The organism is Caulobacter sp. GW821-FHT09H08 (assembly GCF_059415885.1).
The window spans coordinates 165,209-280,551 of the sequence record NZ_JBWKOC010000002.1; the positions used below are offsets into that span (position 1 = coordinate 165,209).

89 protein-coding genes and 2 tRNA genes (2 of these 91 running past the window's edge) are annotated in these 115,343 nt (G+C 67.9%); 62 read left to right on the plus strand and 29 right to left on the minus strand.

The features are described from left to right. Positions 1-1,265: the 5' portion of an aldehyde dehydrogenase family protein gene (locus tag AC07NN_RS06095; RefSeq protein WP_494638535.1), read on the minus strand. The gene continues 235 nt to the left of window position 1, outside the view; the window shows 1,265 of its 1,500 coding nt (coding positions 1-1,265); the start codon lies at positions 1,263-1,265; its stop codon lies beyond the left edge, outside the window. A 176-nt stretch (positions 1,266-1,441) separates the two neighbouring features. On the opposite strand from AC07NN_RS06095, the gene AC07NN_RS06100 reads away from it, so the two are divergent. Genes AC07NN_RS06100 through hpaI form a run of 9 tightly spaced genes read left to right on the plus strand, consistent with a single transcriptional unit; the run spans position 1,442 to position 9,052 of the window. After that, entirely contained in the window at positions 1,442-2,194 is a 753-nt protein-coding gene (locus tag AC07NN_RS06100; RefSeq protein ID WP_494638537.1) for a fumarylacetoacetate hydrolase family protein, read from the plus strand. Beyond that, complete coding sequence (locus tag AC07NN_RS06105; RefSeq protein WP_494638539.1) at positions 2,191-2,961, plus strand: fumarylacetoacetate hydrolase family protein; 771 nt, start codon at positions 2,191-2,193, stop codon at positions 2,959-2,961. The genes AC07NN_RS06100 and AC07NN_RS06105 overlap by 4 nt, the downstream gene beginning before the upstream one ends. After that, entirely contained in the window at positions 2,958-4,421 is a 1,464-nt protein-coding gene (gene hpaE, locus AC07NN_RS06110) for a 5-carboxymethyl-2-hydroxymuconate semialdehyde dehydrogenase (RefSeq protein WP_494638541.1), read from the plus strand. The genes AC07NN_RS06105 and hpaE overlap by 4 nt, the downstream gene beginning before the upstream one ends. A gap of 4 nt (positions 4,422-4,425) precedes the next feature. Further along, positions 4,426-4,752 carry an aromatic ring-opening dioxygenase subunit LigA gene (locus tag AC07NN_RS06115; protein WP_494638543.1) on the plus strand — a complete coding sequence of 109 codons (327 nt, stop codon included), beginning with the start codon at positions 4,426-4,428 and terminating at the stop codon, positions 4,750-4,752. Then, on the plus strand, positions 4,749-5,570 hold the full coding sequence (locus tag AC07NN_RS06120) for a DODA-type extradiol aromatic ring-opening family dioxygenase (protein ID WP_494638545.1): 822 nt from the start codon (positions 4,749-4,751) through the stop codon (positions 5,568-5,570). The genes AC07NN_RS06115 and AC07NN_RS06120 overlap by 4 nt, the downstream gene beginning before the upstream one ends. Next, positions 5,570-5,962, plus strand: coding sequence for a 5-carboxymethyl-2-hydroxymuconate Delta-isomerase (locus AC07NN_RS06125; protein ID WP_494638547.1), 393 nt, complete (start codon positions 5,570-5,572; stop codon positions 5,960-5,962). The genes AC07NN_RS06120 and AC07NN_RS06125 overlap by 1 nt, the downstream gene beginning before the upstream one ends. Continuing rightward, positions 5,959-7,443 (plus strand): NAD-dependent succinate-semialdehyde dehydrogenase, encoded by a 1,485-nt coding sequence (locus tag AC07NN_RS06130; RefSeq protein ID WP_494638549.1) that lies wholly within the window; start codon positions 5,959-5,961, stop codon positions 7,441-7,443. Before AC07NN_RS06125 ends, AC07NN_RS06130 begins: the two co-directional genes overlap by 4 nt. A gap of 2 nt (positions 7,444-7,445) precedes the next feature. Then, positions 7,446-8,249, plus strand: a complete 804-nt coding sequence (gene hpaH / locus AC07NN_RS06135; protein WP_494638551.1) for a 2-oxo-hept-4-ene-1,7-dioate hydratase — start codon at positions 7,446-7,448, stop codon at positions 8,247-8,249. After that, the gene (gene hpaI / locus AC07NN_RS06140; RefSeq protein ID WP_494638554.1) at positions 8,249-9,052 is read left to right on the plus strand and encodes a 4-hydroxy-2-oxoheptanedioate aldolase; all 804 of its coding nucleotides are present in this window, start codon (positions 8,249-8,251) and stop codon (positions 9,050-9,052) included. Before hpaH ends, hpaI begins: the two co-directional genes overlap by 1 nt. Here hpaI and AC07NN_RS06145 read toward each other — a convergent pair. From AC07NN_RS06145 to AC07NN_RS06155, 3 genes are all read right to left on the minus strand, one after another. Next, positions 9,049-9,681 (minus strand): glutathione S-transferase family protein, encoded by a 633-nt coding sequence (locus tag AC07NN_RS06145; RefSeq protein ID WP_494638556.1) that lies wholly within the window; start codon positions 9,679-9,681, stop codon positions 9,049-9,051. The genes hpaI and AC07NN_RS06145 overlap by 4 nt on opposite strands. 65 nt (positions 9,682-9,746) lie before the next feature. Beyond that, a complete protein-coding gene (locus tag AC07NN_RS06150) occupies positions 9,747-10,271 on the minus strand; it encodes a cupin domain-containing protein (RefSeq protein ID WP_494638557.1) in 525 nt (174 codons plus the stop codon). A 74-nt stretch (positions 10,272-10,345) separates the two neighbouring features. Further along, positions 10,346-10,870, minus strand: a complete 525-nt coding sequence (locus AC07NN_RS06155) for a GlcG/HbpS family heme-binding protein (protein ID WP_494638559.1) — start codon at positions 10,868-10,870, stop codon at positions 10,346-10,348. 409 nt (positions 10,871-11,279) lie between these two features. Here AC07NN_RS06155 and AC07NN_RS06160 point away from each other — a divergent pair, with 409 nt between their 5' ends. From AC07NN_RS06160 to AC07NN_RS06205, 10 genes are all read left to right on the plus strand, one after another. Beyond that, complete coding sequence (locus AC07NN_RS06160; protein ID WP_494638560.1) at positions 11,280-13,718, plus strand: TonB-dependent receptor; 2,439 nt, start codon at positions 11,280-11,282, stop codon at positions 13,716-13,718. A 297-nt stretch (positions 13,719-14,015) separates the two neighbouring features. Beyond that, on the plus strand, positions 14,016-15,290 hold the full coding sequence (locus AC07NN_RS06165; protein ID WP_494638563.1) for a Rid family hydrolase: 1,275 nt from the start codon (positions 14,016-14,018) through the stop codon (positions 15,288-15,290). 71 nt (positions 15,291-15,361) lie between these two features. Next, entirely contained in the window at positions 15,362-16,174 is an 813-nt protein-coding gene (locus AC07NN_RS06170) for a nuclear transport factor 2 family protein (RefSeq protein WP_494638566.1), read from the plus strand. Positions 16,175-16,245: 71 nt separating this feature from the next. Next, positions 16,246-17,166, plus strand: a complete 921-nt coding sequence (locus tag AC07NN_RS06175) for a ketopantoate reductase family protein (RefSeq protein ID WP_494638568.1) — start codon at positions 16,246-16,248, stop codon at positions 17,164-17,166. Between the two features lie 85 nt (positions 17,167-17,251). Then, positions 17,252-18,436, plus strand: a complete 1,185-nt coding sequence (locus AC07NN_RS06180; RefSeq protein WP_494638570.1) for an alpha-hydroxy acid oxidase — start codon at positions 17,252-17,254, stop codon at positions 18,434-18,436. Beyond that, complete coding sequence (locus tag AC07NN_RS06185) at positions 18,433-19,878, plus strand: aldehyde dehydrogenase (protein WP_494638572.1); 1,446 nt, start codon at positions 18,433-18,435, stop codon at positions 19,876-19,878. The genes AC07NN_RS06180 and AC07NN_RS06185 overlap by 4 nt, the downstream gene beginning before the upstream one ends. A gap of 59 nt (positions 19,879-19,937) precedes the next feature. After that, positions 19,938-20,441: a MarR family winged helix-turn-helix transcriptional regulator gene (locus tag AC07NN_RS06190; protein ID WP_494638574.1), complete on the plus strand. Its 504-nt coding sequence runs from the start codon at positions 19,938-19,940 to the stop codon at positions 20,439-20,441. Positions 20,442-20,453: 12 nt separating this feature from the next. Next, the gene (locus tag AC07NN_RS06195) at positions 20,454-22,172 is read left to right on the plus strand and encodes a thiamine pyrophosphate-requiring protein (protein ID WP_494638576.1); all 1,719 of its coding nucleotides are present in this window, start codon (positions 20,454-20,456) and stop codon (positions 22,170-22,172) included. Positions 22,173-22,267: 95 nt separating this feature from the next. Beyond that, on the plus strand, positions 22,268-23,107 hold the full coding sequence (locus AC07NN_RS06200; protein ID WP_494638578.1) for a nuclear transport factor 2 family protein: 840 nt from the start codon (positions 22,268-22,270) through the stop codon (positions 23,105-23,107). Between the two features lie 52 nt (positions 23,108-23,159). Beyond that, positions 23,160-25,139, plus strand: coding sequence for a TonB-dependent receptor (locus AC07NN_RS06205; RefSeq protein WP_494638580.1), 1,980 nt, complete (start codon positions 23,160-23,162; stop codon positions 25,137-25,139). Positions 25,140-25,300: 161 nt separating this feature from the next. Here AC07NN_RS06205 and AC07NN_RS06210 read toward each other — a convergent pair whose 3' ends face one another. Then, positions 25,301-28,285: an amidohydrolase family protein gene (locus AC07NN_RS06210; protein WP_494638582.1), complete on the minus strand. Its 2,985-nt coding sequence runs from the start codon at positions 28,283-28,285 to the stop codon at positions 25,301-25,303. Between the two features lie 95 nt (positions 28,286-28,380). Beyond that, the gene (locus AC07NN_RS06215) at positions 28,381-30,765 is read right to left on the minus strand and encodes a TonB-dependent receptor (protein WP_494638584.1); all 2,385 of its coding nucleotides are present in this window, start codon (positions 30,763-30,765) and stop codon (positions 28,381-28,383) included. Positions 30,766-31,135: 370 nt separating this feature from the next. On the opposite strand from AC07NN_RS06215, the gene AC07NN_RS06220 reads away from it, so the two are divergent. The 9 genes from AC07NN_RS06220 to AC07NN_RS06260 all read left to right on the plus strand — a co-directional run bounded on the left by AC07NN_RS06220 (position 31,136) and on the right by AC07NN_RS06260 (position 45,827). Further along, a complete protein-coding gene (locus tag AC07NN_RS06220) occupies positions 31,136-34,174 on the plus strand; it encodes an amidohydrolase family protein (RefSeq protein WP_494638587.1) in 3,039 nt (1,012 codons plus the stop codon). 21 nt (positions 34,175-34,195) lie between these two features. Beyond that, on the plus strand, positions 34,196-37,192 hold the full coding sequence (locus tag AC07NN_RS06225; RefSeq protein WP_494638589.1) for an amidohydrolase family protein: 2,997 nt from the start codon (positions 34,196-34,198) through the stop codon (positions 37,190-37,192). A 14-nt stretch (positions 37,193-37,206) separates the two neighbouring features. Then, the gene (locus AC07NN_RS06230; RefSeq protein ID WP_494638591.1) at positions 37,207-38,847 is read left to right on the plus strand and encodes an MFS transporter; all 1,641 of its coding nucleotides are present in this window, start codon (positions 37,207-37,209) and stop codon (positions 38,845-38,847) included. A gap of 40 nt (positions 38,848-38,887) precedes the next feature. Further along, positions 38,888-40,807 (plus strand): outer membrane protein assembly factor BamB family protein, encoded by a 1,920-nt coding sequence (locus tag AC07NN_RS06235; RefSeq protein ID WP_494638593.1) that lies wholly within the window; start codon positions 38,888-38,890, stop codon positions 40,805-40,807. A gap of 434 nt (positions 40,808-41,241) precedes the next feature. Continuing rightward, the gene (locus tag AC07NN_RS06240; RefSeq protein ID WP_494638595.1) at positions 41,242-42,597 is read left to right on the plus strand and encodes an MFS transporter; all 1,356 of its coding nucleotides are present in this window, start codon (positions 41,242-41,244) and stop codon (positions 42,595-42,597) included. A 74-nt stretch (positions 42,598-42,671) separates the two neighbouring features. After that, positions 42,672-43,640 (plus strand): LysR family transcriptional regulator, encoded by a 969-nt coding sequence (locus AC07NN_RS06245; RefSeq protein WP_494638596.1) that lies wholly within the window; start codon positions 42,672-42,674, stop codon positions 43,638-43,640. Between the two features lie 114 nt (positions 43,641-43,754). Further along, the gene (locus AC07NN_RS06250; RefSeq protein WP_494638598.1) at positions 43,755-44,465 is read left to right on the plus strand and encodes an SDR family NAD(P)-dependent oxidoreductase; all 711 of its coding nucleotides are present in this window, start codon (positions 43,755-43,757) and stop codon (positions 44,463-44,465) included. A 17-nt stretch (positions 44,466-44,482) separates the two neighbouring features. Next, entirely contained in the window at positions 44,483-44,719 is a 237-nt protein-coding gene (locus AC07NN_RS06255; protein ID WP_494638600.1) for a tautomerase family protein, read from the plus strand. A 61-nt stretch (positions 44,720-44,780) separates the two neighbouring features. Next, positions 44,781-45,827, plus strand: a complete 1,047-nt coding sequence (locus AC07NN_RS06260) for an NAD(P)H-dependent flavin oxidoreductase (protein WP_494638602.1) — start codon at positions 44,781-44,783, stop codon at positions 45,825-45,827. Here the strand turns inward: AC07NN_RS06260 and AC07NN_RS06265 are convergent. Both AC07NN_RS06265 and AC07NN_RS06270 read right to left on the minus strand, forming a co-directional pair. Beyond that, positions 45,820-47,832, minus strand: coding sequence for a response regulator (locus AC07NN_RS06265; RefSeq protein ID WP_494638604.1), 2,013 nt, complete (start codon positions 47,830-47,832; stop codon positions 45,820-45,822). The genes AC07NN_RS06260 and AC07NN_RS06265 overlap by 8 nt on opposite strands. Before the next feature lie 5 nt (positions 47,833-47,837). Continuing rightward, positions 47,838-53,672 (minus strand): HAMP domain-containing protein, encoded by a 5,835-nt coding sequence (locus AC07NN_RS06270; RefSeq protein WP_494638605.1) that lies wholly within the window; start codon positions 53,670-53,672, stop codon positions 47,838-47,840. A 208-nt stretch (positions 53,673-53,880) separates the two neighbouring features. Here AC07NN_RS06270 and AC07NN_RS06275 point away from each other — a divergent pair, with 208 nt between their 5' ends. After that, complete coding sequence (locus AC07NN_RS06275; protein WP_494640019.1) at positions 53,881-54,900, plus strand: DNA topoisomerase IB; 1,020 nt, start codon at positions 53,881-53,883, stop codon at positions 54,898-54,900. Between the two features lie 65 nt (positions 54,901-54,965). Beyond that, on the plus strand, positions 54,966-55,823 hold the full coding sequence (ku, locus tag AC07NN_RS06280; RefSeq protein WP_494638606.1) for a non-homologous end joining protein Ku: 858 nt from the start codon (positions 54,966-54,968) through the stop codon (positions 55,821-55,823). Here ku and AC07NN_RS06285 read toward each other — a convergent pair. The 7 genes from AC07NN_RS06285 to AC07NN_RS06315 all read right to left on the minus strand — a co-directional run bounded on the left by AC07NN_RS06285 (position 55,820) and on the right by AC07NN_RS06315 (position 66,896). Continuing rightward, entirely contained in the window at positions 55,820-56,245 is a 426-nt protein-coding gene (locus AC07NN_RS06285) for a nuclear transport factor 2 family protein (RefSeq protein WP_494638607.1), read from the minus strand. The two genes, ku and AC07NN_RS06285, sit on opposite strands and share 4 nt — an antisense overlap. A gap of 103 nt (positions 56,246-56,348) precedes the next feature. Next, a complete protein-coding gene (gene ligD, locus AC07NN_RS06290) occupies positions 56,349-58,988 on the minus strand; it encodes a DNA ligase D (RefSeq protein ID WP_494638609.1) in 2,640 nt (879 codons plus the stop codon). Between the two features lie 6 nt (positions 58,989-58,994). After that, a complete protein-coding gene (locus AC07NN_RS06295) occupies positions 58,995-59,276 on the minus strand; it encodes a hypothetical protein (RefSeq protein ID WP_494638611.1) in 282 nt (93 codons plus the stop codon). A gap of 54 nt (positions 59,277-59,330) precedes the next feature. Then, the gene (locus tag AC07NN_RS06300; protein ID WP_494638613.1) at positions 59,331-60,227 is read right to left on the minus strand and encodes a LysR family transcriptional regulator; all 897 of its coding nucleotides are present in this window, start codon (positions 60,225-60,227) and stop codon (positions 59,331-59,333) included. A 13-nt stretch (positions 60,228-60,240) separates the two neighbouring features. Beyond that, positions 60,241-62,055 (minus strand): CocE/NonD family hydrolase, encoded by a 1,815-nt coding sequence (locus AC07NN_RS06305; RefSeq protein WP_494640022.1) that lies wholly within the window; start codon positions 62,053-62,055, stop codon positions 60,241-60,243. A gap of 137 nt (positions 62,056-62,192) precedes the next feature. Then, a complete protein-coding gene (locus AC07NN_RS06310) occupies positions 62,193-65,099 on the minus strand; it encodes a TonB-dependent receptor (RefSeq protein WP_494638615.1) in 2,907 nt (968 codons plus the stop codon). Positions 65,100-65,303: 204 nt separating this feature from the next. Further along, the gene (locus tag AC07NN_RS06315; protein WP_494638617.1) at positions 65,304-66,896 is read right to left on the minus strand and encodes an AbgT family transporter; all 1,593 of its coding nucleotides are present in this window, start codon (positions 66,894-66,896) and stop codon (positions 65,304-65,306) included. Between the two features lie 140 nt (positions 66,897-67,036). Here AC07NN_RS06315 and AC07NN_RS06320 point away from each other — a divergent pair, with 140 nt between their 5' ends. From AC07NN_RS06320 to dusA, 3 genes are all read left to right on the plus strand, one after another. Then, the gene (locus AC07NN_RS06320) at positions 67,037-68,155 is read left to right on the plus strand and encodes a CapA family protein (protein ID WP_494638620.1); all 1,119 of its coding nucleotides are present in this window, start codon (positions 67,037-67,039) and stop codon (positions 68,153-68,155) included. Beyond that, a complete protein-coding gene (locus AC07NN_RS06325) occupies positions 68,152-68,592 on the plus strand; it encodes a DUF2322 family protein (RefSeq protein ID WP_494638622.1) in 441 nt (146 codons plus the stop codon). The genes AC07NN_RS06320 and AC07NN_RS06325 overlap by 4 nt, the downstream gene beginning before the upstream one ends. A gap of 225 nt (positions 68,593-68,817) precedes the next feature. Then, positions 68,818-69,822, plus strand: coding sequence for a tRNA dihydrouridine(20/20a) synthase DusA (gene dusA / locus AC07NN_RS06330; protein WP_494638624.1), 1,005 nt, complete (start codon positions 68,818-68,820; stop codon positions 69,820-69,822). 3 nt (positions 69,823-69,825) lie between these two features. On the opposite strand, the gene AC07NN_RS06335 is transcribed toward dusA, so the two are convergent. Then, a complete protein-coding gene (locus AC07NN_RS06335; protein WP_494638627.1) occupies positions 69,826-70,332 on the minus strand; it encodes a TIGR02281 family clan AA aspartic protease in 507 nt (168 codons plus the stop codon). A gap of 289 nt (positions 70,333-70,621) precedes the next feature. Between AC07NN_RS06335 and AC07NN_RS06340 the strand changes: the two genes are divergently transcribed. After that, on the plus strand, positions 70,622-70,945 hold the full coding sequence (locus AC07NN_RS06340; RefSeq protein ID WP_494638629.1) for a hypothetical protein: 324 nt from the start codon (positions 70,622-70,624) through the stop codon (positions 70,943-70,945). 3 nt (positions 70,946-70,948) lie between these two features. On the opposite strand, the gene AC07NN_RS06345 is transcribed toward AC07NN_RS06340, so the two are convergent. Beyond that, complete coding sequence (locus tag AC07NN_RS06345; protein ID WP_494638631.1) at positions 70,949-71,170, minus strand: DUF1289 domain-containing protein; 222 nt, start codon at positions 71,168-71,170, stop codon at positions 70,949-70,951. 83 nt (positions 71,171-71,253) lie between these two features. On the opposite strand from AC07NN_RS06345, the gene AC07NN_RS06350 reads away from it, so the two are divergent. The 5 genes from AC07NN_RS06350 (at position 71,254) to AC07NN_RS06370 (ending at position 75,696) form a co-directional block, all read left to right on the plus strand. Beyond that, entirely contained in the window at positions 71,254-71,622 is a 369-nt protein-coding gene (locus tag AC07NN_RS06350; RefSeq protein WP_494638633.1) for a hypothetical protein, read from the plus strand. A gap of 65 nt (positions 71,623-71,687) precedes the next feature. Beyond that, positions 71,688-72,569: a nicotinate-nucleotide--dimethylbenzimidazole phosphoribosyltransferase gene (locus tag AC07NN_RS06355; RefSeq protein WP_494638635.1), complete on the plus strand. Its 882-nt coding sequence runs from the start codon at positions 71,688-71,690 to the stop codon at positions 72,567-72,569. A gap of 163 nt (positions 72,570-72,732) precedes the next feature. Further along, entirely contained in the window at positions 72,733-73,947 is a 1,215-nt protein-coding gene (locus tag AC07NN_RS06360; protein WP_494638637.1) for an acyl-CoA dehydrogenase family protein, read from the plus strand. Between the two features lie 103 nt (positions 73,948-74,050). After that, entirely contained in the window at positions 74,051-75,190 is a 1,140-nt protein-coding gene (locus tag AC07NN_RS06365; protein WP_494638639.1) for an acyl-CoA dehydrogenase family protein, read from the plus strand. A gap of 383 nt (positions 75,191-75,573) precedes the next feature. Continuing rightward, positions 75,574-75,696, plus strand: coding sequence for a hypothetical protein (locus tag AC07NN_RS06370; protein WP_494638641.1), 123 nt, complete (start codon positions 75,574-75,576; stop codon positions 75,694-75,696). Between the two features lie 85 nt (positions 75,697-75,781). Here the strand turns inward: AC07NN_RS06370 and AC07NN_RS06375 are convergent, their stop codons facing one another. Together AC07NN_RS06375 and AC07NN_RS06380 are read right to left on the minus strand one after the other, a co-directional pair. Next, complete coding sequence (locus AC07NN_RS06375; protein ID WP_494638643.1) at positions 75,782-76,108, minus strand: DUF8200 family protein; 327 nt, start codon at positions 76,106-76,108, stop codon at positions 75,782-75,784. A 105-nt stretch (positions 76,109-76,213) separates the two neighbouring features. Further along, positions 76,214-76,822: an LOG family protein gene (locus tag AC07NN_RS06380; RefSeq protein WP_494638645.1), complete on the minus strand. Its 609-nt coding sequence runs from the start codon at positions 76,820-76,822 to the stop codon at positions 76,214-76,216. Positions 76,823-76,893: 71 nt separating this feature from the next. Between AC07NN_RS06380 and AC07NN_RS06385 the strand changes: the two genes are divergently transcribed. The 3 genes from AC07NN_RS06385 to AC07NN_RS06395 all read left to right on the plus strand — a co-directional run bounded on the left by AC07NN_RS06385 (position 76,894) and on the right by AC07NN_RS06395 (position 80,071). Then, entirely contained in the window at positions 76,894-77,700 is an 807-nt protein-coding gene (locus AC07NN_RS06385; RefSeq protein WP_494638647.1) for a hypothetical protein, read from the plus strand. Further along, positions 77,631-79,559, plus strand: coding sequence for an ABCB family ABC transporter ATP-binding protein/permease (locus AC07NN_RS06390; RefSeq protein ID WP_494640025.1), 1,929 nt, complete (start codon positions 77,631-77,633; stop codon positions 79,557-79,559). Before AC07NN_RS06385 ends, AC07NN_RS06390 begins: the two co-directional genes overlap by 70 nt. 74 nt (positions 79,560-79,633) lie before the next feature. Continuing rightward, positions 79,634-80,071 carry a VOC family protein gene (locus AC07NN_RS06395; RefSeq protein ID WP_494638650.1) on the plus strand — a complete coding sequence of 146 codons (438 nt, stop codon included), beginning with the start codon at positions 79,634-79,636 and terminating at the stop codon, positions 80,069-80,071. Positions 80,072-80,078: 7 nt separating this feature from the next. Here the strand turns inward: AC07NN_RS06395 and AC07NN_RS06400 are convergent, their stop codons facing one another. Beyond that, the gene (locus tag AC07NN_RS06400; RefSeq protein ID WP_494638652.1) at positions 80,079-80,480 is read right to left on the minus strand and encodes a hypothetical protein; all 402 of its coding nucleotides are present in this window, start codon (positions 80,478-80,480) and stop codon (positions 80,079-80,081) included. A 175-nt stretch (positions 80,481-80,655) separates the two neighbouring features. Here AC07NN_RS06400 and AC07NN_RS06405 point away from each other — a divergent pair, with 175 nt between their 5' ends. From AC07NN_RS06405 to AC07NN_RS06415, 3 genes are all read left to right on the plus strand, one after another. Continuing rightward, entirely contained in the window at positions 80,656-81,360 is a 705-nt protein-coding gene (locus AC07NN_RS06405; RefSeq protein WP_494638654.1) for a glutathione S-transferase N-terminal domain-containing protein, read from the plus strand. 206 nt (positions 81,361-81,566) lie between these two features. Next, positions 81,567-81,641, plus strand: a tRNA-Asn gene (locus AC07NN_RS06410). Between the two features lie 203 nt (positions 81,642-81,844). Continuing rightward, positions 81,845-81,919, plus strand: a tRNA-Asn gene (locus tag AC07NN_RS06415). A gap of 33 nt (positions 81,920-81,952) precedes the next feature. On the opposite strand, the gene AC07NN_RS06420 is transcribed toward AC07NN_RS06415, so the two are convergent. Then, the gene (locus tag AC07NN_RS06420) at positions 81,953-84,115 is read right to left on the minus strand and encodes an amylo-alpha-1,6-glucosidase (protein WP_494638656.1); all 2,163 of its coding nucleotides are present in this window, start codon (positions 84,113-84,115) and stop codon (positions 81,953-81,955) included. Between the two features lie 17 nt (positions 84,116-84,132). Next, the gene (locus AC07NN_RS06425; protein WP_494638658.1) at positions 84,133-85,206 is read right to left on the minus strand and encodes a glycosyltransferase family 4 protein; all 1,074 of its coding nucleotides are present in this window, start codon (positions 85,204-85,206) and stop codon (positions 84,133-84,135) included. Between the two features lie 252 nt (positions 85,207-85,458). Between AC07NN_RS06425 and AC07NN_RS06430 the strand changes: the two genes are divergently transcribed. From AC07NN_RS06430 to AC07NN_RS06445, 4 genes are all read left to right on the plus strand, one after another. After that, the gene (locus AC07NN_RS06430; RefSeq protein WP_494638660.1) at positions 85,459-86,031 is read left to right on the plus strand and encodes a protein-L-isoaspartate O-methyltransferase family protein; all 573 of its coding nucleotides are present in this window, start codon (positions 85,459-85,461) and stop codon (positions 86,029-86,031) included. A 126-nt stretch (positions 86,032-86,157) separates the two neighbouring features. After that, complete coding sequence (locus AC07NN_RS06435) at positions 86,158-87,609, plus strand: TolC family outer membrane protein (protein ID WP_494640027.1); 1,452 nt, start codon at positions 86,158-86,160, stop codon at positions 87,607-87,609. A 128-nt stretch (positions 87,610-87,737) separates the two neighbouring features. Further along, positions 87,738-88,265 carry a pole-organizing protein PopZ gene (gene popZ, locus AC07NN_RS06440; RefSeq protein ID WP_494638662.1) on the plus strand — a complete coding sequence of 176 codons (528 nt, stop codon included), beginning with the start codon at positions 87,738-87,740 and terminating at the stop codon, positions 88,263-88,265. A 126-nt stretch (positions 88,266-88,391) separates the two neighbouring features. Next, positions 88,392-91,112, plus strand: coding sequence for a valine--tRNA ligase (locus tag AC07NN_RS06445; protein ID WP_494638664.1), 2,721 nt, complete (start codon positions 88,392-88,394; stop codon positions 91,110-91,112). A 151-nt stretch (positions 91,113-91,263) separates the two neighbouring features. On the opposite strand, the gene AC07NN_RS06450 is transcribed toward AC07NN_RS06445, so the two are convergent. Then, positions 91,264-92,499, minus strand: a complete 1,236-nt coding sequence (locus AC07NN_RS06450; protein WP_494638666.1) for a serine hydrolase domain-containing protein — start codon at positions 92,497-92,499, stop codon at positions 91,264-91,266. Between the two features lie 262 nt (positions 92,500-92,761). Here AC07NN_RS06450 and AC07NN_RS06455 point away from each other — a divergent pair, with 262 nt between their 5' ends. After that, entirely contained in the window at positions 92,762-94,528 is a 1,767-nt protein-coding gene (locus AC07NN_RS06455; RefSeq protein ID WP_494638668.1) for a class I adenylate-forming enzyme family protein, read from the plus strand. A 174-nt stretch (positions 94,529-94,702) separates the two neighbouring features. Here the strand turns inward: AC07NN_RS06455 and AC07NN_RS06460 are convergent, their stop codons facing one another. Further along, positions 94,703-96,190, minus strand: coding sequence for an amidase (locus AC07NN_RS06460; RefSeq protein ID WP_494638670.1), 1,488 nt, complete (start codon positions 96,188-96,190; stop codon positions 94,703-94,705). A 120-nt stretch (positions 96,191-96,310) separates the two neighbouring features. On the opposite strand from AC07NN_RS06460, the gene AC07NN_RS06465 reads away from it, so the two are divergent. Continuing rightward, complete coding sequence (locus AC07NN_RS06465; protein WP_494638673.1) at positions 96,311-97,042, plus strand: TlyA family RNA methyltransferase; 732 nt, start codon at positions 96,311-96,313, stop codon at positions 97,040-97,042. Positions 97,043-97,107: 65 nt separating this feature from the next. On the opposite strand, the gene AC07NN_RS06470 is transcribed toward AC07NN_RS06465, so the two are convergent. After that, complete coding sequence (locus AC07NN_RS06470; RefSeq protein ID WP_494638676.1) at positions 97,108-97,752, minus strand: hypothetical protein; 645 nt, start codon at positions 97,750-97,752, stop codon at positions 97,108-97,110. A 186-nt stretch (positions 97,753-97,938) separates the two neighbouring features. On the opposite strand from AC07NN_RS06470, the gene AC07NN_RS06475 reads away from it, so the two are divergent. The 6 genes from AC07NN_RS06475 to AC07NN_RS06500 all read left to right on the plus strand — a co-directional run bounded on the left by AC07NN_RS06475 (position 97,939) and on the right by AC07NN_RS06500 (position 103,610). Next, positions 97,939-99,180, plus strand: coding sequence for a class I SAM-dependent RNA methyltransferase (locus tag AC07NN_RS06475; protein WP_494638680.1), 1,242 nt, complete (start codon positions 97,939-97,941; stop codon positions 99,178-99,180). Between the two features lie 7 nt (positions 99,181-99,187). Continuing rightward, on the plus strand, positions 99,188-100,261 hold the full coding sequence (locus AC07NN_RS06480) for a class I SAM-dependent methyltransferase (RefSeq protein WP_494638684.1): 1,074 nt from the start codon (positions 99,188-99,190) through the stop codon (positions 100,259-100,261). Positions 100,262-100,287: 26 nt separating this feature from the next. Beyond that, entirely contained in the window at positions 100,288-101,295 is a 1,008-nt protein-coding gene (locus tag AC07NN_RS06485) for an acyltransferase family protein (RefSeq protein WP_494638689.1), read from the plus strand. Positions 101,296-101,372: 77 nt separating this feature from the next. Continuing rightward, positions 101,373-101,744, plus strand: a complete 372-nt coding sequence (locus tag AC07NN_RS06490; RefSeq protein WP_494638691.1) for a YciI family protein — start codon at positions 101,373-101,375, stop codon at positions 101,742-101,744. Between the two features lie 50 nt (positions 101,745-101,794). Beyond that, complete coding sequence (locus AC07NN_RS06495) at positions 101,795-103,000, plus strand: RNA polymerase sigma factor (RefSeq protein WP_494640029.1); 1,206 nt, start codon at positions 101,795-101,797, stop codon at positions 102,998-103,000. A gap of 76 nt (positions 103,001-103,076) precedes the next feature. After that, positions 103,077-103,610, plus strand: coding sequence for an SRPBCC family protein (locus tag AC07NN_RS06500; RefSeq protein WP_494638695.1), 534 nt, complete (start codon positions 103,077-103,079; stop codon positions 103,608-103,610). Positions 103,611-103,656: 46 nt separating this feature from the next. Here the strand turns inward: AC07NN_RS06500 and AC07NN_RS06505 are convergent, their stop codons facing one another. Together AC07NN_RS06505 and AC07NN_RS06510 are read right to left on the minus strand one after the other, a co-directional pair. Further along, on the minus strand, positions 103,657-104,070 hold the full coding sequence (locus AC07NN_RS06505; protein WP_494638699.1) for a response regulator: 414 nt from the start codon (positions 104,068-104,070) through the stop codon (positions 103,657-103,659). Further along, positions 104,070-107,264, minus strand: a complete 3,195-nt coding sequence (locus AC07NN_RS06510; RefSeq protein WP_494638703.1) for a PAS domain S-box protein — start codon at positions 107,262-107,264, stop codon at positions 104,070-104,072. The genes AC07NN_RS06505 and AC07NN_RS06510 overlap by 1 nt, the downstream gene beginning before the upstream one ends. A 170-nt stretch (positions 107,265-107,434) precedes the next feature. Here AC07NN_RS06510 and AC07NN_RS06515 point away from each other — a divergent pair, with 170 nt between their 5' ends. After that, entirely contained in the window at positions 107,435-108,517 is a 1,083-nt protein-coding gene (locus tag AC07NN_RS06515; RefSeq protein ID WP_494640032.1) for a PA0069 family radical SAM protein, read from the plus strand. A 51-nt stretch (positions 108,518-108,568) separates the two neighbouring features. Next, a complete protein-coding gene (locus AC07NN_RS06520) occupies positions 108,569-109,033 on the plus strand; it encodes a glycosyltransferase family protein (RefSeq protein ID WP_494638707.1) in 465 nt (154 codons plus the stop codon). 4 nt (positions 109,034-109,037) lie between these two features. On the opposite strand, the gene AC07NN_RS06525 is transcribed toward AC07NN_RS06520, so the two are convergent. Both AC07NN_RS06525 and AC07NN_RS06530 read right to left on the minus strand, forming a co-directional pair. Next, positions 109,038-110,585: a lytic transglycosylase domain-containing protein gene (locus AC07NN_RS06525; protein ID WP_494638711.1), complete on the minus strand. Its 1,548-nt coding sequence runs from the start codon at positions 110,583-110,585 to the stop codon at positions 109,038-109,040. Between the two features lie 119 nt (positions 110,586-110,704). Beyond that, the gene (locus AC07NN_RS06530; protein WP_494638715.1) at positions 110,705-111,526 is read right to left on the minus strand and encodes a uracil-DNA glycosylase; all 822 of its coding nucleotides are present in this window, start codon (positions 111,524-111,526) and stop codon (positions 110,705-110,707) included. Between the two features lie 151 nt (positions 111,527-111,677). Between AC07NN_RS06530 and AC07NN_RS06535 the strand changes: the two genes are divergently transcribed. From AC07NN_RS06535 to AC07NN_RS06545, 3 genes are all read left to right on the plus strand, one after another. Beyond that, the gene (locus AC07NN_RS06535; RefSeq protein ID WP_494638720.1) at positions 111,678-113,351 is read left to right on the plus strand and encodes an electron transfer flavoprotein-ubiquinone oxidoreductase; all 1,674 of its coding nucleotides are present in this window, start codon (positions 111,678-111,680) and stop codon (positions 113,349-113,351) included. Positions 113,352-113,440: 89 nt separating this feature from the next. Then, the gene (locus tag AC07NN_RS06540) at positions 113,441-115,171 is read left to right on the plus strand and encodes a tetratricopeptide repeat protein (RefSeq protein WP_494638725.1); all 1,731 of its coding nucleotides are present in this window, start codon (positions 113,441-113,443) and stop codon (positions 115,169-115,171) included. A 41-nt stretch (positions 115,172-115,212) separates the two neighbouring features. Beyond that, a protein-coding gene (locus AC07NN_RS06545; protein WP_494638729.1) for a 4-(cytidine 5'-diphospho)-2-C-methyl-D-erythritol kinase crosses the window boundary here: on the plus strand, positions 115,213-115,343 show its start. The gene runs 742 nt beyond the window's last position; the window shows 131 of its 873 coding nt (coding positions 1-131); its start codon is at positions 115,213-115,215; the stop codon falls past the right edge of the window.

Sequence of the window (115,343 nt, forward strand, 5' to 3'; positions counted from 1 at the left end):
TTCAGGGCCTCGGCCGCATCCTCGACGGTGACCAGGCTGAGCACCGGGCCGAACACCTCCTGGCGGTTCAGAGGGTGATCGTGGGCCGCGCCCAGGGCCAGGGTCGGGGAGACGTAGTAGCCGGCGTCCGGTGCGCTCGGGCCGCTGACCAGCTCGACGCCGCTGGCGCGCGCGGCCTCGACATGACCCAGCACCTTGGCGCGGTGGGCCGAGGAGACCAGCGGATTGACCTGGGCGGCCGGATCCAGACCCGCGCCCAGGCTCATGCCGCTAACCGCGTCGGCCAGGGCGTCGGCCAGCTTGTCGTGGATCGCGCGCTCGACATAGACGCGCGAGACGGCCGCGCAGACCTGGCCGCCGTTCATGAAGCCGCCGGCCAGCAGGCCCGGCACGACCTTGGCGAGGTCCGCGTCGGCCAGGACGATGGCGGGGTTCTTGCCGCCCAGCTCCAGCGAGACGCGGGCCAGGGTGTCTGCGGCCGTGCGGGCGATGGTCTTGCCGGCCGCGGTCGAGCCCGTGAAGGTGATCTTGCGCACGGCCGGATGGCGGGTCAGCGCCGCGCCGGTGGTCGCGCCTCGGCCGTGGACGACGTTAAACACGCCGGGCGGCACCCCGGCCTCCATGGCCAACTCGGCCAGGCGGAAGGTCGACAGCGGGGTGATCTCGGACGGCTTCAGCACGATCGAGCAGCCGGCGGCCAGGGCCGGGACCACCTTCCACAGGCCGATCATCAGCGGGAAGTTCCAGGGCGCGATGCCGGCGACCACGCCGATCGGTTCACGCCGGGTCTGGGCGGCGTAGCGGGCGCCGGGCGGCACGGCGATCGAGACGTCCATGGTGTGGCCGGTGATCTTGGTCGCCAGGCCCGCGAAGTAGCGCATGAACTCGACCGAGGCCCCGACATCGACGGCGCGGGCCAGGTTGATCGACTTGCCCTGGTTCCAGCTCTCCAGCTGGGCCAGTTCCTCGGCATGGGCTTCGACGACGCTGGCGAAGTTCAGCAGGATCCGCTCGCGGTCGGCTGGGCGCAGGCCCGACCAGCGGCCGTCGGCGAAGGCGCGCTGGGCCGAGCGCACGGCGTGGTCGACCAGGGCGTCGTCGGCTTCCGGGATCGCGACGATCAGCTGTTCGGTGGCCGGATCGCGCGCCTCCAGCGGCTGGCCGTCCTCGCTGTTGAGATAGAGCCCGTCGACGAAGGCGCTGGTCAGGCGGCCGGGCAGGGCGCGGACTTCGGGAAGCAGTTCGACCAGGGAAGTTTGGGACATGAGGACGCTCCGTTTGCGGCCCCATTCCCGTCGATCACGCCCGCCCGGCAAGGCGGGGAATGGCCAGGTGCGGGGACGGACAATCGACCCTTCCGGGACGGACAAAACGCTCGTTTCGAGACGCGCTAAGCACCTCTCCAGGCGCTCCGATCAGACGGGGCGTGAAGGAGTAGCGCGTGCCGCCCGAGGTCTTGGTCCAGGTCCGATCCGCCCCGACGCCCGTCTGGGCCAGTCCCGACGACGCCCGCGCCTGGGCCGAGGCGGGAATGCTGGAAGCGCCGATCGCGGGGACAGTCTACGGCGTCGCCCTGAACAGCCGCGCCGAGCGCGAGAGCCTGGCGCAGGCCTTTGAACAGGCGCCGTACAAGGCGCCGCCGAAAGCGCCGGTGCTGTTCCTCAAGCCGCCGAACTCCTTCGCGCGGCATGGGGCCGAGGTCGTGGTTCCGGAGGGCGTTGAAGCGCTTGAAGCGCGTGCGGCGCTGGCCGTCGTCATCGGCCGTCCCGCCTGCCGTGTCTCGGTCGCCGAGGCGCTGAGCTTCGTCGACGGCTACGCTCTGGCCTTGGATTTTCAGACGCCCGGCGCCGACTACTACCGGCCCGCCGTGCGCCAGTCGTGCCGGGACGGCTTCCTGCCGATCGGCCCGTGGATCACGCCGGCTTTGGCCGTCGATGACCCGAACACCCTGGAGATCGTCGCCGAGGTCGACGGCGTCATGCGCCAGCGCCTGTCGATGAGCGAGCTGCATCGTCCGCTGGCGGACCTGCTGGCCGAGATCACCGATTTCATGACGTTGAACCCCGGTGACGTGCTGCTGGCGGCCCTGACGCCCGCGCCGCTGGTCGCCGCGCCGGGTCGCCGCGTGACCGCTTCGGCCGAGGGGCTGGGGACGCTGTCCTGCCGGATCGTCGCCGAAGGAGCCCAGTCGTGAGGAGCGCCCGGGTCGCCTATGCCGGCGCTGTCCACCAGGCCGTGGTCGCCGCCGATGGCCTCACCCTGACCTTGGCCGATGGTCGCGTCGTGTCCGAGGACGCTGTGGTCTGGCTGCCGCCGGTGACGCCGCGCACCATCGTCGCGTTGGGCCTGAACTACGCCGACCACGCCGCCGAGCTGGCCTTCAAGCCGCCCGAGGAGCCGCTGATCTTCCTGAAGGGCGCGGGCAGCCTGGTCGGGCACAAGGCGCTGACCCGCCGGCCCGCCGACGCGACCCAGATGCACTACGAGTGCGAGCTGGCGGTGGTGATCGGCCGGACGGCGCGCAATGTGCCGTGGGACCGCGCCTATGACGTGGTCGGCGGCTACACGGTCGCCAACGACTACACGATCCGCGACTACCTTGAGAACTACTACCGCCCGAACCTGCGGGTGAAGAACCGCGACGGCGGCACGCCGCTGGGCCCCTGGATCGTCGACCGCGACGACGTTGCCGATCCGATGGATTTGCGCCTGACCACGCGGGTCAACGGCGCGGTCGTCCAGGAGGGGACCACGGCCGACATGGTGTTCGGCATCCCGTACCTGATCGAGCACCTGACCAGCTTCATGATCCTGCTGCCGGGTGACCTGATCCTGACCGGCACCCCGCACGGGGTCGTCTACCTGCAGCCCGGCGACGTGGTCGAAACCGAGGTCGAGGGCGTGGGCGCCCTGACCAACACGGTGGTCGACGACGCGACCTTCTACGGAGCTTCCCGATGATCCTGCAGCACCTGATCAACGGCGCCGCCGTCGACAGCGCCGAGCGCTTCGAGACCGTCAATCCGGCCACCCAGGAGGTGCTGGCCGAGGTCGCCAGCGGCGGCGAGCACGAGATCGCTCTGGCCGTCGAGGCCGCCAAGGAAGCCTTCCCTAAATGGGCCGGCACGCCCGCCAAGCAGCGCGCCAAGATCATGCGCCGGGTGGGCGAGCTGATCGAGAAGGCCGTGCCGGAGCTGGCGGCGCTGGAGACCGCCGACACGGCCCTGCCGATCCACCAGACCAGCCATCAGCTGATCCCGCGCGCGGCCGAGAACTTCTACTTCTTCTCGGAAGTGGCCACGCGGATGGACGGGCGCTGCTACCCGGTCGACGACCAGATGCTGAACTACACGCTGTACCAGCCGGTCGGCGTCTGCGGCCTGGTCTCGCCCTGGAACGTGCCGTTCATGACGGCGACCTGGAAGACCGCCCCGTGCCTGGCCTTGGGCAATACGGCGGTGATGAAGATGAGCGAGCTGTCGCCGCTCACCGCCGACCGCCTGGGCCAGATCCTGCTTGAGGCCGGGGTGCCCAAGGGCGTCTTCAACCTGGTCCACGGCTATGGCCGTACGGCGGGTGAGGCGCTGGTGCGGCACAAGGACGTCCGCACCGTCTCGTTCACCGGCGGCACGGCCACGGGCGAGCGCATCGCCCAGGTGGCCGGCATGAAGAAGCTGTCCCTGGAGTTGGGCGGCAAGTCGCCGGTGGTGATCTTCGAGGACGCCGACCTGGAGCGCGCGCTCGACGCGGCCCTCTTCACGATCTTCTCGCTGAACGGCGAGCGCTGCACGGCCGGGTCGCGGATCTTCATCCAGGAGAGCGTCTACGACGCCTTCGTCGCCGAGTTCGCGGCGCGGGCCGCCCGCATCCGGGTCGGCGATCCATTGGACGACAAGACCCAGGTCGGCGCGATGATCACCCGCCAGCACTGGGAGAAGGTCACTGGCTATATCGAGCTGGCCGAGACGGAAGGCGCCAAGATCGTCGCCGGCGGCCTGGGTCGCCCAGAAGGACTGCCCGAGCGCGTCAAGGCCGGCAACTTCGTCAAGCCGACGGTGTTCGCCAATGTCGACAACCGCATGCGCATTGCCCAGGAGGAGATCTTCGGGCCCGCCGTCTGCCTGATCCCGTTCAAGGACGAGGCCGAGGGTCTGCGCCTGGCCAATGACGTCCGCTACGGTCTGGCCAGCTATGTCTGGACCCAGGACATCGGCAAGGCCCACCGCGTCGCCGCCGGCATCGAGGCGGGCCTCGTCTTCATCAACAGCCAGAACGTCCGCGACCTGCGCCAGCCGTTCGGTGGGGTGAAGGACTCCGGCATCGGCCGCGAGGGGGGCGAGTTCAGCTTCGAGACCTTCTGCGAGGTCAAGAACGTCTGCGTCTCGATGGGCTCGCACCCGATCCCCAAGTGGGGCGTGTGACAGCATGAGCCTCTACTACGTCCAGAAGGTGCTCTACGCCCTGAACCGCGATCCGGTGGTCCAGCAGCGGTTCCGCGACGAGCGCGAGGCGCTGCTGGCCGAATACGACCTGGCGTCCGAAGAGCGCGTGGCGCTCAGCGACGGCGATATCGGCCTGCTGTTCGTGATGGGCGTGAACGGCCAGCTGCTGATGCACTTGGCCGCCTACCTGCAGATGCCCTGGGCCGACTACCTGGAAGCCATGCGCGAGGGCGTTCGCCGCCATGGCCCCGTGCGAGCCGGCGTCTACGCCATGACCCTGTCCGCGGAAGAGAAGGTGGCCGGACTATGAGCCTGGTCTTTGCTGGAATCTGCAGCCACGCCCCCGGGATCACAGGCCGCGCCGGCTTGGCCGACGCCGCCAAGCGCGACCGGTTCTATGCCGGCTTCGCCCGCCTGCGCGAGGCGCTGGAAGCGTCGGGCGCGGAGGTGCTGGTCATCGTCGCGGCCGAGCACTTCGCCAACTTCTTCATGAACAACATGCCCGCCTTCGCCGTGGGCATGGCCGACTACTACGAGGGGCCGATCGAGGACGAGGCCTGGCTGGCCATCCAGAAGTTCCGCCAGCCCGGCGACGCCGAGCTCTCCAAGCGGATCATCGAGGAGATGATGGCCACGGTGGACGTGGCCTTCGCCGAGGAGTGGAAATTCGACCACGGTGTGGCGGTGCCGCTCAGCTTCCTCGATCCGCGTCACCAGCTGCGGGTGATCCCGGTCAATATCAACTGCCAGGGGCCACCGCTGACGCCGCTGCACCGCGCCTGGGCGTTCGGCGAGGCGCTGCGGCGGGCTTGCGACGCGGTTCCCGAGAAGATCGCCGTGATCGGCACCGGCGGCCTCTCGCACTGGCCGTGTACGCCGGATAGCGGCCGCATCAACGAGGCCTGGGACGCCGAGTTCCTGGATCGCTGGGCGCGCAACGACAAGGCGGCGCTGCTGTCGTACTCCGACGCGGGCACCTATGCCGTGGCGGGGCAGGGCGGGTTCGAGATCCGCACCCTGATCAGCGTCGCCGCCGCCGCGCGCGGGCAGGGCGAGATCCTCTGCTACGAGCCGATCCCGATCTTCGCGGTCGGCTGCACGGCCGGCGTGATGACGGTGGCTGGCTGATGCCCAATGTCGTCGTCGAATACACCGACAACCTGGCCGCCGAGGGGCGCATCCCGACCCTGCTGCGGATTATCGCCACGCGGCTGGCCGATAGCGGCGGGGTCTTTCCGATCGGCGGCATCCGGGTGCGCGGCCATCGCCTGACCGAGTATGTGGTGGCCGACGGGGCGGACGATTACGCCTTCGTGGTGGTGACGGCCAAGATCGGTCCGGGGCGTTCAGCCGAGTTCAAGCGCGAGTTCTTCGGCGGTCTGTTCGAGGCGATCCAGGCCCACTTCAACGGGGCCTTCAAGCGCCGCTACCTGTCGCTGGCCCTCTATGTCGAGGAGGCCGACGAGGCCGGCTCGTTCAAGGCCAACAACATCCACGACAAGTTCCGGAGCGTCTTGTGAGGGGCGACGGCGGCGGTGATGCGCTGGCCCTGGCGCGACCCGACCTGCTGCGCGATGGGGCGTTCGTCTATGGCCTGTGGGTCGAGCCGCGCGAGGACGTTTTCGAGGTTCTGGACCCGGCCGATGGCCGCCTGATCGCGCGCGTGGTCGATGGCGACGCCGATCTCGCCTCGGCCGCCGCCGACGCCGCCTGCCGGGCGTTCGAGGCCTGGCGCGAGACCACCGGCCGCCGTCGCGCCGACCACCTGCGGGCCTGGTTCGAGGCCGTGATCCGCAACGCTGAGGACCTGGCGCGGCTGATCAGCCTGGAACAGGGCAAGCCGCTCTCCGAAGCGCGCGCCGAGGTCTCGTACGGCGCGGCCTATCTGGAGTGGTTCGCCGAGGAGGCCCGGCGCATCCATGGCGACGTCATTCCATCGCCGTTCACGGGCCGCCGGATGAAGGCGCTGGTCGAGCCGGTCGGGGTCTGCGCGGTGGTGACGCCGTGGAACTTCCCGCTGGCCATGATCGCCCGCAAGGTCGCTCCGGCCCTGGCCGCCGGCTGCACGGTGGTGGCCAAGCCCGCCGAGGACACGCCGCTGACCGCCCTGGCTCTGGCGTTCCTGGCCGAGGAGGCGGGTCTGCCGCCGGGCGTGTTCAACGTCGTGCCGGCCTCGCGTGTGCGGGCCGCTTCGGTGGTCGATGTCTGGCTGGACGATCCGCGCGTGCGCAAGCTGTCGTTCACGGGTTCGACGGCGGTCGGCAAGCACCTGGCCGCCCGCGCCGCCGCGACCCTGAAGCGGGTGTCGCTGGAGCTGGGCGGCGACGCGCCGGTGCTGGTGTTCGACGACGCCGATCTCGATCTGGCCGTCGAGGGCGTGATGAAGGCCAAGTTCCGCAATGCGGGCCAGGCCTGCATCGCCGCCAACCGGATCTACGTCCAGGACGGGATCTTCGAGGCCTTCGCCGACCGCCTGGCGGCGGCGAGCGCCGCCCTGCGTGTCGGTCCCGCTCGCGACGGCGCGGTCGATATCGGCCCGCTGATCAATGCTCGCGCCGCTGCAAAGGTGGTTGAGCTGGTCGCCGAGGCCGTACAGGGCGGAGCGCGGGTGCGGGTCGGAGGGGACCCGCATCCGCGTGGGGGCTGCTTCTACCCGCCGACCGTCCTGACCGACGCGCCGGCCGACGCGCGGCTGACCTGCGAGGAGATCTTCGGTCCGGTCGCCGCCTTGACCCGCTTCACGGGCGAGGACGAGGCCCTGACCCTGGCCAACGCCACGCCCTACGGCCTGGCCGCCTACGCCTTCACAACGGACGCGCGGCGGATCGCGCGGCTGGAGGCGCGGCTCGAGGCTGGGATGATCGGCATCAACGAGGGCGCCATCTCCACCGAGGTCGCGCCGTTCGGCGGGATCAAGGCCTCGGGCTACGGCCGCGAGGGCTCGCGCCATGGCCTGTCCGACTACCAGCATCTGAAATACATCTGCGAGGGCGGTCTCTAGCCATGCTCGAACCCCGGATCATCGACCAGTTGGCGGCGCGCCTGGACGTCGCCGAGAAGAGCGGCCAGCAGGTCGGGCAGTTCTCCCTGGCCCACCCCGACATGACGATCGAGGACGCCTATGCCGTCCAGCGCGCCTGGGTGAAGGCCAAGATCGCCGAGGGACGGCGGTTGAAGGGCCACAAGATCGGCCTGACTTCGCGCGCCATGCAGCGCTCGTCCAACATCAGCGAGCCGGACTACGGCGCCCTGCTGGACGACATGTTCTTCGCCGAGGGCGGCGACATCCCGATGAGCCGCTTCATCGTGCCCCGGGTCGAGGTCGAGCTGGCCTTCGTGCTGGGCAAGCCGCTGCGCGGTCCCGACTGCACGATCTTCGACGTGCTGGCGGCGACCGAATGGGTGGTCCCGGCCATCGAGATCATCGACGCGCGCATCCAGCAGGTCGATCCGGCGACGGGGACCACCCGCAAGGTGTTCGACACCATCTCCGACAACGCCGCCAATGCCGGCGTGGTGCTGGGGGGGCGGCCGGTGAAGCCCGACGCGGTGGACCTGCGCTGGGTCTCGGCGGTGCTCTATCGCAACGGTGTCGTCGAGGAGTCCGGCGTTGCCGCCGCGGTGCTGAACCATCCGGCCCACGGCCCGGCCTGGCTGGCCAACAAGCTGCATCCCTATGGCGAGCACCTGGAGGCCGGAGAGGTCATCCTGGGCGGCTCGTTCACAGCGCCCGTGCCGGCGCGAGCCGGGGACACCTTCCAGATCGACTACGGCCCGCTGGGCCAGGTCGCCATGAGGTTCGTCTAGTGGCCGTTCCGCTGAACTCGATGAAGGCGGCCCTGGCGGCCGGTCATGCCCAGATCGGCCTGTGGCAGGCCTTGGCCAATCCCTACACAGCGGAGATCTGCGCCGGGGCGGGCTTCGACTGGCTGCTGTTCGACGGCGAGCACGCGCCCAATGATCTGACGACCTTGCTGGCCCAGCTGCAGGCCGTCGCGCCTTATCCCGTGCATCCTGTGGCGCGGCCGCCAGTAGGGGCGACCCATCTGATCAAGCAGTACCTGGACATCGGCTTCACGACCTTGCTGGTCCCGATGGTCGACACCGCCGAGCAGGCCGCCGAGCTGGTGCGCGCCGTCCGCTATCCGCCCAACGGCGTGCGCGGCGTCGGCAGCGCCATCGGCCGCGCCTCGCGCTGGAACCGCATCGACGGCTATCTGGACGGCGCGGACGAGCAGGTCTGCCTGCTGGTCCAGGTCGAGACCCTGAAGGGTCTGTCGAACCTGGCCGAGATCGCCGCCGTGGATGGCATCGATGGCGTCTTCATCGGGCCTTCGGACCTCTCTGCCGCCATGGGGCATCGCGGCAAGCCAGGTCACCCCGAGGTGCAGGCCGCCATCGAGGGCGCGATCGCCGCGATCCTCGACGCCGGCAAGGCTGCGGGCATACTGATCGCCGACGAGACCCTGGCGCGACGTTATCTGAAGCTGGGCTGTTCGTTCGTCGCCGTCGGCACGGACGTCACCTTGCTGGCGCGGGGCGCGGAAGCCCTGGCGGCGCGGTTCGGCGGCAAGGTCGACCGGACCGGGCAGGGCGGCGGCGTCTACTAGGTCCGCACGAGGCGTCGCAATCCGTCTTCCATTTCAGCCAGCACCTGAGCGACGTGCTCGTCCTGGCCTATGGCGGCCGCATAGGCGGCCACCCGGGGCGCGGCCTCGATCAGATCGATCCCGAGACGGTCGCCGGTGACCCGCGCCGCGAACAGCGCGGGGGCGAGAGCGCAGTCGGCGAAGGACAGCATCTCGCCGACCGCGTAGGCGCCGCCATCGATCAGGTCGTCGAGGATCGTCAAGCCGTCGATCAGTTGATCGACCAGTCGTCTGTTCTCACGTTCCTGCTGCGCCTGGGCCAGGGCGACCATCGGCGGCATCAGGTAAAGGTCGGTGTGCCGCACGAGCAGCCGCGCCCGGGCGCGCTCCAGGATGCTCGACGGCAGTAACGGACGCGCATCCGGGAACAGCTCCTCCAGGACCTCGAGGATGACGGCCGACTCCCAGATGGCCTCGCCATCGTCGAGGACGAGAACTGGTAGCCGTCCGGTCGGGCTGACGTCGCGAAACTGCGGATTGTTGGGCCAGCCCGCGGGCGGCGGAACGATCTCGATGGCGAGGCCCTTGGCGTGGATCGCCACGCGAACCCGCGCCGCGAACGGCGAGACGGGAAGGCTGATCAGCTGCATTTGTCGGCCCTTCGCGCGCTCGAGCGTGGACCTTCCCTGACGAACGCGGGGAGGGCGCGCAAGGACTACTTCGTCGGCGCGGGATGCTGCGCCGGGTGGAAGTCGGCCACGTCGCCCAGCAGGGCGCGCAGTTTCGGGTCCTTCAGCTCCTCGGCCGTGAAGCGGGCCTCGTAGGCGACGCTCTCGTCGAAGCCGCCGGGTTCGGAGATCATCAGGGTGTGCATCGGCTCATTGCCCACCACGCGGGTGGAGTGCACCGCGCCGGGCGGGATGTGCACCGCGTCGCCGGCGCCCAGCACATGGGTTTCTCCGTTGACGGTCCACTCGACCTTGCCGGAGATCACGAAGAAGGTCTCGGCGTGCTTCTTGTGCAGGTGGGGCGGCACCTGGAACGGCGGCTCCCAGATCTCGTCGGTCAGGCTGAGGCGGCCGGCGGTCTGGACCGAGCCGAACACGACCTCCGGCTTGACGTACTGCTCCTTGAAGGTTGGCCGCTTGCCCGCGAACGAGAAGGGGCTGGTCGGTTCGGCGGCTTGGACCGCGCAGGCTAAGGCGCTGGCCGCCAGGGCCAGGATGAGCGTCGTCTTCATGGGATGGGGCTTCCAGAAAAAAGGACGCCGCGCGCGAGGTCGGAAGGACGGCGCGCGGCGCTTAAGGTGGGGGTCTACTTCGGGAAGGCGGCGAGGCCGGCTTGGGCGGTGCGGTCGTCCTCGTCGCCGAGGCCGCCGCTGACGCCGATCGCGCCGACGATCTGGCCGTTGGCCTCGATCGGATAGCCGCCGGTGATGGCGACGATGTCCTTGATGGTCAGCATGGCCGAGCCGCCCTTGCTGACGATCTCCTGCACGAAGCGGGTCGGCATCTTGAACTTGATGGCCGTGACGGCCTTGCCCTGGGCGACGTCGATCGTGCCCATCGGCGCGCCGTCGGTGCGGCGGAAGGCCAGCAGGCGGCCCGACTCGTCGACGATGGCGATCGACATGCCCCACTGGTTCTTCACGGCCTCGGCGACGGCGGCGTCGAGGATGGCGTCGGCGCCCTTGGCGCTGAGCGAGCCCTTGGTCAGCACAGGACCGGTCGCCTGAACGGCTTTGGGAACCTGCATCGGCGGCGGGGTCTGGGCGTGGGCGGCGCCGGCGGCCAGGGCCAGGGCGAGGGCCAGGCCAAGGCCCAGGGTCGAAGCTTTCATGGTGGGGTTCCTCCCGCACGCGCCCTCGTTGGACGCTAAACTGATTTGTATTCAAACCAAAAAGCGTGACCTTTCGTCAATCGATGGTTTTTGACTCAACGAAATCTCTTTGGTGTTTCGTGGAAGCGGGCTTGAACGATCCAGGCGTCAGATCTCACCGTATGGCGCTGAATTTGCCCGATTTTGGCAGTGAATGCGGCTGCTGACCGTCTGCTGCTGTCCAGCGCTGTCGCTTCGCATTGTGCGTTGCAGCGATATCAATGTTCTCCAAAATAGATTGATGGCAAACTATAATGGAGTCATGGTCCGGCTTGCGTCGCGGTTCGCGACGCCTCGCGGAGAGTCACCCACACGATCCAGTCCGCGCGTCCTGGGGAGGGCGCGCCAACACAACAAAAGGGGGGAGCCCATGCGTTCCGAAGTACGCGTCAGCCTGCTGACGTCCACGGCCATTGTTTCGCTGCTGTATGCCGGCGGGGCCTTCGCCCAGGACGAGTCCAAGCCCAAGTCCAAGAGCGACACCGTCACCGCGATCGAGGAGATCGTGGTCACCGCCCAGCGCCGCTCGGAGAACATCAAGGACATCCCGATCAGCGTCTCGGCCTTCTCGCAGGAGGCGATGGACAAGCAGGGCGTCCGCAATGTGAACGACATCGCGCGGCTGACCCCGGGCGTGACCTTCAACAAGTTTGGCAACCTGGGCTCGTCGATCTCGATCCGCGGCATCTCGTCGGGCGCCGGTGCGCCGACGGTCGGCGTCTATATCGACGACACCCCGATCCAGACCCGCGCCACGATCGCTTCGGGCAACTTCTCGTCCAACAGCTACCCGCAGATCTTCGACCTTGAGCGCGTGGAAGTGCTGCGCGGTCCGCAAGGCACGCTGTTCGGCGCGAGCTCGGAAGGCGGCACGGTGCGCTTCATCAACCGCACGCCCAGCCTCAACGACTATTCCGGCTATGGCCGGACCGAGATCTCGAGCACGCGCGGCGGGGCCGAGAGCTTCGAGCTGGGCGCGGCCGTCGGCGGTCCGGTGGTCCAGGACAAGGTCGGCTTCCGCGTCAGCGCCTGGTACCGCAAGGACGGCGGCTTCGTGGATCACGTGGACTCGGCGACGGGGCGCGTGACGAACAAGAACGCTGATGAACAGCGCACCTTCAACGCCCGCATCGCCCTGAAATTCCAGGCGACCGACAAGCTGGCGATCACCCCGTCGGTCTTCTACCAGCGCACCGCCCTGGACGACACGCACACGGCCTGGCTGCCGGTCAACGACGTCGGGCCGGGCAAGTCGGGTTTCGTTTTCCAGTACACCAATCCGGACAAGGACGTGTACGGCCACGCCCAGCCGCTGGCTCAGCCCTACTACCAGAACTTCGTCCTGCCGGCCCTGAAGGTCGAGTACGACCTGGGTCCGGTCAGCTTGGTGTCGAACACCTCGTACTTCCGCCGCAGCGAGCACGGCATCAACGACTTCACCGCGTTCGAAGTGCCGCTGTGGACCACGATCTTCACCGGCAAGACCACGGTCCTGCCGACCAACGCCAACGACGTGGCCACCGGCTTCGACCTGCAGCGGAACCAGTTCTTCACCCAGGAAGTGCGCCTGCAGTCGAACGACAGCGGCGCGGCCCTGAAGTGGACCGCCGGCGTCTTCTATTCGCACGACAAGGTCGAGACCTTCCGTTCGGTGCAGAACACCTTCCTGGGCGGGATCCTGAGCCAGGCCTTCGGCGGGACCTGCGCGCCGGCCGCCTGCATCACGGCCGCGTTCGGCGTGCCGCTGGACCAGGGGCGGTTCTTGTTCGTGGGCAACACCACGACCTATGACAAGCAGCTGGCGGGCTTCGGCCAGGCCGACTACGCCCTGACGCCGCACCTGAAGATCACGGCCGGCGTGCGCGTCTCGAAGACCAAGTTCAGCTTCACCAACTATGCCGCCGGTCCGGTCAGCGGCCCGCCCAGCCCGCGCATCGACGTCGGCGACAGCAGCGAAACGCCGGTGACCGGCAAGGTCGGCCTCTCGTACCAGAACGACAAGGGCGACCTCTATTACGCCTCGATCGCCGACGGCTTCAGGATCGGCGGCGCCAACGTGCCGGTCAACAACGCCGGCTGCCAGGCGGGCCTCGCGGCCCTGGGCCTGACCAAGGTGCCCGAGCGCTACACCTCCGACCGCGTGCGCAGCTACGAGGCCGGCAGCAAGATGTCGCTGGCCGAAGGTCGGCTGCGCCTGGACGGCAGCGTGTTCATGATCCAGTGGAAGAACCGGATCTCGAACATCGCCGTGCCGAATGGTTGCCCGCTGTCGTATACGGACAATCTGGGCGACTCGACCAGCTACGGCTTCAATCTGGGCGTCGACTTCGCGCCGGTCGATGGCCTGGTCCTGGGTTTGCAGATCGGCGACGCCAATTCGACCTACGACAGCAACTTCTCGCCGTCCAAGACCCAGACCAAGCCAACCGTCTCGAAGGGCGACGCCCTGGACGGCTCGCGCTTCACCGCCACCCTGTCGGCCCAGTACGAGTTCACCGTGGTCGGCGACAACAAGGCCTATGTGCGCGGCGACTGGACCTATACGGGCAAGAACGACCGCACGCCGGACCTGAACCCGGCCAACGCCAGCTACGACGTCGAGAACTCGGCCGTGCCAGGGCTCAGCACCGTCAATCTGCGGGCCGGTGTCTATATCGGTCCGGCCGAGGTCTCGCTGTTCGCCAACAACGTGTTCAACGAGAACTACATCGTCGATATCGGGGCCATCGGCCTGGGCAGCCCGATCCATCCGGGCTTCATCACCTATCGTCCGCGCACGATCGGGCTGACGGCCAGCTACCGCTACTAGCGGCAGGCAGAGTGTCGGCGGGCGGCGGGGCGTACGTCCGTCGCCCGCCCGTGCGGGCCGCACGAAGGGGGCGTGGTCCGCGCGCGGCGGAGAGGTCTCTAGCCCAGCCTCTCCGCCGCTTTTCTTTGCCCAGAAGGGCGTCGCGGGTCTCGAAGGCCATTGCGTCGCTCAAATAAAGTTTGATATAAAACTATTGTCGCGATCGACTCTCCAGAAGGGGAGCGGGGCGGCCAACAAGCGGGCGCGATGGCGGTGAGCTGGGACGTCCGTCAGTCGCAAACTGGGGAGTATCTTGAGATGAAGATCCGCCTGATCGCCTCCTGCGCCGTCGCGGCCTTGGCGCTATCCCTGGCTGGCGCGGCTAGCGCCGCCAATGTCACGCGCACGCCGTATCCGGCCGCCGAAAAGGGGCATGGCGCCGCCAAGGCGGTGAAGGTCGACAACTACGTCTTCCCCTCGGCCGCCGTCGGCACGACCGGTGACGCCATGGCCCAGGTCGACGAGGCCGTGCGCAAGATGGACGCCACCCTGAAGGCCCAGGGCCTCTCGGGAATCGGTGCGATGCTGCAGCACACCGTCTATCTGAAGGACGGGGCGGCCATGCCCATCGAGATCCTGACCCGCTTTCACGCCGAGGCCACCCGCCTGGCGCCCAGCCTGAAAACCCAGTCCAGCGTCGGCACCATCGTCCGCGTGCCACGCTTCGCCGACGACAAGACCCTGGTCATGCTGGACCTTGTGGCCGGCGGCCCGGCGGCGAAAGGAAAGGGCGACACGTTCGAGCGCGTGCCCTTCACCTTCGGCCCCAAGGAGATCTCCGAGACGATCGGCGACAACGAGATCGTCTTCACCTCGGGTCTCGAGGCCATGGACTTCGAGCACGGCGCGCTGGTCCCGACCATCGACGAGCAGATCGTCGTCATCGTCGGCAAGCTGCACGCGGCCCTGGCGAAAAAGGGCCTCGATGTCGGCAACATGATCTCGCACAACCTCTATGTGACCAAGGGGACCGATCCGATCCGGGTCATCACCAAGTTCCACGAGGAAGCGCGCAAGTACTCGCCGAGCCTGAAGGGCAGCCCCAGCGTCGGCACCCTGGTCGTCGTCGATGGCATGGCCGTGCCGGGCTTCCTGCTGGAGATGGACGCGGTGGCCGTGAAGGGCGATCCGACCAAGCTCAAGCGCGTGCCGTTCACCGAGATGCCGATGGATATCGCCAAGACGGTCAACACCAGCAAGCTGGTGTGGGTGGCCGGCATGGAAGGCGTCGATTTCGAGGCCGGAGGCAAGGTCGATGCGGACGTCAACGTCCAGGTCGATGCGGCGGTGAAAAAGATCGACGCGGCGCTGAAGGCGGCCGACAGCTCGGTCGATCAGATCGTCAAGGCCAAGCTCTACGTCACCGCTGATGCCGGCGATCCGGAGGCCGTGCGCGCCCACTTCAACGCGGCGCTCGCCAAGATTGCCCCGAGCCTGAAGACCAAGCCTCTGGCCGAGACTCTGGTGGTCGTCGAAGGCCTGGCCGGTCCGGGCATGAAGTTCGAGACCTCGGTCATCGCCGCGCGCAAGTAGCGGCGACGCGGGCTCCGGGCGCGTGCTCGGAGCCCGTCCATTTCAAGCTTTCAAGTCTAGTGGAGGGACCCATGGCGCGAGCGATCAAGACGGCGGCCGGGGCGATGATCTGTGCGGCTCTGCTGGCCGGTCCGGTGATGGCGGCTCCGAAAGCGGGCGACCTCGAAGCGCGCATCGCCGCGTTGGAGGCCCGCGTCCAGGTCCAGGAGGATATCGAGGCGATCAACAAGCTGACCCGCGCCTACGGCTACTATGTCGACAAGCAGTTGTGGCACGAGGTCGCCGATACCTTCTCCAACGACGCGGTCGTCGAGATCGCCGGTCGCGGCGTCTACAAGGGCCGCAAGGGCGTGCAGGACCTGTTCCTGTGCTCGATGGGCGGCGGCGAGATCGGGCTGAAGCCCGGCGGCCTGTTCAACCACATGATCCTGCAGGGCATCGTCGACGTCGACGCGGGCGGCAGGACCGCCAAGGCCCGTTGGCGCGCTTTCGTGCAAATCGCCGGCTACCAGAAGTTCGCCCTGTGGTCGGAAGGCACCTACGAGAACGCCTACGTCAAGGAGAACGGGGTCTGGAAGATCAGCGACATGCACTTCTTCTCGACCTACTACACGCCGTTCGACCAGGGCTGGGCCAAGTACAGCATGCCCAACAACGGTCCCAGCAAGACCTGCCCGCCCAGCGCGCCGCAGTCGGTGCAGTACGACGTCTTCCCGGGCCACTACGTGCCGCCGTTCCACTATCCCAACCCGGTCACCGGCCGTCCGTGGACGCTGGAGGACACGGCCAAGTACTCGACCACCGGCATGAACCCCGGTCCCGCCGGTCCGCCCGCCCAGCCCGGCTCGCCGCCGCCGGCCGCTCCGGCGCCGACGACGCGCTGAGGCGACGCCGCCGTCCGTTCGTGACAGCGTGATGGCGGCTCTTCGAGTTCGAGTGAAAGGGTGGGGAAACGATGAGGATCGCGGTCCTGGGCGCGGGCGCCATGGGCAGCCTGTTCGGCGGACGATTGGCCAAGGCGGGCAACGCCGTGCAGCTGATCGACGTCAATCAGGCCCATATCGACGCCGTGACCGCCGAGGGCCTGCGGCTGGAGGCCGACGATGGCGATCACCGCATCCCGGTGGCCATCGCCCGAGCCGAGAACGTGCGCGATCCCGTCGACCTGTTGATCGTCTTCACCAAGGGCCCACATACGGCCGCTGCCCTGGCTTCGGTCGGGCACCTGATCGGGCCGGAGACCTGGGGGCTGACCCTGCAGAACGGCCTGGGCAATGGCGAGCGCCTGGCCCACGTGATCCCGGCCAAGCGCGTGCTGGTCGGCATGACCAACTGGCCCGCCGACTTCCGAGGGCCGGGTCACGTCCACACCCATGGCGACGGCGAGGTTCGCGTCTGGTCACAGGATGGCGTCGATAGCGCGACCCTGCGCGCCGTCGCCGAGGTGCTGAGCGCGGCCGGCCTCAACGCCACGGCCGATCCCGAAACCCCGGCGGCCATCTGGGAGAAGGCGGCCTTCAACGCGGCCATGAACTCCATCGCCGCCATCACCGGCTTCACTGTCGGCCAGATGGCGGACGATCCCGACATCCCGCCGATCGCCGCCGCCGTGGTGGCCGAGACGGTGGCGGTCGCGATCGCGCTGAGGATCGCCGTCTCACACGAGCGGATCAGCGCTTCGGTCGCTCACGCCTATGTCGAGCACCGGCCGCACAAGCCGTCGATGCTGCAGGACGTCCTGGCCGGCCGGCCTACCGAGATCGAGGCGATCAATGGCGCGATTTTCGCCCATGCCCAACGGTCGGGCGTCGCCGTGCCGACCGTGGAAGCCTTGCTGCACTTGGTCCGCGCGAAAGAGCGACAAGGCCGCTTGTGACATAAAAGGTTTGATGTAAAACTAAACTGGCAATTCGAGACAGGGATTCCTGCGACCCATGGGGCGGCACCATTCGATAGAAGCGATGCGTACAGCGGCCAGGCGACGCCTGCCGAAGTTCGCGTTCGACTTCATCGACGGCGGCGCGCTGGGGGAGGCGGGTCTGGCTCGCAATAGCGCCGCGTTCGGCGAGGTGCGGTTGACGCCGCGCGTGCTGACCGGCTGCACGGTCCGTGATCCCAGCGTCGAGCTGTTCGGCCATCGCTTCAGCCTGCCGTTCGGCATCGCGCCCATCGGGCTGGCCGGTCTCGCTGGTCCCCGTATCGACGAGGGCCTGGCGCGGGCGGCGCTGGAGGCTGGAGCGCCCTATGCGTTGTCGACGGCTGGTACGACCGCGATCGAGACCATCGCCAAGGCAGCGCCCGGCAGTTGGTTCCAGCTCTATGTTGGCCGCGACCAGCCGATCACCGACGACCTGCTACTGCGCGCCGAGGGCGCGGGCGTCGGGGCGCTGATCGTCACGGTCGACGTGCCCGCGCCGGGCAAGCGGGTCCGTGACCTTGTCAACGGCTTCGGCCTGCCGCTGAAGCCGACACCGGCCATGGCCTGGGACCTTCTCACCCATCCGGCGTGGTCGCTGGACTTGGCCCTGAACGGCGCCCCGCGCTTCGCCAATCTAGAGCGCTACGCCGAACGTGGGGCAGGGGCTCAGTCCCTGGCCGCGCTGATGGCCGCCCAGAGCTCGGCGCGGCTGGACTGGCGACTGCTGGGTGAGATCCGCGAGGCCTGGAAAGGCCCGCTGATCGTCAAGGGCGTCATGCATCCGCTGGACGCCGCACGCCTGGCGCAGATGGGCGTCGATGGTCTGGTCGTCTCCAATCACGGCGGCCGCCAGCTGGACTGCGCGCCAGCCCCGATCGAGGCCCTGCCGGCTATTCGCGCGGCGGTCGGTCCGGATCTGCCGGTGTTGGTCGATGGCGGCATCCGGTCGGGCGAGGACATCGCCCGTGCCCTGGTCATGGGCGCCGACATGGCGCTGCTGGGCCGGCCATTCCTGTTCGCCGCGGCGGCGCGGGGCGCCCAGCGCGGCGGTCGCGAGCTGTTCGCCCTGCTGGCCGACGAGCTGGATCGGGCCATGACCCAACTGGGCTGCGCCGACATCGACGCGCTGAAGTCCATTGACGTTTTCAAGCCGGACCCAACCGGCAAGACCGCTCCGCCCGCGCGCGGAGCCTTGCGTACAGTGCAGGAGAGGAAGATCGCGCCATGAACGTGCAGATGCTTGTGAACGGCGAGCAGGTCGCCGCCCAGGACGGCGCGGTGTTCGAACGCCTGGATCCGATCTCGGGCGAGGTCGCCACGCGCGCGCCGGCCGGCAAGGCCGCCGACGCTAGGGCCGCCGCTGACGCCGCCGCCGCCGCTTTTCCGGCCTGGTCGAAGCTGGGCCCCACCGCCCGCCGCACCCTGCTGCTGAACGCCGCCGACAATCTGGACGCCAAGGCCGACGCCTTCGCCGAACGCATGGCGGGTGAGATCGGCGCGACCAAGGCCTGGGCCAATTTCAATGTCATGCTGGGCGCGCGGATGCTGCGCGAGGCCGCCGCCATGACCACCCAGATCTCGGGCGAGGTCATCCCGTCCGACAAGCCCAACTGCCTGGCCATGGGCCTGCGCGTTCCGGCCGGCGTGGTGCTGGGCATCGCGCCCTGGAACGCGCCGGTGATCCTGGGCGTCCGAGCCCTGGCCATGCCGCTGGCCTGCGGCAACGCCGTGATCCTGAAGGCCTCCGAGGTCTGCCCGGGCACCCACGCGTTGATCGCCGAGGCGCTGGTCGAGGCGGGCCTGCCGGCCGGCGTCGTCAATGTCGTCACCAACGCCCCGGCCGACGCCGCCGAGGTGGTCGGCGCCCTCATTGCCCATCCGGCCGTGCGCCGCATCAACTTCACCGGCTCGACCAAGGTCGGCCGCATCATCGCCGAGGCCGCCGCCCGCGAGCTGAAACCCGTTCTGCTGGAGTTGGGCGGCAAGGCGCCGTGCGTCGTGCTGGACGACGCTGACCTGGATGCCGCCGTCGCCGGAGCGGCCTTCGGCGCCTTCATGAACCAGGGGCAGATTTGCATGTCGACTGAACGGGTCGTGGTGGACGCCAGGATCGCCGACGCCTTCGTCGAGAAGTTCGCGGCTAAGGCCGCCACCCTGGTCGCCCGCGACCCGCGCACCGGCGGCAAGCTGGGCTCGGTGGTCGGCCGTCAGGCGGTCGAGCATGTCCAGGCCCTGATCGCTGACGCGGTCGAGAAGGGCGCCGTGCTCCGCGTGGGCGGCCGCGTTGAGGGCACCTTGATGGATGCCTGCGTCCTGGACGGCGTGACGCCGGAGATGCGCGTCTATGCCGAGGAATCCTTCGGTCCGATCGTCACCATCGTCCGCGTGTCGGGCGATGAGGAGGCGATCCGGGTGGCCAACGACACCGAGTACGGCCTGTCGGCGGCGGTGTTCGGCCGCGACATCGGCCGGACCATGAACGTCGCCAGCCAGATCCAGTCTGGCATCTGCCACATCAACGGTCCGACCGTGCACGACGAGGCCCAGATGCCGTTCGGCGGCACCAAGGCCAGCGGCTACGGACGGTTCGGGGGTAAGGCGGCGATCGCCGAATTCACCGATCTTCGTTGGATCACCATCGAAAATGGTGAGCAACACTACCCCATCTAGCGAATCCCGCCGCCGGTTCTCCGAGGCGGGGTCACCCGCCCGCGTCTTGAGGAACCAGCATGGCGAAGAAGAGCCCGAAGTCGGAAGTCACAGCGCAGGAAGAAGTGAACTTGGGACCGTTGAAGGGATACATCGGCTTTCAGCTGCGGCGCGCTCAGGACGTGTCGTTCCAGGCGTTCGCGCGCCGGGTGGGCGAGGCCGATCTCAGCCCTGGCCGGTTCGCCATCCTCTCGGTGATCAACGAGAACCCGGGGATGAACCAGACGGCGCTGAGTATCGCCACGGGCCGTGACAAGTCGACCCTGACCCCGGCGCTGAAGGATCTGGAGAAGCGCGGCTTTGTCTCGCGCGACCGCTCCGAGATCGATCGCCGGGCCTACACCCTCCACCTCACCGACCTGGGGCGCGAGCACCTGCGGGCGCTCACCGTCCATGCCGAGGCGCACGACCGCGCCTTGGACGCCATCGTCGGCGAATTCCACAAACCCCTTTTCATCCATCTGCTGGAACGGATCGTCGAAGGGCTAGGCCCCGACGCGCCGGACGACAGCGACAAGACCTAAGAAGAGACAGTCATGTACACCGCTAGCACGGCCTTGCTCGACGCGATGCAAGAGGCCGGGATTTCGTATGTCTTCGCAAATCTCGGCAGCGACCATCCGGCGTTCGTGGAGGCCGTGGCGAAAGCCAATGCCGAGGGCAGGGCGATCCCCAAGATCATCACCTGCCCCAACGAGATGGTCGGCCTGACGGCGGCCCAGGGCTTCGCCCAGGTCTCGGGTGTGGCCCAGGCGGTGGTGGTGCACGTCGAGTGCGGCACTCAGGCGATGGCGGGCGCGATCCACAACGTCGCCAAGGCTCGCGTGCCGGTGCTGATCTTCGCCGGCCTGTCGCCCTTCACGCAGGAAGACGAGCTGCGCGGCAGCCGCAACGAATTCATCCAGTGGATCCAGGACGTCTACGACCAGCGTGGCATCGTCCGGGAGTACATGAAGTACGACAACGAGTTCCGCACCGGGAAGAACGTCAAGCAGATCACCCATAGGGCTCTGCAGTTCGCCTATTCCGATCCGAAGGGGCCGGTCTATCTAGTCGGCGCCCGCGAGGTGATGGAGGAGGAGGTCGATCCGGTCGCCATCGAGCCCTCGCGCTGGAGCCGCGTGCAACCGTCGGCCCTGCCACCCGGCGCGGCCGAGACCATCGTCGACGCCCTGGCCGGCGCCAAGCGGCCGCTGGTCGTGACCTCGTACATCGGCAAGAACCCCAAGGCGGTCGATGAGCTGGTCGCCCTGTGCGGCAAGCTGGGGATCGGCGTCGTGGAGTCCGTGCCCAACTGCATGAACTTCCCGCACGACGACGTGCTGTACCAAGGCAACCAGTGGAACCACCCGTTCCAGAACCAGGCCCTGGCCGACGCGGACGTCGTCCTGGTTCTGGACAGCGATGTGCCGTGGATCCCGAAGGTGTCCAAGCCCTCGCCCGACGCCAAGATCTTCCACATCGACGTCGATCCGCTGAAGCAGTCGATGCCGCTGTGGTACATCCGCGCCCACGCCAGCTACCAGGCCGACGGCGCCACGGCGCTGGCCCAACTGAACGCCTATGCCGACACGCTGGGTGAGATCGAAGGGCTGGCGGAGCGCACGGCGCACTACGCCGCCGCTCACCAGCGCCGCGCGGACCGCATCGCCGCCGCCGAGGTCAAGCCCGAGGGCAAGATCACCTCGGAGTATCTGGTGGCCTGCGTGCGCAGGGCGATCAGCCCCGACGCCATCGTCCTGAACGAAGGCATCACCAACTACCCCGCCGTCTGCGACCACATCGCCCCGACCCGTCCGGGCAGCTTCTTCAACAGCGGCGGCGGTTCTCTGGGCTGGAACGGCGGCGCGGCCATCGGCGCCAAGCTGGCCGAGCCGGACCGCGAGGTCGTGGCCCTGACCGGCGACGGCTCGTACATGTTCACCGTGCCCTCGTCGGTGCACTGGATGGCCATGCGCTACGAGACGCCGTTCCTGCAGGTGGTGTTCAACAACCGCGGCTGGCGCGCCCCGCGCTACTCGGCCCTGGCCGTGCACCCCGACGGCTTCGCCAGTCGCAGCGACGACATCAATGTCGCCTTCGACCCGCCGCCCGCCTATGCCGAGATCGCCGCGGCCGCCGGCGGCGCCTATGCCCGCCAGGTCAAGGATCCGAACGAGCTGGAAGCCGTCATCGCCGAGGCCCTGCGCGTGGTCCGCGAGGAGAAACGCTCGGCCGTGCTGGACGTCTGGCTGGACCACCTGATGGAAGGCTAAGGCCTTTCGAAAACACCCAAAGTTCGCCCGAAGATCTCTGTTTAGGGCGGACTCTGACTTCAAATAGTTTGATCTAAAATCATGGGGAGTTGAGCATGCGGAAACTGACGATCCTCGCCGGCGGCGTGGCGCTGACCGCCGCCCTGGCGCTGGCCGGTGCGGCCGGCGCGGCGCAGAGCCAGGCCCAGCTGGAAAAGCGGCTGGCGGCCCTCGAGGCGCGGGTCCAGACCCAGGAAGACATCGAGGCCATCAGCAAGCTGACCCAGGCCTACGGCTACTACATCGACAAGCAGATCTGGTCGGAGGTGATGCCGCTGTTCTCGGACGACGCGGTTGTCGAGATCTCGGGCCGGGGCGTCTACAAGGGCCGCAAGGGCGTCGAGACGCTGTTCCAGAAGGTGATCGGCCGCAACCACGAAGGCCTGATGGACGGCTCGCTGTCCAACCACATGGTGCTGCAGGGCATCGTCAACGTGGCCCCGGACGGCAAGAATGCCTCGGGCCGTTGGCGCGCTTTCATCCAGATCGGCATCTACCAGAAGGCTGCCCTGTGGGCCGAAGGGCCGTACGAGATCACCTACGTCAAGGAGAACGGCGTCTGGAAATTCCAGACCATGCACTGGTACGGCACCTACTTCACGCCGTTCGACCAGGGCTGGGCCAAGGCCTCGTTCGGCAACAACGGGCCGAGCAAGGACTTCCCGCCGGACGCGCCGCCGTCGGTCAAGTACGACGCCTTCCCGGGCCACTACGTGCCGCCGTTCCACTATCCGAACCCGGTGACCGGCCGGACCTGGACGCTGGAAGACACCAAGAAATACTCGACCGAGGGCCAGGACCCCAGCAACGCCGCCAATGCGGCGGGTGCGGCCTCGCCCCTGGCGGCGCCGGCCGCTCCGGCCGCCGCGCCGGCGGAGAAGAAGCCGGGGTCTTGACCGACTCCGCTTCCTGCCTTCAGTCGGTCCAAACCGCGTAGAGAGTAACCCCGTGCCGCTAGACGCCCCGCCAGCCCCGGTCTCCGTCGTCGTCGTCGAGGCGCCCAGGCTGCCGCCGCTGGCGGGACAGGAAGCCTTCTCGACCGCGACCTACGACGCTCAGGCGCTCAGCGCCTCGGCCCGGCTGGACGATGTGCTGAAGACGACGCCGGGCGTGTCGCTGTTCCGGCGCACGGGCAGCGACGCGGCCAACCCGACCATCCAGGGGCTTTCGCTTCGCGGTGTCGCGCCCTCTGGGGCGGGGCGGGCGCTGGTCACCCTGGATGGCGCGCCGCAGAACGATCCGTTCGGTGGCTGGGTAATCTGGACCGCCTTGCCGGGCGAGGGCCTTTCCGGTGCGACCATTGTGCGTGGGGCAGGGGCGGGGCCGTACGGCGCCGGCGCCCTGACTGGCGTGGTGGCCCTGCGCGAGCGGGCGGCCGGCGGTGGTTTGTCCAGCTTCACGGCCCAGGTCGGCGAGCGCGACAGCTGGCGGGCGGCCGGGACCTTCGGGACCGATCACCTGCTGCTGACCGCCAGCGGCTCGCGCACTGACGGCTATTACCCCGTGCGTGGTTCGACGAGGGGCGCGGCCGATACGCCGACGACCTTGGAGGACGGCTCGATCGCGGCCCGTGTCCAGGGCGAGTTGGATGGCGTGGGCTGGGCGATCCGCGCTGGCGGCTTTCAGGAGAAGCGCGACGCCGGCCTGGTTGGCGCGCGCTCGAACGCCACCGGCGGTTCGCTGGCCGTGACCGTGGCCGGAGACGCCTGGCGCCTGCAGGCCTGGGCGCGTCGCAGCGACCTGGAGAACACCTCGGCCGCCGTGGCGGCTGGACGTATCTCGACCACCCCGGCCAACGATCAGTTCTCGACCCCCGCGACGGGCTACGGCCTCAACGCCGCCTGGCAGAGCAAGAGCGGCGACTGGTCCTGGGAGCTGGGCGGCGACGTTCGCGCGGCTGAAGGACGGGTAAACGAGCGCTTCCGCTACCAGGCCGGCGCGTTCACCCGCGTGCGCGAGGCCGGCGGTCGGACCCTGGTCGGCGGGCTCTATGCCGAGACCGCCTTGGCGCGGGAGGATTTCTCGTTCACCGCAGGCGCGCGCCTTGATGGCTGGCGCTCCTATGCCGGTGTGCGGCGCGAGCGGGACGCGATGACCGGGGCCTCGACCCTGGACGCGCCAGTGGCCGACGCCTCGGGCACGACGCCGACCGCGCGCGCCGGCGTGCGCCAGCGGCTGTCAGGCGACACCTGGGTTCGCGCGGCGGCCTATGCTGGTTTCCGGCCGCCGACCTTGAACGAGCTGCACCGCCCGTTCCGGGTGGGCAACGACGTCACTGAAGCCAATTCGGCGCTCAAGCCAGAGACCTTGTACGGTCTCGAAGCGGGCCTGGCGGCTGAGGGCGCGGTGCGCTGGAACCTCGGGGCCTTCTACAATCAGGTCCAGGATCCGATCAGCAACGTCACCATCGGCATCGGCCCGGGGACGTTCCCGATCGCGGGCTTCATCCCGGCCGGCGGCGTGCTGCGCCAGCGGCGCAATGTCGGCGAGATCAACGCCTACGGACTGGAAGGCGATGTCGCTGCCGACCTGACGCCGGCCTGGACGGTTCGCGGCGCCTTCTCGTGGACCCATGCTCGGGTCGACGGTGGGACCGCCGCCGCCCAGTTGACCGACAAGCGTCCAGCCCAGGCGCCGGCCTTGACCGTCACGGCTGGCGCGCGCTGGCGGCCAGTAGAGCGGCTGAGCCTCGACGCCGACGTACGCTACGAGAGCATGCGGTTCGAGGATGACCTGAACCTGCGCCGGTTGAAGGCGGGGGCGGGGCTGGACCTGCGCGCCGGGTGGAAGCTGACGCCGACGAGCGAGGTCTATCTGGCGGCCGACAATGTGCTGGATCGCGACCTGGCCGTCGGCCAGACGGCGGACGGGGTCACGAGCTATGCCGCGCCTCGCACGGTATATGTGGGCTTCGCGCTGCGGCGATAGTCTCCCTCTCCCCTTGCGGGAGAGGGTGGCCCGGAGGCCGGGTGAGGGGTTGAAGAGAGCATCCGCCGCGACTGGCCGTTCGGCTGTCGCGGCGTTTCTGTTTGTGCGACCCCTCATCCGTCAGCTTCGCTGACACCTTCTCCCGCAAAGGGAGAAGGGGGCTACTTTGCCGCCCCGGCCATCAGTTCCTCCACCGAATAGAGCTTCCCAGCCTTCATCACCTTCCGGACCTTGATCAGGTCGGCGATGCGCTTCGACGGCTCGCCCTCCACGAACACCAGGTCCGCCAGCTTGCCGACCTCGACGCTGCCGAGGTCGTGCTCGACACCTTGCGCGCGGGCCGGGACGCTCGTCGCCGCCTGCAGCACCTCCAACGGCGTGAAGCCGTAGGTCTGCAGCGACATCATGTTGACGAATAGGCTTAAGCCCGGGTGATCCAGCGGCGAGTCCGTGCCGATCATCACCTGGCCGCCAGCCCGCTTGATACGCAGCAGGTCGCGAACGGTCAGGCGCGAGCCTTGCTCGTCGGGCGGCAGGAAGAAGTCGCAGGGGCCGGATTTGTCGGCGCAGGCGATGGTGTGCTGCAGCGAGGCCCGCTCCCAAGGCGGATAGAAGGCCTTCACGCGCGGATCGTCGGCGACGCCGGGCAGGTCCAGGAGCGACAGCTTGCTGGAGAAGTTGGTGGTGGTCAGCTCCATGCCCGACTTGGCCAGCCCATCCAGCGTGTCGGCATAGACGTCTCCCCGGAACAGATGCGGGAAGACGAAGCCCCAGCGGGTAGGGCCGCCGAAGTGCTCGGCCCCATCGACGCCGTGCGCGACACCCGGGAATACGAAGTGCGAGGTGGTCGAGACGCCCAGGGTTTTGTGGCCCCAGTCGGCGACCTGGGCCTGCCAGTCCGAGCGGAAGCGCATGTAGGTCTTGATCAGGTCGTAGTCGAGCGCCTGGGCGCGGGACAATTCCAGCTTCAGCTGTGCTTCGTTTTCCACCGGGCGCGAGAAGGCCCACATCAGGCGCGAGCCTTCCAGCATCTCGCCGGTGGTGAACAGGCGCGGACCGATGCGGGCGCCGGCGGCCAGGGACTCGCGGTCTTCGATGGCGCGGTAGGCGGGATCGCCCGGCGAGCGGGTCGAGGTGACGCCGAACGCCAGCCACATGCGGCCCTGGCGATCGCCCAGATACTTCGAGCGCATCTGCTGGTGATTGTGCATCTCGAACAGGCCGGGCGTGACGGTCAGGTTCGATGCGTCGATCACGGGTGTGTTGGCCGGATGCTCGGCGTGTGGGGTGATGGCTGCGATGCGGTTGCCTTCCACCAGTATGTCGACGTCGCGCCGGATCGCTTCGTGGACGCCGTCCCACAGCGCGCCGGCGTGGATTAGCGTCCGGCCCTTGGCCACCTGCTGGGTCCAGGAAAGGCCAGTCTCGACCGTTCGCGGCGCTGCGCCGTCGATATCGGTCAAGCGTAGCTGGCCGTTGTGGACATAGAGCACCGTCCGTGAGTCACCGCCCCACGAGGGCGCGTCGCTGGCTTCACGGGTGATCTGGCGAGCGGGACCGGTCGGGGCGCCGTCGGGCGCGACCGGCAGAACCCACAGGGTGCTCTCCATGCTGAACAGCAGGTACTTGCCGTCCGGCGACCAGACCGGACCGTCGTCACCGCGGGTCGAGATCGAGCGGAATGGGGCGGGGTCGAACCAGGTCTGGCGGCCGGTTTCGACATCGACAGCCAGGAGGCGGTTGCGGCGCTGCGAGGCGGCGGTGACAACGATCGTCTTGCCATCCGCCGACCAGCTGGGACGGCCGGGCGTCTCGAGGACAGGGATCAGCGGCTTGGTCTCGCCGGTGGCCATGTCGAGCAGGCGCGTCTCGCCGGTCTCGGTCTGGTAGGCGAGGCGGTCGCCCTTGGGTGACCAGGCGGGGGAGGTCTGGGCGCCGTCGCCCGCGCTCACCTGACGCGTCGCGCCGCTGGAGACGTCCATGATGAAGAGGTGGGTCTGTCCAGCGCGATCCGAGGCGAAGGCTATCGACTTGCCGTCCGGCGACCAGACGGAATCGACCTCGTAGGCCGTGTCGTCGGTCAGCTTGAGGGCCGCGCCGCCGGAGGTCGGGACCAGCCAGAGATCGTTCAGCGCCTTGAACACCGCGCTTTTGCCGTCTGGAGACAGGGTCGGCCCGACGAGGCCCTTCACGGCGTGAGGCTTGGTCTCGTCGAAGTCGTAGACCTTCCGCGCATAGCCGGCGCGACGAAGATTCAGGTCGGCCTGGAACGGCAGGACGGTCTCGCCCCGACCGTCGAGGCCGATCGTGCGGATCTTGCCGTCGGCCGTGTAGAGCAATCGGTCGGCCGACAGCCAGGTCGGGGCGAATGAGAAGGCGTTGTCCAGATCGCCGATGCGACGTGCGTGGCCCTCGCGGTCGGTGACCATCAGCCGGCCTGTCTGGGCGCCAAAGCCGACATACGCCAGGGTCTTGCCGTCGGGCGACCAAGCAGGACCAGTCGGCCGGCGGGCGGGATCGGCGGGGAGGGGAATGGTCTTCGTCTCGCCGCTCGCGACCTCGACGATCCGCAGCTGGTTCCAGCGCGTGAAGGCGACCTCGTGGCCATCGGGCGACCAGGCCGGGTCAGTGACGCTACCGCCCTCGTGAGTCAGTTGGCGCAAGGCGCCGGTGGCCACCTCGATCGCCCAGATCTCGTCGGCGCCGGCGCGGTCGGAGACGAAGGCCACCGACTTGCCGTCCGGCGACCAGGTCGGGTGCATGGCGTCATAGGGACCATCGGTCAGCACCTTGCGGGTCTTGCCGTCGGGGCTGAGCAGCCAGATGCGCCACATGCCGTCGGCATAGGCCTGAACCGCGATCTGTCGGCCGTCCGGCGACCAGCGCGGCCGCAGGGCCTCGAAGAAGTCATCCGTCAGCCGCTTGGCGACACCGCCCTTGGCCGGCAGCGCCCAGAGCACGCCCTGCAGGTCCATGACCATGCCATCGCCACGCGGCGAAGGGACGGCCGAGAAGTCCGAGCCCTCGTCGACCTTGAGATCGACCACGTGCGCCTTGCGCAGGACGGGAGCGGGCGCGGCTTGAACCGGCGCGATCGACAGCAGCGCGATCGCGGCGCCGCAGAGGAGCAGGAGGCGGGAGGTCATGTTCGGAGCGTCTCGCGCAGGGACCAAAAAAGAGGCCCGGGATCACGTCATGCGCGGTCCCGGGCCCAGTCAGCTTCCACCTAGGAAAGCGTGGATCAGTAGCGGTAGGCCGCCGTCACCCCGACCGTGCGCGGACGGACCGTGACGCCGCGGTAGTTGAAGGTGGTCAGGCTGTCGCGGTAGCGGCCGTACTCCGGCAGCTCGTTCGTCACGTTGGTGGCGAAGGCCGACAGGTCGAAGCCGTTCAGCTTCACGCCGGCCCGCAGGTCGACGTTGCTGAACGACGGCGCGCGCGGGATGGTCGGATCGGTCGCGCCCGAGGCCAGGTCCAGGGCTTTGTCGTTGTGGCTCTGGTACTGGTAGTCCAGGCGCGCATAGGCGTTCTGGTTCAGCAGGCTGAAGTCGTACTGGGCCGAGAAGGCCAGCGACCACGGGGCGATCGGCAGCGGCTCGCCCTTCGAGCGGACCACGGTCGCCTTGCCCGTCGCCGGGTTCACAGCGCCCAGCGTGTCGGTGGTGTAGCGGGCGTTGGAGTAGCCGACCGACAGGCCCAGGGTCAGGCCATCGGCGACCACGGCGTTGGCCTGCAGGTCGAAGCCCTCGCTGCGCGCCTTGCCGAGGTTGGCCGTCGTCGGGATGTTGCAGTTGGGCAGGGTGAAGCCCGACTGGATCTTGTCCCAGTCGATCCGATAGACGCTGCCGTCCAGGGTGACGCGGCCGCCGGCCATGCGCTTCTTGCCGCCGCCTTCATAGCTCCAGACGGTGTCCGGGGCGATCTGGCGGGTGCCCGAGGCGATGCCCAGGGCCGTCATGTCGGCCGCGCAGCGCACGCCCGGATCCGAAGCGGTGCCGCCTTGGCGATAACCCTTGGCCGCCGAGACGTAGTACATGGTCGCTTCGTCGGCTTGGTAGCTGAGGCCGAACTTCGGCGTCACCGGCTTGTCGGACTGGTTGGTCCGGTCGGTGCGGCCGGTCGTCGACATGACTGGGCCCGCGCTGAAGCCGACGCTGTTGTACTTGTTGTCAGCGACGCGGACGCCGGCCGTGGCTTTCAGCTTGTCGGTGATCTTGAAGTCGACCTGGCCGAACGCCGACAGCTCCTTCTGGGTCAGCGAGCCGTTGCTGTAGAGCACGTACTGGCCGCCATAGAGCGGGATGTTGCCGAAGAAGGGCAGGTCCTCGATCTTGGTCCAGCCGCAGCAGGCCGAGAAGCCGTTGGCGATGATCGCGTTGATCTGCGGGTTCGAGACCAGATAGTATGCGCTCTGATAGGACTTTTGGTAGAACACCCCGACCGACCAGTTCAGGCGAGCGTCCGGGTTGTTGTTCTGCAGGCGGACTTCCTGGGTGAAGACGCGCTGCTTGTCGTTCACGAAGCCCGTCGAGGTGACGAAGCGCAGGTTGGCCGGCGGGGTGATCGTGGTCACGCCGCCCAGCGACACCATGTCCAGGGTCGTGGAGTCGAAGATGTTGTCATTCTTGCGGAAATAGAACGAGGTGTTGGTCAGCAGGCGGGCCGGACCCAGGTCCCAGTCGCCCTTGATCGCGCCCAGGGTGAAGCGGTCGTTGCTGGGCGTGCCGACCGGGTTGCCGTTGCGCAGCTTGTTGTCGTCGAGGTTCGAGAAGGCTTCCCAGAAGGCCGACGAGTCGTTGGTCTTGACCTTCTGCAGGAACAGCGACGGCGTGATCGTCAGGTTCTCGGTCGCGGCCCACTTCAGGGCGAGGCGGGCGGTGTACGAGTCCGACCAGTTGGAGTTCTTGTCCAGGTCCTTGCCGGTGTTCCAGTCGATGCGGTCGACATAGCCGCCGTCGCGGCGGGCCGAGACGCTGGCCCGGAAGCCCAGCTTGCCCTCGACGATGGGGCCGCCCACGGCGACGCCGGTTTCGTAGCTGGGATCACCGCCGTCCGTGAAGGCCATCTCGCTGCGGGCGTAGACCTTGTAGGTGCTCAGGCTGGGATCGGGGGTGATGAAGCGGATCGTGCCGCCTTCCGAGCCGACGCCGAACAGGGTGCCCTGCGGGCCGCGCAGCACTTCGACGCGCTCCAGGTCGAAGATTTTCGGATAGCCGTTGCTGGCCGAATAGGGATTGCCGGGGCGCTGCTGGATCGGGGTGTCGTCGATATAGACACCGACCGTGGCCGTGCCCGCGCCCGACGAGATGCCGCGGATCGAGACCGAGCTCATCGACGAGTTGCCGCGCGCGCCGCGCGAGAAGGTCAGGCCCGGCGTCAGCTTGGCGACGTCTGAGAAGCTGCGGACGCTCTGCTTGTCCAGCTTCTCCTGGGTATAGGCCACCACGCTGATCGGCACCTTGCTGAGCGACTGCTCCTGGCGGGTGGCGGTGACGACGATTTCCTCGATGGCCACGGGCGCGTCGTTGGCGCTCTGGGCCTGCTGGGCGTGGGCCGCGCCGGCCGTGACCAGCGACAGGGCCGACACCGAGGTCAGCAGCAATCCGGCGTTCGGATACTTCATCATTCTTCCCCTCTAAGCGGGCGGGCCAACGTCAAGGTCGGCCTGCTGTCATTGCACCGACGAGAAGCGGTCGCTCCTCTCCGGTGAGGTGGGTACACTGACGCCAAATTAGTTTGGGATCAATCTACATTGCGAGCGTCGATTTCGCATTTTTCGCCGAAACTGCGCATCCGGCGCGCATTCGGCGCCTCGGTTATCGTCCTTGTAATGAACGGGTGTTCACGCTGCATGTGCGAAGAATGGGCCGCTTTCGGCAAGGTGGAGTTGCGCTGGCGATAATCGTTGGACATAATACAAAAATGCGGGACAGCTTACACCGACCGGAGTCGGGGCGCGGCATCAACGCCGCCTGCTGTCTGGGGAGGTGAGCGTGGTGCGTATTGCGACGACTGTGGCCGCTCTGCTGGGCGCTTCCGTGTGCCTGGCTCCGCTCGCGACCGCCGCAGCGCCGAAGCCCTCGCCCGCCAAGCTCGCCGGGGCAAGCTCCAGCGTCCTCAATATCGTGACTCGCGAAGGCACCAACTTCGGCGCCTTCGTCTCGCCGGGCCGCGACCGCATGCTGATCAACCTGCAAGGCGCGCTGTGGGCGCTGCCGATGCAGGGCGGGGAAGCCAAGCGCCTCACCGACGACCTCTGGGAACCGGTCACCGCCGACTGGTCGCCGGACGGCCAGCGGCTGGTGGTCCAGGCCTATGTCGACGGCATGTTCCACCTGTGGACCGTCATGCCGGACGGCACGGGTCGCAAGCAACTGACCAAGGGCGACTTCGACGACCTGGAGCCGCGCTGGTCGCCGGACGGCAAGTCGATCGTCTTCGTGTCGGACCGGGCGGGGAACAAGGACCTCTGGACGCTGGACGTCGCCACGGGCGCGACCAAGCAACTGACCTTCGGCGCCGACGCCACCTCGGGCGCGGACGTCTCGGCCCTGGCCGGCTTCTTCGGCGTCGCCGCCTGGATCACCGATCCGGCCTGGTCGCCGGATGGCGGCAGCATCGCCTTCGTGCGTAACCGTGCGCTGGAGGTGCTGGACCTGAAGATCGGCCAGACGCGCGTACTACGCAAGGGCGGCGGCGGTCCGTCCAGTCCATCATGGGACCCATCGAGTCAGGCCATCGCCTTCCAGGAGGACGGCGGCCTTCATGTCATCGACGCCAAGGGCGGCGAGCCGCGCCGGGTGGGCGACAAGGCCGACGTCTTCCCGTTCCCGGCCACGTGGCTGAGCGCCGACGAACTGCTCTACACCGCCAACGGCCGCATCTGGCGCCAGAAGCTGGATGGAGCGGCCGTCGAGACGCCGTTCCAGGCGACCTTGAAGCTCCAGCGGCCGGTCTATCGTCGCAAGGTCTATGATTTCGACACCGTCGCGCCGCACGCCGCCAAGGGCGTCGTTGGTCCGCGCCTTTCGCCCAATGGCAAGCAGGCGGTCTTCAAGGCGCTGAACGACCTGTGGCTGCTGGACATCGGCGGCAAGGCCAGGCGCCTGACGAGCGACAACTACTATGAGATCGATCCGGCCTGGTCGTCGGACGGCAAGCGCATCGCCTATGCCTCCGACCGCGCCGGGACGCAGGACCTCTATGTCCGCGACGTCGCCGCGGGCGCCGAGACACGGGTGACGACTAGCGACGGCGCCGAGGTCGCACCGGGCTGGTCGCCGGACGGTGGTTCGCTGGTCTTCCAGACCGAGGGCGGCGACCTCAACATCGTCGAGCTGGCGACGGGCAAGGTGCGGAACCTGGCCAAGAAGCTGAACGCCCCCAGCCGCGCCTCATGGTCGCCGGACGGCAAGACGATCCTGGTCGCGGGTCTCGACAACGCCAAGAACCGCATCTTCGCCTTCGACGTCGCGACCGGCGCCAAGACCGTGCACGAGCCAGCGCCCGGCCGCTCGATCGCGGTGCGCGGCGACGATGGCCCGCTGTGGACGGCGGACGGCAAGCAGATCCTCTACAGCATGGCCTCGACCTTGTGGCTGCAGCCGGTCGATGCCGCCGGCAAGCCGACGGGCGCCGCGCGCCAGTTGACGACCGAGGCCAGCGACGCCGGCTCGATCTCGGACAAGGGCGACATCCTCTATCTGCACAACGGCCAACTGCGTCTGCTGAAGGCCGGGGCGGCCAAGCCGATCGATGTCGCCACGGGTCTGACCTGGACGACCGAAAAGCCCGCCCAGCGCCTGGTGATCCAGGCCGGCCGTCTGTGGGACGGCGTCCATGAACAGGCGAGCGAGGGCGTCGACATCCTGGTCGTCGACAACCGCATCCGGGGCGTCGGCAAGCGCGGCGCCTTCGCGGACCAGAAGGCCAAGATCATCGACGCCAGGGGGCTGACGGTGACGCCCGGCCTGTTCGACATGCACAACCACCAGCAGCTGCGCTCCAAATTCCTGGGCGACCGGCAGGGCAGGGCGTGGCTGGCCTATGGCGTGACCTCGACCCGTTCGACCGGCGACCAGGTCTATCGCGCGCTGGAGGACAAGGAGGCGCTGGCGAGCGGCGCCCGCGTCGGCCCGCGCTACTTCATGAGCGGCGAGATGTTCGAGGGCTCCCGCGTCGAGTGGGAGTTCGCCCGACCGGTCGACAGCGACAAGGCGCTGGACCTGGACCTCAGCCGCGCTCGCGATCTCGGCTTCGACGTCATCAAGACCTATGTCCGCTTCCCGTTCGACCGCCAGGCCAAGGTGATCGACCACGCCCATGCCGACATGGGCATTTCGGTCACCTCGCACTACCTCTATCCCGGCGTGGCGCACGGGATCGACGGCGAGGAGCACCTGGGCGGGCCGACCCGCTGGGGCTTCTCCGAGATCTCCTCGCGCGGGGGACTCTATCAGGACGTCTACGAGAGCCTGACCAAGACCCATTTCCAGATCACCACGACCAACTTCTCGTCCGCCGCCGGCCTCGCCGACGAGCCGGAGCTGGCCGACGACAAGCGCCTGGCGGCCCTCTATCCGCCGTGGGAGCTGGCCGACATCAAGGCCAAGCGCCTCTGCGCCCAGGGCAAGGGACCATGCGGGTTCCTGCCGCCCAACGACGCGTGGTCGAAGTCATCCGTCCAGACCATGACCAGGCTGTTGCGCGGCGGGGCCTCGGTGATGATCGGCACGGACGCGCCGCTGGACAGCTATGCGATCAGTCACTTGCTGAACATGCGTTCGATGGCCAAGCACGGCATGACGCCGTTCGAGACCCTGCGCATCGCCACCACTATCCCGGCCAAGGCTCAGGGTGTCGACAAGGACCTCGGCACGGTCGAGACCGGCATGCTGGCGGACCTCGTGTTTGTCGACGGCGATCCGTCGAAGGACATCCGCGATTTCGCCCGCGTGCGGATGGTCATGAAGAACGGCCGCCTTTTCACCATCGACGAGCTGACCGCGCCGTTCGCCGGCAAGCCGGCCCAGTAACGCCACATCGGGGGTATTCCAGTGATCCAAGCGTCCCAAACATCCCGCCGCCGCCTGGCGTTGCTGGCCGCCGCGGCGGGCCTCGCCCTGGCGCCGGTCGCCCACGCCGCGACCAAGGCCGCCACGCCGGCCTCAATCCCGGTGACCGTCAGCGAGGGCACTTCGCTGGCCTTCGCCCTGTCGCCGGACAAGAAGACCATCGTCTTCGACCTGCAGGGCACGCTGTTCGTGATGCCGGCGACCGGCGGCGCGGCCAAGGCGATTAGCGACCCGCTGTACGACGCCCGCCAGCCCACGTGGTCGCCCGACGGCAAGCGCATCGCCTTCCAGTCCAACTATGACGGCCTGTTCCGCGTCTGGACGATCAATGCTGACGGGACGAACCCGCGGCCCCTGACCACCGACGACTTCGAAGGTCGCGAGCCCAGCTGGGCGCCGACCGGCGACCGCATCGCCTTCACCTCCGAGCGCAGCGGCAAGTTCGACATCTGGGAGAAGGACCTCAAGACCGGGAGCCTGACCCGTCGCACGACCGCCGAAGGCGGCAACTCGCGCGCCAGCTATTCGGCGGACGGCCGGCAGATCGCTTACGTCTCGGATCGTCGCGGCGGCACGGGCGTCTATGTCGTCGATGCGCAAGGCCATGAGCGCCAGGCGGGCGCGGCTCAGGTGTTCAGCTTCGGCATGAACGTGCCACTGGGCACGCCGTCGATCAGCCCGAACGGCAAGGACGTCGCCTGGGTGGTGATCGCCGGCGGCAAGTCGCGGCTGATGCTCAACGACAAGGTCCTGACCGACAGCGAGGACGTCCAGCCGTTCCGCGTCCAGTGGCTCAGCGACACCGCCTTCCTCTATTCGGCCGACGGCAAGATCAAGAAGCGCGACCTGGCGACGGGGGCGGTCTCGACTGTCGAGTTCTCGGCGACCTTGCATGTCCGCAAGCCCGCCTATGCCAGGAAGGCCTACGACTTCAATTCGACCGCGCCGCGTCCGGTGAAGGGCGTGCAGCGGGCGGTGATCTCGCCCGACGGCAAGTCCATCGCCTTCACCGCCCTGGGCGAGTTGTGGGTCATGCCGATCGGCGGCAAGGCGCAGAAGCTGACCAGCGGCGGGACCTCGGTGACCGTCGATCCGGCGTGGTCGCCGGACGGCAAGTCGATCGTCTACGCCAACGACCGCGCCGGGACGCTGGACCTGTGGGTTCGCGACCTGGCCTCGGGCCAGGACAAGCGGGTCACCGACGCGCCGGGCGCCGAGATGCGGCCGTCCTGGTCGCGCGACGGCAAGTCCATCGTCTATGTCGACGCCTCGGGCGCCTATGCCGAGGCGGTGAAGGTGCTGGACCTGGCCTCGGGCAAGAGCAAGCCGCTGGAGAGCGCCGAGACCAGCCCCGGCTATCCTGAGTTCACCGCCGACAGCAAGGCGGTGCTGGTCTCGCGCCTGGTCAACGCCTCGGCGACCCAGTCCTACTATGTCGGCGGTGAGAACCAGGTCCGCGTCGCGCCGCTGGACGGCTCGGCGCCGCACGACATCACCGTCGTGGCCGGCCGCTCGATCGGCAACCGCTCGGGTGATGGCCCGGCCCTGTCGCCGGACGGCAAGGCCATCGCCTTCCAGATGGACAGCGCCCTGTGGGTAGCGCCGCTGTCCGAGAAAGGCGCCGGCGCGCCGCGAAAGATCGCCGACGACATCGTCAATGCGCTGAGCTGGACCGCCGATTCCAAGACCCTGCTGGGTCAGGCCGGCGGCCGGATGAAGCTGTATGACGCCGTCACTGGCAAGGCGACCGCCGTGCCGTTCGACCTGACCTGGGCCCAGGCCAAGCCGACCGGAACTGTCACCATCCACGCCGGCAAGGTCGTCACAGGAACCAGCGACAAGCCCCTGATCGACCAAGACATCGTGGTCGAGGGCAACCGCATCGTGGCGATCCGCCCGCATGGCTCGGCAAAGCCTGTGGGGCAGGCGATCGACGCCTCGAGCCTGACCGTCATGCCCGGCCTGATGGACATGCACGAGCACCTGATCAAGGAGTACGGCGCCAGCTTCGGCCGCCTACTGCTGGCCTGGGGCGTCACCACGGTGCGCAGCCCCGGCAACGTGCCCGGCGACATCCTGGAGGAGCGCGAGGCCATCGACGCCGGCCAGCGTCCCGGTCCGCGCATGTTCGTCACCGGCTACCTGATCGACGGCAAGCGCACGGTCTGGGAGATGGGCACGACGGTCGCCACGACCGCCGAGGCCGACCGCCAAGTCGCCCAGGCCGACGCCCTCGGCTACGACATGATCAAGACCTATGTGCACACCAGCGAGCCGATGCGCCGCTACATCACGCAGGCCGCCCACAAGCGCGGCATGTCGGTGTCCTCGCACGAGATCTATCCGGCCTCGACCTATGGCAGCGACAGCGTCGAACACCTGGACGGCAACGGCGCGGCGCGTGGCAACGGCGCCAAGGCGACCCAGCTGAACTTCACCTATGACGACGTCGCCCAGGTGCTGGCCAAGTCGGGCATGACCATCACGCCGACGACCTCGTTGTTCACGCCCTATGACGAACTGATCGCCGACAAGGCGGTGACGGCCACCGATCCGCGCTGGGCGTTGCAGCCGGTCTGGGTGCGTTCGGGGCCGAGCATGAGCTTTGCCGACCCGATCGCCATCGCCAACATCCGCACTTCGATCCTCAAGCTGCACAAGGCCGGCGTGAAGATCGTGGCTGGCACGGACTCGCCGTTCACGCCCATCGGGGTCAACACCCACAACGAGATCGAGCAGGCGGCCAAGGCGGGGCTGACCCCGCTGGAAGCCATCAAGACCGCCACCTCGGTCCCGGCCGAACTGCTGGGCGTCGCCAAGGACCTGGGCACGGTCGAGGTCGGCAAGCTGGCGGATCTGGTCTTCGTGGAAGGCGATCCGCTGACCGATGTCCGCAACGCCCGCAACGTCCGCAAGGTCATGAAGAACGGTCAGTTGCACGAGGTTTCCGACCTCGTCGACTTCCCGGCCAAGCGCTAGGCGGGGGCGGGGACATGGCTGAAGCCAAGAGCAAACAGAACGACGCCCTGGTCGTCGGCGCCTCGTCGGTAGGCACCATCTTCGAGTGGTACGACTTCTACCTCTACGGGGCCCTGGCCTCGGTGATCACCAAGCAGTTCTTCTCGGGCGTCAACGAGACGACCGGCTACATCCTGGCGCTCTTGGCCTTCGCGGCCGGGTTCGCGGTGCGGCCGTTCGGAGCGCTGGTGTTCGGGCGGCTGGGTGATCTGTGGGGGCGCAAGAACACCTTCCTGATCACCATGCTGCTGATGGGCCTGTCGACCTTCGCGGTCGGCCTGCTGCCCAGCTTCAAGACTATCGGCGTCGCCGCGCCGCTGATCCTGGTGGGCCTGCGCCTCGTCCAGGGCCTGGCCCTGGGCGGCGAGTACGGCGGGGCGGCGACCTATGTGGCCGAGCACGCGCCTGACCACCGTCGCGGCTTCTACACCAGCTGGATCCAGACCACGGCGACGGCGGGCCTGTTCTTCAGCCTGATCGTCATCCTGGGCGCGCGCACGGCGCTGGGCGAAGAGACCTTCCAGGCCTGGGGCTGGCGCATCCCGTTCCTGGTCTCGATGCTGTTGCTGCTGGTCTCGCTGTGGATCCGCCTGAAGCTGAACGAGAGCCCGACCTTCCAGAAGATGCAGGCCGAGGGCGCGGGCTCGAAGAAGCCGCTGGCCGACAGCTTCGCCAACTGGGCCAATCTGAAGATCGTCATCCTGGCGCTACTGGGCCTGACCGCCGGCCAGGCGGTGGTCTGGTACACTGGCCAGTTCTACGCGCTGTTCTTCCTGGAGAAGATGCTCAAGGTCGACGGCGCGGTGGCGAACACCCTGACGGCCATCGCCCTGCTGATCGCTACCCCGGCCTTCGTGTTCTTCGGTTGGCTGTCGGACAAGATCGGCCGTAAGCCGATCATCATGGCCGGCTGCATCATCGCGGCCCTGACCTATTTTCCGCTGTTCCACGCCCTGGGTGACGCGGCCAATCCGGCCCTGTCGCGAGCGCAGTCTTCAGCGCCCGTCGTCGTGGTCGCCGACCCCAAGGACTGCTCGTTCCAGTTCGACCCGGTCGGCAAGACGGTCTTTGACCGCTCGTGCGACCTAGCCAAGGCCTATCTGGCCCGGACCGGTACGCCCTACGAGAACGAGGCCGCGCCGGCGGGAACGATCGCCAGCGTCCGCATCGGCGGCCAGACTCTCGACAGCTTCCGGGGTGAGGCCATGGCGCCCGCCGGGTTCGCCAAGGCCAAGAAGGCCTGGGAGGCGGATCTGGGTGAAGCGCTCACCGACGTCGGCTATCCGGCCAAGGCCGATCCGGCGGCGATGAACCGCCCGCTGATCGTTGGCATCCTGGCGCTGCTGGTCGTCTATGTGGCGATGGTCTACGGCCCGATCGCGGCCTTCCTGGTCGAGCTGTTCCCGACGCGGATCCGCTACACCTCGATGTCGCTGCCCTATCACCTGGGCAATGGCTGGCTGGGCGGCTTCCTGCCCACGACCGCCTTCGCCATCGTCGCGACGACCGGCAACATCTATTCCGGCCTCTGGTACCCCGTGGGCATCGCCGCCTTCACGGCCGTGGTCGGACTTGTGTTTCTCAAGGACACCAAGGGCGTGCGCCTCGATGCGTAAGCCCCGTTCCGACACACCCATTTCTTCGGGAGGGAAGACCATGAGGTCACCATCACACTGGCGCGGTGTCGCCCTGGCCCTGCTGGGCGGGGCCGCGGCGCTGAGCCTGGCCGCCTGCAAGCCGGGCGACACGGCCGCGCAATCCGGCGCCGATCCGGCCGCCGGCGCGCCGACCGAGCAGCAGGCCCGCCTCAGCGGCGGCCGTCCGAAGTTCGGCCCGCCGCCCGGCATGATGGAGTTCCAGCAGACCTGCGCGAGCTGCCACACCAAGGAAGGCATGAAGATGGGCTCGCGCGCCGTGCCTAATCTCGCCTCGCTGGGCGCCATGCCGCCGGAGTCGATCCTGCAGGCCATGACCAGCGGCAAGATGCAGAGTCAGGCTTCGGGCCTCTCCGACGCCCAGAAGAAGTCGGTCGCCGAGTTCCTGGCCGGCCGCAAGATCATCGACGTCGAAGGCGCTTCGGTCGCCAAGATGGCGAATAAGTGCGCGACCAATCCGGCGCTGGGCGACATCACCCAGGCCAGTTGGAACGGCTGGGGCGCGGGGACCAACAACGCCCGCTTCCAGACCGCCGCCAATGCCAGCCTTGACGCTGGCAAGGCGCAGAAGCTGAAACTGAAGTGGGCCTTCGGCCTGCCCGGCGGCGGCTCCAGCATCTCGCAACCCACCGTGGCCGGCGGCCGTCTGTTCGTCGGCAGCGACAACACCGCCGTCTACTCGATCGACGCCAAGACCGGCTGCGCCTACTGGTCGTTCTTCGCCGACGCCCCGGGCCGCTTCGCGCCCATCGTCGCGCCGATCAGCGGTCACGGCGCCAGCAGGTACGCGGTGTTCTTCACCACCAGCCGCGGCACGTCCTACGCCGTCGACGCCCAGACCGGCCAGCAGCTGTGGAAGACCGAACTGCCCGGTCCGGCCAATGTCAGCAACACGGCCGCCTACTACAACGGCCGCCTCTACGTGCCGCTGACGGGCTCGGAGACGGTCGCCGGCTCGAACCCGCAATATGAGTGCTGCAAGTCGCGCGGCGCCATCGTCGCGGTCGACGCCAACACCGGCAAGGTCGCCTGGAAGGCCGAGAGCATTCCCGAGCCGCTGAAGAAGCTGGGCAAGAACCCGGCCGGCAAGCAGCTGTGGGGTCCGTCGGGCGCCAGCATCTGGAACACCCCGACCATCGATCCCAAGCGCGGCGTGCTCTATGTCGGCACCGGCAACAGCTTCGGCCCGGTCGCGGCGGACACCTCGGACTCGATTCTCGCGTTCCGTCTGACCGACGGCAAGCTCCTGTGGCACCACCAGGAGATCAAGGGCGACGCCTTCATGCTGGGCTGCGAGGACACCAACAAGCCGGGCGGCAACTGCCCCGAGAAGCTGGGTCCGGACTGGGATTTCGGCGGCTCGTCGGTGATCCTGCAGACCCTGCCGGGCGGGCGTGACATCCTGCTGGCGGCGGGCAAGGCGGGTATCGCCATCGCGCTCGATCCGGACCAGCAGGGCAAGCTCGTCTGGCGCACCCAGCTCTGGGAAAAGACAGCACCGACGGCCGATGGCCTGGTGATCTTCGGCGGCGCCGCTGACGGTCAGCGCGTCTACTATCCGATGCAGCAGGACGGCGGCGGCCTGACCGCCCTCGACATCGCCACGGGCAAGCGCGCCTGGCTCGCCTCGCTGAAGACCGATCCGCGCGGCCAGATCGGTCCGGCCAGCGCCATTCCGGGCCTGGTGTTCACCGGTGGCTGGGACGGCGTGCTGCGGGCGGTCGACGCTAAGGGCAAGGTCGTCTGGTCCTACGCCACGCGGAAGGACTTCACGACGATCAACGGCGTTCAGGCCAAGGGCGGCTCGCTGGGTTCGGCGGGTCCGACGGTGGCCGGCGGCATGGTCTATGTGGCTTCGGGCTATATCGGCATGCAGAACGGCTATCCGGGTAACGTCATCCTGGCCTTCGCGCCGGAATAGGGAAGGGCGGCCGGCGCCTCGAGCGCCGGCCTACCGATGTGGAAAGCGCCTCGCGAGCGATCGCGGGGCGCTTTTTCTTGGGATGGGAGATGGGCCGAAAGGCCGCGTTCGCCCGAAGCGGGGAACGCGGCAAGGTCGGGAGGGTGACGCCCCGGGATAGGATGTCGCGCCACAAGGTTTGATATAAAACTATATTGTCTTTGGGGCAAGGCATCACGCGACCGCGCATGGAGCGCCGTGGAGGTCAGGTGGTCGCGAAAATTGGGAATGGGCGCCGTGTGGGTTGGGCGGAGGTTGAATTTCAAAAATAGTATTGTGACAAACTAATTCTTGAAACCGCCTCGAACCCCGCTCATGGTGGGCGCAAGAGATAGCGGGGGAATCTGACGGGATGTCCAGAGCGGACAACCGATCGGAGCCTCGGGGAGGCAGTGATGAGTGAAGCGGCGAAATCCGAGGTCGTCGATGTCGGCGCCGTCATCGACGGCGGCCGCTGGTCGACCTATCAGAAGGTGGTCATGGGCCTGGTGGCCTCGACCATCGTGCTGGACGGTTTCGACAACCAGGTCCTGGGCTTCGCCATCCCCGCCATCATCAAGGAGTGGGGCGTCACGCGCGGCGACTTCACGCCGATCGTCGCCTGCGGCCTGGTCGGCATGGGCCTGGGCACGGCGTTCGCAGGGGTGATCGGCGACCGGATTGGCCGACGGCCGACCCTGCTGGCCAGCGTGCTGCTGTTCGCCCTGGCCACGCTGGGCATCGCCTTCGCCCATGACCTGACCCTGCTGGCGGGTTTGCGTTTCCTGGCCGGCTTCGGCGTCGGTGGGGCTCTGCCCAACGCCGCGGCCATGACCGCTGAGTTCACCCCGGCCCGCAATCGAGCGGTCGCCGTCACCTCGACTATCGTCTGCGTCCCGCTGGGCGGCATTTTCGGCGGCCTGCTGGCGGCTAAGCTGCTGCCGACCCTGGGCTGGCGATCACTGTTCATCGTCGGCGGCATCGCGCCGCTGGTGCTGCTGGCCGTGCTGCTGTTCCTGCTGCCGGAGTCGCCGCGCTTCCTGGCCCGTCACGCCAAGCGCGCGGGCGAGTTGGCCAAGCTCCTGGGCCGCTGCGGCCACCCGACCCCGGCCGACGCCCGCTTCGTCGACCTGGCCGAGCAGAAGGCCGAAGAGGGCAAGGGCGGCGTCGCCACCCTGTTCAACGGCTTCTATCGCCGCGACACCATCGCGTTGTGGGTGGCGTTCTTCTTCACCCAGATGGCCGTCTACACGGTGTTCAGCTGGATCCCGACCATGCTGTCTGGGCAGGGCTTGAGCCTCTCCGTCGCCAGCACCGGCCTGACCGCCTACAATTTCGGGGGCGTGATCGGCGCGCTGTCGGGCGCGGCCCTGATCAGCGTCTACGGCTCACGCAAGGCCATGCTGCCGCTCGCCCTGGGCGGCGCGGTAACGGCTGTGGCCTTGATCTTCACGCCGATCACGGTCGCCGGCCCGCACCTGGAGCTGGTCAGCCTGCTCACCGCGCACGGCTTCTTCGTCAACGCCGTCCAGACGACGATGTATGCCCTGGCGGCTCACGTCTATCTGACCAATGTCCGCACCACCGGCTCGGGCGCGGCCCTCGGCGTCGGGCGCCTGGGCGCGATCCTGTCGTCCTTCGTCGGGGCGGCGGTGCTGAGCATGGGTCCGGCGGCCTACTACCAGATGCTGGTGGTGGCGATGCTGGGCAGCTTCCTGGGCCTGGCAGTGGTGCGCCGGCATATCCCCAAGAGCGAACGCACGCCGCGCTGACGCCTGGCTTGGATTGTTCCTAGCGGCGGCCATATGTTGGCTCTCAGGCTGCAATCCTTGCGCGGAGCGAACGAATGGACCGGATCGAGGCGATGCGCGTGTTCGTCACCGCGCTGGACGAGGGAAGCCTGGCCGGGGCAGGGCGGAAGCTGAGACGCTCGCCCGCCGCTGTCAGCCGGGCCATCGCTTTCCTCGAAGGACACGTGGGCGCGGAGCTGTTGCACCGGACCACGCGCTCCATCCGGCTGAGCGAGGCGGGTGAACGATACGCCGCCGCCTGCCGCCGCATCCTGGTCGATCTGGAGGAGGCCGACCTCGTGGTGCTGGGCGAGCGCTCGGCCCCGCGCGGAACGCTGACGATCACGGCGCCGCCGATCAGCGGCGAGGAGGTGCTGCACCCGATCATCGACGCCTTCCTGGAAGCCTATCCGGCGGTGACGGTGAACCTGCTGCTGCTGGACCGGCACACCAACCTCGTCGACGAGGGCATCGACGTCGCCCTGCGGGTCGGGCAGTTGCCGGACTCGTCAATGGTCGCCGTACGGGTCGGCGGCGATGTCCGGCGCGTGGTGGTGGCCTCGCCGCGCTACCTGGACCAGCACCCGCGTATCGAAGAGCCGGCCGACCTGGCCAAGCACCAGATCGTCACCACCACCCACTTCGGTCACGACACCTGGGTCTTTCCGCCCGCGCCGGGCGGGGCCGTGGCGAGGTCGGTGCACTTCAAGCCGCGATTGGTGGTCAACAGCGTCCGCGCGGCCCTGGCGTCCGCCGTCGATGGGCGAGGGGTGACGCGGCTCTACACCTATCACGTGGCCGAGCGGGTGATGGACGGCTCGCTGCGCGTGCTGCTGCGCGACGCCGAGCCGCCGCCGTTGCCGGTGCACCTGATCACGCCCGCCGGTCGGACCTCGACCCCGAAGGTCCGCGCCTTCCTAGACTTCGCAGCGCCCCGGCTACGGGCGGTGTTTGCACGGCTGTCGTCCGACGCCGAGGCGCTGACCTCACCCCTGAACCCATTCCGCCGATCAGCGGAAGAGTGACTGCCTTCTGACGAATATTCAGCTGAACAGCGCAAGAGCCGACATTGACGTTCAACGGTCCTGAGGGACCTCCGGCCGCGCTCCTCGCGACTGGAAACGTTAATGAGGCAAGTCATGAGCAACGAACGAAAGGTCGCCATCGTCACCGGCGCGTCGCAAGGCATCGGCGCCGAACTGGTGAAGGCCTACCGCGACCGTAACTACCGCGTGGTGGCGACGTCGCGGTCGATCAAGCAGGGCTCCGATCCCGACATCCTGGCCGTTGCCGGCGACATCGGCGATCCAGCCACCGCTGAGCGCGTTGTCGCCGAGGCCCTGGCCCGGTTCGGCCGCGTCGACACCCTGGTCAACAACGCCGGGATCTTCATCGCCAGCCCGTTCACGGCCTACAGCGCCGAGGACTTCGCGACTAAGGTCTCGACCAACTTGGCCGGCTTCTTCCACATTACCCAACGCGCGGCCGCCGAGATGCTGAAGCAGGGCTCGGGCCACATCGTCAGTATCACCACGACCCTGACCGACCACGCCCTGGCCGATGTCCCGTCGGCCCTGGCCAGCCTGACCAAGGGCGGTATCAACTCGGCCACCAAGGCTCTGGCGATCGAGTTCGCCAACAAGGGCGTGCGGGTCAATGCCGTCTCGCCCGGGGTGATCAAGACGCCGATGCACGCTCCGGAAACCCACGCCTTCCTGGCCGGCCTGCACCCGGTGGGCCGTCTGGGCGAGATCCGCGATGTCGTTGACGCCGTGCTCTACCTGGAAGGCGCGGGCTTCGTGACCGGCGAGATCCTGCATGTCGACGGCGGCCAGAGCGCCGGCCACTAACCGAGAGGAGAACCGCTATGCCGATGGTCAACATCCAGGTCACGCGCGAAGGTTCGGCTCCGGGCCGTAGCGCCGTCACGGCCGAAGAGAAGGCCAGGCTGATCGCCGGGGTCAGCCAGCTGTTGCTCGACGTACTGGGCAAGCCGCTCGACTCTACCTTCGTGGTCATCCAGGAGGTGGAGCTGGAGAACTGGGGCTGGGGCGGCATGCCCGTGCCCGAGTACCGCAGGCGCGTCGCCGCCGGCGAACTGTGATCGTCTCGGAGGTCGTCGACACGTTCGGCGGCCGCCGGTTCGCGAAGTAGGGAGACACGTCATGACGTCCCGCAACCGACTGCTCGACCTGCTGGGCGTCGAGCTTCCGATTATCCAGGCCCCCATGGCGGGCTCGACCTCGCCGGAGATGGTGATCGCTGTCGCCAACGCCGGCGGCCTGGGCTCGCTGCCCAGCGCGCTCTATTCCGAGGAACAGCTGCGCACCGCGCTGGACACGGTCCGCGCCGGCACGAGCAAGCCGATCAACCTGAACTTCTTCAGCCACGAGAACCCGCCCGAGGACGAGGTCGCGCAGGCCGCCTGGCGGGCGCGGTTGCGGGGCTACTACCTCGAGCTCGGTCTCGATCCCGATCAGCCGATCCCCGCGGCCGGCCGTGCGCCGTTCAACGACGCCCTGGCGCGGGTGGTCGAGGACTATCGCCCCGAGATCGTCAGCTTCCACTTCGGCCTGCCGGCGCCCGACCTCGTGGAGCGGGTGAAGCGCACGGGCGCGAAGGTGCTGTCCTCGGCGACGACCGCAGCCGAGGCGGCGTGGCTGGAGGCGCGAGGCGTCGACGCCGTGATCGCCATGGGCGTCGAGGCCGGCGGTCACCGAGGCAACTTCCTTACGCACGACATGAGCACCCAGGTCGGGACCTTCTCGCTGGTTCCTCGGATCGTCGACGCGATCTCGGTCCCCGTGATCGCCGCCGGCGGCGTCGCCGACCGTCGTGGCGTCGAGGCCGCCTTCGCCCTGGGCGCCGAGGCGGTTCAGGTCGGCACCGCCTATCTGCTGACGCCGGAAGCGGCGATCTCGGACGTCTATCGAGAAGCCCTGGTCTCGGCCGACGAGGCGACGGCTATCACCAATCTCTTCACGGGCCGTCCGGCGCGCGGGATCGTCAACCGGCTAATCGCCGAGGTCGGGCCGTTGTCGGATGTCGCGCCGCCATTCCCGGCCGCCGGCGCTGCCATCGCGCCGCTGCGGAAGGCGGCGGAGGCGGCCGGGCGCGGCGACTTCAGCCCGCTGTGGGCGGGGCAGGGGTTCCGGCTGGCCAAGCCGATGTCGTCGGCCGACCTGACCCGGAGCCTCGCGGGCCTCAGCTGACGGCGCTGACCTCCGTATCCAGAACCGACCGCACCTTCGCCGCCAGGGACGGAGGGTCATAGGGCTTGTCGATCATGGGGTACTCGTCGGCCCAATCGATCGCTTCGGCGCCGATGAAGCCGGAGGTCAGCAGGACCTTGAGGTCCGGATTGCGGCTTCGCGCGCGGCGGGCCAGATCCAGGCCGCTGACGCCGCCGGGCATGACCACGTCCGAGAACAGAAGCTCGAAACTCTGGGATCCCTTGAGACGGCGTAGGGCGCTGGCGGCGTTGCGAGCGGTCGTGACGTTGTAGCCCAGCGATTCCAGCGTATCGACCGCCAGGGCCAACAGGGACGGATCGTCCTCGACCACCAGGATGCGCTCCGAGCCCGTGGCGTCTTCCGAGCGTGTCGTCGGGGCGCGTGTCGGCGTCGTCGGCGCGCCGATCATGGGCAGGGAAATCTCGAAGGCGGCGCCTTCGCCTGGAGCGGTGTTCACCGTCACCTGGCCGCCGGACTGGCTCACGAAGCCATAGACCTGCGACAGGCCGAGACCCGAGCCCTTGCCGACGTCCTTGGTGGTGAAGAAGGGCTCGAAGATCCGCGAGGCGACCTCGGGGGCCATGCCCGGACCGGTGTCTCGGACGATCAGGCCATTTCCCGACCCCGCACCCGTCCGGACGGTGATCGTCAGGCCGCCGGCCCCGTCCATGGCGTCGCGCGCATTGACCGCCAGGTTCAGCAGGGCGCTTTCCATCTGCGCCGGGTCGACGTGCACGAAGGCCGGCGACATCGCCGGCTGGAACTGGACCGATACGGCCTCTCCGACGGCTTGCTTGAGCAGCGGCAGGAACTCCTGAACCAGCTCGTTGAGATCGACCGCCGCCGGATCGAGGCGCTGACGGCGCGAGAACGCGAGGAGCTGGCGGGTGAGGGCCGCGCCGCGCTCGGTCGCCTGGCGTACGGCGGCGACTTGCCGGGCGTAAGCGAAGTCCTCGCCGGCGCGCCGCTGGACCATGTCGATATTGCCCAGGATCACGGTCAGCAGGTTGTTGAAGTCGTGGGCGACGCCGCCGGTCAACTGGCCGACGGCCTCCATCTTGCGGGCGTGACCCAGGGCTTCCTCGAGGGTTCGCCGTTCGGTGTTGTCGAGCAGGGTGCCGAAGACGACGGCTTCTCCGGTGTCCTGATCCTCGGCCAGGATGCCCTGGTCGATCAGGGACTTGTAGGTCCCGTCGGCGCACAGCCAGCGATACTCGCAGCTATACCCGCCGCTGCGGCGGGCCTCTTCCTGGGCGCGCTGGACGATGGGTTGATCGTCAGGATGGACGCGCCCGTAGCCGAAGTTCGGATTGCCCGTGAGGTCCTCGGCGTCAAACCCGGTCAGGCCCTTGATGCTGTCGCTGACCGACAGGGCGGCGTAGGGCGGGTCGGCCTGGCGGGAGTAGAAGACGATCGGCAAGGCGCGCTGGATCGCCTGCTGGCGGCGCAGGCTGACCTGCAGCGAGCGCTCAGCCTCCAGCTTCTCGGCGTGGACGCGGGCGTTCTCCTCCATCAGGCGCTGGCGATTCTCCAGTTCCTGGGCCAGCTCGACGCGCTTGAGGTGCAGGTCGACCAGCACCTGGACCTTGGAGCGCAGGATGAATGGATCGACCGGCTTGAACACCACGTCGACGGCGCCGGCCGAATAGGCCTTGAAGATATGACCCTCGTCGCGGAACACCGCCGTCAGGAAGACGATCGGCACGTCGCGTGTCCGGCGGCGCTCGCGGATTAGGGCGGCGGTCTCGTAGCCGTCCATGCCGGGCATGTGCAGGTCCAGCAGGATGACCGCGAAGTCGTCGGTCAGCAGCTTGCGCAGCGCCTCGGGACCGGAGCGAGCGGTGACCAGTTCTTGTCCGAGGGACTCCAGCGCCTGGGTGGCGGCGAAGGCGTTGCGCTCATCGTCGTCGACGATCAGGACCTTGGCCCGAGGTCGGTCGATCGGGATGGGTTCGGGCGGGAACTGGACCGCGGGCGTGGACATGATGTTCACTGGGCGACGCTGCTCAGGGCTACGATGTTGTCGCCGGCTAGCTTGCGGGCGTCGGCGCGTTGCACCGAGACCCGCAGCACCGAGATCAGTTGGTCGAGGTCGACGGGCTTGGACACGTAGTCCGAGGCGCCGGCCTGGATGCACTTCTGCCGGTCGCCCTTCATGGCCTTGGCCGTGACCGCCACCACCGGAAGGTCGGCGAAGCGGGCGCGGGAGCGGATCTCACGCATCGTCTCGTAACCATCCATGTCGGGCATCATGATGTCGACCAGGACCATGTCGACCGACGGCAGGCTATCCAGCAGCTCCAGCCCCGCGCGGCCGCTTTCGGCGTAGCGCAGCTCGATGCCGTACTCCTCCAGGGCGCTGGCCAGGGAGAAGATGTTGCGGATGTCGTCGTCGATAACCACGGCGGTGCGGCCGGTCAGGACCGTGTCGGCGTGCTTCGTCCGGGTCAGCATGGCCCGCGCCGTGTCGGGCAGACGCTCGACCGGGGCATGCTGGATCAGGGCGACGTGGTCGATCAGCTGCTCTGGCGTGCGGGCCAGGCGGGCGGCACCGGTGAAGACGGCCAGGCGCAGGCGGCGCTCGTCCTCGGCTTCCAGCTCGCCTGGCGCGTAGAGCACCGTCGAACCGGACACCGCGCCGCGCTGCTTGAGCACGTCCAGCGTCGGGCCCGCCGACCCGCCGCCGGTCGCCACCACCAGGCACCCCGTCTCGCCGGTGAAGGCTTCGGGGGGGAGGGCGGTGAGGTTCTTTTCGACCCGCGCGCCGCCGAACATCGACGTCAGCAGTTCCGCCGTCTCGCGGTCACCGCCGACCAGGATCGGCGTGCGTTCGGCTTGCTCGGCCAGACGACGGACGCGGTCGAAGGTCGAGACCACGGCTTCCTGCTCGACGGGCTTGCTGGTGAAGCCCAGGGCGCCCATCGACAGTGACAGGCCGCCCCGGTCGTCGGCCGAGATCACCTGGACGGGGATGTGCCGCGTCTCGGGTGTACGCTTCAGGAGGTCCAGCAGGGCCAGGCCGTCCATGTCGGGCAAGCCGACGTCCAGCAGGATGGCCTCGGGCGCGAAGCGACGGGCCAGGGCCGGAACGCTGGAGCCTTCGGCGGTCAGTACGCCCTTGAAGCCGCTGTCGCGCGCCAGGGCCAGCAGGATCGAGGCGAAGCGCGGGTCGTCCTCGACGATCAGCACGGTGGAGTCGTCGGGGCGGATGGAGTCCCGGTCATCGGCGACGGTCTCGATGCGCTCGTACGACGGCGCGTCGGCCGTGGAGAAGGTGAAGGTCGGCGACGGCGCGCTGGGCGCGCGAGGCGCCGACATGGCGGCCGGCTGGGCGGCGGGGCTGAAGTTCAGCGGCAGGTAGAGGGTGAAGGTGCTGCCGACGCCGGGCGTCGAAACGACCTTCAGCTCCCCGCCCAGCAGGCGGGTGATCTCGCGGCTGATCGAGAGGCCCAGGCCCGTGCCGCCATACTTGCGGCTGGTCGTGCCGTCGGCCTGCTGGAAGGCCTCGAAGATGATGCGTTGCTTGTCTTCCGGGATGCCGATGCCGGAGTCTGCGACCTCGAAGGCCAGGACTTGGCCGGCCTTGTTCAGGTGGTCGTTGCCCATCGCCCAACCGGACTCGGCGCGGCGCACGGAGAGCTTCACCGAGCCGACCTGGGTGAACTTGAAGGCGTTCGACAGCAGGTTCTTGATCACCTGCTGCAGGCGCTTGTCGTCGGTGTACATCGCGGCCGGAAGGGCCGGATCGAGGTCGATGCCGAAGTCCAGCTTCTTGTCCTGGGCCAGCTGGGCGAAGGTGCGCTGGGTCTGGTCGCGCAGGGACTCGAACGGCATCTGGCCGATGTCGAGGGTGACCGTGCCGCTTTCGATCTTCGACAGGTCGAGGATGTCGTTGATCAGGCCCAGCAGGTCGGCGCCGGCCGAGTGGATGTTCTTGGAGAACTCGACCTGCTTGTCGCTCAGATTGCCCTGGGCGTTCTCGCTGAGCATCTTCGAGAGGATCAGCAGCGAGTTCAGCGGCGTGCGCAACTCGTGGCTCATATTGGCCAGGAACTCCGACTTGTACTTCGAGGTCAGGGCCAGCTGCTCGGCCTTTTCCTCGAGCGCCGCCTTGGCCTGCTCGACCTCGGCGTTCTTGGCTTCCACCTGCTTGTTCTGGGCGGAGAGGAGGACGGCCTTGTCTTCCAGCTCGGCGTTGGTGGTCTGCAACTCGTCCTGCTTGGAGCGCAGCAGCTCTTCCGATTGACGCAAGCTGGCGGCCTGCAGTTCCAGACGGTCGTTGGTCTTCTTCAGCTCTTCTTGCTGGGCCTGGAGTTCGGCGGTCAGCAGTTGCGACTGCTCCAGCAGACCCTCGGTCCGCATGTTGGCGCCGATGGTCGAGAGCACGATGCCGATGGATTCCATCAGCTGGTCGAGGAACGCCTGCTGGGTCTCGTTGAACTCGCCGAAGCTGGCCAGCTCGATCACCGCCTTCAGCTCGCCTTCGAACAGGGCGGGCAGGACGATGATGCTGCGCGGAGCGCTTTCACCCAGGCCCGAGCTGACCTTGACGTAGTCCTTGGGGACGTTGGTCAGCAGGATGCGTTCCTTCTCGGCCGCGCATTGCCCGATCAGGCCTTCGCGTGGACGCAGCTGGGCGGCCGGCGGCTTGCGGCGATTGCCGGCGTAGCTGGCCGCCAGGGTCAGGATCGGCTGGCCGTTCTCGTCGTTGTCCGAGACGTAGAACACCCCGTGCTGGGCGTTGATCAGCGGGGCCAGCTCGGACAAGACGAGGTTCGACACGGTCGACAGGTCGCGCTCGCCCTGCAGCATGCGGCTGAACCGGGCCAGGTTGGTCTTCAGCCAGTCCTGCTCGGTGTTCTTGAGGGTCTGATCCTTCAGATTGCGGATCATCTCGTTGATGTTGTCCTTCAGCGCCGCGACCTCGCCCGAGGCCTCGACGGTGATGGAGCGGGTCAGGTCGCCCTTGGTCACGGCCGTCGACACCTCGGCGATGGCGCGGACCTGGGTGGTCAGGTTGGCGGCCAACTCGTTGACGTTGTCGGTCAGGTCGCGCCAAAGGCCGGCGGCGCCGGGCACCCGGGCCTGGCCGCCCAGCTTGCCTTCCGAACCCACTTCGCGGGCCACATTGGTCACCTGGTCGGCGAAGGTGGCCAGGGTCTCGATCATGCCGTTGATGGTGTCGGCCAGCGAGGCGATCTCGCCCTTGGCGTCCAGGGTCAGCTTGCGCTTGAGGTTGCCCTGGGCCACGGCGGTGACGACGTCGGCGATGTTCCGCACCTGGCCGGTCAGGTTGGCGGCCATCATGTTGACGTTGTCGGTGAGGTCCTTCCACGTGCCGGCTACGCCGGGCACCTGGGCCTGGCCGCCGAGCTTGCCCTCGGTGCCGACTTCACGGGCCACGCGGGTCACTTCGGAGGCGAAGCCGTTCAGCTGATCGACCATGACGTTGATGGTCGACTTCAGTTCGAGGATCTCGCCCTTCACGTCGACGGTGATCTTCTTGGAGAGGTCGCCCTTGGCGACGGCGGTCGTCACATCGGCGATGTTGCGGACCTGGCCGGTCAGGTTGGCGGCCATGAAGTTGACGTTGTCGGTCAGGTCCTTCCAGGTCCCGGCGACACCCTTCACCTGGGCCTGACCGCCGAGCTTGCCTTCGGTCCCGACTTCCCGCGCCACGCGGGTCACTTCCGAGGAGAACGAGTTCAGCTGGTCCACCATGACGTTGATGGTGTTCTTCAGCTCCAGGATCTCGCCCTTCACGTCGACGGTAATCTTCTTGGACAGATCGCCCATGGCGACGGCGGTGGTGACCTCGGCGATGTTGCGGACCTGGCCGGTCAGATTGCCGGCCATGAGATTGACGTTGTCGGTCAGCTCCTTCCACGTCCCGGCGACGCCCTTCACCTGGGCCTGACCGCCGAGCTTGCCTTCCGTGCCGACTTCCCGCGCCACGCGGGTCACTTCCGAGGCGAAGGCGTTCAGCTGATCGACCATCGTGTTGATGGTGTTCTTCAGCTCCAGGATCTCGCCCTTCACGTCGACGGTGATCTTCTTGGAGAGGTCGCCATTAGCCACGGCGGTGGTGACGTCGGCGATGTTGCGGACCTGACCGGTCAGGTTGGCGGCCATGAAGTTGACGTTGTCGGTGAGGTCCTTCCAGGCGCCGGTGACGCCCTTCACCTGGGCCTGGCCGCCTAGCTTGCCTTCCGTACCCACTTCGCGCGCCACGCGGGTCACTTCCGAGGAGAACGAGTTCAGCTGGTCCACCATGACGTTGATGGTGTTCTTCAGCTCCAGGATCTCACCCTTCACATCGACGGTGATCTTCTTGGACAAGTCGCCCATGGCGACGGCGGTGGTCACCTCGGCGATGTTACGGACCTGGCCGGTCAGGTTGCCGGCCATGAGGTTCACGTTGTCGGTCAGCTCCTTCCAGGTGCCGCCGACCCCGGTGACGTTGGCCTGGCCGCCGAGCTTTCCTTCGGTGCCGACTTCCCGCGCCACGCGGGTCACTTCCGAGGCGAAGGCGTTCAACTGATCGACCATGACGTTGATGGTCGACTTCAGCTCCAGGATCTCGCCCTTCACGTCGACGGTGATCTTCTTGGAGAGATCGCCGTTGGCGACGGCGGTGGTCACTTCGGCGATGTTCCGCACCTGACCCGTCAGGTTGGCGGCCATGAAGTTGACGTTGTCGGTGAGGTCCTTCCACGTGCCGGCCACGCCTTCCACGCGGGCCTGGCCGCCCAGCTTGCCTTCGGTGCCGACCTCGCGGGCCACGCGGGTCACTTCCGAGGCGAAGGCGTTGAGCTGGTCCACCATGACGTTGATGGTGTCCTTCAGCTCCAGGATTTCGCCGCGCACGTCGACGGTGATCTTCTTGGAAAGGTCACCGCGCGCCACGGCGGTGGTGACCTCGGCGATGTTGCGGACCTGGCCAGTCAGGTTGCCGGCCATCAGGTTGACGTTGTCGGTCAGCTCCTTCCAGGCGCCGGTGACGCCCTTCACCTGGGCCTGGCCGCCGAGCTTGCCCTCCGTACCCACTTCACGGGCCACGCGGGTCACTTCCGAGGCGAAGCTGTTGAGCTGATCCACCATGACGTTGATGGTGTTCTTCAGCTCCAGGATCTCGCCCTTCACGTCGACGGTGATCTTGCGCGACAGGTCGCCGTTGGCCACGGCGGTGGTCACCTCGGCGATGTTCCGCACCTGGCCGGTCAGGTTGGCGGCCATCAGGTTGACGTTGTCGGTGAGATCCTTCCAGGCGCCGGTGACGCCCTTCACCTGGGCCTGGCCACCGAGCTTGCCTTCGGTGCCGACTTCGCGCGCCACGCGGGTCACTTCCGAGGCGAAGGAGCCGAGCTGGCCCACCATGGTGTTGACGACCTTGCCGATGCGCAGGAACTCGCCGCGCAGGGGGCGGTCCTCGTTCTCGAGGTCCATGGTCTGGGAGAGGTCGCCGTTGGCGACGGCGCCGATCACGCGGGCCATTTCGGCGGTCGGGTGGACCATGTCGGTGATCAGGCTGTTGACAGCCTCGACGCTGTCGGCCCACGAGCCCACAGCCCCCGGGAGCTGAGCCCGCTGGGTGATCTTGCCCTGGCGGCCGACGACGTCGCGCAGGCGTTCGAATTCCTTGGAGATGCGGTCGTTGAACTCGACCGCGTCGTTGAACGCCTCGGCCAGTTCGCCGTCCAGACCGCTGAGGTCCGTGGGCAGGCGCACCGAGAAATCGCCTCGCCGGAACGCGCGTAGAGCCCCGAGGAGCTGGTGACCATCGAGGCCGCGACCAGTGGCCGCGCGTTCCAGAACTTCTTGCATGCGAGCTCCCCACGCTTCGCGCATTTCAGTGCGGTCTGGAGGGATCGCTTTCGCGCCTGCGAAGCTTTGCCGTGAGCAGTCGGCGCAGCCTCTCCCCAAACCAAGTTTTCAACGCCGGGGTTGGCCGAGAGTTCCGTGGCTCATCGCAGCAACTTTTAGTGGGGCCCGCCGTTCCGCGTTCCCAGTGACGAGGATGGGGATGAAGCCGATGCCGCGGGACATGGCCGACGCCGCGCCGGGCCTGACCTATGTGAACGACGACGACCCCGGGATCCGGCGTTCGCTCGGCCCGAACGGGTTCGCCTTCTACGATCCGAACGGAAAGCGGATCGGGGAGGGCGGCGAGCTGGATCGGATCCATGCCCTGGCCATTCCGCCGGCCTGGACGGACGTCTGGATCTGCCCCTCGGCACGCGGGCACATCCAGGCGACCGGTCGCGACCAGAAGGGGCGCAAGCAGTATCGCTATCACGACGGCTGGCGGCGGGACCGTGACGGCCTGAAGTTCGAGCGCATGATCGCCTTCGGCCGTGCGCTGCCAAGATTGCGAACGCGGATCGAGAAGGACCTGTCCCGTCGAGGCCTGTCACGCGACAAGGTCATCGCGGCGGTGGTGCGCCTGATGGAGCTGACCCTGATCCGGGTCGGCAACGAGGAGTACGCCAAGGAGAACAAGAGCTTCGGCCTGACGACCCTGCGCGATCGCCATGCCAGGCTGTCGGGCGTGGGCGGGACGTTCCAGTTCAAGGGCAAGAGCGGCAAGGTCCACACGACCGGCTTTCGCGATCGGCGGCTGGCCCGCATCGTCAAGGCCTGCCAGGATGTGCCAGGCCAGCGATTGTTCCAGTATCTCGATGAAGACGGCCAGCGACGCTCGGTCGAGAGCGCCGACGTCAACGCCTACATCCGCGAGACGATCGGCGAGGATTTCTCGGCCAAGGATTTCCGGACCTGGGCCGGCACCCTGGCGGCGGCGCGCGCTCTCTGCCTGACCCCCAAGGCGACCGGCGCCACCGAGGCCAAGCGCAACGTCAACACGTGCGTGAAGGCGGTCGCGGGACTGCTCGGCAACACGGCCGCCGTCTGCCGGGGCTCGTACATCCATCCCCTGGTGCTGGAGGCCTATCAGCAGGGCGTGCTGCCACTGAAGCCCGGACGTTCGGAGCGCGCCTTCGAGCTGGCGGTGATGCGCTTTCTGGAGGCGGCCAAGGCCTCGTGCGCGGCCTGACGGTCCATCGGGCGGAACACAGCCTTGCCGCCTGTCGTTGACTCGGCTCGAACGGAGAAACGCCCATGGCCGCCGGCCGACCCACCTGGCAGGGCCACCTGCGCCTGTCGCTCGTGACCTGTCCCGTCGCGATGTACACCGCCACGGATTCGCGCGGCGACGTGCACTTCAACATGCTGCACAAGAAGACCCACAACCGGATCCGGATGATCCCGACGGATCCCGATCTCGGCCCCATCGAGCGCGCCGACATCGTCAAGGGCTACGAGTACGAGAAGGGCGAGTACATCGTCGTCACCCAGGACGAGATCGACAGCGTCCGCCTGGAAAGCACCCGCACGATCGACATCGAGCGCTTCGTGCCCGCCAGCGACATCGACCGGCTCTATTGGGACAATCCCTACTTCCTGGTCCCCGACGGCAAGCTGGCCGCCGAGGCCTATGGCGTGATCCGCGAGGCCATGACCAAGGAAGGGCAGGTGGCGCTCGGCCGCGTGGTCATGCACCAGCGCGAGCGCCTGCTGGCGATCGAACCGCGCGAGAACGGCATGGTCGCCTGGTCCCTGCGCAACCGCCGCGAGGTCCGCGACGCGGCGACCTATTTCGACGCCATCCCCGACAAGAAGCCCGACGCGGCGATGATCCAGATCGCCCAGAAGATCATCGAGCAGAAGGAAGGGCCGTTCGATCCCGAGCAGTTCAACGACCGCTACGAGGACGCGCTGCGCGCGCTGATCAAGGAGAAGCAGAAGGGCAAGGGCCGGAAGGTCTCCGCGCCGGAGGAGCCCGAGGACACCAACGTGGTGGACCTGATGGCGGCGTTGCGGAATAGCCTGGGCAAGGCGCCGGCGAAGACCGCTGCCAAGAAGGCCGCGCCAGCGAAGACCACGCACAAGGCTCCGGCGCGGAAGAAGGCCAGCTAGGCTGGATTGCCCAGTAGTTCCTTCAGGCGCGGCCCGGCCTTGGCGGCCATCGCTTCGCCCACGGCCACGGCGGCGTTGGCCGGGCGGATCATCACTTCGAATTCCCGGATCTTGCCGGCGTCGTCGAAGGAGATGATGTCGATGCCCTTGAGCTTCTTGTCGCCGACGCGGGCGCTGAACTCCAGCACCACGGCCTTGTGGCCCTCGGACCAGAATTCCCGGTGATAGGCGAAGTCCTCGAAGATGGTGTTGACGGTGGCGATGATATGCACCAGCGGCTCCACGCCCGGGTACGGCGTGAAGAAGGCCGGCGAGCGGAACACCACGGATTCGGCCGCGATGGACCGCAGACGGTCGAACTCGCGCTTCTCCAGCAGGTCGTGCCAAGTCTCGAGCGCTTGCAGCGCCTGCTCGCGGGCCATGCCGCTCTCCCTATCGCTTGTCTTTGAGCCCGGCGTTCGAACGCGCCGGATGGCGACACTGTAAAATCGGCGAGGCCACCGTCAACGCTACGGGCTGCGCTCCCTAACTCTTCCCCAGCTTTCTGATCGCTGGCGCCAGGTCCCGTTCGCCATCCGCATAGGCGTCCCAGGCGTCGAGATCCTTCACCAGCTTCGGCCCCATCCGAAGGTTGAACCGCGACGGATCCAGCCCCTTGCGCACCTGGGTCCATGCGACCGGCCACGACACCGGAGCGCCTGGGCGCGCGCGCGGCGACAGCGGCGCCACCGCCGTGCTCATGCGGTCGTTGCGCAGGTAATCCAGGAAGATCCGCCCGCCGCGATTCTTCTTGGCCATGCTGATCAGGTACTGGTCGGGACTGTCGGTCGCCATGCGGGCGCAGACCTCGCGGGCGAAGGCCTTGGCGGCCGGCCAGTCGACCTTGTTCCCCTTGAGCGGCGTGACCACGTGCAGGCCCTTGCCGCCGGTCGTCTTGCAGAACGGCACGAGGCCCAGGGCCTCCAGGCGATCACGGATCTCCCGCGCGCCCTCGACCACGACGTCGAATGGCACATCAGGCGCGGGGTCAAGGTCGAAGACCAATCGGCCAGGGACCTCGGGTTTGTTCGATCGGCAGTTCCAGGGATGCAGCTCGGTGGCGCCCCACTGGGCGGCGGCGACCAGGCTCTCGACGGTGTTGAACACCAGATAGGGCTTGCGGTCGCCGCTGACGGTGACGTCGTCGATCAGGGCCGAGACGCCCTTGCCCGAGTGGCGCTGGAAGAAGGTCTCGTGGTCGATGCCGTCCGGCGTACGGATCACCGAGCACGGTCGGCCTTTCACGTGTTCCAGCATCCACGGGCCGACGGCCTCGAAATATTCGGCGAGCTCCAGTTTCGTCCCAGCTCTCCCGTCGCCGCCGTCCGGCCAGAGCGGCTTGTCGGGATTGGAGATCGCAACGCCCAGCACGGTGGCCTTGCCGCCGGCGCGCTTTGTCGGCGCGGCTTTCGGTTCGGCCAGTTCGACCTCCTCGGCCGGCACGGGCGCTTCGGCCTCGACGGCCTTGGCGGGCTTGTCCTCGCGCAGGCCCTTGAAAGAGGCCTGTCGCACCGAGCCATCGCCCGTGAAGCCGGCGAACTCGATTTCGGCGACCAGTTCGGGCTCCACCCAGTGGATGTCAGCGCCGCCGCGTGGGGCGTCCTTGCCGGTGAAGGGCGAGGTCTTGCGCTCCAGACGCTTCAGGGCCGGCAGCAGCTTGGCGACCTTGTCGCGGCCATAGCCCGTGCCGACCCGGCCGACATGGACGAGGTGGCCGTCCTTGTAGATGCCGACGATCAGCGAGCGGAACGCATCGCCCGTCGTGGTCCAGCCGCCGATCACCACCTCGTGGCCCGCCCGACACTTGGCCTTGGTCCAGGTCGCGCCCTTGCCCGAGCGATAGGGCGCGTCGAGCTTCTTGGAGACCACGCCTTCCAGCGACATCCGGCAGGCCGACTGCAGCACCGCCTCGCCACCGCTCTGGAAGTGCTCGACATAGCGGATGCGGTCGACATCAGGCGGCAACAAGGTCCTGAGCCGGTTCTTGCGGTCAGACAGCGGCTGGGCGGTCAGGTCCTGACCATCGGCGTGCAGCAGGTCGAAGGCGAAGAAGATCAGGTCGTCGGTGTTATCCTCGGAGAGCGCCGCCAGCAGTCCCGCGAAACTGGGCGAGCCGGCCTCGTCCAGGGCCACGACCTCGCCGTCGATCAGGGTGTTGGGGAGGCGACCCGCGTCCTTGATCAGGCGCGGGAAGCGGGCGGACCAGTCGAGGCCGGTGCGGGTGCGCAGCGCCGCCTTGCCGTCCTCGACGCGTAACTGCATGCGGTAGCCGTCGAACTTGATCTCGTGGACCCAGTCGGCGCCGCCTGGCGGCCGGTCGACCAGCTTGCACAGCTGGGGCGGCACGAACTTTGGCAGGGCGGCCTTCCTCGCCGGCTTGGCTTTCAAGGCCTTGGGAGCGGCCTTGGCTCCGCTGCCTTTCGGCGCGCCGGTTTCTTCGGCGACCTTCTCGGCGCTGGCCTCGGGCGATTTGGTGCTGCTCCAGACGGCATCGGGCGTTGGACCGGTCTGCGTCATGAACGGCGTTGGCGCTTTGCCCTTGCCGGCCTCGATCTGCTCCATCTTGCGGCCCGAGGCGATCGAGAAGGACGTGTCGTCCAGGAAGTCGAGATCGCCCTCGATGGCGAACTCGTCGCGGTGCTTGATCAGCAGCCAGTTTTCCCGTTTGCCGCCCATCTTGTCGTTGTTGATGCGGACCAGGACCCAGCCGCCCTTCATCCGCTCACCGGCGAAGACCAGCTTGATCTCGCCCTTCTTGAGGCCCTTCTCCAGGTCGAAGCCCGGCTCGGGCGCCCACCAGCCGCGATCCCACAGCATCACCGTGCCGCCGCCATACTGGCCCTTTGGGATCGTGCCCTCGAAGTCGCCATAGGCGAGGGGATGGTCCTCGACATGGACGGCCAGGCGCTTGTCGTGCGGATCGCGCGACGGGCCTTTGGTCACCGCCCACGACAGGAACACGCCCTCGTGCTCCAGCCGCAGGTCGTAGTGCAGGCGCGTAGCGTCGTGTTTCTGGATCACGAACCGCGCGCGCTCGGACGCGGCGACACCGACCTCACCGGAGGGCTCGGCCGTGACCTTGAAGTCCCGCTTGGCCGTGTAGGCCGTGAGCTTCCGAGCGCCCATGACGGTTTATTCGCCGTCGAAGACTTGCGGACGCTCGTCGTCGATGTCGCGGCCCTCGCCGGGATCGGCGTCCTGTTCCAGTTCGACGATCTCCTCGTCGGTGAGGTCCTCGGCGATCAGGGCGTCGTCATCGTCGGCGTCGCCCTCGGCCTGGGTGACGTCCAGGACGTCCGGCAGTTCCTCGAAGGTGCGCAGTTCGCCGTCCTTGCCGACGACGTCCTCGTCCAGCGCCTCGGCGCCATCCTGCTCGTCCCAGCCCTCGTCTCGTCCAGTGTCCACGTCGGTCATTGGGATCTCCTCTCGTCTCCAGAGAGGAATGGCGGTCGCGGGGGAGCGTTCCGCCTAGCCGGGCGGATCGCTGAAATAGCCCCTGGCCTCCTCGAGGAAGGCGGCGGCCAGGCGGTTCATCGGCGCCAGGGCAGAAGTCATGAAGGCGTATTCGTGCAGGATCTGGGGGCGGAACGTCCGGATCGCGATCCCTGGACGGGCGAAGTTGCTCGCCAGCAAGGCGTTGACGATCGCCACGCCGAGGCCGCCCGCAGCGATCGCGCAGGCCGATCCGACCGTGTGGGTCTCGACCCGGACCTCGGGCCGCACGCCGCGTTCGCGGAAGGCGTCGTCGATCTGGCGCCGGGTCCAGGTGCCCGCGCCCAGCAGGACCAGCGGCTCGTTCCGGAGCAGCTCTGGCGTCAGGTATTCATGAGCGGCCAAGGGATGGTTGTCGGGCAGGACGCAGACGGTCTCGCTGGCCGACAGGGTGACAGTCGAAATGTCGCTGCGGTCCAGCGGGAGCTTCACGAAGCCGCAGTCGACCGTGCGGTTGGCCACCATGGCGCGGGCGGTTTCGGTGCTGCGGCTCTCGATGGCGATCCGCACCTTCGGGAAACGGGCCAGGAAGCGCGGAAGGATCGTCGACAGCACGCCTTCCGACAGGCTGGGCGGCGCCACGATCTTCAGAAGGCCGGTGTTGAACTTGGCGATGTCGCGGGCCAGGGCGTCGACGCGTTCGAGCCCCCCGAAGGCCAGGTCGATCTCGTCGAAGATGATCAGCGCCTCGGGCGTGGGGCTGAGGCGGCCGCGTTCGCGGTAGAAGAGCTCGAAGCCGACATCCTGCTCCATCTGGGCGATCAGGCGACTGACGGCCGGCTGGGTCAGGCCCATGCGCCCCGCCGCGGCGGTGGCCGAACCGCTCAGCATGGTCTCCCGAAAGGCTTCCAGGCTTCGCAGGTTCAGCTTCATTCAGGCTCTCGGCTCAGCGCGTCAGGATCGGCAGCAGCAGGCGCGAGGCCCGCGTGGCGTCCATATAGACGCGATTTCGCGCCAGGCGGGGAGTATGGCCGTATCCTTCCGGTTCTCCGGAGTTCGGATTGACGTCGAAATGCGGGAAGTTGCTGGATGCGACGTCCAGCCGGATCCGATGCCCCTTCACGAAGCGATTGGCGGTGGGGAAGGCTTCGATCTCGACGACGTGGACCTCGCCCGGCGTCAGCCAGACCTCGCGATCGAACCCTTCGCGATAGCGGGCGCGCAGGATGCCGTGCGTCAGGTTCATGGCGAAGCCGTCGGGATAGTCCTCGGACGGCGGATGGACATCGATCAGCTTGATGGTGAAGTCGGTATCGACGCAGTCGGAACTGATGAACAGCTGGGCGCGGATCGGCCCGACCACTTCGACATCCTCTTCCAGGGGCGGTGTCTGGAAAACCAAGACGTCGTCACGTTCGCTCAAGGGGCGGTAGGGCGCCTCGCAGCCGAAGATATGCGCGGCTTCCCGCTGGTCGAAGGCCCCTGGCTCCATGACGGGCGCGCCGGAGGCGATGGCGCCGCCGATCGTCGGCACCGGGTTCAGCGGATCGTGGACGTACTCCAGGAAGGCTTCGTCGCCGTTCGGGCGCGAGGGCGCCAGGTCGCCGGCGGACGAAAGGAAGTAGTCGGTGACCTTCGCATCCGCAGGCGGCCAGGTGGTTTCGTCGCGCCAGTGTCCGCCGTGGTCGAGGCGGCCTTCGGGCGTCTTGCGACCGGAGCCGCCGCCCATGACGAAGAGCTTGACCGGAGGCAGCGGGTCGCGACCGCCGTCCGGCTTCAGCCAAGCGTCGAACCAGGCCAGGCGCAGGGCGACGTAGTTGTCGGCCAGGGCGCCGTCCAGCGGGGCTTCGGCGCCGAAGTCGACATCGCCAGCATGGGTCACCGACCTCTGGCCGTGGGTCCAGGGGCCGAGAATGAGCTTCACCGGCGACGTCTTGCGGGATGACAGGCCCAGATAGTTTTCGGTCGCGGTCACCGAATAGGGATCGAACCAACTGCTCACATGCGCCATCGGCACGTCGGCATAGGTATCGTAGGCGCCGCGCGCGTAGATGCCGTTCTGGGTCCAGTAGGGACCGAGCAGGCCGTTGCGCCACTGTTCCAGCAGGTACTTCTCGTATTCCGGCGCGGCGCTGAGCGGCGATCGGCCCTCCGACCAGGGCATGGCCTTGAACCAGGCCTTCAGGTCCTGCGACTTCAGGGCGGCCAGCCGGGCCGGGTCGCGCTGGCTTTCGGGGCTGAGGAGGGCGTGCTTGTAGGCCCAGGTCGCCTGCTTCAACTCGAACGCGCCACCCTGACGGATGCCCGAGTGGTAGGCGCTGGAGAAACCGCCGGAATCCAGGAACATCGCCGCCAGGGCCGGCGGCGCCAGGCAGGCGGCCGCGCTCTGGACGTGCGCGCCGTAGGAGAGGCCAAGCGTGGCGACGCGACCGTCGCACCACGGCTGGGCGGCCAGCCACGCGATGGTGTCGTAGCCGTCGGGGCCTTCGCTGAGATACTTCTCGAACATGCCCTCCGAGCCGTAGCGTCCCCGGCAATCCTGGATCGCCACGACGTAGCCGCCGCGAACGAACTCCACGGCCAATTCGGGCTTGGAACGCGGTGTCGGGTCGGCCCGCGTCCGGTCGCCGTGGTTCGTGCCCAGCTTGTCGTAAGGCGTGCGCTCCAGCAGCACCGGCAGCGGGGTGTCGATCGGGCTGCCGTTCTTGGCCGGGCGATAGATGTCGGTGGCCAGGCGCACGCCGTCGCGCACGGTCACCATGACGTCGCGTGTCACATGGACGTCGTCGGGCGGGTCGAAGGCCGCCGGTTCGTCGCTGATGTCGGGGGAGAAGGCGTCGCTCACGGCCGATCCTCGAAAGATCGGGCGACGACCCGGAGGCCGTCGCCCTCAGGGGCCTAGAACTTGGCCGAAACCCGCACGTAGGCGTAACGGCCGCGCGCGTCGTAGGTGTAGATGTCGTAGTTGATCGGGGCGTTGGCGTAGGAAGTCGGCGGCGCCTTGTCGAAGATGTTGCTGATGCCGACGCTGATCGCCGTGTCGTGCTTGTCGAACTGATAGCCGCCTTCCAGGTCGTTGTAGAAGATGGCCTTGGTCTTGGCGTCCTTGACCGTGTTCACGACGTCGGTGCTCGAGCCAATATAGCGACCGCGCCACAGGGCGTTCCACGAGCCGTTGTTCCAGCTGAACGAGGTCTGGCCCTTCCAGTGGGGATAGGTGGAGCGAGGCTGGTCGCCCTTGCCCGCGCGCTCGTCGACGATGGCCGCGCCGCCGGCCGGGTTCGGGCTCGTGGTCTTGAAGCTCTCCAGGTACGAGGCGTCGATCACCGCGGCGAACTTGCCGATATCGGTGCTGAAGTCGTAGCGCAGGGTGGTGTCCACGCCCGAGGTCTTGATCTCGGCCAGGTTCTGCACGCCCTGCAGCAGGTTGGTGATGGCGCCGGTCGAGGCGTCGCGGGTGACCAGGTCGCAGAACACGCCGCCGCGCTGGGCGCAGAGGCTCAGGATCTGGGTCGCCGACTGGCTGGCGATCGCGTCGTGCACGGTGATCTCGTACCAGTCGACCGTCAGGCTGAGGCCCGGGGCGAAGCGCGGCTTGATGGCGACGCCGGCGCTGTAGGTGTCGGCGGTTTCGGCCTTCAGCTTGGTGTTGCCGGCGATCGTGCCGGGGATCAGGCCGTTGAGGTTGTAGTTGACCTGGTTGTAGCCGGCCGGCACGCCGACGCAGCCGGGCAGGCCCGAATTCACGGCCGCGCCGCCATTGCAGGGGTCCGTACCCTGGAAGCTGGTCTGGCGACCGCCCTGGAACAGCTCCAGGATCGACGGCGCCCGGAAGCCTTGGGCATAGGTGCCGCGCACCAGGATGTCCTCGATCGGACGCCAGCCGACCCCGACCTTCAGCGTGCTGTCGCCGCCGACGGTGTCGTAATCCGAGTAGCGGGCGGCCAGGCTGACATCCAGGCTCTTGGCCAGGGCCACGTCCTTCAGCAGGGGGATGGCGGCCTCGGCATAGACCTCGTTCAGGCTGTACTTGCCGACCGTCGGGCTGCGGGTCTGGGCCGTGGTCGTCGTGTTGCTGGCGAAGGCCGAGCCTGAAGCCGGCGTCGGGATGTTGGTCGGCAGGGCGTTGACGAACGGATCCGGGCGGTCGGACGCCTTGTTCTCGCGGTGCTCGACGCCGGCGGCGATCGATAGCGGGCCAGCGGGCAACTGGAAGAGCTCGCCGGTGATGTTGGCTGAGACGTCGAAGATCTCGGTCTGGTTCGACTCCTGCGCCGTATAGCGGATGTAGTCGGCCTGGGCGGCGGTCATCGGGCCAAACAGGTTGACGGCCACGCAGCCTGAGGTGGTGGCGCAGTTGGCGCCCAGGCCCAGCGCCAGCTTGTCGTAGTTGACGCCGTTGAGCGCCTTGGTGTCGATCTTGTTCTTCGAATAGAGACCGTAGACGTCCCACTTCCATTCGCGACCGAATAGGGTCGTCTCGCCGTCGAACCCGCCGGCGATGCGCCAGGTCTTCACGTCCTGGATGTTGTCGCGGTTGCCGACCTCGGTCATCACCTTGCGGATGCGCCAGGCCGAGTTGGCCGCGAAGGCCAGGGCGTTGGCGGTGGGGACGCCGTTGGCCGTGCCGAACGGGTTGTAGGCCTGGTTGTTGGGAATGGCGAAGCCGCGGATCGTGCCGGCCGAACCACCGACGTCCAGCAGCACGGGCGAGAACAGCTGGTCGGACTTGCGCTCGTTGAACAGGCCTTCGGCCTTGAACCGGACGGTGTCGCTGAGATCGGCCGTCCAGCGCGCATAGACGCCGTAGCGCTCGCTTGGACCCGCCGAATAGATACCCTGGGCCTGGGTGTTGTAGTAGTCCCCGGGCAGGGCAGCGGTGTGATAGGCGTTGTCGGCCAGGGCGCCGGCGCCGATCGTCGAGCCGGGCGTGAAGGCCACCGGGCTGGTCGACGAAGCGAAGCCGGCGGCCGTGCCGAAGTAGGTATTGTTGGCCAGGCCGGGCAGGATGTAGAGGCCGTTCGGGCTGGTGCCCGGCGCGGTCACGGGGACCAGGGTCGTGCGCGTCAGGTCGCGCGACGTGGTCAGGATCGGCTTGTCCTTCACATAGCTCAGCGAGACCAGGATCGCGCTCTTGTCGAAGCGCTTGCCGAAGTTGGCGATGGCCGAATAGGACTGGCCGTCGCCGTGGGTCGTGCCGCCGTACTTGGCGGAGAGTTTCAGGCCGTCGAAGTCGCGGGCGGTCTTGATGTTGACGACGCCAGCGATGGCGTCCGAGCCGTAGATGGCCGAGGCGCCGTCCTTGAGGACCTCGACGCCCTCGATCATGCCCAGCGGCATGGTGTTGAGGTCGACGAAGTCGCGGAAGCCGCGTTGGCCGACGCCGTCGACCCAGCGGTGGCCGTCGACCAGCACCAGCACGCGGTTGCCGCTGCCCTCGGCGCCGCCGAGGTAGCGCAGGTTGATCGAGCTGGCGCCGTACGAGGTGCCCTGGGTGCCGTTGCTGCTGAGGCTGACGCCGGCCGACGGCAACTTCTGCAGCAGTTCGCCGACCGAGCCGGCGCCGGAGTTCTTGAGGTCCTGCTCGGTGATAGTGGTGACGACGCCCACGGCGTCGGCGTCCTTACGCTGGATACGCGAGCCGACGACGATGATCTCCTCGACGGCGTCGGCGGCCTGGGCGGTCGGTGTGGTCTGGGCCAGAGCCGGCGTGGCCAGGGCTCCGGTCAGCAGGGCGGCGTAGGCGGTTCCGGCGCAAAGCGCGCGCAGGTTCAACACGGACATACGATGAAATCCCCTCGTCATGGTTCTGTTCGGCGCGGCTCTGACGGCGCGCTCCCCCTTGGATGTTCGAAGCCTAGGGGCGGGCTCATTTGGCGCGCAACGCTATTGGCCCGGCTGATCACCCCATGCGCTGACAGCATGGCCGTGACGATTTTAGCGCCCGGAATCATGACGCCGCCGCCCACGAGGTGAGCGGCGGCGGGGCTTGGTGCGAAGAGGATGGAGCTAGCGCGCCATCGTGGCGTGGGTGACGGCAGGGGGCTGGTAGGTCCCGGGCGCGCCGGGGCCGACGGGCAGGTGGAATCCCACCCAGGTCAGCACCAGCGCCATGCCGGCGATCGCGAAGCCGATCGTGTAGGGCAGCATCAGCGCGATCATCGAACCCACGCCGAAGCGCGGTCGCCACTTCTGGCTGATGATCAGCACCAGCGGGAAGTTCGAGGCCAGGGGCGTGACGATGTTGAAGATCGAGTCGCCCATCCGGTAGGCGGCGGTGGTCATCTCGGGGGAGATCCCGAGCAGCATCAGCATCGGGACGACGATCGGCGCCATGGCGCTCCACTTGGCCGAGGCCGAGCCGATCAGCAGGTCCAGGAACGACGACATGACCAGGAGCGACAACAGTAGGAGCGGCTTGGGCAGTCCGAGGTTGCGCAAGACTTCGGCGCCTTGCACCGCCATGACGGGTCCCAGTTTCGACCAGGCGAACATCGCCACGAAGTGGGCGGCGAAGAAGGCCAGGACCAGATAGGGGGCCATGCCGCGCATGCCCTCGGACATCATCGCCACGATGTCGCGATGTGACTTCACCGAACCGGTGGCCGACCCGTAGGCCCAGCCGGTGGCTAGGAACAGCAGCATGAAGGCGGCGATCAGCGACTGGTAGAAGGGTGTCATGCGTTGCGGGCCGACGGCCTCGTGGTCGACCAGCGGCGTGAAGCCCGGCCACAGCGTCAGGGCCGCGAACAGGCCGATCACCGCCAGGGCGGCGATCCCGGCCCGGCGCAGGCCGCGCTTCTGGGCCTCGCCGATCCCTTCCATGGCCAGGTCCGGGGCGACGGCGGCGGTGTCCTCGCGGGTCCAGGTTCCCAGGCGCGGCTCGACCACGCGGTCGGTGACCCACCAGGCGATGGGCGTGAACAGGGTCCCGATGGCCAGGGTGAACCACCAGTTGCCCAGCGGGTTCATGACGAAGTTCGGATCGATCAGCTGGGCGGCCGGCGCGGTGATGCCCAGGATCAGCACGTCGAACTGGCCGGGGATCATATTGCCCGCGAACGCGCCCGAGATGCCGGCATAGGCGATGGCGATCCCGGCCAGCGGATGGCGTCCGGCCTCGGCATAGATCAGGGCGGCCATGGGGATCAGCACGACATAAGCAGCATCGGCGGCATGGTGAGACATCACCCCGATCACGAAGATCGCCGGGCTGAGGATCGCCTTGGGCAGCTTGCGGATCGCATCGCCCAGCAGGGCGCCGAACAGTCCCGACCGCTCGGCCACGGCCGCGCCCAGCATGACCACCAGCACCAGCCCCAGGGGTGGGAACTTGGTCATGGTTTCGGGCATGTCGACCAGCAGCTTGGCCAGGTTTTCCTGGGACAGCAGGCTTTCGGTGTGCAGGTGCTTGCCGGTGACCGGGTTGACCGCGCTCCAGCCCAGGCCCGAGGCGATCACCGATCCCAAGATCAACAGCGCGATACAACCGATGAAGATGAACACGGGGTCGGGGAGGGTGTCGCCCACCCGCTCGATCCGGTCCAGCAGCCGACGCCAGCGCTGTTCCCCCGCGCTTCGCGGCTCGATCGTCTCGTTCATGCAGGCCCCCTCTAGCCGTCGGACCGTGACAGTCGCCCTCGGGGTCGACAATGGTATAGCGGCGGAACATCAGGCCATGCGCGGCGGTCATGACATGGCCGGTTTTCGTTGGGTCGGCTTATGGTCTCCGGGCGAACAGGTTGGGGGCGGGAATGGATCGGCGACAGCTATTGATCGCGGGATTGGCGTCGATGGCGACGCCGGCCGCCGCGAAGCCGCGTGGCCTGCGCCTGGCGTTGCTGGGGCAGGCCCTGATCGAGCACGCCCCGCCGGACGCTCAATGGCCGGGACGAGCAGGTCTGGCTCGGGCGCTGGCCGGAGCGGATGTCTGCTTCACGAACCTGGAAACCGTGATCAAGGGGCCGCGCGCGGGCGCGCCGACACGCGAGACCCTGACCCTGCATTCCGCCGAGCCTGCCGTGCTGAGAGCCTTGAAGAGCGTGCGCGTCAACCTGCTGGCGACCTCCAACAACCACGCGTTCGATCTCGGCTCCGGCGGCATCCTCGACACGGTCGAGGCGGTCGAGCGCGCTGGCCTGGTTTCGGCGGGCTCCGGCCGCGATCTCGCCCGCGCCGCCGCGCCCGCCTACCGCGCGTCGGCGGCGGGGAAGGTCGCGCTCGTGGCCTTCGCGACCGGGAAGGTGCGCGAGGGCGGCGCGGCCTCCGCGTCGCGACCTGGCGTGAACGAACTTCGTCGGGACGCTTCGGGGCAAACGCTCGAGGAAGACGCCGCGCGGGTGCTCTCCGCGATCGCCACGGCTCGCCGCCAGGCCGACGCGGTGATCGCCTACCAGCACAATCACGATTGGGAGCCCAACCTCGCCGATGTCCCGGCCTGGCAAAGAGCCTTCGCGCGCCGATGCGTCGCGGCCGGCGCTTCGGTGTTCGTCGGCCATGGCGCGCCGCTACTGCAGGGTGTCGAGATCCACGACGGCGCGCCGCTGTTCTACGGCCTGGGCAATTTCGTCTTCCAGACCGAAAAGCCGCCCGGCGCCTACCCGCCCGAGGCCTGGGAGGGCGTCATCGTCCAAGCTGTGTTCGAGGCCGGTCGTTGCCGATCCTTCGAGCTGACGCCGATCGTTCTGAACGAGACAGGTCTGGGAGGCGCCCAAGACATGGCGACCCGAGGCATGCCCGCCCTGGCGCCGCCCGATCGCGCCCGCGTCATCCTTGATCGCGTGCTTGAGCGCTCCAAGCCGTTCGGCGCGCCGCCATTCCGGTTGGAAGGGCAGGGCGCATTCTGGCGGCCAGGCGCTTGACCATCGAAGGCCGCATGGGCTGGACGCCTGGCCGTTGGCGAGCCTCCGCAGAGGATGCTAAAGGCCCGCGCAACTGGCTCAGGCATTCGAGAAAACTGGCGATGATTCAACCCAGCACGACGTTCAAGGACAACCTTCAGAACCTGCCGGCCGTCGATGGCGTGCAACGCATCGACCTCGTCGACTCTGAAGGTGCGGTGGTCGCCAGCATCGAAAATCAGCCGGGCAAGCAAGGCTCGCTAGCGGTGTATCAGTATCTGAAGCAGAGCTTCGGCGCGCTGGACGCGAAGGCGGCCGAACATGGCTTGGCCGTGTTTGCCGAGCACACCACCGATGCCCGCAATCGCCCGGGCGCGCATCCCAATGTGGACCGCCTGCTGGCGATCGCGGCTGGTGGAGCGCCCTTGAGCATCGAGGTCGTCGCCGACGAACGCTGAGCCTCGGCGCTACTGTCCCAGCCCAAGGTCGGCGATCGATCCGGGGCGTCCGGAGGCCGGGGCGGGCCCGCCCGGCCTCGGCGTATGCGGCGAGAGCCGATTTATGGCATGTTTTTGCGCATGGAAATCGGATAACTCACTGAAATCCCTTCGGTTGACTCCCTGTCGGTCCAATTCTCCAGTGGAGCGATTGGTGTGGAAGTTATTGAATAAAATCGAACGCTTATGACGAAATTTTCCGTAGCCCCCATGATGGACTGGACGGACCGGCACTGCCGGTCGCTGCACCGTGTCCTGTCGACGCAGGCGCTGCTCTATACCGAGATGGTGACGAGCGGCGCTGTGGTGCACGGCGATCGCCAGAAGCTGCTGGGCTTCGACCCTGCTCAGCATCCCGTGGCGCTGCAACTGGGCGGGTCCGATCCGGCCGAGTTGGCGCAGGCCGCCCGGATCGCCGAGGACTGGGGCTATGACGAGGTCAATCTGAACGTCGGCTGCCCGTCCGACCGCGTACAGAGCGGCCGCTTCGGGGCCTGCCTGATGCGCGAGCCCGATCTGGTGGCCGAGTGCATGGCGGCCATGAAGGACGCGGTGAAGATCCCGGCGACCGTGAAGTGCCGGATCGGGGTGGATGACCAGGATCCGGAAGAGGCCCTGTTCACCCTGGTCGACCGTTCCGCGGCGGCGGGGATCGGGGGGTTCGTGGTCCATGCCCGCAAGGCTTGGCTGAAGGGCCTGTCGCCCAAGGAGAACCGGGACATCCCGCCGCTGGACTACGAGCTGGTCTATCGGCTCAAGCGCGAGCGGCCGAACCTGACCATCGCCATCAACGGCGGCGTGCCCGATGTCGATGCGGCGCTCGAGCACCTGGCCCATGGCGTCGACGGGGTGATGCTGGGCCGCGCGGCCTATCACGAGGCCGGTCTGCTGGGCGAGGTCGATCGGCGGGTGTTCGGCCTGGACGTCGCCGACGTCGACAGCTTCGAGGCGGTCGAGCGCTATCGCCCGTATCTGGCGCGCGAGCTTGCGGCGGGCACGCATCTGGCGGCCATGAGCCGGCACATGCTGGGTCTGTTCCACGGCCTGCCGGGCGCGCGAGCGTGGCGGCGCATCCTGACGGTCGAGGGCGTCAAGTCGGGCGCGGGTCTGGATGTGGTGGATCGGGCGCTGGACGCCGTGCGCGCGGCGCTGGCGGCGCGCGAAGAGAAGGCGGTTGCGGCCTCGGCCTGACCGCTACGGGTGCAGGATCAGCGAGTTCGGGGTGGCCTCGAACCGCGACAGGCGGCCCAGATAGCTCATGCCCAGCAGCGAGTTCTCGAGGCCCTTCTCGATGACCAGGGCGTCGACATCGCGCACCTTGGCGCCGGCGATCGAGACGCTGGCCAGGTGCACTGAGGCGGCGCGGGTGCGGCCGTCGGCGGTGATGACGTTGTAGTCGTAGGTCAGCTTGCTGGTGTCGATGCCCAGGCGCTGGGCGTCGGCCATGCTGAGCGAGACGGCGGTGGCGCCGGTGTCGACCAGGAAGCGCACGGCGTGGCCGTCGACGGAGGCCTGAGCCCAGAAGTGCCCGTCGCTGTCCTTGGTGATCTGGGCCGCATTGCCCTCGCCGCCCAAGGTGGCGGAGGCCGCGGTCGGAGCGCGAAGCTCGGGGTGACGCAGGTCGTCCAGCGAGACGACGGCCTTGGCCGCGCCTACCGCCGACAGGGCGCCCACGAAAGCGATCGCCGCGAACCTCAACATCTAGACACCCCGCCATACCGGCTTTTGAGACCGCTTCTGCGGTCGTTGTCTAAATCATTAGCAGGCAGGCGTTTTCAAGGCGTGAATCGGGCGATCGATTTTCACACCATGGTTACCAATATCATAACAAGTATCTGCGTGTACTGAACGGTGTTCATATTACATCGATTTAATGTCGAGTATTACATTCGCGTAATGCTTTTCATGTCTTGGAATTAACTTCGGAAATCTTCGCCTCGGCGTTATCTCTGCGGCCAACAATAAAGTGGCTTATCGAGGGAATATCGCCATGAAAGCGCTGATCATCGCTACCGTCGCCGTTGCGTCGTTCGCTGGGGTCGCCAATGCCGGCGTGTCCAACTTCCAGTATCTTGAAGCCGCGCGATGCCGCGGTCTGGCCAGCTCGGAAAGCCTGGGCAAGCTGGACACCGCCGCGATCGACGAATTCCTCCGCAATGAAGGCTCGACCCGCACCCTGGCGGTGAAGACCTCGGCCCAGAACAAGATGGCCGACGCCGTGAAGGCCGCGGCCGGCGCCGACGGCGAGAAGAAGGCGAAGCTGCTGGCGGAACGCGAAGCCAGCTGCGCCACCTATCTTGGCGGCGCCAAGTAGACCCTAGCCGCGCCCGGCGGCCGCTATCAGGGCGATCATCGGGTCGGGACGATCGGGGAGGGCGGCCATGATGGCTTCCCGCTCCGCATCGCTCAGTCGGGCCCAGCCGGCGATCTCCGGCAGGGTCCGCCGGCAACCCAGGCAGTAACCCGTCGCGCCATCGACCGCGCAGACCTTCACGCAAGGCGTGGCGATCGGGCGGGGCGGTTTGGTTTCGGAAGTCATCGTTTCAAGCATCTCCGTTCCGCCGTCGGCGCGCAAGCGTCGGGGGAATGAGCGGTCGCGCCTTGAAGATCAGGAGAGATCCCATGCGCAAATTCGTCCTTTCGACCCTCGCCGTCGGCGTTCTGGCCTCGGCCGCCGCCCCGGCGCTCGCGGCCGGCGCCAGCGATCGCTGGACCGACGGCCAGTACCTGCAGGCCAATCGTTGCCTGGCCCTGGCCCAATCGGCCTCGCTGGGCGAAGCGCCCGCCGGCGACCTCGCGGCCCAAATCAAGTCGCAGGCCTTCGGCCGAGGCAGCAACGTCACCGACCGCGGTGACACGCTGAAGGCCGAGGCCGCTCGGCAGAGCAAGACCAAGGACGACGAGCGCAAGGCGAAGCTGATCGCCGAGCGCGATGGCGTCTGCCAGAGCTTCTTCGGCACGTCGCTCGCCAAGTCGGGCCTGTCGTCCTAAGTCGTTCTGGATCTTAAGTCGTTCTGGGGTTGCTTTGGGCGCGGAGCGGTTTAAGTCCGCGCCCCATGACCGCTTCCCCGTTCGCCGACATCCGCCAGCTCGCCGTCTCGCCGCCCGCGCCGGGGCCTTCCCCGACGCTGGAGCAGGGCGGCCGGCTGGCCGAGATCTCCGCCTGGCTGACAGCCTGGAGCGGCAAGAGTCCGCCCGTCGTGAACCGGCCGGTGGTGGCCCTCTATGCGGGCGCGCGCCAGGGCGTGGGGCCGAGGGGCTATGCCCGTGACCGCCTGGAGGCCATCGCCTCGGGCGGCGCGACCGTCTCGCGCATCGCTGGCGTGCAGGGCGCGGGCCTGGAAGCCTTCGACCTCGCCATCGACCGTCCGTCGCCAGACGCCGTCGACAAGCCGTCGATGAGCGAGAAGGAGGCGGCCGCCACCATCGCCTTCGGCATGGAGGCCCTGGCCAAGCAGCCGGATCTGCTGATCGCCGGCGTCATCGCCGCCGAGCCTGCCCGCACGGCCGCCGCCGTGTGCCTGGCGCTGTTCGGTGGCGAGGCCTCGGATTGGTCGGACGATCCGGAACCGGTCGCCGCCGCCGTCGCGCGCGGCAAGGCCGAGGACATGGGCGACGATCCCCTGGAACTCCTGCGCCAGCTGGGCGGCCGCGAAACCGCCGCCGTCGTCGGCGCGATCCTGGCCGCGCGCGTCCAGAAGATCCCCGTCCTCCTGGACGGCTACGCCGCCTGCGCCGCCGCCGCCATCGTCCGGGCCGTCGAGCCCGGCGCGATCGACCACTGCCTGGCGGCCCATGTCAGCCCCGCCAAGGGCCACGCCCGCCTGCTCGAAATCCTCGACAAGCGGCCGCTTCTGGCGCTCGATACGCTGGACGAGGAAGGGGTCGGCGGCGCCTCGGCCCTGGCCCTCGTCAAGCTGGCCTGTGAAGTCCGCTGACGCGTCTTATCCGACCGTTTTTCGTGGCGTAGGTGAACGCGGATAACTTTCACTTCCGTTGACGCTAACGTCATCTTTCCAAACGTTCGTTCGACATCTATCGTGGCGCCCGAAACGCATTGTACGGCTCCCTCAAGAGGGGCCGGCTGAACGGGAGCTCGCCATGAATCTCGACTTCTCGCCCGAGGACCTCGCCTTCCGCGACGAGGTCCGCGCCTTCATCGCCGAGAACTATCCGGCGGGCCTGCGGGAGAAGCAGGAGGAGGGCGAGGAGATGGCCAAGGAGGACTTCCTCTCCTGGCACCGCACCCTCGCCAAGAAGGGCTGGGTCGCTCCGGCCTGGCCGGAAAAGTTCGGCGGTCCGGGCTGGACCTCGGTGCAGCGCTACATCTGGTCGGAAGAGACCGCTCGCGCCGACTGCGTGCCGATCCTGCCGTTCGGCATCAACATGGTCGGCCCGGTGATCTACACGTTCGGCACGCCGGAGCAAAAGGAACGCTTCCTGCCGCCGACGCTGTCGGGCGACATCTGGTGGTCGCAGGGTTACAGCGAGCCGGGCGCCGGTTCGGACCTGGCCAGTCTGAAGACCAAGGCCGAGCGCTTCACCGGCGACGACGGCAAGGAATACTACCTGGTCAACGGCCAGAAGACCTGGACCACCCTGGCCCAGCACGGCGACTGGATCTTCTGCCTGGTCCGCACCGACCCGACCGCCAAGATCCAGGAAGGCATCTCGTTTCTGCTGATCGACATGAAATCGCCGGGCGTGACCGTGCGTCCGATCATCACCCTGGGCGGCGAGCACGAGGTCAACGAGGTCTGGCTCGAGAACGTCAAGGTGCCGGTCGAGAACCGCATCTTCGACGAGAACAAGGGCTGGACCTGCGCCAAGTTCCTGCTGGCCCACGAGCGTAGCGGCATCGCCGGCGTGGCGCGCTCCAAGCGCGGCATCGAGCGTATCCGCCAGATTGCTTCGGCCGAGCTGTCGGACGACGGCGACGCGCTGATCAAGGATCCGATGTTCAAGCGCAAGATCGCCGAGCTGGAGATCGACCTGACGGCGCTGGAATATACCGAGTTGCGCACCCTGGCCGGCGAAGCGGCCGGTCGCGGCCCCGGTCCGGAGTCCAGCGTCCTGAAGATCAAGGGCACCGAGATCCAGCAGCGGATCACCGAGCTCGTCCTGGAAGCGGCCGGCCACTACGGCGCGCCGTACTTCCGCGGCTTCCCGAAGGACGGCGACAACGCCCATCCGATCGGCCCCGACTTCGCCCATCGCGCCGCGCCGACCTATTTCAATGTCCGCAAGACGTCGATCTACGGCGGCTCCAACGAGATCCAGCGCAACATCATCGCCAAGATGGTGCTGGGGCTCTAGCGCTCGCGACCCAACCGGGCCGCCGAGCGGCCCGGACTTCGCTCTCTCATGATTTCAACGACCCGGCGTGAAGGCCGGGCGATAGAAGAACGGAAACCCAGGGATGGATTTCAACTTCACCGAAGAGCAGTCGATGGTCCGCGACACGGTCGCGAGCTTCCTGCAGGACAAGTACGACTTCGAGACCCGCCGCAAGATCGTCAGCTCTGACGCCGGCTGGCGCGCCGACTACTGGAAAGCTTTCGCCGAGGAGCTGGGCATCCTGGGCGCTTCGTTCAGCGAGGAACTGGGCGGCCTGGGCGGCGGCGCGATCGACAACATGATCATCATGGAGGAGTTCGGTAAGGCGCTCGTGATCGAGCCCTATCTGGGCACCGTCGTCATCGGCGGCGGCTTCATGAAGCATTCGGGCTATGCCGGCGCGGCCTCGGTGATCGAGGGCATTGTCGGCGGGACCACGACCGTGGCCTTCGCCTACGCCGAGCCGCAGGCCCGCTACACCTGGCAGGACCTGAAGACGACGGCCAAGAAGGACGGTTCCGGCTGGGTCCTGAACGGCCACAAGGCCGTGGTCGTCGGCGCGCCGTTCGCCTCGCACCTGATCGTCACCGCCCGCACCGGCGGCGCCCAGCGCGACGCCGGCGGCGTCGGCGTGTTCCTGATCGACAAGACCCTGCCGGGCGTCGTCACCCGCGACTACCCGACCGTCGACGGCAACCGCGCCTCTGAAATCTATTTCGAGAACGTCTCGGTCCCGGCCGACGCCCTGATCTCGGAAGACGGCCTGGCCCTGGTCAACCAGGTGCTGGACGAGGCCACCGCCGCCGTCGGCGCCGAGGCCGTGGGCGTGCTGCGCAAGCTGCACGAAGGCACCCTGGACTACGCCAAGCAGCGCAAGCAGTTCGGCACCTCGATCGCCAACTTCCAGGTGCTGCAACACCGGATGGTCGACATGTTCATCGAGGTCGAGCAGTCGGTGTCGATGACCTACATGGCCACGATCAAGGTCGACGACAGCGCCGCCGAGCGCGCCAAGGCCGTCTCGGCCATGAAGGTCCGCATCGGTCGCGCCTGCAAGTTCGTGGGCCAGAACGCCATCCAGATCCATGGCGGCATGGGCATGACCGACGAGCTGGCCATCGGCCACTACTTCAAGCGCGCCAGCCTGATCGAGGGCCTGTTTGGCTCGGTCGATCACCATCTGAAGCGCTACGAGTCGCTGTCGTTCGACGCTGCGGCCTAAACCGCCTACGGACCAACGGACCCGAACCTGACAAGCCGCCTGCGTCACGCCGACGCGGGCGGCTTTTTCGTGCGTGGTCGCTGGAAATCGGCGTCTCGGATAGAGAGGGGCGTTTTTCGCCAATCCCAAAGGGCGCAAGGCCTTGCACCGCCTCGAATGACTCGAAATTCGCAATGTGTACGGACTAAATAATCGCGTGAAATCAGCGAGCTGAGCGCGGATCGTCCGCACGCTGATATAGTCCCTATACGGATTAATTTTACTTGCGCGACCTGGCGATGGACGCATGCTTGGCCATGACGCGCTGACGACTAGGAGGGTGGAAGCCCCTGTAAGCCGCGCGCGTCTCCTGGTCCTAACGGCTTATCTGGGAGACGCCGCCAATGAACGTATCGAAGATGAACCACGCCATGTTCTCGTTCGCCCTGATGGGCGGCATGCTGGTGGGGGCGCGGTCGAGCACGAAGTCGACCCCCTGGTTGTCCAAGCTGCTTGGGCGCAAGTAGCCCTCGAAGGGTCCCACACCCCGAAAGAAAGAGGCCTCCGCCGGTTCGCCGGCGGAGGCCTTTATTTTTGCCGAGATCGAGGGGCTTAGCCCTTGGGCTTGGCGGCCGTGTTGCACTCGGTGATCGCCGCATCTTCCAGCGGTTCGCCGCGGTAGTTGAAGGCGGTCAGTTCGCCCAGCTGGCCGGCCAGCTTGCGGCAGGCGCGCGCCACGGGCAGAGCCCGGACCTTGGTGGCGGTGCAGACGTCGGCCTTGCAGCGCCAGACCGAGCCGTCCTGGATGAAGTGGTCCGTCGAGACGGGGGTCTTCAGCTTCAGCCAGGCGCCTTCGGTGTCGGCGGCGGAGGCGGGGCCGGCCAGCAGGCCAGCCATCAGGGCGCAGGCCGTCAGGCCCGCGAAAGTAGCGGTACGCATTTCCTTGGTCTCCTATCCCCGCGCTGGATGGGAGATCCAGCGCATGAGCGCGCGCGGCCTTGCATGCCGAGCGAGCTCACGCGGATAGTGCGTCTTTTTTGAAAACTAAGTCAATGGCCGAAGCGTGGCCGGCGCGCCGGCCTGGTAGATTTCTTCGTCCCAGGCGAGCAGGGCCGGGGTGACGTCCTCGGCCCGTTCGACCGCGCGCCAGGCGTCGGCCAAGGTGGGCGGGGTCAGGCGCGCGTCGATCGTGTGGTGGATCAGCGCGAAGAACGGGTCCCAGAAGCCGCCGGGGTTATGGAACACAATCGGCTTCTGGTGAAGATCTAAACGGCGCCAAGATAGAAGTTCGACGATCTCTTCCAAGGTGCCGATTCCGCCGGGCAGCACGACGAAGGCGTCGGCGCGCTCGAACATCATCATTTTCCGCTCGTGCATGTTGTCGACGACGACGGTCTCGACGTCGTCGAACGGCTGCTCGCGGCCGCGAAGGAAGGTCGGGATGATTCCCAGCACCGCGCCCCCGCCGGAATGGGCTCCGCGCGCCGTGGCGCCCATCAGGCCGACACCGCCGCCGCCGTAGATCAGCTTCAGCCCGGCCTGGGCGAAGCTCTCTCCGATCCGATAAGCGTCCGTGATGTAGGTGGGCTCGGCGTCGTTGGACGATCCGCAATAGACGCAGACGGATCCCAGGCGGCTAGACACGTCGGGCATCGTCGTCCACTCCAAACAAGACGAAGGCGCGCGGGCTCGCGCGCCTTCGATCTATCCCTATCTGAGGCCGCATGATCAGGATTCGTTTCCGGGCTTTCAAGTCGTCGATGCTCGCGACCGGTTTTGCCGCCGGTCTGCTGACGGCTTGCGGGCCCAGCACGCCGGGTGCGCCAGCGGCGGCCGACAGGGCGGACAGCGCCGAGGCTGGCTATGTCGGTCCGCCGACCTTGGAGAGCGGCCAGCGCGTCGGGAACGGCGTCGCCTTGTCCGGCCAGGGCGTGGCCAATGCCGACGTACGGCTGGGCTCGCCCACCGGCGAGGTGGTGATGGGCAAGACCGACGCCCAGGGCAAATGGGGTCTGACTGTCCCGAACGAGCCCGGCGTCCGACTGTTCGGCCTCTCGACGACCCACGAAGGTCGAACCGTCCAGGCGGAAGGCTATGTGATGATCGCCGAGGGCGGGGAAGTCGCCCTGCTGCGGGCCGGGACCGGCGCTCGCCGGGTGGCGCGGGAATCGTCCTCGCCCCGCATCCTGAGCGTGGATGTCGACCGCGCGGGCGGCGCCGTGGTGTCGGGCGTCGCCACGCCGGGCGCCGGGCTGAACGTGCGTGTCGACCGCATTACGCGCGGCGGCGGCCGCACCGACGACACCGGTCATTTCTACATCGCGCTCACCGATCCGTTGTCGTCCGGCGCTCACGACATCCAGGTGGCGGGCGACGGCGGTGAGAACGCGGTGTCCGTGGTCACGACGCCGCCCGCGCCGCTGGTCTACGGTCCGGTTCGCGCCGAGCGGGTCGCCACCGGCTGGCGGATCGACTGGATGACGCCCGGCGGCGGCATCCAGACCACGCTGCTGATCGGCGCCGCGCGATGAGGGGGATGGGCGGTCCGCCCTCGGCCGGCCGCGACGCGTCGCCCGGCGGCATCGCCAAGGCCGACCAGCCTGTGCGGTTCTGGCGGGCCATGGGCGATCTCTTCCAGCTCGTGCTGCGGTCAAAGGCGCCGGGCTTGCGCTGGCGGGTGACCGTGGCCCTGCTGCTGACCCTGGCCGGCAAGGCCCTGGGCGTGCTGGCCCCGCTGATGCTGGGCAAGGCGGTCAACCAGCTTTCGGCCGGGCAGAGCGCGGCGACGGCCGTCACCTGGGCCTTCGCCGGCTTGGCCATCGGCTGGGCGTTGATCCGCTTCGTCTCAGCCGCGGCGCCCCAGGCGCGCGACACCATCTTCACGCCGGTGGCCCAGGCGGCCCAGAACCGGGCGGCGGTCGAGACCTTCTCCCACGCTCTGTCGCTGTCGATCGATTTCCACCAATCCAAGCGCACTGGCACGCTATCGCGGACGATCGACCGCGGTTCGCGGTCGATGGACTTCCTGCTGCGCAGCCTGGCCTTCAACCTGGCCCCCACGGGCGTCGAACTCGTCATGGCCGCCATCGTCCTGGCCAAGGCCTATGACTGGCGGTTCGCGGCCGTGGCCTTGGCGACCGTGGCCGTCTACGGCTACCTGACCTTCGCCATCTCGGACTGGCGGATCGGCCACCGTCGGGCCTTGAACGAGGCTGACGCCGAGGCGGCGGGCAGGGCGGTCGACGCCCTTCTGAACTACGAGACCGTTAAGTCGTTCGGCGGCGAGGATCGCGCGGTGGCGGGCTACGACCAGGCGCTGGACCGCTACGGCGAGGCCAACATCAAGGCGACTCAGTCGCTGAACCTGCTGAACCTGATCCAGTCGGCCGTGATGAGCCTGGGATTGGGCGGCATGGCCGTGCTGGCGGGCGCGGAGGCCGCGTCCGGCAAGATCGGTCCCGGCGACGTCACCGCCGCGGTCCTCATCCTGATCAACCTTTATGCGCCGCTGAACATCCTGGGCTTTGCCTATCGCGAAATCCGCCAGTCGCTGATCGACATGGAGTCGATGCTGGAGCTGCGCCGCCAGACGGCTGACGTGGCCGACGCGCCGGGCGCTCGGGACCTGCCGCCGTGCCCAGACCAGCGCGGCGGGGCCGTGGCCTTCGAGGCCGTTTGGTTCCGCCACGGCGCGCGCTCGGAGGGCCTGTCGGATGTCTCGCTGACGGTCGCCCCGGGAACGACGGTGGCCATCGTCGGACCCTCGGGAGCGGGCAAGACCACGCTGGTGCGCCTGGCGCTGCGGATGATCGATCCCCAGGCCGGCCGGGTGACCCTGGATGGTCACGACCTGCGCGACCTGAAGCAGGCTTCGCTGCGCCGCGCCGTGGCTCTGGTCCCGCAGGACGTGGCCCTGTTCAACGACACCCTGGCCGCCAATATCGCCTTCGCGCGGCCCGAGGCCTCCGAGGCCGAGGTCTGGGCGGCGGCCGAGGCGGCGGAGCTGGGCGAGTTCATCCGCAACCTACCCGAAGGTATGGGCACCAAGGTCGGCGAGCGCGGTCTGAAGCTCTCCGGCGGCGAGCGTCAGCGGGTCGGCATCGCCCGGGCCCTGCTGGCCGAGCCGCGAGTCCTGATCCTGGACGAGGCCACCAGCGCCCTCGACAGCCGCACCGAAGCGGCGATCCAGGCGACCTTGCGCAAGGCGAGGGCAGGGCGGACGACCCTGGTCGTGGCGCACCGCCTCTCGACCATCGCCGACGCCGACGAGATCGTCGTGCTGCGCCGGGGCAAGATCGTCGAACGCGGACGGCACGAGGTCCTGCTCGACGCCGGCGGCGAGTACGCGGCCCTGTGGCGTCGCCAGACGCGGGAGCGCGAGCCCGTCTAGCGGCCCGATTAGTGGATTGCCGGTCGCGAGCCGGGGTCTATACCCGTCGGGACTTTAGGTGAGGGAGCTTCGTCTTGCGCTATCAGCACAGCATGGTCCGCGTCCGTGATCTGGACGCCTCGCTGCGGTTCTATTGCGAGGGCCTGGGCCTGCGCGAAATGTACCGCATGGAGAACGAGAAGGGCCGCTTCACCCTGGTGTTCCTGGCCGCGCCGGACGATGTCGACCTGGCCAAGGACCGCAAGGGGCCGATGGTCGAGCTGACCTACAACTGGGACGTCGAGGACTACGGCGGCGCGCGCAACTTCGGTCACCTGGCCTATCGCGTCGACGACATCTACGCGACGTGCCAGCGCCTGATGGACATGGGCGTGACGATCAACCGTCCGCCGCGCGACGGCCACATGGCCTTCGTCCGCTCGCCCGACGACATCTCGATCGAGCTGCTGCAGGAAGGCGATCTGCCCCCCGCCGAGCCGTGGGCCTCGATGCCGAACGTCGGGGCCTGGTAGGCGCCGTCTAGGCGGCGGGAGGGCGCGGCTTGGCCAGCTCTTCCAGCCGTCGGCGCGGGGCGTCGGCGATGCCGACCCACAGGATGCGCGCGAGTTCCAGCCGGTAGGCGGTGGTGTAGCCGGTGATGAACATGGCGCTCCGGCCTTCGTCCATGGCGCGGACCATGTCCTTGCGGGCCAGGATGCACTTGCGATCAACCGGCGCCTCGGTGTCGGAAACCGCGACCCGCTTGTCGACCTGGAGCGCGGCCTGGACGGCCAGACTCACCAGGGCAGGCAACTGGCTGATGTCGCCACGGGTCTTGGCGCGGACCTCGGACTTGGTCTTGTCGATGGGGGCAAGCTCGAAATCGAGCACGCCCATCACCCGTTCCAGGGTTGTCGGCCAATGGTCGTCGGCGGTCGTCATGGTGAAGTCTTAGCCCCCCCGGGCGTCTTGTCATCCTTCGGATAGCGATGTTCGCGCGCCGGTCAAACGCCGTGGCGTTGTATTCGTCGTTTTGAGGGGGATGACGCCCTGGAAAACCACCGGTCGGCTCTCCAAATGCGGTCCAGTCTAGACCGCTCCAGAACAAGGTTCCCGTATGTCGGATCTGTCCGCTTTCCCGATCACCCAACGCTGGCCGGCCAAGGATCCCGACAAGATCCAGCTCTATTCGCTGCCGACGCCCAACGGGGTGAAGGTCTCGATCATGCTGGAAGAGACCGGCCTGCCATACGAGCCGCACACGATCGACATCGGCAAGAACGAGACCTGGGGGCCTGAGTTTCTGTCGTTGAACCCGAACGGCAAGATCCCGGCGATCATCGATCCCAACGGGCCGGGCGGAAAGCCACTGGGCCTGTTCGAGTCCGGCGCGATCCTGGTCTATCTGGCCGAGAAGACCGGCCAGTTCATCCCGGCCGATCCGGCCGCGCGCTACGAGACCCTGCAGTGGGTGTTCTTCCAGATGGCCGCCATCGGTCCGATGTTCGGCCAGGTGGGCTTCTTCCATAAGTTCGCGGGCCGGGAGTACGAGGACAAGCGTCCGCTCCAGCGCTACGCCACCGAGTCCAAGCGCCTGCTGGGCGTGCTGGAAAGCCGCCTGGCCGATCGGACCTGGATCATGGGCGACGACTACACCATCGCCGACATCGCCAGCCTGGGCTGGGTGCGCAACATCGTCGGCTTCTACGAGGCGGGCGAGCTGGTCGACTTCGGCGCGCTGAAGCACGTTCCGCGCTGGCTGGAAGCGGGGCTGGCGCGTCCGGCGGTGCAGCGCGGCCTGACCATTCCCGCGCGGCCGTAGAGCTGCGACCTTTTGGCTGAAGCGTCTGAAATTAAGGTCTGGTTAACCATAAATCACTGATTTTGAGGGTGTCTTCTTTGAAGGCACCCCACCATCACTGACTTTCAACAGCCCGGCCCCAAGCCGGGCTGATTTTTTGAAATTCGGTGCTTGCATCGTTGCGGTGAGGCGTTTATCACCCAGCCTCTTCCTGAGAGGCCACCTGTTCCGCGGTAGCTCAGTGGTAGAGCAGCCGGCTGTTAACCGGCTGGTCGTAGGTTCGAGTCCTACCCGCGGAGCCACTCTCTTGGACTTGCAGTCGCCGCTTCGGCGCGAGCAGGTCCACTGGGTCGAAGACCTGATTTTCCCGAATTTCAACGTCCCAAGCGCAGCCGGCGCAGACCGTCGCATGTCTGCTTTGGGCCAGGAAAAGATTTCCGTCGGCGCCGCTTGCATCGACTCGAGTCGGTCGCTATCACCCGGCTTCTTCTTGAGAGCGACCTGTTCCGCGGTAGCTCAGTGGTAGAGCAGCCGGCTGTTAACCGGCTGGTCGTAGGTTCGAGTCCTACCCGCGGAGCCATCGCCCTCTCGAGGGTTTTCCAGACATCCTTGACTAGTCCCAGGACGGTTTCGACCGGATCGTCAGCGGCACGCCGCCGTCCGCGTGGACCGACACACGATCACCTTGGCGCTCGAAGGTGAGGTCGACGGTTTCGGCGCCGACGCGCAGCTTCTCGACCTTCAGGCGATCGATGCCGATCGGCAGGCGCGGATCCACCAGCTCGATTTCGCCCTTGTTGGCGTCGATGCTGATGCCGAGACAGGCCTGCAGCATCATGAACACCGACCCGGCCGCCCAGGCCTGGGGCAGGCAGGCCACGGGATAGGCCACCGGCGGCTCGCCCGGCGAGCGGGGGAAGCCGCAGAACAGCTCGGGCAGGCGCATGCCCATGCGGCTGGCGGTCTCGAACAGGTCGGCGGTCAGGTTCACCACCCCGTCGCGCTCGCCGTAGCGGGAAAGGCCCATGACGCACAGCGCCGTGTCGTGCGGCCAGACCGAGCCGTTGTGATAGCTGATCGGATTGAACCGCGCCTCGCCGGTGGCCAGCGTCCGCAGACCCCAGCCCGAGTTGAAGTTGGCCGCCAGCAACTGGTCGACGACCTTCTTGGCGCGCTCGGGCGCGGGGAGGCCGCAGAACAGCAGGTGGCCGGGATTGGATGACAGCACCCGGCACAGCTCACCTTGGCCATCGACCGCGATGCCGTAGAAGTTCCGCTCCTCCATCCAGAAGAGCTTTTCGACCTTCTCGCGCAGGGTGTCGGCCTTGCCCCGCCAGATCGTGGCCTGGGCGGTCTCGCCCCGGCGCTCGGCCAGGCGGGCCATGCCGCGATAGGCGGCGAAGGCGTAGCCCTGCACCTCGACCAGGGCGACCGGACCGGACGGATAGCGGCCGTCGGTGTGGAAGACCGAGTCCTCGCTGTCTTTCCAGCCTTGGTTCGACAGGCCGCTGTCCTGGCCTCGGGCGTAGTCGATCAGGCCGTCGCCGTCGCTGTCGCCGTCGTGCTCGATCCAGTGCATGGCCCCTGTGAGCGCCGGCCACAGCTCGTCGATCAGCTTGTCGTCGCCGGTGCGGGCCTGGTAGGCGCCGGCCAGGGCCACGAACAGTGGCGTGGTGTCGACCCCACCGTAGTAGCGGCCGAACGGCACCTCGCCCAAGGCCGGCATCTCGCCCTTGCGGGTCTCGTGCATGATCTTGCCCGGGGCGCTGTCACGGAAGGCCGAGCGTTCCTGGGCCTGGTGGGCGGCGAGGTAGCGCAGCACGCCCTTGGCCAGCGAGGGCTCGAACCACAGGATCTGCCAGGCGGTGATGATCGCGTCGCGCCCGAAGGCGGTCGAGAACCAGGGGATGCCGGCATAGGGGTAGGGGCCGGTCTCCATCTTGGTCGTGAGGAGGGCCAAGTCCGAGCGCGACTTGCCCAGCCATTCGTTGAACAGGCGCCCGGAACTGTTCAGTCGCGCGCCATGCCGGCGGCGAGAACGCATGTCCCATCGCGCCCGGGCCGCGGCGTCGCGGAAGCGCTCGCGGCTGGGGGCGTGGCCGTCGGTGACGCCGATCTCGATATAGAGCTCGGTCTCGCCCTCGGCCTGCAGCGAGAACATGAACTCGGCCTTGTGCGCGCCCAGGCGGAACGGCGCGTGCGAGAACGAGATGAAGGAGGCCCGCTCCACGCCGTCCAAGCCGATATAGCTGTAGGCCACGCGGCGGCCGTCCACGTGCGGCGGGCCCTTGATCCCGCGCTTGGCGCGATGGGTGCCGCGCACCTCGAACATGTCGTGGAAGTCGGCGTCGAACTCGATCGCCATCGGCAGCAGGACGGTGTCGCGGCTATAGTTGACGCACTTGATGCGCTCGTAGAGCCGCTCTTCCCACAGGAAGCGCTTGCGCTCGATGTGCAGCACGCCCGGCGGCCCCATCCGTTCGCCCGGATAGGGCAGGGCCTGGTTGGTGCTGTTGCAGGTGAAGAAGACGTTGTCGTGGGCGACCGCCGCCGAAAGCAGCGACGTCAGGTGGCCGCCCAGTGTCATGCGATAGAACGACAGGATGCGGGTGTCGTTGTGGAACAGCCCGTCGCCCTGGCCGGCGATGTCGCCGAACGCATCGGCGACGATGAAGGTGTCCTTGTCCTTGAGGGCGTAGAGATTCTGCGGCGCACGGACCTCGGCCGTCACGCCGTAGTCGACCGGTGCGTCCAGCGCCGGTGCGAGATTCTCCATGGCCCCTCCTTATTGCGTCATGCGCTTGCCGCGAGATCGACCAAGGACGGGTAGACGGCCACGCCGCCGCACAGCCGCTCGTAGAGCGTGACGTAGCGCCGGGCCATCGCCTCGGACGAGAACCGTTCTTCGAAACGCCGACGGACCCGGTTTCGATCCAGGTCCTTGGCGCGAATGATCGCCTCGGCCGCCTGGTCGTCGTTCTCGACGATGAAGCCGGTCAGGCCGTGATCAATCACCTCGGGCACCGAGCCGCAGGCATAGGCCACGACCGGCGTCCCGCAGGCCATCGCCTCGATCATCACCAGGCCGAAGGGCTCGGGCCAGTCGATCGGGAAGAGCAGGGCCTCGGCGCCGCCCAGGAAGGCCGACTTCTGATGGTCGCCGATCTCGCCGATGAACTCGATCAGCGGTTCGCCCTTCATCATCGGCTCGATGACGTCCTCGAAATAGGTTTGGTCGGCGGGATCGACCTTGGCGGCGATCTTCAGGCGCTTGCCCAGCCGCTTGGCCAGGTTGATGGCGCGATCGGGCCGTTTCTCCGGCGAGATGCGACCCAGAAAGGCCAGATAGCCGTCGCTCTTCTCGGAGAAGGCATAGAGGTCGGCGTTCATGCCGTGATGGACGGTGCCGGCCCAGTTGGCGAAGGGTAGGGGGCGGCGCTGGTCGTCGCTGATCGAGACCAGAGGGAACTGCGGCCAGCGCTTGTAGACGGCGGGCAGGTCCTTCAGATCCAGGCGGCCGTGCAAGGTGGTGATCGTGCGGTTGGCCCGGTCCGCGAAGAACGGGAACTGCACCATGTCGGTGTGGAAGTGGACGATGTCGAATTCGTCGGCCAGAGCCCGGACCTCGGCGATCTGGGCGAGGTGGGCCGCGAGGTCCGACTTCAGGGGCGCGGGGTCGAGGCGGATGGCCTGGTCGCGGGTGGCTATCAACTTGGCCTTGGTCTGGGCGTCGGCGCTGGCGAACAGGGTGACCTCGTGGCCGAGGTCGACGAGGGCGTCGGTCAGATGCGCGACGACGCGCTCCGTGCCGCCGTATAAGCGCGGCGGGACGGCCTCGTAGAGAGGGGTGACCTGAGCGATCTTCATGGGCACGGACCTTGAACTCTGAGGGAACTGGAACGCGGCGCGGGTCCGCTCACCATCAGTACGGTTGCGGTCGATTTGTTCCGCTGATCGCCACCTTGCGGCCGCTTTTGCCGGGCGAGAGTCGACTACCCGGCAGACGCGGTCGCGGGCGCGCGGCTCAAAACGCTGGCGCGCGACGGGGGATCGCATTGCCTTCCCATGAGCGGCGGACCTATAAGCCTGCTCGAAAGTCCAAGTCCTTCGAGGGATTCCATGAGCACCGACTTCGCCGCCGCGCGGCTGAACATGGTCGAGAGCCAGATTCGCACCGCCGACGTCACCGACCTGCCGCTGCAGGACGCCCTGCGAGTGGTGGCGCGCGAGAGCGTCGTTCCGGCCTCGAAGGCCTATCTGGCCTATGCCGACGCCGACGTCGAATACGCGCCCGGCCGCTGGCTGCTGCGTCCGCGCGAAGTGGGCAAGCTGCTCCAGACCCTGAAGCCGCGCGAGGGCGAGAAGGCCCTGGCCATCGCCGCGCCGTACGCGGCGGCCGTGCTGGAGAAGATGGGCCTGGCCGTCACCCGCCTGGAAGGCGACGACCTGACCGCCGTTCCGGCCGGCGCCTATGACGTGATCATCTGCGAAGGCGCCGTCGCCGTCGCCCCGAAGGCCTGGCAGGACGCCCTGGTCGCCGGCGGCCGTCTGGGTGTGGTGGAGCGCACCGGCCCGGTCGGTCGCGCCGCGATCTACCTCCGCGCCGACGATGGCGTGGGCCGTCGCCAGGCCTTCGACGCCTCGCCGCCGGTCCTGGCCGGCTTCGAGGTCGAGACGGGTTTCAGCTTCTAGACCGCAAGCAGGCTTGGCGCTTGCCGCAACGTCTGCGTGAAAAAAGCTTAACTGGCGACGCCTAGCGGACCGACTTACACGCGATCATATTGTGGCAGGCGCGAGCTTCGCGTGATTGGGGATAAGATCTTGATGTCGAACCGTCGACGGGCCGGATTGCTGGCCGCCGCTTGCAGCGTCAGCCTGATGGTCGGGGCGTTTTCCGCCGCCCACGCCGAGACTCTCGCAGACGCGATCGCCCTGGCCTACCAGACCAATCCGACGCTGCAGCAGCAGCGCGCCAGCGCTCGCATCACCGACGAAGGCGTGGTTCAGGCCCGCACGGGCTTCCGCCCGACGGTGAACGGCACGGCCGACATCACGGGCTCGAACACCAATCCGTCCGGCGCGGGGGCGGACATCAAGGTTTCCGGCAGCAGCGCCGGAATTTCGCTGAGCCAGCCGCTCTACACCGGCGGTCGCGCCAGCGCCAATCTGAGCGCGGCTGAAGCCGACGTGCTGTCGGCCCGCGAAGGCCTGCGCTCGGTCGAGCAGAGCGTGCTGGTCAATGTCGTCCAGTCGTATGTCGACGTCCGTCGCGACCAGGAACGCCTGCGCATCGCCAAGGAGAACGTCGCGGTCCTGCAGCGCCAGCTCGACGAGTCCAATGCCCGCTTCGACGTGGGCGAGATCACCCGCACCGATGTCGCCCAGTCGCAGGCGCGCCTCGCCGCCGCCAAGGCCGGCCTGTCGTCCACCCAGGCCCAGCTGGAAGTCAGCCGCGCCGGCTACGCCGCCGTCGTCGGCCAGACGCCGGGCGAACTGGCGCCGGAGCCGACCCTGGCCGGTCTGCTGCCTGCCTCGGTCGACCAGGCCTTCTCGGCCGCCCAGACGACCAACCCGGGCGTGACCTCGGCCAAGTACAACGAAGAGGCCGCCGCTGCCCGTGTCGCCGTGGCCAAGGCCGGCTATCGTCCGACCGTCTCGGCCCGCGCCTCGCTGGGCTATGCTGCGGACCGTCGTTCGGGCGCGGGCAGCCAGTTCGGCGACTACGACCGCAGCCTCTCGGGCGCGATCACCGCCTCGGTGCCGATCTTCACCGGCGGCCTGACGACCTCGCAGGTCCGCGCGGCCAGCGAGCGTGAGAACGCCGCCCGCAGCGCCACCGAGACCGCCAAGCGCTCGGCGGTCCAGCAGGTCTCGAACGCCTGGAGCAACCTCTTGGCCTCGCGCGCCGGTCTCGTCTCGAACGAGGAACAGGTCCGCGCGACCCGCATCGCCTTCGAAGGCGTGCGCCAGGAGCAGCAGGTCGGCCTGCGCACTACGTTGGACGTGCTGAACGCCCAGCTGGAACTGTCGAACGCCGAACTGGCCCTGGTCTCGGCTCGCCGCGACGAATACCTGGCCAGCGCCGTCGTGCTGCAGGCCATGGGCCAGCTGGACGTGAACAAGCTGTCGTCGACCACGACCGCCTACGACCCGAAGGCGTCCTACGACCGCGTGACGCACAGCGTGGGCTGGGTGCCGTGGGAGCCGGCGATCGAGGCGATCGACAAGCTCGGCTCCTCCTCGACCAAGCCGCAAGGCGGTTCGAAGTAGGCATTCGCCGCGTCGATTCCGCTCAGGCAGCAGACTTGCGCTTGCTTAAGCCGCTCAAGTCTGCACCATCGCGGCTAAGCGCGTCCTAGGGCGCGCAAGGATTCGTACCTCTTTCCGACGGCCCGCACATGTCCGATTCTCAAGAACCTACGATGGAGGAAATCCTTGCCTCCATCCGACGCATCATCTCGGAGGATGACGCGCCGGCGGAGCCTGCGGCCGAAGCTGCGCCCGAGCCCGAACCGGAGCCCGAGGCGTTCGAGGACGACATCCTCGAGCTGACCGATCCGATCGCGCCCGAGCCGGAGCCGGAACCCGAGTTCCCGCCGCTGGAAAGCGTGGGCGACATCGACGTCTATTCGCCGGAACCCGCGCCGGAGCCCGTCTATACGCCTCCGCCGGCCGCCCCGGTCTTCGATCGCGACGAAGTGGCCGAGACCCTGGTCGGCGCCACCGCCTCGTCGGCGGCCGCTTCGGCCTTCGGCAGCCTGAGCTCGGCCCTGCTGATGCCCAAGGACGCCCGGACCCTGGAAGACGTCGTACGCGAGCTGCTGCGCCCGCTGCTCAAGGAGTGGCTGGACCAGAACCTGCCGCGCATCGTCGAGACCAAGGTCGAGGAAGAAGTGCAACGGATCGCCCGCGGTCGCGGCGTCTAAGCGCTCCACCTCTTTCGAAAAATCGAGGCGGTCGCTCCGGCGGCCGCCTTTTTTCGTTTCCAACCGTCAGAAAACCAAGGCCCGCCGGTTTCGCGCCGGGGCCGCAGATGGCATATCCGCACCGCCATGCTCGAAAAAACCTTCGATCCCAAATCCGTCGAACCCCGCCTGTACGCCGCCTGGGAGGCCTCCGGGGCCTTCAAGCCCAGCGAGGATCCGAACGCAGAGTCGTTCGTCATCGTGATCCCGCCGCCGAACGTCACGGGTTCGCTGCACATCGGCCACGCGCTGAACAACACGCTGCAGGACGTGCTGACGCGCTTCCACCGCATGCGCGGCAAGGCCGCCCTGTGGCTGCCGGGCACCGACCACGCGGGCATCGCCACCCAGATGGTCGTCGAGCGCCAGCTGGCCGCCGCCGGCAATATCGGCCGTCGCGACATGGGCCGCGAGGCTTTCGTCGACAAGGTCTGGGAATGGAAGGCCGAGAGCGGCGGGGCCATCACCAACCAACTGCGTCGCCTGGGCGCGTCGTGCGACTGGTCGCGTGAGCGCTTCACCCTGGACGAAGGCCTCTCGGCCGCCGTCCGCAAGGTGTTCGTCCAGCTCTACAAGCAGAACCTGCTCTATCGCGACAAGCGCCTGGTCAACTGGGACCCGCAGTTCCAGACCGCCATCTCCGACCTCGAGGTCGAGCAGAAGGAAGTCGACGGCGCCTATTGGCACTTCGCCTATCCGCTGGCCGACGGCGTCACCTACCAGCACCCGATCGCCTTCGATAACGACGGCAAGGCTGTCGAGTTCGAGACCCGCGACTACATCGTTGTCGCGACGACGCGACCGGAGACCATGCTCGGCGACACCGGCGTCGCGGTTCACCCCGACGACGAGCGCTACAAGGGCCTGGTTGGCAAGTTCGTGACCTTGCCGATCGTCGGCCGCCGCATCCCGATCGTCGCCGACGACTACGCCGACCCGACCAAGGGCTCGGGCGCGGTGAAGATCACCCCGGCCCACGACTTCAACGACTTCGGCGTCGGCAAGCGCGCGGGCCTGGAAGCGATCAACATCCTGACGCCGGAAGCCAAGCTGAACGACAGCGTTCCGGCTGACTATGTCGGTCTGGACCGTTTCGTCGCGCGCAAGGCCATCGTCGCCCGCGCCGAGGAAGAGGGCTGGCTGAAGGAGATCGAGAAGACCAAGCATATGGTCCCGCACGGCGATCGTTCGGGCGTGGTCATCGAGCCGTTCCTGACGGACCAGTGGTACGTCGACGCCAAGACCCTGGCCCAGCCGGCCCTGAAGGCCGTCGAGGGCGGCGACACCGTCTTCGAGCCCAAGCACTGGGAGAAGACCTACTTCGAATGGCTGCGCAACATCGAGCCGTGGTGCGTCTCGCGCCAGCTCTGGTGGGGGCATCGCATCCCGGCGTGGTTCGGTCCGGACGGCTCGATCTTCGTCGAGGAGACCGCGGAGGCGGCCTATGCCGCCGCCAAGGCCCAGTTCGGCGCTGACGTCGTCCTGACCCAGGACGAGGACGTTCTGGACACTTGGTTCAGCTCGGCCCTGTGGCCGTTCTCGACCCTGGGCTGGCCGGAAAAGACCGCCGATCTGGCCAAGTTCTACCCGACCAGCACCCTGGTGACGGGCTTCGACATCATCTTCTTCTGGGTGGCCCGGATGATGATGATGGGCATCCACTTCATGGGCGAAGTCCCGTTCAAGCAGGTGTTCATCAACGCCCTCGTCCGTGACGAGAAGGGCGCCAAGATGAGCAAGTCCAAGGGCAACGTGATGGATCCGCTGATCCTGATCGACGAGCTGGGCTGCGACGCGGTGCGCTTCACCATGACGGCGATGTCGGGCCAGGCGCGCGACATCAAGCTGTCGAAGCAGCGCATCGAAGGTTATCGCAACTTCGGCACCAAGCTGTGGAACGCCTCGCGCTTCGCCCAGATGAACGAGTGCGTCCGCGTTGAGGGCTTCGATCCCGCAAGCGTTGCGCAACCGATCAACAAGTGGATCCGCGGCGAAACGGTCAAGACCGTCGCCGAGGTCACCAAGGCCCTGGAAGGCCCGGCGTTCGATGAAGCGGCCAACGCTCTCTATCGCTTCGTCTGGAACGTGTTCTGCGACTGGTACCTGGAGCTGGCCAAGCCGATCCTGAACGGCGATGACGCCGCCGCCAAGGCCGAGACCCGCGCCACCGCCGCCTGGGCGCTGGACGTGATCCTGAAGCTGCTGCACCCGGTGATGCCGTTCATCACCGAGGAGCTGTGGGAGAAGACCGCCGAGTTCGGCCCGGCCCGCGACAGCATGCTGATCTCGGCGCAGTGGCCGCAGCTGCCGGAAAGCTGGATCGACGCCGAAGCCGAGGCCGAGATCGGCTGGCTGGTCGAGACGGTCGGCGAAATCCGCTCGATCCGCGCCGAGATGAACGTGCCGCCGTCGGCCAAGCCGGCGCTCAGCGTCGTCGGCGCCGGCGCGGAGACCAAGGCTCGCCTGGCCCGTCACCGCGACCTGCTGCTGACCCTGGCCCGCCTGGACAGCGTCCGTGAGGCCGAGGCCTCGCCGGCGGGTTCGGTGCCCATCGTGATGGGCGAGGCGACCGGCGCCCTGGCCATCGCCGACTTCATCGACCTGACCGCTGAGAAGGCCCGCCTGACCAAGGAAATCGCCGGTCACGCCGGCGAGATCGAGAAGGTCAACAAGAAGCTCGGCAATCCCGACTTCCTGGCCCGCGCCAAGGAGGAGGTCATCGAGGAAAACCGCGAACGCCTCGCCGACGCCGAAGCGGCGAAGGCCAAGCTCGAGGCGGCGCTGAGCCGACTGGAGTCGGTGGGCTAACCTAACCCTGCCTTCCTCGCCCTTGTGGCGAGGGCCCAGGCTTCGGCTAGGCATCTGAAATGCAGAAGGGGCGCGTTCGTCGTGGGCGCGCCCCTTTTTCCGATCTGAGTAGCTGAACGCTGGGTCCCAGGCACAAGGCCTGGGAAGGCAATCAGTGAGAGCCGTAGACCGCGTCGCGCAGCTGCTGGGTCACCGGGCCGTTCATGCCCTCGAAGGCCGTGTTGGACATCAGGACGACCGTGAGGCCGCTCTTCCTGTCGACGAACCAGTTGTGGCCGTAGACGCCGCCCCAGGCCAGCGTACCGGCTGCCTGCGGGGTCTTGGCGACCGCCGGATCGTCCAGCACCGCCCAGCCATAGCCGAAGCCCCAGCCGGGTCCTTGCGTGGCCGCTTGCTGACCGACTTGGTCCTTGGTCATCTCGGCGACCGTGGCGACGTTCAGGATCGGCGCGCCGCCCTTGCGGATGGTCTCCAGGAACGCGAGCACGTCGCCGGCCGTGCCGACCATGCCGGCGCCGCCCGACGGAAACTCGTCCGGCCTGGTCGCGCGGCTGGGGGCGAAGTGGACCGAGCCTACCCATAGCGGGACATCCTGGTTGTCGGCGATCCTCACCGGCGCGGGTTGGGCGTTGGCGTAGGGCGTGGCCAGGCGGGCAGGGGTCTTGGCCAGGAAGCCGGTGTCGTTGAGGCCGAGGGGCAAGGTCACGGTCTCGGCCACGACCTCGGGCAGGGGCTTGCCGGCGGCCTTCTCGATCACGTCGCCCAGGACGTCGATGGCGACCGAATAGCGCCACTGCGATCCTGGCTGGAACGCCAGCGGCGCCTGACCGATGCGGCGGACGTTCTCGTCCAGGCTGACGCCGGAGAGGTCGATGCCGTCCGAGACCTTGAGCGCGTGGTACGGGTGTGAGGGCCCTTCGGCGAGGCCGTAGGTCAGACCAGCGGTGTGGCTCAGCAACTGGCGGATCGTGATGACCGGCGTCGTCCCGTCGACCAGCTTCGGCTTGAAGACCGGCAGGTAGGCGGTGACGGGATCGTCCAGCTTGATCTTGCCCTGCTCGACCAGTCGCATCAGGGCGGCGCTGACGAACGGCTTGGTCACCGACGAGAAGCGGAAGACGGCGTCTTCGGTCATCGGCCTTGCGGCTTCGCGATCGGCGAGGCCGGCAGCGCGGTGGTAGACGAGCTTGCCGTCGCGGGCGACCAGCACGACCACGCCGACCAGCCGCTGCTCGGCGATGGCGGCGTCCAGCACCTTGTCGATCCGGATGGCGAGGGCGCTGTCCGGCGCGGCGGCGATCACCGGGCGCTGAGGCGCGGCAAGGGCCTCGGGAACCGCCACGGACAGGCTGGCGACGGCCAGCAGACTGGTGATCAGGACGCGCATCAGGACTCTTCCCTCGAACCGGCGATCCCACGCCTTGGCAGGGGATGTGAGGTTTCGGGGCGTCCGTGCAAGGCGCAAAACGCGGAAAAGTGGCGGTGGCGACAGCTTCCCGTGACGTTGGGTTATCCGCCAATTCAATCTGCTAACTTATCAATGTTCTCTTTGGATCAAACGGACGTTTGCATCCGCCTTTCGGCTGTGCTTTTTGGTCGTCGAACGCGCTCGCTCAAACAAGGCGCGACACCAAACCGGGAGAGTAAGCATGACCCAGGCCGCCGCCCCCGAGGCTGCTCCGAAGACCGCGCCGTGGCCGGCGATGTCCGTCCAGCAGGCCTATGCCCTGATCACCCAGCCCGGCACGCCTGGCGAGATGGAAGAGGTCGAGATCCGGGGCGTGAAGACGCGGACCTGGAAAAACGCCCCGCCGTCCCTGCGCGACACCCTGCTGGTCGGCCGCGCCCATGGCGAGAAGATCTTCCTGGTGCATGAGGACGAGCGGGTCAGCTTCGAGGCCTTCTACCGCGCCGTGACCCACATGGCGGCCGAACTGGAAGCGTTCGGCGTCCAGAAGGGCGACCGCGTCGCGATCGTCATGCGCAACCTTCCCGAATGGCCGGTGGCCTTCTATGGCGCGCTGTCGCTGGGCGCGATCGTCACGCCCCTGAACGCCTGGTGGACCGGCGCGGAGCTGGAGTACGGCCTCGCCGATTCCGGGGCGAAGGTCGCCATCGTCGACGTCGAGCGTTTCGAGCGCATGACCGAGCACTTCGACCGCTGTCCCGATCTGCAGCGCGTCTATGTCAGCCGCGCCAAGGAGGAGATCGCGCATCCCTACGTGCGCCGGCTGGAGAACGTGATCGGCTGTCCGAACGATTGGATCAAGCTGGACGAGAAGCCGCTGCCGGCTGTCGCCATCGCCGCGGACGACGACGCCACGATCTTCTATACCTCGGGCACCACGGGGAAGCCGAAGGGGGCCATCGGCACTCATCGCAACGTCAACAGCAACATCTTCGCCGCCGCCGCCGCCTCCGCACGGTCGTTCCTGCGTCGCGGCGAGGCGCCGCCCCAGCCCGATCCCAGCCTGCCGCAGAAGGGCTCGCTGATTTCGGTGCCGTTCTTCCACGCCACGGGCTGTTTCGCGGTGCTGAACCCCTCGCTGTTCGGCGGCGCCAAGCTGGCCATGATGCGCAAGTGGGACCCGGAAAAGGCGATGCAGCTGATCCAGGACGAGCGCCTGACCCAGATGGGCGGCGTGCCGACCATCGCCTGGCAGATCATCGAGCATCCCAGCCGCGAGAACTACGACCTGTCGTCGATCGAGAACGTCGCCTACGGCGGCGCGCCGTCGGCGCCGGAACTGGTGCGCAAGATCAAGGAAATCTGGCCCAAGGCCTCGCCCGGCAACGGCTGGGGCATGACCGAGACCTCGGCCACGGCCACTAGCAACTCGGCCGAGGACTACGAGAACCGTCCGGACAGCTGCGGCCCCGCCGTGCCGGTGACGGACCTGAAGATCATGACCGTCGAGCAGCCCTATCGCGAGCTGCCGATCGGAGACGTCGGCGAGCTGTGGTGCAAAGGGCCGCAGGTCGTGCGCGGCTACTGGAACAAGCCCGAGGCCAGCGCCGACACCTTCGTCGATGGCTGGGTGCGCACCGGCGACCTGGCTCGCCTCGACGCCGAGGGCTTCTGCTTCATCATCGACCGCGCCAAGGACATGCTGATCCGCGGCGGCGAGAACATCTACTGCATCGAGGTCGAGAACTGCCTCTACGACCACCCGGCGGTGATGGACGCGGCCCTGGTCGGCATCGAGCACAAGACCCTGGGCGAGGAGCCGGCGGCCGTGGTGACCCTGAAGCCGGGCGCCGAAGCCACCGAGGCCGAACTGCGCGCCTTCGTCGCCGATCGCCTGGCGGCCTTCAAGGTGCCGGTGAAGATCGTCTTCTGGCACGAGACCTTGCCGCGCAACGCCAATGGCAAGATCATGAAGAACGAGCTCAAGAAGGTATTTGTCGAGGGTTAGGCGGAAGGGTTTGGGCTCATCCCAACCTGCCTTCCTAGGCCTCGTGCCTAGGACCCATGGTTCCGCTACTCGAAAATTGAAAGGAGCGCTCCACAATCTGCGGAGCGCTCCTTTTGCGTCTGTATCAAGCCCGCCCCTGGGTCCTAGGCACAAGGCCTAGGAAGGCAGGGAGAGTCATGCGCTGACCGGCGGCTTCCGGTGCGCCCAAGGGGCGGCTTCCTCAAGCTGGTAGGCCAGGCCGAACAACTGGGCCTCGCCGCCCGCGCGGCCGGCGAACTGTACACCAACCGGCAGACCATCGGCGGTCCAGTGCAGCGGCACGCTCATCGCTGGGGAGCCGGCCACGTTCATCAGCGGGGTGTAGCCGACATAGGTCAGCAGGCGGGCCTGCAGTTCCTCGAACGGCACCCAACCCGCCACGAAGCCCAGCTCGACCGGCGGGCTGCCTAGGACGGGCGAGACGATGACGTCGTACTTGGTCAGCCAGGCGTCATAGGTGGCGATGTTGGCGTTCAGCCGTTGCAGGGCGGCGGCCAGGGCGCCGGGCGGCAGTTTGCCGACCAGTTCGGCCATGCCCAGGCTGAACGGCTCCAGGATGCTGGCGTCCGGCTTGCGGCCGATGGCCTTGCCGATGCCGGCGACCAGCTCGGCCGCGCCGCTGGCCCAGAGCGCGGTGAAGTCGGCGCCGAACTGGGCGCCGTCCATCGGCCAGGCGGTCGGCTCGACCTTGTGGCCCAGGTCCTTGAGCAGCGTCACGGCGTTGTTGACCGCCGCCTGGACTTCCGGATGCGGCGCCACGCCCGTGCCGGTGTTCATCACCAGGCCGATCTTCAGCTTCTTCTTCAGCGGGGCGGCGACCACGCCGATCGGCTTGAACGGCGCGCTGCCGTCGTTGCGCTCGGTCGCGGCGAACAGGGCGGCCGAGTCGCGGACGCTGTGGGCCACGCAGTGCGAGACCGACAGGTCGATGCCCCGCGCGCTGGGCCGGTTCTGGATCAGCCGCCCGCGCGAGGGCTTCAGGCCGAACAGGCCGCAGTTGGACGAGGGGATGCGGATCGAGCCGCCGCCGTCGCTGGCGTGGGCGATGGGCACGATGCCCGAGGCCACGGCGGCCGCAGCCCCGCCGGACGAGCCGCCCGATGAGTGCTTGGTGTTCCAGGGATTGCGGGTGGGCAGGAAGCCCATCGGCTCGGTTGTCGGCAGGAAGCCGTATTCCGGCGTCGACGACTTGCCGATCGTCACGAAGCCGGCGGCGTCGAACGAGTCGATATAGGGCGTCTGCTCGGTCTCGGGCTGGGCGCGCAGCGAGGCGCGGGTGCCGTAGCGGGTGGGTACGCCCTTGTAGGCGTCCAGGTCCTTGACCAGGAACGGCACGCCGGCGAACGGGCCGGAGAGCTGGCCGGCCTTGGCCTTGGCGAGCGCGCGATCGAAGTCGGAATCGACCAGGGCCTGGACCTGGGGCTGCAGGGCCTCGGCTCGGCGGATGGCTTCCTCGACGACCTCGACGGCGCTGACCTCCTTGCGGCGCAGGCGGCCGGCGATCTCGGTCGCGTCCGGCGTCCAGGGCGGCGGCGCGGCGGCCGTCTTGGGCTTGGCGAAGGCCGAAGGCGCGGCCGCGATCGCGGCGGAGGCGGCCATCAGGCCGCGGCGGCTGAAACGCATTGTGTCTGCTCCCCACAAGACCGACGTCTCACGCGCCGGTGATCACTGTTAAGTTGAACCCGAAGAGACCTTGACCGCAAGCCCGTGCTAGAGGGCTGTCCCAGGTTTCGAGGAGGCCGCGTGGCCAGGAAGCGTATCGATCAGTTGCTCGTCGAGCGCGGCGTCGTCGACAGCCGCGCCAAGGCGCGCTCGGCCGTCGAGGCTGGCCTCGTCACGGTCGCGGGCAAGGTGATCTCCAAGCCGTCGGAAGCGGTCGAGGCCGACGCCGAGATCATCGCCGAGGCCGCCCATCCTTGGGTCGGACGCGGTGCGTTGAAACTGGTCCATGCGCTGGACCTGTGGCCGGTCGTCGTGGAGGGACGCGTCGCGCTGGACGTCGGGGCGTCCACCGGCGGGTTCACCGAGGTGATGCTGTCGCGCGGGGCCGAGCGGGTGTTCGCTGTCGATGTGGGGCGCGACCAGCTGCACGCCAAGCTGAGGGGCGACCCGCGCGTGACCGACCTGTCCGGCGTCGACGCCCGGGCGTTGGACGAGGCGGTGATCTCGACCGCGCCGACCCTGGTGGTCAGCGACGTCAGCTTCATCGCCTTGACGAAGGCCTTGCCGGCGGCTTTGGGCCTGGCGGCGCCGGGGGCGGACCTGATCGCTCTGATCAAGCCGCAGTTCGAGGCCGGCCGCGAGTTCGTGGGCAAGGGCGGCCTGGTGAAGGACCCCGAGGTCATCGCCCGCGTCGAGCGCGAGGTCGTCGAATTCCTTGAGGGCGCGGGATGGGTGGTGAAAGGCTTGACCGAAAGCCCCATCACCGGCGGTGACGGTCAGGTCGAGCGCCTGGTCTGGGCCACGAAGGCCTAACGGAAATCGGCCGCCCGCGAGGCGGACGGCCGATCATCTTCCACACAAGAAACTTGGCGTCGGACTTAGTCGACGACCTGATACTTGCCGTTGGCGTCAGGGCAGACGCGCACGAAGCGCTTCTGGACGCGGCCGTCTGGCATGTTGATCGGGCTTTCAGCCAGGGTGCAGCCGTTGACGTCGGCCTGACCGACGCGGTTGTCGACGCGATAGCCCTCGCGGCGTTCGTAGGAGCGCTCGTAGTAGCTGTCGCGCTCGGCGTCGCGGCGGGCGTCCTCGTAGCCGCCCGAGGGCGGGGCCGAGCGGTAGGACGGATCGTCGTACGAACCGTTATAGGCCGACGGCGGGGGAGGCGGCAGGGCTTGACCCTGACGGCAGGCCGCCGAGTTCTTGCCGATGTTCGAACCGATCACCGCGCCCAGCAGGCCGCCCAGGACAGCGCCTTCGGTCTTGGCGCCGCGCGCGGCGACGCCGCCGCCGATGCCCGCGCCGATGGCGGCGCCGGCCAGACCGCCGCCCGTGCCGCGCTGCGTCGTCGAGCGCTGGCAGGGGTCGTAGTAGTAACCCTGGCGGTCATAGGCGCCGCTTTGCGTGTTGTAGGCCTGAGCCGAGGCCAGGGTCGGCGTCAGCACGCCGCAGACGAGGGCGGCGGTCACGGCCAGAACGGTCTTCATCGGGGAGGTCCTGCTCTTGGAGGCGGTGTAGGTCATGAGAGAAGCTTGTCTTTTTTGAGGACCGTCGTCGCGTCGCGCCGACCGTCCGTGCCCATCCGTTGCCTAAGCTAATGGCGCAGCCAACATGAACAGCGCCTGACCGAGGTATTCAGCTTCGTTCACACGGACAGAAAAACGTTCCGTGTTCGCGCTCAAGCCCCATTTTTGGGGTATGGACGGCCAATGCAAGAACTGATGATCAACGGCGTCGGCGCCCAGGGCGACGGTCTGGCCCGCACCGAGGGCGGCAAGTCGGCCTTCGTGCCACTGACCCTGCCGGGCGAAACCGTGCTGGCCAACATGGACGGCGCGCGCGGCGAGGTCGCCGAAATCCTCAAGGCCAGCGCCGATCGGATCGCGCCGGTGTGCAAGCACTACGGCGCCTGCGGCGGCTGCGCCCTGCAACACTGGGCGGCCGAGCCCTACCGCGCCTGGAAGGCCGAGCAGATCCGCGTCCAGCTGTCGATGGAGGGTCTGGAGACAGAGATCCTGCCGACCTTCGCCGCCCCGGCGGCCTCGCGCCGCCGCGTGGCGCTGCACGCCCGCAAGGTGAAGGGGGGCGCCAAGCTCGGCTTCAAGGAGCGGCGCTCGTGGAACCTCGTGCCGATCGAGGAGTGCCCGGTCACCGACCCGCGCATCGTCGCGGCCCTGCCGGCGCTGGCGCGCCTGGCCGAGCCGTTCCTGGAGCATCCGAAGTCCGCGCCGACGCTGCACGTCACCTTGACGGCCACAGGCCTGGACATCGACGTCACCGGTGTCGAGCGCAAGAGCGGAGGCCTGTCGGCCGACGCCCGCATGCGCGCGGCGATGGCGGCGAGCGAGGGCGACTTCGCGCGGGTCACCATGGCCGGCGAGACCGTCTACGGCGCGCGCCAGCCGCTGGTGAAGCTGGGGCCGGCCGTGGTCGCGCTGCCGCCGGGCAGCTTCCTGCAGGCCGTGCCGGCCGCCGAGCGCGCCATGGTCGAGTTCGCGGTTGCGCAGGCGCAGGGCGTGGCGCGCATCGCCGATCTCTATAGCGGCGTGGGCACCTTCACCTTCCGCCTGGCCGAGGTCGGAGCGGTCTATGCGGCCGAGATGAGCGCGCCGGCGATCACGGCCCTGAAGGCCGCGCTGGGCGCGACGCCGGGGCTCAAGCCGATCACCGCCGAGGCCCGTGACCTCGTCAAGCGCCCGGTGCTGACCACCGAGCTGGCCAAGATCGACGTGGTGGTCATCGACCCGCCGCGCGCCGGGGCCGCCGAGCAGACGGTCGAGATCGCCAAGTCCAAGGTCGCCAAGGTCGTCAGCGTCTCGTGCAATCCGGGCACCTTCGCCAAGGACGCCCGGGTCCTGGTCGACGCCGGCTTCCGGCTGGAGAAGGTGCTGCCGGTGGACCAGTTCGTCTGGTCGCCCCATATTGAACTCGTCGGGGTCTTCACGCGGTGACGACGGAATGGACGAGCCCAGGAGCGATAGGCGGCGGAGCAGGGCGGCCTTCGCGGGTGACGCCCTAGGCCAGCGCGCCAAGGCCACCGTAAAAGCGGCCTGGTGGGCGGCGACGGGAAGCCTCGCGCGCTCGCTGACCCGGCCGACCGAGGGCGAGCAGCGGCGGCGCTTTACGCCGAGCACCTCGCCGACCGCTCGCACGAGCGTCCGCCGAGCCTATCTGGAGGCCTTCGAGAAGGACGCCCGCGACGTCGCGGAGGGGCTTTATCCAGCCGTCGAGGATGGCTTTGCTCGCCCTTCGGCCGCCCTGCGCGAGGCCGCCGATTTCATCGCCGACGCCTTCGAGGTCGATCAGCGCCGTCGCCGAGGCGATGGCGTCGAGGTGCGCGACGAGGTCGATAGCCAAGCTTATCCAAACTACTATCGCCAGAACTTCCACTACCAGTCGGGCGGCTGGTTCACCGAGGAGAGCGCCCGGCGCTACGACGCCCAGGTAGAGGCGCTGTTCTCGGGGACGGCTGGGGCGATGCGGCGGCGAGGGCTGTCGCTGCTGGCCCGGCATTGGCGTGGGCGCGATCATCGCGACGCCAGGATCGTCGATGTCGCATGTGGTTCGGGGGCCTTCCTCAAGGACCTGAAGGCCGCGTTCCCCCGCGCCGCGCTCGCGGGCCTGGACCTGTCCGAGACCTATCTGGCGAAGGCGCGGAGACGGGCCGGAGCGGGCGGCGTGAAGGCCAATGCCGAAGCCTTGCCCTTCGCGGATTCCTCTTTGGACGCGGTGAGTTGCGTCTATCTCTTCCACGAACTGCCGCCGGGCGTGCGACCGGTCGTGGCGGCCAGCCTGGCGCGAGTGCTGAAGCCCGGCGGGGTGCTGGTGTTCGTCGACTCTGTCCAGCCGACCGACACGCCGGACCTAGCGCGGCTGCTGGAGGCCTTCCCGGTCTATTTCCATGAGCCCTATTACGGCAGCTACGCCGAGACCGACCTGGCGGCGCTGTTCGGGGCGGCGGGTTTGCGAGTGATCGGTGAGGACCGCGCCTTCCTGACCAAGGCCTTGCTGCTGGAGAAGCCTGTCGGCTAAGCAAGGACGGGGCGTGGGGAAGCGGCTTGACGGCTTACGAGGCGGGACGACGGTTCGAGGCGCTGGACGGCCTGCGCGGCGTCGCGGCCGTGGGGGTCATGCTCTACCACATCGGCGGTTGGACCGGCCGGTCCTGGCTGGTCCCGCACGGCTATCTGGCCGTCGACTTCTTCTTCTGCCTGTCGGGCTTCGTCCTGGCCCATGCCTATGGCCGGCGCGAGATCGGCTGGCTGGGCTTCATGCGCCAGCGGCTGATCCGTCTGTGGCCGCTGATCGCGCTCACCATGCTGGCGGGCGCGACGGTGATCATCCAGCACCGCGAGCGCGTGCCGGAATGGCTGGGACTGGGCCTGCTGATGGTCCCCCGCCTGTGGGCGGAGGAGCCAGGCTTCGCGCCGATTTTCCCTTTGAATCCGCCAGCCTGGTCGCTGTTCTTCGAGCTGGCGGTAGGGGCTCTGTGGTTCCCGTTACGACGGCTGGGCGTCATGGGCCACGTGCTGATGATCGTGCTGCTGATCCCCGTCATGGCCTATATCGCCCACGGCATGGGCGGGGTGCTGACCGGCTGGGATCGCGCGACGTTCGTGATCAGCGGCCTGCGCACGATCTTCGCCTTCCTGCTGGGCTGGGGCTGCTATCGCATCCAGTCGTTCACCGCCGTGACGGTCCCTGCCTGGGCGTTGGCGATCGTCCTGGCGGTGGTGATGAGCGCGCCGTGGACGCCGCTGAACTGGATCTACGACTTCGCCTGCGTGAGCCTGGTGTTCCCGCTGATGGTGCTGGCCGGGCGGCGTGACCCCGACGGCTTCCAGGGCGTCCTCTGCCGTGTCTCGGGCGCGATCTCGTATCCGCTCTACGCCCTGCACTGGCTGGGCTGGGAGCTGATGCTGCGGGGCTTCCGGGCGATCGGAGGCAAGGGCTATCCGCTGACCTTCGCGGTGGTGGCGATCCCGGTGATCGTGCTGGGCGCCTGGGCCGTGCTGAAGCTCTATGACGAGCCCGTCCGACGCCGGCTGCAAGCGCTCGCGCGCTGATCCTCAAAAAAATCTCGGAGCCTTGTCGGAAGTGGGCATAGTCCGCCGTCCTTGAGACACGGAGACGAGGATCGCCCATGCTCTACGCCCTACTTTGCTACAATCAAGAAGACGTCGTCTGCGCCTGGTCGAAGGAGCAGGAGGACGATGTCATGGGCAAGCTCGGCGCGATCCAGGAGCGGCTGACCCGCGAAGGCCGCCTGGGTCCCGTCGCGCGCCTGATGCCGACCACGGCCGCCACGACCCTGCGCAAGGACCGGGAGCCGCCGCTGGTGCTGGACGGCCCCTTCGCCGAGACCAAGGAGCAGCTACTGGGCTTCTACATCGTCGACTGTGACTCGCTGGATGGCGCGCTCGACGTGGCGCGGGAGCTCGGCAAGGCCAATCCCGGCGGCTCCTACGAGATCCGTCCGATCATGATGTTCGACCCGGGGACCGCTACGGCGTGAACGAGTTCGGCTGGATAGAGGGCGCGATCGGCGCCGCGCGGCCTCAGGCGATGGCGGCCCTGTTGCGATACTTCCGTGACATGGACGCGGCCGAGGAGGCCTTTCAGGACGCCTGCCTCCGCGCCCTGAAGAGCTGGCCCAAGAACGGGCCGCCGCGCGACGCGACCGCCTGGCTGATCATGGTCGGCCGCAACGCCGCCATCGACGCCGTCCGCAAGACCAGCCGAAACACCGTCCTGCCGCCCGAGGAACTACTGTCCGACCTGGAAGACGCCGAGGCCGAGGCCGCCGAGCGCCTGGACGGTTCGCACTATCGCGACGACGTCCTGCGGCTGCTGTTCATCTGCTGCCATCCGGACCTGCCGGCCACCCAGCAGATCGCCCTGGCCCTGCGCATCGTCTCGGGCCTTTCCGTCCGCGAGATCGCTCGCGCCTTCGTGGTCGGCGAGGCGGCGATGGAGCAGCGGATCACCCGCGCCAAGGCCCGTATCGGGGCGGGCGACGCGCCGTTCGAGGCGCCGGGGCCGGTCGAGCGGGCCGAGCGCTTCGCGGCGGTGGCGGCGATGATCTATCTCGTCTTCAACGAGGGCTATTCGGCCAGCGGCAAGGCGCTCGAGGCCAAGGGCGGCCTGTGCGACGAGGCCATCCGCCTCGCGCGCCTGCTGCTGCGCCTGTTCCCGGCCGAGCCGGAGATGATGGGGCTGACCGCGCTGCTGTTGCTCCAGCACGCCCGTTCGGACGCGCGCTTCGATGCCGAGGGCGCGGCGATCCTGCTCGAGGATCAGGACCGAACCCTCTGGAATCGCAAGATGATCGGGGAGGGGCTGGCCCTGATCGACAAGGCGATGCTGAAGCGCAGCCCAGGACCGTACCAGGTGCAGTCGGCGATCGCCGCGCTGCATGCCCGAGCCACAACGCCCGAGGACACCGACTGGGCGGGGATCGACGCGCTCTACGCGACCCTCGAGATCATGCAGCCCTCGCCGGTGATCACCCTGAACCGCGCGGTGGCCACCGCCAAGGTGCGGGGGCCGGAGGCGGCGCTGGCGATGATCGAACCGCTGGGCGCGCGGCTGGACGGCTATTTCCAGTTCCACGGCGCGCGGGGCGCTTTCCTGCTGCAGGCAGGGTGCAAGGCCGAGGCGCGCCAGGCGTTCGACCGCGCGATTTCGCTGGCCAACACCGCTGCCGAGGCCGCCAATATCCGCCAGTACCTGGACCGTGTGTCCGCCGAGGCGGAAAAATCGTCGACCTAGCGTCGGATGCCGGACCCGTCGCCCGTCCTTGGACGAGGCCGCGGAGCAATCCGGACAATCACAAGGGAGAGGGCTCATGTTGAATACCATTCTGATCGTCATCGCCGTGGCGATCGTGGCGCTGCTGGCCTTCGCGGCCACGCGGCCGAGCCGCTTCGTGGTTACGCGCACGGCGGTGATCGATGCGCCGCCGGAGACGCTGTTCGCCATGGTCGCCGACTTCCGTCAGTGGGGCGCCTGGTCGCCCTGGGAGAAGATGGACCCCGGCATGCAGCGCACCTTCGGCGGGGCCGAGAGCGGCGTCGGCGCGACCTATTCCTGGATCGGCAACGGCAAGGTCGGGTCGGGCGGCATGGAGATCGAGAAGGTCACGCCGGGCCGCGAGGTCGTGTTCGGCCTGCATTTCGTCAAGCCGTTCAAGGCCGACAACCTGGGCCGCTTCACCTTCGAGCCGCAGGGCGCGGCGACCAAGGTCGTCTGGTCGATGGAAGGCAAGAATCCCTACATCGCCAAGCTGATGGGGATCTTCTTCAACATGGACCAGATGATCGGCAAGGACTTCGAAGCCGGCCTGGCCAACATGAAGGCCGAGGCTGAAAAGCAAGCTTGACCAAGGGTATGCCTGGATCGCGTGGGGTTCAGCGCGCCGCTGAACCTCAGTCCAGCAGCAGCTGATCCGACGGGGCTTCGGGCGGCTTGCGTGGGGCCGCGGGCCGGACGATGGCGTCCACGCGCTTGAGCAGGTCCTGGGGCTGGAACGGCTTGACCAGATAGCCGGCGGCGCCTTGCTCGATCGCCTTCATGATCGTGCCGGGATCGCGCTCGCCGGTCATCATCAGGATCTTCGGTTTGTTCTGCCGCGTCTTCATCACGCGCAGGATGTCGAGACCGGTCATGCCGGGCATGCGGATGTCGAGCAGGACCAGGTTGAAGGTCTCGCGACCCAGCAACTGCATGGCGCTCTCCGAGCCGGCGGCCGTCGAGACCTTGTAGCCGTGCTGGGTCAGGACGAGATCCACGAACTGGCGGATCATCGCGTCATCGTCGACGACGAGGATTCTGTGCCCCATCAGGCCGCCGCCTCGCGCGCCACCTTCTGCTCCAGACGCGCGATCCAGCTTGCCAGCGCCCGCTCGGCCGCGTCGGCGGCAGCGCGCGCGGCGGCGAACGCGGTCTTGGACGGCTCGCCGGCGCGGCAGCAGTCCTCGAGAGTGCGTGCGGCGCCGGTCAAGCGATGGAAGCCCAGCAAGCCCGCCGAACCGGCCACGGCGTGGGCTTCGTCCAGCAGGCTGCGGGCGGCGGGGTCGCGCAGCGCGCGGTTCAGCTGTTCCCGCAGCAGGCGGGCCATCTTCAGGCTGGCCTCGGCGCCCATCAGGGTCTCCAGGGCGTCGCGGGCCTGCCGCTCGTCCTCGACCTCGTCATTGGCCGCCACGGGCGCGATCGTCGCCCGGTCCAGCAGGTGGTCCGCCAGGGCCTGCTCCAGCTCCTGCTCGGTGAGCGGCTTGAGCAGATGGCCGGTCATGCCGGCGGCCTTGCACGCGGCGATCTGGTCGGGCGAGCCTCCGGCCGTCAGGGCCAGGATCGGCGCGTCGGACAGGGCGCGGCGGCGGATTTCCCGGGTGGCGGCGCGGCCGTCCATCACCGGCATGTGCACGTCCATCAGGACGAGGTCGTAGGTGGCGCGCTCCAGGGCCACGACGGCTTCCGCGCCGTCGGAGGCGAGGTCGACGACGCAGCCACGACGCTCCAGCAGCGCCTTGAAGAGTTCGCGGTTCAGCTCGGTGTCGTCGACCAGCAGCACGCGACGACCCTCGAAGCGGCGCAGCGTGCTGGCGGCCGTCACGGCGACGACTGGCGCGGCGATGGGCAGGTCGATCTCGAACCAGAAGGTCGACCCTTCGTCCAACTTGCTCTGGACCCCGATCATGCCGCCCATCAGCTCGACCAGTTCGCGCGAGATCGCCAGGCCAAGACCCGTGCCGCCGAACTTGCGGCTGATGGAGTCGTCGGCCTGGGCGAAACGGTTGAAGAGGCGGCCCAGCGCGTCGGGTGCGATGCCGACACCCTCGTCGATCACCGACACGCGCAGGCGGCGACGGCCGGCTGGCGCGGTCAGCGGGGCGATGTCGACGGTGACCGAGGCGTCCTTGGTGAACTTCACGGCGTTGGACAGCAGGTTCAGCAGCACCTGGCGCAGGCGGAAGGCGTCGCCCTCGACCCAGCCGGCGGTGCGGCCCGAACGGCGCAGCGTCACGCCGTGATTGGCGGCCTGGGGCTCGAGCATGGCCAGGGTGTCGGCGACCAGGTCGTCCAGGCTGAACGGCTTGACCTCCAGCGTCACGGCGCCGGCGTCGAGCTTGGAATAGTCGAGGATGTCGTCGATCAGGATGTTGAGGCCCTGGCCGGCCGAACGCACCCGATCGGCGTAGCGGCGATCCGCCGGCGACAGGTCGCGGCTCTCGGTCAGGAGATGCGAGAAGCCGATGATGCTGTTCAGCGGCGTGCGCAGCTCATGGCTCATGGTGGCCAGGAACTCGGACTTGGCGCGGGCGGCGTCCTCGGCGGTGTCCTTGGCCGAGGCCAGCTGTTCGGCCATGGCCGCGAGGCTGAGGGTCTGGCGCTCCAGGGCGTCCTGGGCCTCGACACGTGCGGTCTGGTCCTGAACCTGGGCGATGAAGTGCAATGGGGTTCCGTCCGGCGCGCGCGCCAGCGAGACCGACAGGGTCACCCAGACAAGATGGCCATCCTTGTGGATGTAGCGCTTGTCCATCGCGTAGCTGGGGATCTCGTCGGCCAGCAACTGACCCAAGAGATTGAGATCCTTCTCCAGGTCGTCGACATGGGTGATGGTGCGGAAATTGATCGTCGCCATCTCTTCGTGCGTGTAGCCGAGGATGTCGCAATAGGCGTCGTTAAGCTTGTTGAAGACCCCGTCGAGGCTGACCAGGGCCATGCCGACGGCGGCGTGGTCGAACGAGGTCTCGAAGATCTCCAGCTGCGCCTTGCGCTCGGAGATATCGTGCATCAGGGCGGTGAAGCTCCAGCCGTCGGGACCTTCGGCGCCGCTGATGGCCAGTTCGATCGGGAAGGTCTCGCCGGACTTGCGCTGGGCCGGAACCTCAATGCGCTGATCGATGACCGCGCTTTGCCCGGTGCGCAGGAAGCGCGCCATGCCCTTGTTGTGCGCGGCGCGATGCTCCTCGGGAATGATGAAGTCACTGAGGCGCTTGCCCAGGGTCTCTTCGGCCGTCCAGCCGAAGGTCTTCTCGGCGAAGCGGTTCCAGCCCGTGACCTGGCCGGCCTCGTCGATCGTGACGATGGCCTGGTAGGCGTTCGCCACCACCTTCTGGGCGCGCGCCTCGCTGGCCCGCAACTGGTCCTCGCTCCGGCGCAGCGCTTCGATAGCGCGGTTGCGGGCGGTGATATCCTCAAGCACGCCGAAGACAGCCACGACCTTGCCGTTGTCGTCGTACTCGCAGGTCGCCCGGCCCTGGCCCTGGCGGACCTGACCGTCGGCGCGCAGCAGGCGCACCTCGTGCTCGACCAGCCGTTCGCCCCTGACCGTGCGGGCGAAAGCGTCGCGGGCCGCCTCGCGGTCTTCGGGATGATAGAGATCGAGCCAGTTGTCCGAGGTCGGCGTGAAGGCTTCCGGCGTCAGGCCGTAGATCTTGTAGACCTCGTCCGACCAGTGGATGTGGCCAGTCTGTAGGTTGGCGCGCCAGTGGCCGACGCCCGAGATCGCCTCCGTCATCTCCAGAAGGCGGCTTTCCTCCTGCAGTCGGCGTTCGGCGCGGGCCTTTTCCAGTTGGGCGATCACGGCGGTCGCCAGGACCCGGAGCTGGGCCTTCTGGGCGTCTGTGATGGCCGGGCGCGGCTTGTCGTCGATCACGCAGAGCGTGCCGAGGTTATAGCCCTCGGCGTTGGTCAGCACCGCGCCGGCGTAGAACCGGACCTTGGGATCGCCGACGACCAGCGGATTGTCGGCGAAGCGGGGATCGAGGGTGGCGTTCTCCACGACCATGATCTCGCCGGCCGGCAGCCGGATCGCGTGGTCGCAGAAGGCCTGGTCGCGCGGGGTCGAGCAGCCGTCCAGGCCGTACTTCGACTTGAACCACTGCCGCTCGCGGTCGATCAGCGACACCACGGCCATCGGGGTGTCGAACAGTTGGGCGGCCAGACGCGTGATGTCGTCGAATACAGGCTCGGGGGCGGTGTCCAGCACACGATAGGAGCCGAGCGCGGCGAGGCGTTCGTTTTCCGACATTCAACGCATTCCGTTGGCGCTGCAAACCTTTGCAACGCGGGCTGACAGGATGCGTGATCGGGGTTTCCAAGTGTTGACCTGAGGCGCGTCGCCTGTGCGACGGATTGGCGCAGCTTGAGTGTAACGATGAAGTTCTTGTTATGTTCTCATTGGGCGCGCATAGTGCGGCCATGGTCGAGGCTGCGAAATTGAAGCCGGCTCCCAGGGGGCGCGGCGCGAAATCCAATCGAACCGGGCGCTTCGAGGCCCTGGAGCGCGAGGCGTTCGACGACGGCTGGGGCGACGAGGAAGAGCCCAGGCAGCTGAAGACCGAACTGCAGCCGATGAAGTCGCGGACGATCATCGCCCGCAACCAGAGCCCGGATGTCGGTTTCGATCGCTCGATCAACCCGTATCGGGGGTGCAGCCATGGCTGCATTTACTGCTACGCCCGGCCGGCTCACGCGTATCTCGGCCTGTCCCCAGGGCTGGATTTCGAGAGCAAGATCTTCTTCAAGCCGCACGCAGGCGAGCTCTTGGAGAAGGAACTGGCCAAGGCCAGCTACAAGCCGGCGACGATCCACATCGGCGGCGACACCGATCCCTATCAGCCCGACGAGAAGCAGCTGCGCGTGACGCGGCAAGTGATCGAGGTGCTGGAGCGGTGCAGCCACCCCTTCACGATCATCACCAAGTCGGCGCTGATCCTGCGCGATCTGGACATCTATGCCCGGCTGGCGGAGCGGAAGCTGACGCGGGTGGCGATCTCGATCACGACGCTGGACCGCCGTCTGGCCCGCAGCATGGAGCCGCGCGCGGCGACGCCCGGCAAACGGATCGAGGCGGTGCGGCGGCTGACCGAGGCCGGCGTGCCGGTGACGGTGATGTTCGCGCCGGCCATTCCTGGCCTGAACGATCACGAGGTCGAGGCGGTGCTTGAGGCCTCGGCCAAGGCCGGTGCGCGGGGAGCGGGTTACGTGGCGCTACGGTTGCCGCGCGAGATCGCCCAGCTGTTCGAGGAATGGCTGCAGACCGACCACCCGGACCGGGCTCGCAAGGTGATGTCGCTGGTGCGGCAGATCCGAAGGGGCGAGGTGAACAACTCCAGCTGGGGCGAGCGCATGCTCGGCGACGGACCCGTGGCCGAGGTGCTGCGCCAGCGCTTCCACCTGGCGGTCAAGAAGTTCGGGCTCGACCAGCCCTGGACACCGCTGGACGCCAGCCAGTTCACACCGCCGAGGAAGGCCAGCGCGCAGATGGACTTGTTTGGCTGAGGGACGAGCTTTCGTCCTTGACCGGGACCCGCTCACTCGCGAAGCAAAGCCATGATTTCCGTCGTCCTCATCGCCTCCGAAGACCTCCCGGGTCTGGCCGCCCAGATGGCCATGCTGGTGCCCGCCGCCGTGGACGGTCTGGTCAAGGAGGTGGTCCTGGTCGGTGACGGCGAACCCGGCCTGGAGGCCTTGGCCGAGGACAGCGGCGCGCGGTTGGTGGAGGCCTCGGGCGGGGCCGGGGCGCGGTTCTCGGCGGGCGCGGCTGTCGCCAGGGGCGACTGGATCCTGACGCTGCGATCCGAACCGGTGCTGCGCGAGGGCTGGCGCGAGCCGCTTGAGCGTCATCTCGCGGGCGGGGCGGGGGCTCCGGCTATACTGACGGCGCCGGGCGGCCTGCTGAGCAGGCTCTCGCCGCGCCTGCACGGTGTGTTTGTGCGCCGGCTGGACTGGCCGGCGGGCGGTGGTGACGAAAAGGCCGTGGCGAAGGCGCTGAAGGCCAAGGTCCTCAAATACTGAAGCGCTATTCCGGCTGTGACAGCTGGGTCATCAGCTGGTCGATCGAGGTCGGCTGCACGACCTGAGGATCCAGGCGGAAATCGACGGTGCGCGCGCCGCTGGCCACGGCGTCCAGGGTCTTGTTCTCCGCGCCCATCAGCCGGCGATAGGTCCAGTAGCTGGCCATCACCTTCTCGACGTAGTTGCGGGTTTCCTTGAACGGCAGGCTCTCGATCAGCAGCAGGGTGTCGCAGTCGGCGCCCAGCTGGGCTGCCGTCTTGTTCAGCGTCGCCGGACCGCCGTTGTAGGCGGCGACGGCGCGCAGGAGGTCGGGGCTCTTCACGCCCCGGTCCATCAACCAGGTGAAGTAGTCCTGGCCGGCGCGCAGGTTGTAGGCCGGGTCGAACAGCGGCGACTTGTCGGCCAGCAGCTTGTCGTCGCCCACAACGTCGGCGGCGGAGGACGGACGCACCTGCATCAGGCCGACGGCGCCGGCGCCCGAGACGGCCATCGGATCGAAGCGGCTCTCCTGGCGCACCAGGGCGTAGACCATGGCCTTGTCGATGGTGAAGCCGCCGACCGGATCCAGTGGGGGCAGGGGATAGTCCTGGCCGCCGACCCGGCGCACCGGGCGGCCGGCGTTCAACGGGGCGTTGGCGTTGAGCGCCAGAGCCAGGGCGGTCCAGTCGTCGCGAAGTTCCGGCGTTTCGGCCAGGGAGAGACCGGCGCGGAGCTCCAGGCCCGCCTCGCGCCAGCGGCCGACCTGGGCGAGGGCGGCGGCGCGACGGGCGCGCGGATCGGTCTTCATCAGCCCGTCCAGCGAGGCGGTGTCCGGGCCGGCATAGCTGGCGCGGGTCAGCAGGCTGCCGATCGGGTCGTAGCCTTCCTCGGTGATGGTCACGCCAGCCATGGCCAGCTGGCGGGCGGCGATCATGCCATAGAAGGTGTGCGGCGCGTGGGCGGCCTCGGTCAGCATGGCCTGGGCTTGGCGTTCCTGGCCGGCCTGGCTGGCGACCCGGGCGGCCCAGAAGGCGCCGGCGGCCCGCAGCCACTCGTCTTCGCCCTGGTCGTGGGCGACCTGTTCGAAATAGGACTGGGCCGTGCGGGTGTCGCCCAGGCGATAGGCCGAGAGGCCGGCGATCCAACGCTCGCCGCCGGCGATCGCCAGGCTCAGGGCCTTCTGGACGTCGCCGGAATAGTAGGCTTCGCGAGCGGCGCGGCCCTTGTCGGCGGGCGGCGGGGCGGTGTCGTCGCCCATGAACAGCTCGGGGATCGGCGGGGCCGCGCCGCGCTTGGGCTTGCGCTTGACGGCCAGGGCGTAGACGCGATCGGCGCCGGCCTCTTCGGAATAGGTCTCAAGCCAGCGCGTCAGGTCGGCGTAACTGGCCGAATAGCGGGTCGGATGCATGACCTTGGCGAAGGCCAGGCGGCCGGCCAGGCTGCGATCTCGGGTATTGGCGAAGGCGGCCTCGGCGGCGTCGAAGTCACCGCGATCCACCGCCGCGAAAGCGGCGCGGTAGTAGCGAAGGTCGTCCTGGGACAGAGGGTCAAGGGCGCCGGCGTGCGCGACCATCGCGGTCACGCACAGGAAAAGGGCCGAAACAACGGCCAGAGGGCGAGCCCAAAGCTGCAATAGTGATCCGCGCTCCCCCGCAGGCGCGCGTCCCCCGTTCCGACTGGTCGGCGAGATTTCTAGTTCGGACGGTCCGGACGATCAAGTCGCTCGGTCAGCGTCAGAAGGTCCTGCCAGGCCTTCTTCTTCTGCGCGGGGGTGCGCAGCAGGAACGCCGGGTGCAGCGTGGGCATGGCGGGCAGCTCCATCGCCTTGTCGTCCGAGGTCCATTCGAACCAGCGGCCGCGCATGGAGAGGATGCCTTCCTCGCGCTTCAGCATGGCCTTGGCCGAGGCTCCGCCGGCCAGCAGCAGCATCTTGGGCTTCACCAGGGCGATGGCCCGCTCGACGAACGGGGCGCAGGCGGCCTGCTCCTGGGGCGTCGGCGTGCGGTTGCCCGGCGGGCGCCAGAAGACGGTGTTGGTGATGAAGACGCGGCCTTCCAGGCCGGCGGCCTTGATCATTCGGTCCAGAAGCTTGCCGGCGCGCCCGACGAACGGCTGGCCTTGAGCGTCCTCGTCGGCGCCGGGGCCTTCGCCGATGATCATCAGCGGCGCGTCGCCGACGCCACGCGAGAACACGGCCTGTTTGGCACCCTGGGTCTTCAGCGGGCAGCCGTCGAAGGCGGTGATGGCGGCGGCCAGGCTCTCCAGGTCGTTGCAGGCGGCCGCCGCGGCCTTGGCCGTGGCGACGGCCGTACCGACATCGGGTCCGCGCGCCAGGGCCAGGCCTGGACGGGCGACCGGCGGCGGGGGAGGCGGCGGCTGGCTGCGGGCGCGCAGCATCGCCGCGCCCTCGGCGAGTCGGTCGATCGGCGCGTCCGCATAGGACGTGTCGACGCCCGCATCGGCCCAGAAGGCCAGCAGGCTTTCGACGGCGCGTTGATCGACGGCGAGGCTCATGAGACGGTCTTAGCGCGGATCATCGCCAGTCTCCACGCTGCGGCGCAGCAAAAAAGCAAGATCAGGTGCTTGACCACCGCCGCGTCACGTTCGGATAAGCTGTGATTCAAACAGTCATAAGACGGGCGGCCGAGCCCGATCGGGAGATCCCATGAGCGAAGACCTTGAACGCGAGTCGATGGAATACGACGTCGTCATCGTCGGCGGTGGTCCCGCGGGCCTCTCGGCGGCGATCCGCCTGAAGCAACTGGCCGCCAAGCACGGGAACGACATCTCGGTCGCGCTGCTGGAAAAGGGCTCGGAAGTCGGCGCTCACATCCTGTCGGGCGCTGTGATCGACCCCAAGGGCCTGGCCGAACTGTTCCCGAACTGGAAGGCGGAAGGCGCGCCGCTGGAGACGCCGGTCACCAAGGACCGCTTCAAGCTGCTGGGCCCGCAAGGCGAGCTCAGCCTGCCGATGTTCGCCATGCCGCCGTTCATGCACAACCACGGCTGCTACATCGCCTCGCTGGGCAACCTGACCCGCTGGCTGGCGACCAAGGCCGAGGAACTGGGCGTCGAGATCTATCCGGGCTTCGCCGCGTCGGACCTCGTCTGGAATGAGGACGGCTCGGTGAAAGGCGTCGTGGTCGGCGTCGTCGGCATCGGCAAGGACGGCCACCACAAGCCCGACTTCCAGGCCGGCATGGAGCTGCACGGCAAGTACGTCTTCATCGCCGAGGGCGTGCGCGGCTCGCTGGCCAAGCAGCTGATCGAGAAGTTCGACCTCTCGGCCGGCAAGTCGCCGCAGAAGTACGGCATCGGCATCAAGGAGCTGTGGCAGGTTCCGCCCGAGCAGCACCAGCCCGGCCTGGCCGAGCACACCACGGGCTGGCCACTCAGCAACGACACTGGCGGCGGCAGCTTCATGTACCACTTCGGGGACAACTACGTGGCCATCGGCTACGTCGTGCACCTGAACTACAAGAACCCCTGGATCTCGCCCTTCGACGAGTTCCAGCGCTTCAAACAGCATCCTGGCGTGAAGCCCTACCTCGAAGGCGGCAAGCGCATCGCCTACGGCGCGCGGGCCATCACCGAGGGCGGCTACCAGTCGGTGCCGAAGCTGACGTTCCCGGGCGGCGTGCTGATCGGTTGCTCGGCCGGCTTCGTCAATGTTCCCCGCATCAAGGGCAGCCACAACGCCGTGAAGACCGGCATGCTGGCCGCCGAGGCCGCCTATGAGGCCGTCCAGGCCGGCCGGACCAGCGATGAGCTGACCGCCTACCAGACGTCTTACGAGAAGTCGTGGGTGGCCAAGGAGCTCAAGGTCGTCCGCAACGCCAAGCCGATCCTCGGCAAGTTCGGCACCGCCCTGGGCGGTGCGCTCAGCATGTTCGACATGTGGTGCACGCACCTCTTCGGCGGTTTCTCGTTCTTCGGCACGATGAAGCACGAGAAGACCGACGCGGCCTCGACGGGCCTGGCCAAGGACTATCAGCCGATCGTCTACCCCAAGCCCGACGGCGTGATCAGCTTCGACAAGCTGAGCTCGGTGTTCCTGTCGGCCACCAACCACGAGGAAGACCAGCCGGCCCACCTGAAGCTGAAGGATCCGTCGATCCCGATCTTGGTCAACCTGCCCAAGTACGGCGAGCCGGCGCGTCTCTATTGCCCGGCGGGCGTCTACGAGGTGCTCTACAACGAGCAAGGGCAGGACCCGCGTTTCCAGATCAACGCCCAGAACTGCGTCCACTGCAAAACCTGCGACATCAAGGATCCGTCGCAGAACATCGTCTGGACCACGCCGGAAGGCGGCGGCGGACCCAACTACCCGAACATGTAGGGCTTTTCGTCCTGCGACAGAGCAGCCTCCCAGCTCAAGCTGGGAGGCTTTTTGTTGCGGACCGCGTCGAAACCTCGGAGGGTGCGGGGATGACGCGTATCAAAGTCCTCCTCGCCTGTGTTTCCGTCTCGGTCCTGGCCGCGTGCGCTTCCGAGCCTGGCCAGATCACGATGCGAGGGCCGGTCAACGCCCGCGCGATGATGTTCGACACCCGCACCTCGTACGGCCAGTTCCTGGCCGGCCAGGCGGCGCTGCGCGATGGCAAGTCCAAGGAAGCGGCCACCTATTTCGGCACGGCGGCGGTGCTGGGCGAAGATCCCGGCGTGATCGGCGAGCGCTCGTTCACCGCACTGCTGATGGCCGGCGACATCACGCGCGCGGCGGCCATGGCCCCGACGGACGCGGACTCGACCGAGGCGATCAAGCGCCTGGGCGTGGTGACCCGGGTGGTCGAGGCCATCGCGATGGGCAAGGGCAAGGATGCCCAGGCCTTGCTGAAGACCGATCCGCCGGGCTTCCCGCACCAGCAGGCCGCGGCCTTGCTGGCGCCGTGGGCCGCCGCCACCGCCAACGACGCTGAAGGCGCGATCGTCCAGCCGACCCTGCGCAGCGACAAGCTGGTCCAGTACTTCGGCCAGCAGGGCCAGGCGCGCCTGTTCGAGCGGGCCAAGCGCTATGACGAGGCCGAGACCGACTACAAGGCGCTGACCGCCAGCAGCGCCACCGCCAACATCTTCACCCTGGACTACGGATCCTTCCTGGAGCGCCGCAAGCGTCACGACGACGCCGTGGCCCTTTACGACACCGCCTTGCGGTCCGCGCCGAACGACCTGGGCCTGCAGCGCGCCCGCGCTCGCGCCGCCGCCAAGGGCGCGCCGCCGCCGCTGACGACGATCCGCCAGGGCGCGGCCGAGGGCCTGGTCGCCTGCGCCGCCACCTTCGCCGGTGAACGCCAGGCCCAGTTCGCCCTGGCCTATCTGCGCCTGGCCCTGCGCCTGGATCCGGCCCGCGACGAGGCGTGGGTGCTGGTCGGGGACCTTCTGAACCAGAACGAGGACCCGCAGGGCGCCATCGAGGCCTATGGCCACGTCCTGCCCGGCTCGCCGCACTACGCCTCGGCCCAGAGCAAGAGCGCCTGGGCCTGGAACGATCTCGGCGACAAGGCCAAGGCGCTGGAAGTGGCTAAGGCCGCCGCGACGGCCTCGCCGAACAACCGCGACGCCCAGGTGGCCCTGGCCGACCTGCTGCGCGCCGGCAGCCAGTGGAACGAATCCGTGGCCGTGCTGGACCCGATCATCGCGCGCGAGACCGCCGATCCCGACTGGCGGCTGCTCTACCTCCGCGCCGTCGCCCTCGAGCAGGCCAAGCGCTGGCCGGAAGCCGAGCGCGACCTGCAGGCGGCCTTGAAGGCCAATCCTGACGAGCCGGAGCTGCTGAACTTCCTCGGCTACTACTGGATCGATCGCAACGAGCACCTCGCCGAGGCCCTGGGCATGGTCCAGAAGGCTGTCGCCGCGCGGCCGCAGTCGGGCGCCATGCTCGACTCGCTGGGCTGGGCCTACTACCGCCTGGGCGACTACAAGGCCGCCGTGGAGAAGCTTGAAGCGGCCGTCGAGATGGAGCCGGGCGATCCGGACGTGAACGGCCACCTGGGCGACGCCTATTGGAAGGTCGGCCGCAAGACCGAGGCCGAGTTCCAGTGGCGCCGCGTCCTGACGCTCGAGCCCGACGAGAAGCAGAAGGCCGAGGCCGAAGCCAAGCTGCAGAACGGCCTGGGCCTCACCGGGCCCGCCACTAAGTCGACGATCGCCCACAACTGAGCTATCGGCGGTGGTCGATCACCGTTGAGCGTCGAGAGATCATGAGGCTGTCCGCCTTCGCCCCGGCCAAGGTCAATCTGTTCCTGCACGTGGGCGGGCCGGATCACGAGGGCTATCACCCGATCTCCAGCCTGATGGTTTTCGCCGATGTCGGCGACCAGGTGATGATCCA

Coding starts and splice junctions, on each gene's coding strand:
- AC07NN_RS06370 (WP_494638641.1), top strand. CDS start 75,574: ATGAACGTATCGAAGATGAACCACGCCATGTTCTCGTTCGCCCTGATG.
- ku (WP_494638606.1), top strand. CDS start 54,966: ATGGCCGCCGGCCGACCCACCTGGCAGGGCCACCTGCGCCTGTCGCTC.
- AC07NN_RS06310 (WP_494638615.1), bottom strand. CDS start 65,099: ATGACGAGGGGATTTCATCGTATGTCCGTGTTGAACCTGCGCGCGCTT.
- AC07NN_RS06385 (WP_494638647.1), top strand. CDS start 76,894: ATGATCAGGATTCGTTTCCGGGCTTTCAAGTCGTCGATGCTCGCGACC.
- AC07NN_RS06185 (WP_494638572.1), top strand. CDS start 18,433: ATGAACGTGCAGATGCTTGTGAACGGCGAGCAGGTCGCCGCCCAGGAC.
- AC07NN_RS06285 (WP_494638607.1), bottom strand. CDS start 56,245: ATGGCCCGCGAGCAGGCGCTGCAAGCGCTCGAGACTTGGCACGACCTG.
- hpaE (WP_494638541.1), top strand. CDS start 2,958: ATGATCCTGCAGCACCTGATCAACGGCGCCGCCGTCGACAGCGCCGAG.
- AC07NN_RS06535 (WP_494638720.1), top strand. CDS start 111,678: ATGAGCGAAGACCTTGAACGCGAGTCGATGGAATACGACGTCGTCATC.
- AC07NN_RS06475 (WP_494638680.1), top strand. CDS start 97,939: ATGCAAGAACTGATGATCAACGGCGTCGGCGCCCAGGGCGACGGTCTG.
- AC07NN_RS06300 (WP_494638613.1), bottom strand. CDS start 60,227: ATGAAGCTGAACCTGCGAAGCCTGGAAGCCTTTCGGGAGACCATGCTG.
- AC07NN_RS06260 (WP_494638602.1), top strand. CDS start 44,781: ATGACGTCCCGCAACCGACTGCTCGACCTGCTGGGCGTCGAGCTTCCG.
- AC07NN_RS06530 (WP_494638715.1), bottom strand. CDS start 111,526: ATGAGCCTCGCCGTCGATCAACGCGCCGTCGAAAGCCTGCTGGCCTTC.
- AC07NN_RS06525 (WP_494638711.1), bottom strand. CDS start 110,585: ATGGTCGCGCACGCCGGCGCCCTTGACCCTCTGTCCCAGGACGACCTT.
- AC07NN_RS06115 (WP_494638543.1), top strand. CDS start 4,426: ATGAGCCTCTACTACGTCCAGAAGGTGCTCTACGCCCTGAACCGCGAT.
- AC07NN_RS06170 (WP_494638566.1), top strand. CDS start 15,362: ATGGCGCGAGCGATCAAGACGGCGGCCGGGGCGATGATCTGTGCGGCT.
- AC07NN_RS06245 (WP_494638596.1), top strand. CDS start 42,672: ATGGACCGGATCGAGGCGATGCGCGTGTTCGTCACCGCGCTGGACGAG.
- AC07NN_RS06450 (WP_494638666.1), bottom strand. CDS start 92,499: ATGCGCGTCCTGATCACCAGTCTGCTGGCCGTCGCCAGCCTGTCCGTG.
- AC07NN_RS06230 (WP_494638591.1), top strand. CDS start 37,207: ATGGCTGAAGCCAAGAGCAAACAGAACGACGCCCTGGTCGTCGGCGCC.
- AC07NN_RS06315 (WP_494638617.1), bottom strand. CDS start 66,896: ATGAACGAGACGATCGAGCCGCGAAGCGCGGGGGAACAGCGCTGGCGT.
- AC07NN_RS06500 (WP_494638695.1), top strand. CDS start 103,077: ATGTTGAATACCATTCTGATCGTCATCGCCGTGGCGATCGTGGCGCTG.
- AC07NN_RS06195 (WP_494638576.1), top strand. CDS start 20,454: ATGTACACCGCTAGCACGGCCTTGCTCGACGCGATGCAAGAGGCCGGG.
- AC07NN_RS06175 (WP_494638568.1), top strand. CDS start 16,246: ATGAGGATCGCGGTCCTGGGCGCGGGCGCCATGGGCAGCCTGTTCGGC.
- AC07NN_RS06460 (WP_494638670.1), bottom strand. CDS start 96,190: ATGCGTTTCAGCCGCCGCGGCCTGATGGCCGCCTCCGCCGCGATCGCG.
- AC07NN_RS06540 (WP_494638725.1), top strand. CDS start 113,441: ATGACGCGTATCAAAGTCCTCCTCGCCTGTGTTTCCGTCTCGGTCCTG.
- AC07NN_RS06405 (WP_494638654.1), top strand. CDS start 80,656: ATGTCGGATCTGTCCGCTTTCCCGATCACCCAACGCTGGCCGGCCAAG.
- AC07NN_RS06305 (WP_494640022.1), bottom strand. CDS start 62,055: ATGGTGACCGTGCGCGACGGCGTGCGCCTGGCCACCGACATCTATCGC.
- AC07NN_RS06430 (WP_494638660.1), top strand. CDS start 85,459: ATGAGCACCGACTTCGCCGCCGCGCGGCTGAACATGGTCGAGAGCCAG.
- AC07NN_RS06470 (WP_494638676.1), bottom strand. CDS start 97,752: ATGACCTACACCGCCTCCAAGAGCAGGACCTCCCCGATGAAGACCGTT.
- AC07NN_RS06235 (WP_494638593.1), top strand. CDS start 38,888: ATGAGGTCACCATCACACTGGCGCGGTGTCGCCCTGGCCCTGCTGGGC.
- AC07NN_RS06375 (WP_494638643.1), bottom strand. CDS start 76,108: ATGCGTACCGCTACTTTCGCGGGCCTGACGGCCTGCGCCCTGATGGCT.
- AC07NN_RS06490 (WP_494638691.1), top strand. CDS start 101,373: ATGCTCTACGCCCTACTTTGCTACAATCAAGAAGACGTCGTCTGCGCC.
- AC07NN_RS06510 (WP_494638703.1), bottom strand. CDS start 107,264: ATGTCGGAAAACGAACGCCTCGCCGCGCTCGGCTCCTATCGTGTGCTG.
- AC07NN_RS06255 (WP_494638600.1), top strand. CDS start 44,483: ATGCCGATGGTCAACATCCAGGTCACGCGCGAAGGTTCGGCTCCGGGC.
- AC07NN_RS06340 (WP_494638629.1), top strand. CDS start 70,622: ATGAAAGCGCTGATCATCGCTACCGTCGCCGTTGCGTCGTTCGCTGGG.
- AC07NN_RS06350 (WP_494638633.1), top strand. CDS start 71,254: ATGCGCAAATTCGTCCTTTCGACCCTCGCCGTCGGCGTTCTGGCCTCG.
- AC07NN_RS06150 (WP_494638557.1), bottom strand. CDS start 10,271: ATGAAGACGACGCTCATCCTGGCCCTGGCGGCCAGCGCCTTAGCCTGC.
- AC07NN_RS06275 (WP_494640019.1), top strand. CDS start 53,881: ATGCCGCGGGACATGGCCGACGCCGCGCCGGGCCTGACCTATGTGAAC.
- AC07NN_RS06145 (WP_494638556.1), bottom strand. CDS start 9,681: ATGCAGCTGATCAGCCTTCCCGTCTCGCCGTTCGCGGCGCGGGTTCGC.
- AC07NN_RS06400 (WP_494638652.1), bottom strand. CDS start 80,480: ATGACGACCGCCGACGACCATTGGCCGACAACCCTGGAACGGGTGATG.
- AC07NN_RS06295 (WP_494638611.1), bottom strand. CDS start 59,276: ATGACCGACGTGGACACTGGACGAGACGAGGGCTGGGACGAGCAGGAT.
- AC07NN_RS06360 (WP_494638637.1), top strand. CDS start 72,733: ATGAATCTCGACTTCTCGCCCGAGGACCTCGCCTTCCGCGACGAGGTC.
- AC07NN_RS06420 (WP_494638656.1), bottom strand. CDS start 84,115: ATGGAGAATCTCGCACCGGCGCTGGACGCACCGGTCGACTACGGCGTG.
- AC07NN_RS06480 (WP_494638684.1), top strand. CDS start 99,188: ATGGACGAGCCCAGGAGCGATAGGCGGCGGAGCAGGGCGGCCTTCGCG.
- AC07NN_RS06265 (WP_494638604.1), bottom strand. CDS start 47,832: ATGTCCACGCCCGCGGTCCAGTTCCCGCCCGAACCCATCCCGATCGAC.
- AC07NN_RS06445 (WP_494638664.1), top strand. CDS start 88,392: ATGCTCGAAAAAACCTTCGATCCCAAATCCGTCGAACCCCGCCTGTAC.
- AC07NN_RS06505 (WP_494638699.1), bottom strand. CDS start 104,070: ATGGGGCACAGAATCCTCGTCGTCGACGATGACGCGATGATCCGCCAG.
- AC07NN_RS06365 (WP_494638639.1), top strand. CDS start 74,051: ATGGATTTCAACTTCACCGAAGAGCAGTCGATGGTCCGCGACACGGTC.
- AC07NN_RS06495 (WP_494640029.1), top strand. CDS start 101,795: ATGGCGGCCCTGTTGCGATACTTCCGTGACATGGACGCGGCCGAGGAG.
- AC07NN_RS06345 (WP_494638631.1), bottom strand. CDS start 71,170: ATGACTTCCGAAACCAAACCGCCCCGCCCGATCGCCACGCCTTGCGTG.
- AC07NN_RS06120 (WP_494638545.1), top strand. CDS start 4,749: ATGAGCCTGGTCTTTGCTGGAATCTGCAGCCACGCCCCCGGGATCACA.
- AC07NN_RS06425 (WP_494638658.1), bottom strand. CDS start 85,206: ATGAAGATCGCTCAGGTCACCCCTCTCTACGAGGCCGTCCCGCCGCGC.
- AC07NN_RS06200 (WP_494638578.1), top strand. CDS start 22,268: ATGCGGAAACTGACGATCCTCGCCGGCGGCGTGGCGCTGACCGCCGCC.
- AC07NN_RS06190 (WP_494638574.1), top strand. CDS start 19,938: ATGGCGAAGAAGAGCCCGAAGTCGGAAGTCACAGCGCAGGAAGAAGTG.
- AC07NN_RS06155 (WP_494638559.1), bottom strand. CDS start 10,870: ATGAAAGCTTCGACCCTGGGCCTTGGCCTGGCCCTCGCCCTGGCCCTG.
- AC07NN_RS06160 (WP_494638560.1), top strand. CDS start 11,280: ATGCGTTCCGAAGTACGCGTCAGCCTGCTGACGTCCACGGCCATTGTT.
- AC07NN_RS06210 (WP_494638582.1), bottom strand. CDS start 28,285: ATGACCTCCCGCCTCCTGCTCCTCTGCGGCGCCGCGATCGCGCTGCTG.
- AC07NN_RS06250 (WP_494638598.1), top strand. CDS start 43,755: ATGAGCAACGAACGAAAGGTCGCCATCGTCACCGGCGCGTCGCAAGGC.
- AC07NN_RS06515 (WP_494640032.1), top strand. CDS start 107,435: ATGGTCGAGGCTGCGAAATTGAAGCCGGCTCCCAGGGGGCGCGGCGCG.
- AC07NN_RS06335 (WP_494638627.1), bottom strand. CDS start 70,332: ATGTTGAGGTTCGCGGCGATCGCTTTCGTGGGCGCCCTGTCGGCGGTA.
- AC07NN_RS06455 (WP_494638668.1), top strand. CDS start 92,762: ATGACCCAGGCCGCCGCCCCCGAGGCTGCTCCGAAGACCGCGCCGTGG.
- AC07NN_RS06125 (WP_494638547.1), top strand. CDS start 5,570: ATGCCCAATGTCGTCGTCGAATACACCGACAACCTGGCCGCCGAGGGG.
- AC07NN_RS06355 (WP_494638635.1), top strand. CDS start 71,688: ATGACCGCTTCCCCGTTCGCCGACATCCGCCAGCTCGCCGTCTCGCCG.
- hpaH (WP_494638551.1), top strand. CDS start 7,446: ATGCTCGAACCCCGGATCATCGACCAGTTGGCGGCGCGCCTGGACGTC.
- popZ (WP_494638662.1), top strand. CDS start 87,738: ATGTCCGATTCTCAAGAACCTACGATGGAGGAAATCCTTGCCTCCATC.
- dusA (WP_494638624.1), top strand. CDS start 68,818: ATGACGAAATTTTCCGTAGCCCCCATGATGGACTGGACGGACCGGCAC.
- ligD (WP_494638609.1), bottom strand. CDS start 58,988: ATGGGCGCTCGGAAGCTCACGGCCTACACGGCCAAGCGGGACTTCAAG.
- AC07NN_RS06240 (WP_494638595.1), top strand. CDS start 41,242: ATGAGTGAAGCGGCGAAATCCGAGGTCGTCGATGTCGGCGCCGTCATC.
- AC07NN_RS06215 (WP_494638584.1), bottom strand. CDS start 30,765: ATGATGAAGTATCCGAACGCCGGATTGCTGCTGACCTCGGTGTCGGCC.
- AC07NN_RS06380 (WP_494638645.1), bottom strand. CDS start 76,822: ATGCCCGACGTGTCTAGCCGCCTGGGATCCGTCTGCGTCTATTGCGGA.
- AC07NN_RS06180 (WP_494638570.1), top strand. CDS start 17,252: ATGCGTACAGCGGCCAGGCGACGCCTGCCGAAGTTCGCGTTCGACTTC.
- AC07NN_RS06520 (WP_494638707.1), top strand. CDS start 108,569: ATGATTTCCGTCGTCCTCATCGCCTCCGAAGACCTCCCGGGTCTGGCC.
- AC07NN_RS06270 (WP_494638605.1), bottom strand. CDS start 53,672: ATGCAAGAAGTTCTGGAACGCGCGGCCACTGGTCGCGGCCTCGATGGT.
- AC07NN_RS06165 (WP_494638563.1), top strand. CDS start 14,016: ATGAAGATCCGCCTGATCGCCTCCTGCGCCGTCGCGGCCTTGGCGCTA.